The organism is Curvibacter gracilis ATCC BAA-807, assembly GCF_000518645.1.
Lineage (GTDB): Bacteria > Pseudomonadota > Gammaproteobacteria > Burkholderiales > Burkholderiaceae_C > Curvibacter > Curvibacter gracilis.
The window spans coordinates 23960-137464 of record NZ_KI912467.1 but is presented as its reverse complement, the minus strand read 5'-3'; the positions used below and the strand labels follow the sequence as shown (position 1 = coordinate 137464).

The window sequence follows — 113505 nt, the reverse complement described above, 5'->3', positions numbered from 1 at the left end:
AAACCCTTTTCTTCTGCACTGACCGTGCTGTCTGGCGGGAAATCCAGGCAGACACGGTTGCGACCCTCCGATTTCGCCCGGTACAACTGGTGGTCCGCTCGCTCTATCCAGAGGGATATCGGCGATCGCACCCAGGGCAGGGTGAACGACCCTCCAATGCTCACGGTCACGTTGATGGCCACACCCGGAGCGATGGTGATGGGGGTGGACTCCACGATGGATCGGATGCGCTCGGCCACGGCACGTCCGAAGGCGGCCTGGCAGCCCGGCAGGACCACGGCGAACTCCTCGCCTCCATAGCGGGCCAGGGTGTCCATGGGGCGCACGCAGTTGGCCAGCGTGTTGGCCACCGATTGAAGAACGATGTCGCCCGCAGGGTGGCCGTAGCTGTCGTTCACCAGCTTGAAACGATCGATGTCCAGCATCAGCAGCAGGGCCGACTCTCCGGTGCGGGTCACGCGGTCGACTTCGCGTTCCAGAACGGCCCGGAATTGACGCCGGTTGGCCAGCCCGGTCAGGGGGTCCTTGAGTGACAACTCACACAGGCCGTCAATCAGGTGCTGAAGATAGCCGGTGGTGCTTTCGGGTGTGGGGGAGTGCAATTCCTCATCTTGTGCCAGCAACGCCAGGGCGGTGTCGAGACGAAGACTGCTGAGGTCAATCGGTGCAGGAGCCTGGGAGGGGGACACGGGTTGAGGAGGGACAAGAGTTTTGCGAAGTTTAACAGTACGCCCCTTGGAGATAAGTGACAAATTGTGGTACTTCTTGCCTGCTTTACCCGTTTGACGGCAAGTTTTGCACGGTTGTCAGCGTTTCGAGATCGGTACGGCAGGTTTTCAGCAGTGGGCCCTCTTTAAGGCATCCGGCGCGCCGCAAAACCGTATCCACCGGTAACTTCAGGCCGCTGATCACCAGTGTGATGTCGCGCTCATGCAGCATCAGCGTGATTTGTTGAAAGGCCTCCACCCCGGTCACGTCGATGCGATTGATGGGTTGGGCGTACAGACAGACGCATCGTGTGTCCGGGTGCCGGGCCAGGTGATCGACGATGTTGCGCTCCAGCGTGCTGGCCGAGGCAAAGTCAAGTTCTGCATCCATGCGCAGGGCGTAAAGATGCGGGGCCAGCGGGGGCAGGTGCCAGAGGTGGCGGTCGCGCAGGCTGCCATCGGGGTGCAGGCCCACCTCGATGATGCGGGGGTGCAGGCGCTGGTACAGGAAGTGGGTCAGGCTGGCCACCAGGCCGGCCAGCACGCCCCAATAAAGCTGCGGCGCCGTCGCCAGCGTCAGCACGAAGGTGGCCCCGGCAGTCAGCGCCTCAACCCGGGAGATCTTCCACAGGCCGATCAGCTGCATCGGACGCACCAGGTTCAAGACGGCCGCCACCACGATGGCTGCCAGCACGGCTTGGGGCACGTGGTACATGTAAGGTGTCAGAAACAGCAGCACCACCATCACCAGCAACACCGAGAACAGGGTGGCCCAGCCGGTCTTGGCGCCCGCGTACAGATTGATGGCCGAGCGCGAGAAGGATGCGCTGATGGGAAACGAGCCGCTCAAACCCGAGGCGATCTTGGCCAGGCCCTGGCCGATCAGGTCCTGGTTCTCATTCCATTGCGTGCCGCCGCGCTGGTTTTCGACCTTGGCACTGGAGGCGGTTTCGAGAAAGCTGATCAGCGTGATCACCAGGGCCGGCATCACCAGTTGACCAAAGGCGTTCATCGACAGCCCGCCAGGCCAGTACAGATGGGGCAGGCCGGAGGGCAGGGCGCCCACCACCGCGCCGCCCGATTCGGCAAACCCCAGGCTGGCACTGAGGGTACCGGCCGCCACCACGATGATCATGGCGGCCGGCCAGCGTGGCACGAAGCGCTTGGCCAGCAGAAGCGCCGCCAGTGAGCCGACGCCGAACCCCAGTGAGAGCAGGTCATGCTGGCTCAGCGCCAACCAGTCGCTGCTGTCGGGGGCCAGCCCTGTCAGCGCCCGCATCTGCGAGGCCAGGATCAGCCAGGCCGCCGCCTGCGTGAAACCGGAGAGCACGGGCGAGCTCACCAGGTTCAGCAGCCAACCGAAGCGCCCCAGGCCCAGCAGCAATTGCAAGCTCCCTGACATCAGGGCCAGCCAGACTGCCAGCGCCACCCAGGTGTCGCTGGCCGGCTCGGCCAGACCCGACAGCGAGGCCCCGATCAACAGGCTGCTCAGCGCCGTCGGGCCCACACCCAGCCGGGTGGATGAACTCCACAGCACCGCCACCACGGCCGGCACGATGGAGGCGTAAATGCCTGTGACCAGCGGCATGCCGGCCAGGGCGGCATAGGCCACCCCCTGCGGCAGCAGCATCAGCCCCACCGTCATGCCGGCGGAAAACTCGCCCAGCAGGGTGTCACGGGAGGGCCGTGGCCAGTTGAGGAATGGGAACAGGCGATGCAATCGGTCGTTTTTCACAGCGGCTTCCGGGCTCGGTGCCTGCCTCATGACGGGCAGTGCGGGGGTGTTGTCCGTTGAAGCTACCACAAGCACCGCCCGGCAACATGCGGCGGTGGGCAGAGATAACATCGCACCATGACCGATTCAAGCCCCGACTCCCGCGATCCGATCACCCAGCTGATCCACCATCCCTACCAGCCGCCGCTTGGCTTTCAGGCCCCGCAGCCGGCCGTGCACAAGGCCTCGACCGTGATTTTTGCCAACACCGCGGCCATGCGAAACCGCGATTGGCGCAGCCGTTCGGGCTACACCTATGGCCTGCACGGCACGCCCACCACCTTCACGCTCGAGGAGCGCCTGTGCCAACTGGAAGGCGGGCTGCAATGCCTGCTGGTGCCCAGCGGCCTGGCGGCCCTGGCCAATGTGGCCCTGGCGCTGCTCAGCCAGGGCGACGAAATCCTGATTCCGGACAACGCCTATGGCCCCAACAAGGCGCTGGCCGAGGGCGAGCTGGCCCGCTGGGGCATTGCCCACCAGTGGTACGACCCCTTGAACCCGGCCGATCTGGCCGATCGCATCAGCCCGCGCACCCGCCTGGTCTGGCTGGAAGCCCCCGGCTCGGTCACGATGGAGTTCCCCGACCTGCCGGCGCTCACGGCGATCTGCCGCGAGCGCGGCGTGATCAGCGCGCTCGACAACACCTGGGGCGCCGGTCTGGCCTTCAAGCCCTTCGATTTCGGCCAGGGTTGGGGCGTGGACATCAGCGCGCAGGCCCTGACCAAGTACCCCAGTGGCGGTGGCGACGTGCTGATGGGCAGCATCATCACCCGCGATGACGCCTTGCATGTGCGCCTCAAGGGCACCCACATGCGCCTGGGTCTGGGCGTGGGTGCCAACGATGTCGAGTCGGTGCTGCGCTCGCTGCCCAGCATCGCCCTGCGTTACCAGGCCCATGATCAGGCGGCCCGTGCGCTGGCCGGCTGGCTGCAAGCCCAGCCCGCCGTGGCCCAGGTGCTGCACCCGGCCCTGGAGGGGGCGCCGGGCCATGGCCACTGGCAGGCGCTGTGTGGCACCCAGGGGCAGCCAGCCCTGGCCGCCGGGCTGTTCAGCATCGTGGTCGACCAGCGCTACAGCGCTGCCCAGGTGGACGCCTTTTGCGATGCCTTGCGCCTGTTCAAGCTGGGCTACAGCTGGGGCGGCCCCATCAGCCTGGTGGTGCCCTACCACCTGGCCAGCATGCGCAGCCGGCCGCAAGCCCATCTCCGGCCGGGCACCGTGGTTCGCTTTTCGATCGGGCTGGAGGCGGTGCAGGATCTGCAGGCCGACCTGGCGCAGGCGCTGGCCTCGCATCTGTCGGATCGTTGAGCGATTTGCGGCCAGCTTGGTAGTTTCCTGAGTACCGCGGTGGGCCCTGCCGGGCTAGCCTGCGGCATGCCCCGGGTTCTCCGGGCCATTGAAAGGAAGCTCCCGCCATGGCCGCACCCCTGCCGCACCCTGATTTCCATGGGCCCGCCGCCACCCCGGCGCCCCTGGACGCCCCGGTCCACCACCCCGACAGCGCCGAAGCCGACAGCCTGACCCTGGCGCCCTTGCATTGGGCCGACCCCCTGCGCTGGTTGCAGCGCGGTGCCCAGGATGTGGCCGCCGCCCCGGGCATTGCCCTGTTTTACGGTCTGTGCTTCTGGGGCATGGCCCTGGTGCTGGGCTGGGTGTTTCGCAGCAGCCCCGAGTACACCATGTCGATCGCCTCGGGCTGCCTGCTGGTGGGGCCGTTCATGGCCATGGGCCTGTACGACGTGAGTCGTCGCCGCGAAGCCGGCCTGCGGCCCGAGCTCGGCCTGTCCATCACCTGCTGGGACCGGCATCTGGGCAGCATGGCCATGCTGGTGCTGGTCATGATCGTGCTGGAACTGCTGTGGGGGCGCGCCTCCCTGGTGGTGTTTGCGGTGTTCTTCAACACCGGCATGCCTTCCACCACCGGCGTCATCGACGCCATCTTCAACCCGGACAACTGGGAGTTTGTCGCCGTCTACACGGTGGTCGGTGGCGTCTTTGCCAGCCTGGTCTATTCGATGGCGGTGGTGTCCATCCCCATGATCCTGGACCGCGACACCGACGCCATCACGGCGGCCATCACCAGCTTGCGGGTGGTCTTCACCCACACCGGCATCATGCTGTTCTGGGGCGCGCTGATCACCGCTTTGGTGGTGGCCGCGCTGTGGCCCTGGGGGGCTGGCATCGTCTTGGTGGGCCCCTGGCTGGGCCATGCCAGCTGGCATGCCTACCGTGGCGCCGTGCACTGGCCGCCTGCACCCGGTGGCAGCACGGCGCCCTCTGCGGGCTGAGCGCCATCCGGCGGGTGTTACAGTGGACTTCAACTCGATAAGGAGAACCCGACTTGGCAACACCGAATTACGGCTACGAAAAGCGTCAAAAAGAACTGGCGAAAAAGCGCAAAAAAGAAGAAAAACTCAAGGCCAAGGCGGATCGCAAGGCCCTGGGGCTGCCGCCAGAGGCCGACGAGCCTGAAGACGCTGACGAAGCCAGTGCCGAGGCACCTCCTGCCGGAGACGCTCCTCAGGCCTGATCGCCAAGGCTTATTTCAACAGCCGACGCAGTTCGGGCCACACATTGGCCAGCATCCGTGGATGCGCCTCCTCCCGGGGGTGGATGCGATCGGCCTGGAACAGGCGCTCTGCATCGGGCCCGTCGGCGATGCCCTTCAACAAAAACGGCACCAGCGCGGTCTTCTCGGCCGCGGCCACACGGGCAAAGGTGCGCGAAAAATCTTCGGTGTAGGTGGCCCCATAGTTCGGTGGCACCTGCATCCCCACCAGCAACACCCGGGCGCCAGCCTTCTGGCAGGCGCGCACCATCTGCGTCAGGTTGTCCTCGGTCATCTTGATCGGCAGGCCGCGCAAGGCGTCATTGCCCCCCAACTCGATCACCACCACCTGCGGCTTGTGTTGGGCCAGCAAGGCCCCCAGCCGGGCCCGGCCGCCCGAGGTGGTGTCGCCGCTGATGCTGGCGTTGACCACCTGGAAGCCGGGCTTTTCCGCCAGCGCCTTGTCGGCCAGCAGCGCCACCCAGCCGCTGCCGCGGCGCAAGCCGTACTCGGCACTCAGCGAATCGCCCACCACCAGCACCGTGGGTGTTGAGGGGGCTGGGGCGGCCTGGGCCTTCATCAGGGCGCCACATGACCCCGCCACCATCAGACTGACGCCGCTCAGGATAAAGTGACGCCGAGCGTTCACTCCAACTGGCTTGGCCAGTTGCCTCTTCATTGCATTCAACACGCCCAACCTTTCATGTCTGAAGCCCTCTCGCCTGCGATCGTCTCGGTCGAACACGTTTTCAAGTCGGTCACCGATTCCACGGGCACGCTGGACATTCTGCGTGACATCGATTTCCGACTGGCGCCCCGGGAGACTGCCGCCATTGTGGGGGCCTCCGGCTCGGGCAAGAGCACCTTGCTGTCGATCATGGCCGGGCTGGACACCCCCAGCCAGGGCACGGTGCGGCTGGACGGCCACGACCTGTTCGCGCTCGATGAGGACGCCAGGGCGGCCTTGCGGGCCCGGCGCGTGGGCTTTGTGTTCCAGAGCTTCCAGCTCATGGGCAACCTCACCGCGCTTGAAAACGTGATGCTGCCCCTGGAACTGGCCGGCCGCCGTGACGCCCGTTCGGCCGCCGCCGAGATGCTGCGCCACGTCGGCCTGGGCCAGCGCCTGGGCCACTACCCCCGCGTCATGTCGGGCGGTGAGCAGCAGCGCGTGGCGTTGGCGCGTGCCTTTGTGGTCGAACCTGCGGTGCTGCTGGCCGACGAGCCCACTGGCAGCCTGGACTTCGCCACCGGCGACACCGTCATGAAGCTGATGTTCGAGCTCAACCGCGAGTTCGGCACCACCCTGGTCCTGGTCACCCATGATCAGGCGATTGCCGCGCGCTGCGAGCGCCGCATCACCATCGAAGCCGGTCGGATTCAGCCCGCTGGCGTCTGAGCGGCGCAGTGCAGGGATAATCGGGCCCCATGTCATCCCCCAAAGTGCTGTTCGGCTTTCACGCCGTGGGCGTGCGGCTCAAGACCGCGCCCCAGACCATCATCGAAATCTACTTCGAGCCCACGCGCCGTGATGCGCGCATGCGCCAGTTCCTGGAGCGCGTGCGCGAAGCCGGCGTGCGCCTGATCGAGGCCGACGGCCTGCGCCTGGCCAAGCTGGCCGGCAGCCATGGCCACCAGGGCGTGGCCGCCCGGGTCGAGGCCGTGGCCCAGGTCAAGTCGCTGGACGATCTGCTCGACCAGATCAAGGAGCCGCCCTTGCTGCTGGTGCTCGATGGCATCACCGATCCGCACAACCTGGGGGCCTGCCTGCGGGTGGCCGACGGGGCTGGCGCGCACGCCGTGATCGCCCCCAAGGACCACGCGGCCGGCATCAACGCCACCGTGGCCAAGGTGGCCAGCGGGGCTGCCGAAACCGTGCCGTACTTCATGGTCACCAACCTGGCGCGCACCCTGGGCGAGCTCAAGGAACGCAACATCTGGTGCATCGGCACCTGTGGCGATGCGCCCAAGACCCTCTACCAGGTGGACCTCAAAGGCCCGACCGCCCTGGTCCTCGGTGCCGAGGGTGACGGCATGCGCCAACTCACGCGCAAGACCTGCGACGAACTGGTCAACATCCCCATGCATGGCGCGGTGGAAAGCCTCAACGTGTCGGTGGCCAGCGGCGTGTGCCTGTACGAGGCGCTGCGCCAACGCCTGTGATGGCCACAGACCCGGTCGATGCCCTGGCCGCTTCGCTGGCCCAGGTGCGCGGCTGGCTGGCCGAGGCCCAGCGGGTGGCCGTGCTCACCGGGGCCGGGGTCAGTGCCGAGTCGGGCGTGCCCACCTTTCGCGATGCCCAGCAGGGCCTGTGGGCACAATTCGACCCCCAGCAACTGGCGACCGAAGTCGGCTTTCGCGCCGATCCGGCCCTGGTCTGGGGCTGGTATGGCTCTCGCCGTGAGGCCATTGCCCGCGTCCAGCCCAATGCCGGGCACAGCGCCTTGGCCGCCTTTGCCCAGGCCCACCCGGGTCGTCTCACCCTGATCACGCAAAACGTCGATGGGCTGCACCAGCGCGCGGGCAGCCCCGATGTGCTGGCCTTGCATGGCCATATTTTTGAAGACCACTGGCTGGGCGGCCCTGGCGCGGCCTGTGAGCTGCCCCACCCCGTGGGGGTGCCTTGTGATGTGACGGCCCTGGTGCCTGGCCATCCGCCCCGTTGCCGGGCCTGTGGCCGTCTGGTTCGGCCGGGTGTGGTCTGGTTTGGCGAGTCGCTGCCTGAGGCGCCGCTGCGCGCGGCCGAGCAAGCGGCTTCGGCATGCGATGTGATGCTGGTGGTGGGCACCGCCGGTGCGGTGTACCCGGCGGCCGGTCTGGTGTTCACGGCCCGAGAGGCCGGCGCCCGGGTGGTGGTGCTCAACCCCCAACCCACCGAGCTTGATGCACTGGCCGATGTGCTGCTGCGCTGCCCCTCGGCCCAGGGCCTGCCCGCCTTGCTGGACGGGCTCTGAGCCTGAGGTCGGCGCGCCTGTGCTGCTTTCCGTGCGTCCCGTGTGTTCAGCGTGCGGGTATCGGCTCCAGACCGGTCTTCTGGATCACCGGCGCCGCCTCGGCTGAGGAGAGGTAGCGCAACAAGGCCTTGGCGGCTTCGGGCTCGCGCGCCTCGGTGGTGATGCCTGCGGCGAAGATGGTCACCTCCTGCACCTCTTCGGGCAGGGTGCCGACAAAGTCCAGGCCCTCGATGGGCAACAGTTCGCTGACCTGCTGAAAGCCCAACTCGGCGTCACCGCGGGCCACCACGCTGCCCACGCGCTCACTCACGATGCGGCGGGCCTTGTCCTTGATCTGATCGGCCACACCCAATTGTTTGAACAGCACGGTCGACAGGTAGGTGCCGCTGGCGCTGGCCGAATAGGCGATGGAGCGGGCCTGCAGCAAGGTGTTCTTCAAGGCCTCCACGCTGCTGATGTCGGGCTTGGGCGTGCCCTTGCGCACCGACAGCCCGATCAGTGAGCGGCCCAGGTCCACCCGGCTGCCCGGGCGCACCTGGCCCGCAGCCACCAGGGCCTCCAGCGCCGGCACCGACAGGATCACCACGTCGGCGGGTTCATGGCGGGCCAGCCGACTGGGGATGGAGTCGGGCGCGCCGCCCAGCGAGGCGCCGTAGCCCGACACCACCTGGTTGCCCGAGGCCTTCTCGTAGCCCGGCACCAACTGCTTGTAGGCGGCGGTGAAGCCGCCCGAGCTCAGCACATGCAGCTCGGCCGCCAGCGCCTGGCCGCACAGGGCGGCCCCCAGGGTCAGGGCGCCGATCCATTGGCCGGCTTGTCTCCAGAATTTCTTGGGGTTCATGGTGCTGGGTCCCGGATCAGTCTTCGCGCATGTTCGAGGCCTTGGCGATCGGTGCCAGGCGGGCCTTTTCAGCGTTGATGAACTTCACGAAGTCAGCCCGCGTGCCACCCACGGGGTCAATGCCTTGGGGGATCAGGCGGGCGCGCAGCTCGGGCGACTTGATGGCGGCATCAATGGCGCGGTTCATGCGGTCCAGGATGTCGTCTGGCGTGCCCTTGGGGGCAAAAACACCTGACCAGTGCCCAATGAAGATGTTCGGAAAGCCTTGCTCTTCGGCGGTGGCGATGTCGGGCATGGCCGCGATGCGGCGGTTCCAGGTCGAGGCCACGGCACGCAGCTTGCCCCCCTTGATCTGCGGCAGCACCACCACGCTGGCTTCGGAGGTGGCGTCCACCTGCTTGCCCACCACGGCCACCACGCCCTCCGAGCCGCTCTTGTAGGGCACCACCTGCAGCTTGGCGCCGTTCTTCTTGAGCATTTCGGCCACAAAGTGCGGCGTGCTGCCGGTGCCGGCGGTGGAGAAGTTCAGGCCCGGGCCCGTCTTGGAGGCTGCCAGAAGGCCCTTGAGGTCTTTGATCGGCGAGTCGGCCGGCACCACGATCACCGAGGGGCTGACGGCCATCATGGCCACGGGCACCAGATCGTCTTCCTTGTAGGGCATCTTGGACTTGATCATGGCGTTGGTCACCACACCGGCTGCCGGGGCCAGGAAGGTGTAACCATCCGGGGCCGACTTGGCCACGATGTCGGCGCCCAGCACCGAGCCCGCGCCGGGCTTGTTGTCGATGATGATGGCCTGGCCCAGTTGGCGCGCGGTGGCTTCTGCCACGGCACGTGCCACCAGGTCGTTGGCGCCCCCGGGGCCGAAGGGCACCACAAAGCGGATCGGCTTGCTGGGCCAGGTGTCGGCCTGGGCACCCAGGCTGCCCAAGGCCAGGGCGGTGGCGCCCAGCCAGCCGGCGATGCGGCGGCGCGAGATCGGGTGAGGCGTGGCAACGGAATCGGTCAACAACATAAGTCTCCTTGTAGGCCCCCTGGCCACCATGGCACGGGGCGGGCCGGTTTGGCATGGCCGGCGATTGTCGGGGCTGGTGCAAGATTCGTAAATTGCAATACTTGCAGGCATTGGTGCATGAAACGAATCAATGGCGAGACCCGGCCCGATCACTGTACATCCGGCCTTGTGCGTGCGCCTCATAGCAGCGGATGCTTGATGGCGGAAAATTAGGGGCTGTCTGCCACTCCACTGAAGCAGGCCCAGTCGATTGTCGAGGTCGATTTGCGTGAGGTCCACCCTGCGTGGAACCATCACCTCGCAATCCATTCGCAAACCCGAGAACTATCCGTTGGTGTCGCGGGCCTGATAGCGGTGTCCGGCTGAGGCGGGCCCCGTTCTGGGGCCCTGAGCCCTCAATCCGCCTTGAACCCTGTGGCCGCCACGGCCTTGCCCCAGGTCACGGTGTCGGCCGCGATGATGCGGCCGAACTCTTCGCGCGAGGTGCCGGTGACGGCAAAGCCCGCATCTTCCATCTTCTGCCGACCTTCGGGCGAGCGCACGGCTTTCACGATGTCGGCGTTCAGCTTGGCCAGGATCTCGGGCGGGGTGCGGGCCGGGGCCACCACGCCGAACCACGAGTTGAACTCCAGGCCCGCATAGCCCTGTTCTTTCAGGGTGGGCACATCGGGCAGGCTGGCGCTGCGGGTGGCGCCGCTGCTGCCCAGGGCCAGCAGCTTGCCGGCCTTCACGTTGGGCACGGCCAGGCCCACGCTGGCAAACACGGCCTGCACGTCGCCGCTGAACAGGCCCCCCAGGGCATCGCCCGTGCTCTTGTAGTGCACGGCCTCGGGCTTGATGCCGATGGCGTCGCCAAACATGTAGGCCCCGAAGTGACCGGGCGTGCCTGCGCCGAAGGTGGCCATGAACAGGCCTTTCTGGCTGCGCGTCCAGTCGACGAATTCCTTGGTGCTGCGGGCCGGCACCTTCAGCGGGTTGACCAGCAGCACGAAGTTCGAGGTGACGACCTGGCTGACGGCGGCAAAGTCCTTGGCGGGGTCGTAGGGCAGGCGGTTGTAGCTGCTGGGCGCGATGCTCAACTGGCCGGTTTCGCCCAGCATCAGGGTGTAGCCATCGGCCGGGGCGCGGGCGGCCTCGCTGGCGGCGATCAGGCCCCCGGCGCCGGGCTTGTTGTCCACCACCACGGCGGTGTTGCCCCAGGCCTCCGACATTTTCTGGGCCAGCAGCCGGGCCACGATGTCGGGCCCGGTGCCGGCCGGAAAGCCCACGATCAGGCGCACCGGGCGGTTGGGGTAGTTGGCCGCCGGGCTTTGTGCCCAGGCCATGGGGGCGGCCAGGGTGGCGCCGGCGAGGGCGGTGGCCAGCCAGCGGCAGGTGTCGCGGCGGTTGTGGCGGCGGGTGTTCTTGTTGTGCATGGTGTCTCCTTCAGGGCTGAACGGTGTCGTGGGTCGAAAAGCGGGTGATGGGGTCAAAGCAGCTCGTGAAAGCGCATCAGCACGGCGCTGGGCTCGCGCACCCCGCTGCCGATGAACAGGCGCTCGGTGATCCAGCGCAGCGAAGGGGCGCTGGTCTCGAAGCGGGGCGCACAGCGGAAATACACCTGGGCCGGGTCCACCGCCTCGCCGCGCACCAGTCGGGCCATGGTGTCGGGATCGGCGCGGCGCAGGGCGTGGTTGTGCACGTAGATCAGCTCGCCGGCCTCGGTTTCCAGCACATAGCGGGCGTCGAGCTCGGCCAGGGTGTCGCTGAGCAGCAGCTGGAAATCGGCGCCGCCCGGCAGCACCCGGGCCTTCCAGCCCACGCCTTGCACCTGGCCGCCCAGGATGGGCACCACGCGCCGGTGCCCGTGCGGGCCGGGGCCCACGTCCTGGGGCGTGCCGACCTGCACCTGCAGGTCGGCAAAGGGGCGAAAACTGGGGGCAACAAACAGGGACATGGGCACTCCGCAAGGCTGGTATCAAGACCTGACCTAGCGTAAATCCGGTAGCGCCGACCGCCTGTCATCCCAGAAGATGACAGGCATGAGGAAATGGACCCCTGGCCAAAGCAGCCCACCCGCCCTGGCCGGCGGCGTGATGGCGCAGGCCATCGGCCGCCTGGGCGAACAGGGCTTTGCGACCGAGCTGTTGCCCGCGTTGACCCCCTTGTTGCCGGCGGCCTCGTGGTCGGTCTACCGCACCGGGCTGGCGTGCCAGCCGGCCTTGTTCCTGTCGGCCAGCCATGGCGTGCCCGACACCACCCAGGCCTGCTGGCATGCCTACCTGGCAGGCCCCTATGTGCGCGACCGCAGCCTGCACACCGAGGCCGAAGGGGAAAGCGAGGGCGCATCAGCGCCCTTGCAGCTGTGCCACATCACGGCGCGCGAGGTGCCGCAAGACCACCGGGCCTGCGTGTACGAGGCCCATGGCGTGGCCGAGCGGGTGTCCATCGTCGAGGCTGAGGGGCCTGAGAGCCTTTTTGCCGTGAACTTCTACCGCCACCAGCACCAGCGGCCCTTCAGTGATGCCCAGTTGGGCGACTTCGAAGCCTGGTCACCGGCCTTGCTGGCCCTGGTACGCAAGCACCTGCAGGTGAGCCCGCCGGCACCGCCCCCAGTGCAGCCGGCCTGGCGCGAGCGCCTGCAGGCCTTGCACCCAGGGCTGACCGAGCGCGAGCTGGATGTGTGCGAGCGGCTGCTGCGCGGCTACACGCAAGACGGCGTGGCCGCCGACCTGGGCTTGAGCCTGCCCACCGTCAAGACCTACCGCAACCGGGCCTTTGCCCGCCTGGGCATCCACTTTCGCAACGAGCTGTTTGCCCGCGTGATGTGAACGCCGGGCTGGGGCTTCAAACCCAGCCCAGGGCCCCCAGCAGTGCGCCGGCCGCCAGCAGCCACAGCAGGTGGATGCGGGTGCGCCAGACCAGCAAGGCCGCCACCGCGCTCAGGGCCCACAGGGCGCCATCGTGGCGCGGGTCGCCGCTGGCGCTGCCCAGGGTCCAGGCGGTGGCCAGCAGCAGGCCGATCACCAGGGGGGCCATGCCCTGCTTGAAGGCTCGGATGGCGCGGTGCTGCTGGTACCGGGCCGCCCAACGGGTGGCCAGCCAGGTCAGCACGGTGCTGGGCACCAGCATGCCCAGCATGGTGGTGGCCATGCCCAGCAGGCCCAGCGTGGCAGCATGGGCACTGAGGCCGGTGTTGCCGGCGGCGTTCAGCCCCACGTTCCAGCCCATCAGGCCCACAAACAGCACGTTGGGACCGGGGGCTGCCTGGGCGATCGCGATCGAGGCGTTGAACTGGGCCTCGGTCAGCCAATGTTGCTCCAGCACCAGGTAGCGGTGCATGTCGGGCACCAGGCTGATGGCGCCGCCCACGGCCAGCAGGGACAGCGAGGCGTAATGCAGCAGCAGCTGCAGCCATTGAAGGGCTTCGAAGTGCAGGCTCATGGGGCGATCTTCCGCCAGGTCAGGGCACAGGCCAGCAGGCCCAGGCCGGGTACCACCCAGCCCAGGGGCAGGTGCAGCCAGCCCACCAGGGCAAAGCAGGCGGCGGCCAGCAGGGCGCACAGGGGCCGACCCAGCGGGTGCTTCTTGAGGGGGCCGGCCAGCTTGAAGGCGGCGGCCGCGATCAGCCCGGCCGCCACGGCGGCCATGCCGCGCAGGGCACCTGCTACCTGGGGGTGCTGAGCGTAGTGCCCGTACAGCGTGGCCAGGGCCAGCACGATCAGGGTGGGGAAGGCCAGCATGCCCGACAGCGCCGCCACGGCGCCACGCCAGCCGAAGTAGCGCTCACCCAGCATCACCGACAGGTTGACCACATTGGGGCCAGGCATGATCTGCGCAACGGCCCATTCCTCGACGAACTCTTCGTTCGTCATCCATTGCTTTTTCTCGACCAGCTCGCGCTGCACCACCGCCAGCACGCCCCCGAAGCCCTGCAGGGCCAGGATGCTGAACGAGAAAAACAGGTCGCTGGGGGAGCGGGGGCGGGGCCGGGCCCCGGCCGCTGCATCTTCGAGGGAGGTCGTTGGCGTGGGCATTCCCGGATTATCGCCAGCTTGAGCCAGGGCAAGACTGGTCAAACCCGATGTCTGCCCTGCCGATTCAATACACCGGGTGGTGCTTTTCGATGGCTGCACGGGTGGCTGTGTCGATGGCGAAGCCCGCGCCGTGGTGCCGGGCCAGCTCATCGGCGCGCTGCAGGAAGGCGGCCACACCCATGCCATAGATGAATTGCATGGCGCCCCCGGTCCAGCCCGGAAAGCCGATGCCGAAGATCGAGCCAATGTTGGCGTCATGCACGCTGGTGAGCACGCCTTCGGCCAGGCAGCGTGCCGTCTCGATGGCCTGGCGGTACAGCAGGCGGTCTTTCACGTCCTGCAAATCCCAGGCGTGGCCGGGCTTTTCGAACAGGGGGCGCAGCTCGGGCCACAGCTGCTTTTTCTGGCCGGCCGGGTAGTCATAGAAGCCGCCACCGCCGGCGCGGCCCGGGCGGTTCAGCTCTTTGACCATGCGCTCGACCAGCAGCTCACCGGCGCCCGCGTGGTAGCTTTGCCCGGCCGCGGCCAGGTCGGCACGGGTCTGGTCGAGCACGTGCACGCTGAGTGTGAGGGCGGTTTCATCGAGCACCGCCAGCGGGCCCACCGGCATGCCCGCCTGCATGGCCGCGTTCTCGATCACCGGGGCCGGAATGCCTTCGCCCAGCATGGCCGCACCCTCCATCACGTAGGTGCCGAAGGTGCGGCTGGTGTAGAAGCCGCGCGAATCGTTGACCACGATGGGCAGCTTGCCCAGCGCCTGCACGTAGTCGAAGGCGCGGGCCACGGTGTCGTCGCTGGTCTGGTGGCCGCGGATGATCTCGACCAGCTTCATCTTGTCGACCGGGCTGAAGAAGTGGATGCCCACAAAGCGCTCGGCGTGGGCGCTGGCCTGGGCCAGGCCGCTGATGGGCAGGGTGGAGGTGTTGCTGGCAAAAAAGCCGCCGGGTGCCAATTGGGGCTCGGCCTCGCGGGTGACGCGGGCCTTGAGCTCGCGGTTCTCGAACACCGCCTCGATGATCAGGTCGCAGCCGTGCAGGTCGCTCGCCTGGTCGGTGGTGTGGATGCGCGCCAGCAGGGCCTGCTGGTCGGCCGGGCTCATGCGGCCCTTGTCTACCCGCGGCTGGGTGATGCGCTGGCTGTAGGCCTTGCCGGCCTCGGCCTGTTCGACGCTGATGTCTTTCAGCACCGTGGCGATGCCGCGGCTGGCCTGCGCGTAGGCAATGCCTGCGCCCATCATGCCGGCACCCAGGATGCCCACCTTCTGCGGCTTGTAGCGCGCTGCCGTGCCCGGGCGCGACTGGCCGCTCTTGATCGCGTTCATGTTGTGGAAGAACGTGTTGATCATGTTCTTGGCCACGGGGCTGGTGATCAGGCGGGCCAGGTAACGGCTTTCGATGCGCAGCGCGGTGTCGAAGTCGACCTGGGCGCCTTCGACCATGGCCGCCAGCGCGGCCTCGGGCGCCGGGTACAGGCCGCGGGTGGTCTTCTTGAGCATGGCGGGTGCCACGGTCAGTGCGCTGGCGATCTTGGGGTTGGCCGGGGTGCCGCCGGGCATCTTGTAGTTCTTGTCGTCCCAGGGCTGGCGCGATTCGGGGTGGGCCGCGATCCAGGCCAGGGCGGCGGGGCGCAGGTGCTCGGCGCTGCCCACCAGCTCATGCACCAGGCCCAGCTCCAGGGCCTCACGCGGGTTGAACAAACGGGCTTCAAGGATGTAGGGCTGGGCGCCCATCAGGCCCAGCAGGCGCGTCATCTTGGTGATGCCGCTGGCGCCAGGGATCAGGCCCAGCGTGACCTCGGGCAGGCCGAACTGGATCTTGGGGTTGTCCACGGCCACGCGGTGGTGGCCGATCAGGGCCACTTCCCAGCCGCCACCCAGGGCGGTGCCATTGAGGCAGCTGACCACCGGGATGCCCAGGGTCTCGAGGGTGCGGAAGTTCTTCTTGGTCTGTTCGATGTCGGTGAACACGCGGCTGGCATCTTCGGGCTGCAGGCGCATGGTGGCCTTCAGGTCGGCGCCGGCAAAGAAGGTGGTCTTGGCCGAGGCCAGCACAATGCCCTTGAGCTGGGCCCGGTCGGCCAGCACGCGCTGGGTGACCGTGCTCAGGTCTTGCTGCCAGGCCTGGCACATGGTGTTGACGGCCGAGCCGGTCTCGTCAAAGGTGAGGGTGGCGATGCCGTCGGCAAGCTCGTAGCGGATGGTTTTCAAGGCCGTGTCTCCGTCGGGGTGTTCTGGGGGTGAATGCAGAGGAAGGGGCTGTGCTTCACAGCCGCTCGACGATGGTGGCAATGCCCATGCCGCCGCCCACGCACAGCGTGGCCAGGCCGTAGCGCAGCTGGCGCCGGTGCAGCTCGTCGATCAGGGTGCCCAGGATCATCGCGCCCGTGGCCCCCAGCGGGTGGCCCAGGGCGATGGCGCCGCCATTCACATTGACCTTCTCGTGCGGCACGCCCAGCTCTTTCATGAAGCGCATGGGCACGGCGGCAAAGGCCTCGTTGACCTCGAACAGGTCGATCTGGCCGATGTTCAGCCCGGCGCGGGCCAGGGCCTTGAGGGTGGCCGGCACGGGGCCGGTCAGCATGATGGTGGGGTCGGCGCCACTGAGGGCCGTGGCCACGATGCGGGCGCGCGGTGCCAGGCCATGCTGGCGGGCGGCCTGCTCGGAGCCGATCAGCACCGCCGCGGCCCCGTCGACAATGCCCGAGGCATTGCCGGCGTGGTGCACATGGTGGATGCGTTCGACCTGGGGGTAGCGCTGCAGGGCCACCGCGTCAAAACCCATGGCGCCCAGTTGTTCGAACGAGGGCTTGAGCCCGGCCAGGCCCTCGAGCGTGGTGTGGGGCTTGATGAATTCGTCTTCTTCGAGGATCACCTGGTCCAGAAAGTCGCGCACCGGCACCACCGAGCGCGAAAAGTAGCCGGCAGCCCGTGCCGCGGTGGCGCGCCGCTGCGATTCGAGGGCAAAGGCGTCGACATCGGCGCGGCTGAAGCCGTCCAGCGTGGCGATCAGGTCGGCCCCGATGCCCTGCGGCACGAACAGGGTGGCCGAGTTGGTTTCGGGGTCTTGCGCCCAGGCGCCGCCGTCCGAGCCGATGGGCACCCGGCTCATGCTCTCCACGCCGCCGGCCACCACCAGGTCTTCCCAGCCGGAGCGTACTTTTTGCGCCGCCAGGTTGACCGCCTCCAGGCCCGAGGCGCAGAAGCGGTTCACCTGCACACCGGCACAGCGGAAATCCCAGCCGGCTTTCAGCGCGGCCACCTTGGGCAGCACCGAGCCCTGTTCGCCGATCGGTGACACGATGCCCATCACCACGTCGTCGACCAGGGCGGTGTCAAAGCCGTTGCGCGACTGCAGATCGTTGAGCAGGCCGGCCAGCAGGTTCACCGGCTTGACTTCGTGCAGGCTGCCGTCTTTCTTGCCTTTGCCGCGCGGCGTGCGGATGGCGTCGAACACATAGGCTTCGGTCATGGCTTGTCTCCAGGGGCTGGGCTGCCGGCGGGCACAGGCCTGCGGCAGCCGAATGGGTGATTGGACCCATCAGTATATTTTTTACCAAGCAAGTGCTCTGTAAAAATGGAGACAAAGCAAAAGTCCGTGGCGGGACGGGCGCCGTGGCGGCGCAGTCGCTGTCGTTGGGATCAGGCGAACACGTCGAGCTGGCTGCCCAGCATGCCGGTGGCGCTGCCCACGGTCAGCAGTCCGGCTGCGGCGGCCGTGGGCATGCTGTAGAGCAGCGCCACCGTGGCCGCCCCCTTCACCAGGGCCGGCACGTCCACGCTGTTGGGCACCCCCAAGGCGTGCGCCACCTGGGAGATCGGCTTCTCCAGGACGTTGACGGCAACGTTCAGTGCGATGGCGTTGGTGACGTTCAAGCGGGGCTCCAGGCAGGGTTGTGAAGTGGCTTACCGGGTTTTCGGCAGCGGCGCAGGTAACTGAAGCGTGAACCTTGTAAAGACGGCGCATGGATTCAGCCCTTGCTTCACGGCATAATTTTGCAAAGCATCTGCTTTTCATAAATGGGCGCCACGCCCGACAGGAGACACCACCATGATTGCGCGCACCTTGTTCAGCCCCGACCACGAGACTTTCCGCGACAGCTTTCGGCGCTTTTGCAAACAGGAGATCGAGCCCTATCACGCTGACTGGGAAGAGCAGGGCTATGTGGACCGCGAGGTCTGGCGCAAGGCCGGTGAGAACGGCTTTTTGTGCATGACCCTGCCCGAGGAGTACGGCGGGGCCGGGGCCGACCGCCTGTACTCGGTGGCGCAGATGGAGGAGCTGTCGGGCGGCGGCTTCAGCGGCATCGGCTTTGGCCTGCACAACGAGATCGTTGCCCCTTACATCCTGCATTACGGCACCGAGGCCCAGAAGCTGCACTACCTGCCGCGCATGGCCAGCGGCGAGTTGGTGGGCGCCATCGCCATGAGCGAGCCGGGCGCCGGCAGCGACCTGCAGGGCGTGAAGACCACGGCCTTGCTGCAGCCCGATGGCAGCTACCTGCTCAATGGCAGCAAGACCTTCATCACCAACGGCTGGCATGCCGATCTGGTGATCGTGGTGGCCAAGACCGACCCTGCCGCGGGCGCCAAGGGCACCAGCCTGCTGCTGGTGGAGCGCGGCATGCCGGGCTTCGAGAAGGGCAAGCGCCTGAAAAAGCTAGGCATGAAGGCGCAGGACACCTCCGAACTCTTTTTTGACAACGTGCGCGTGCCGGCCGAGAACGTGCTGGGCGGTGCCGCGCAACTCAACCGCGGCTTCATCTGCCTGATGGAGCAACTGCCCTGGGAGCGCCTGCAGATCGCCATCGGCGCCGTGGCCGCGGGACAGGCGGCCATCGACTGGACCCTGGCCTATGTGAAAGAGCGCAAGGTCTTCGGCCAGCCCGTGGCCAGCTACCAGAACACCCGCTACACCCTGGCCGAGCTGCAGACCGAGATCCAGGTGGCCCGCGTCTTCGTCGACAAGTGCATCGAACTGCTGCAGGCCGGCCAGCTCGACACCGCCACCGCCAGCATGGCCAAGTACTGGTGCTCGGACCTGCAATGCAAGGTGATGGACGAGTGCGTGCAACTGCACGGCGGCTACGGCTACATGTGGGAATACCCCATCACCCGCGCCTACGCCGACGCGCGCGTGCAGCGCATCTATGGCGGCACCAACGAGATCATGAAAGAGGTGATCACCCGGGCAATGGGGATCGGCGGGCGTTGACGGCTTGGGAGCGGGCGTTCTTTCTCAACACCCGATTTTCCGTTTGAAACACTTCGGGGGCCTGGGGATCGCATGCTGCAGTGCTGCGTACCGGGCCCGGAAAGATGCCATGAATCTTCCAGCCTGAGCTTGATGGAATAGTCCTCTGGAGGAATAATTAGCCAACGCTGGGAGGTCGAATACACCGATGAATTCGGACAATGGTGGGATGCGTTGCCAGAGGCCGCTCAGGAGTCCATCGACGCGTCGGTGCGACTGCTGGAGCAATTGGGGCCTCAGTTGGGCTTTCCTCACAGCTCGGGCGTTGAAGGCTCGAGGTTCCCACACCTGAGAGAGCTGCGCGTGCAGCATCAAGGTCGTCCGTTGCGAATCCTGTATGCGTTTGACCCACGGCGCAGTGCCATCTTGTTGCTGGGTGGTGACAAAACGGGTGACGATCGTTGGTACCGTGTGCAGGTTCCTGTGGCTGAGCGCTTGTACCAGGCGCATCTCGAATCATTGTTGAAAGAGGGGCTGATCCATGGCCGGAAAATTCAGTGAGTTGCGCTCCAGGATGTCTCCTCAGGCTCAGGCCCGCGCTGCCGCAAGGGCCGAAGCCCTGTGGGTGGACATGCAACTGCAGGCCGTGAGGCAAGCCCGCCAGATGACCCAGGCGGATGTGGGTGCGGCTCTGGGCATTGAGCAGGCCGCTATTTCCAAGCTCGAACGTCGCAACGACATGCATGTCAGTACCCTGCGTGAGTACATCCGGGCTTTGGGGGGCGAATTGAAGCTGGTGGCCTCGTTTCCCGAGGGCGATATTGCCCTCAACCCGATGCTGTCCGAGCCTTGACCCGAGTGACCCCTTGATTTTCTTGATCTTTGTCAGTGGCCGCTCAAGCCCCTGGCCCACCTTGAGAATTCGCAAGGGCAGGGCGCCTGTGGACGCCGACAGTGGGTGCATCCACTACAAGAAAGGGTGTTCCCATGAAGGCTTTCACTGACCTGATTTCGACCGACTATGGCCTGATGAGCCTGGGCGGCATTGTGTTCATGCTGTGCATGGGCGTTTTTTTTCTGCGCCTGTTCATGAACAAGATCAAGGGGTCTTGAGCGCGTCCAGATCGATGTGGGCGGCCAGCGGCACGCCGCGCGGCGCCACATAGGCGGCCAGGATCCAGGCCCGGTCGGCAGGCGCCTGGGCTTGTTGCCGCAGGTGCTCCAGCAGAAAGTCGATCGAGCCCTTGTCCAGCGCGGCAAACGGGTCGTCCAGCAGCATCAGCTTGGCCCCGCTGGCCAGCACGCCGGCCAGCGCTACCTTGCGGCGGGTGCCGGTGGACAGCATGTACAAGGCCTTGTCGCGGTGCGGCGCCAGGTCCAGGCCCTCGATCATCCGGGCCAGCAAGGCGCTGTCAAAGCGCGGGTGCTGTTGTTGCAGCCGGGCAAAGCAGTCGGCCGGGTAGAGCGGGTCGTGTGCCGGACCGCGCAGATCGCACCAGGCCACCTCCGCTGCCCAGGCCGCGTGGGTAGGGTTCAGGCTTGTCGGCCCGGTGTTCAGGGCCAGCGTCCCAGATTGGGGGCGCAACTCTCCGGCCAGCAGGCGCAGCAAAGTGGTTTTGCCACGGCTTTCGTCGCCGCCCACCCAGGTCACCCCGGGGGGCAGGCTGGCGCTGAAGCCTTGCAGCACAGGCACGGCGGCTTGGCCCTTGTGGGCCGGGTAGTCAAAGCAGAGCTGCTGGATCTGCAGCACGGGCGAGGGTGTGAGGGCCATGGTGGGGCTAGGGCTGAAATGAAAGCACAAGGGCAGGGCCACGACCGGGGTGGGTTGGTGGGGTTGATCGGTTGCGGGATCGGCATACCCAGCGGCTGCGCCTATGATCATCGCATCAACTGGCGGGCGTTTTGCGCGTCCGCCGACCCGTTTCCGGGGTGCTTTCCTCGCCTGTCTGCCTTGCCTCCCTTGTCTTTTCCCATGTCGTCTCCCGCCGCTGTCCGCATCCTGTCCGTCATCCCGCCGATGACGCAGCTCAACACGCCTTACCCCTCCACCGCCTACCTCACCGGCTTTTTGCGCGCCCAGGGGCTGGATGCGCGGCAAGAGGACCTGGCGCTGGCCCTGGTGCTCAAGCTGTTCTCGGCGGCGGGCCTGCGCGAGGTGCGGGCCGTGATCGAGGCCGGCCCCGAGGCGCAGCGCAGCGCCCGGGTGAACCTGTTTCTGGACCAGTTTGACCGCTACCTGGCCACGCTCGAGCCCACCATCGGCTTTCTGCAGGGGCGCGACCTGAGCCTGGCGCACCGCATTGCCGGGCGCCAGTTTTTGCCCGAGGGCCCGCGCTTCGAGTCGCTGGAGGTGTACTTGGCTGAAGAGGGTGAAGACCCTCTGGCCTGGGCCTTTGGCGCCCTGGGCCAGCAAGACCGGGCGCGCCACCTGGCCACGCTGTACCTGAACGACCTGGCCGACGTGCTGCGCGATGCTGTGGACCCGCGCTTCGAGTTTGTGCGCTATGCCGAGTCGCTGGCCGCCGCGCAACCCACCTTCGACCCGCTGGCCGAGGCCCTGGCGGCGCCGCGCAATCTGGTGGACGAGACCTTGTGCGAACTGGCCTTGCAGGCCGTGGCCCGGCACGAACCCACGGTGGTGCTGGTGTCGGTGCCCTTCCCAGGCGCGGTGTACGGGGCCTTCCGGGTGGCGCAGGCCATCAAGGCGCGCCACCCGGGCCTGGTCACGGTGCTGGGCGGCGGCTTCGTGAACACCGAGCTGCGCGAGCTGGCCGAGCCCCGGGTGTTTGATTACTTCGACTACGTGACCCTGGACGCCGGCGAAAGCCCGCTGCTGGCCTTGCTGGAGCACCTGCAGGGCCGGCGTTCGCGGCAGCGCCTGGTGCGCACCTTTGTGCGCGATGCGGACACGGGCCAGGTGCAGTGGCTGCACCTGGAGCAGCCCGAGGTGCCATTCGAGAACGTGGGCACGCCCACCTGGGACGGCCTGCCCATCCACCGCTACCTGTCGCTGCTGGACATGCTCAACCCCATGCACCGGCTGTGGAGCGATGGCCGCTGGAACAAGCTGACCGTGGCCCATGGTTGCTACTGGAAGAAGTGCAGCTTCTGCGACGTCAGCCTGGACTACATCTCGCGCTACGAGACGGCCAGTGCCGCCACCCTGGTCGATCGCATCGAAGCCATCGTGGCCGAGACCGGGCAGACCGGCTTCCACTTCGTCGACGAAGCGGCGCCACCCAAGTCGCTCAAGGCGCTGGCGCAGGAGTTGCAGCGCCGTGGCACGGCGATCTCATGGTGGGGCAACATCCGTTTCGAGAAATCCTTCACCCCTGAGTTGTGCCAGCAACTGGCCGACAGCGGCTGCATCGCCATCTCCGGCGGCCTGGAGGTGGCGTCCGACCGCCTGCTCAAGCTGATGAAGAAGGGCGTGTCGGTGGAGCAGGTGGCCCGCGTGACGCGCAGCCTGACCGATGCGGGCATCCTGGTGCATGCCTACCTGATGTATGGCTTTCCGACCCAGACGGTGCAGGACACGGTGGATGCGCTGGAGTACGTGCGCCAGCTGTTCGAGAACGGCTGCATCCAGTCGGGCTTCTGGCACCGTTTTGTGTGCACCGTGCACTCGCCCGTGGGGCAGAACCCGCAGGACTACGGCATCAGCCTGGTGCCGCTGCCGCCGGGTCAGTTCGCCCGCAACGACATCGCGTTCCGCGACCCGACCGGGGTGGACCACGACGCCCTGGGCGAGGGCCTGCGCAAGGCCATCTACAACTACATGCATGGCATCGGGCTGGAGCAGGATGTGCGCAGCTGGTTTGACTTCCATGTGCCCAAGCCCACGGTCAAACGGCAGACGATTGCCAAGGCCCTGGCCCAGACCCACTGGGACTGAGAGCCTGAATTTGCACCCGCAAGCAGGTTAATTTATCAAATTGAATTTGATTTAATCTGCGACAATGATTTGAAAATCATTTCAGCGGGCTGCCAAGCCCGCCCGAACCTGGGGTGCTTGCTGCCATGTCGAACCTTCAGAATTGCCCGACCGTCTTGTTGATGGGAACACTCACCGAGCAGACCCGTGCCATCGTTCAGCTCTATTTCGAGCAGGTGAAAGCCGGTGAGGCGGGTGAGGCTCTGGCGGCCTTGCTGGCGCCCGAAATGGTTTGGGACATCCCGCACAACTCGCTGGTCATCCCCTGGAGCGGGCCCGCCCGTCGGCGTGAGCAGGTGGCCGACTTCATCACCCAGCACCGCCGCCGCGCCACGCCCCAACGCTTCGCGGTGAAGCAGGTGCTGGCCGAGGGCTGCCATGCGATCGCCACGGGCGAGTTGGAGACCCGGCTCAATGCCAACGACGAGTTGATGCGGGTCGACTTCGCCTTTCACTTCACGGTGCTGGCCGGCCAGATCACCCAGATCAAGGTGTACGAAAGCACCTACCCCGTGCCTGAGCAGGCCACCGTGCCGCGTCGCATGCTGGGGCGCTCGGTCCATTAGCCCTTCTGGGGGTACTGGCAAGACCGTTCACAAGGCTTGCGCCCGTAAAATGAAGGGTTATCCCCAAGAAGCCCCTCCATGAACGCCCCCGTTGACGTTTCCTTTTTCGCGCGCGCCGCCAAACCACTGAACAGCTACCGCAAGTTCTGGGCAGCCCGCTTCGGCACGGCGCCGTTCCTGCCGATGAGCCGCGCGGAAATGGACAAGCTGGGCTGGGACAGCTGCGACATCATCATCGTGACCGGCGATGCCTATGTGGACCACCCGAGCTTCGGCATGTCGGTGATCGGCCGCATGCTGGAGGCCCAGGGCTTTCGCGTGGGCATCATCGCCCAGCCTGACTGGCAGAGCGCCGACCCCTTCCGGGTGCTGGGCAAGCCCAATCTGTTCTTCGGGGTGACGGCGGGCAACATGGATTCGATGATCAACCGCTACACGGCCGATCGCAAAATCCGCTCCGATGACGCCTACACCCCTGGCGATGTGGGCGGTAAGCGCCCTGACCGCGCCGCCATCGTGTACAGCCAGCGCTGCCGCGAGGCCTACAAGGATGTGCCCATCGTGCTGGGCGGCATCGAAGGTTCGCTGCGCCGCATCGCACATTACGACTACTGGAGCGACAAGGTGCGCCGCTCCATCGTGGTCGATGCCAAGTGCGACTTGCTGCTGTACGGCAATGCCGAGCGCGCCATCGTCGAGGTGGCGCACCGCCTGGCCGCCCGCGAGCCGGTCGAGAAGATCACCGATGTGCGTGGCACGGCCTTCATCCGCCGCAGTGGCGACGAGTCGTCCGAGGGCTGGTTCGAGATCGATTCCACCCGCATCGACACCCCCGGCCGCGTGGAGGCCCACGTCAACCCCTACCTGATGATCTCGGACCAGGCGCGCGAGCAAGGCGCCACCTGCGCCCGCGAGGACGAAGCCCAGGCCGTGGCCAGCGAGGCTGAGGCCAAAGCTTTGCCTCAGGCTGGTGCCGCTGCTGCGGCCCAAGCCAATGTGCGTCCGCTGAACTTCGTGCCCAACCCGGCCCTGCAGGGCCGCGTCAAGGTGCCGCCGCGTGAGCGCAGCGTGATCCGCCTGCCCTCGTACGAGCAGGTCAAGAGCGACCCGGTGCTGTACGCCCATGCCAACCGGGTGCTGCACCTGGAGACCAACCCGGGCAATGCCCGGGCCCTGGTGCAGGCCCACGGTGAGGGGGTGACTGCGCGCGACGTGTGGATCAACCCGCCCCCCATCCCCCTGACCACCGCCGAGATGGACCTGGTGTTCGACCTGCCCTACGCGCGCAGCCCGCATCCGGCCTACGCCGACGAAAACGGCAGCCATGATGGCGCGACCAAGATCCCGGCCTGGGAGATGATCCGTTTCAGCGTGAACATCATGCGTGGCTGCTTTGGCGGCTGCACCTTCTGCTCGATCACCGAGCACGAGGGGCGCATCATCCAGAGCCGCTCTGAAGATTCGATCATCCGCGAGGTGGAAGAGATCCGCGACAAGGTCAAGGGCTTCACCGGCGTGATCTCCGACCTGGGTGGCCCCACCGCCAACATGTACCGCATCGGCTGCAAGACGCCCGAGATCGAGGCCGCCTGCCGCAAGCCCAGCTGTGTGTTCCCGGACATCTGCCAGAACCTCAACACCAGCCACGACCCGCTGATCAAGATCTACCGCCGCGCGCGCGCCCTCAAGGGCATCAAGAAGATCCTGATCGGCTCGGGCCTGCGCTATGACCTGGCCGTCAAGAGCCCCGAATACGTGCGCGAGCTGGTGCAGCACCATGTGGGTGGCTACCTCAAGATCGCGCCCGAGCACACCGAGCAAGGCCCGCTGACCAAGATGATGAAGCCGGGCATTGGCAGCTACGACCGTTTCAAGCAGATGTTCGACAAGTTCTCGGAAGAGGTGGGCAAGAAGCAGTTCCTGATCCCCTACTTCATCGCCGCCCACCCGGGCACCAGCGACGAGGACATGATGAACCTGGCGCTGTGGCTCAAGCGCAATGGCTTTCGCGCCGACCAGGTGCAGACCTTCTACCCCAGCCCCATGGCCAGCGCCACGGCCATGTACCACAGCGGCCGCAACCCGCTGCGCAAGATCACGCCCGACAGCGAGTCGGTGGACATCGTGCGCGGCGAGAAGCGCCGCCGGCTGCACAAGGCCTTTCTGCGCTACCACGACCCCAACAACTGGCCGCTGCTGCGCGAGGCGCTCAAGGCCATGGGCCGGGCCGACCTCATTGGTAACGGCAAGCAACACCTGATCCCCACCTTCCAGCCCATGACGGACGGCAGCTACCAGAGCGCCCGTCGCAAGAACTCCACCCAGGCCCCGGCGCGGCCGACCGGCAAGGCTGTGCCTGCCGCCGTGGCGCCCCGCGGTGCCCGCGGCCCTGCGCTGGGCCAGGGCGCCAAGCCGAACGCGCCGGCCGCGCCCGTCAAGGGCCGCATCCTGACCCAGCACACCGGACTGCCTCCGCGCGCAGGCACCGGGGCTGGCAAACCCAAACCTGGGCGCAAAAGTCCACGCTGAGGCCTGCGCTGAGGCCGCACAGGCCTTGTTTCAGAGCGCCGGAATTTGAAACCTGCGCATCGGCGCGCGCCACTACGCTGGCGCCTGCCCGTTGCCGGTAGTTCCGGGGTGGCTGCGAACACGCTTCATGTGCGTGGGGTTCGCCACCGAGCTGGCCGGCCCTCCTGGCCGGGCCCTGCGGGCGCCAGCGAGGTGCGGTTTGACGGCAGATGTGACTTTCGAAAATGGCCTGGGCAAGCGCTCCGGCGGCCTTGGGGCGGCTTGCCTGGTGGTGGCCGCGGGTGTGTCGGCAGCCCTGCATGTGGCCAAGCTGGCGCCGGCCGTCCCCCTGTTGCGTGCCGAATTGGGCTTGTCGCTGGTGCAGGCGGGCTTTCTGCTGTCGGCGGTGCAGGTGGCCTCCATGCTGCTGGGGGCGTTGCTGGGCCTGTTTGCTGAGCAATGGGGCTTGCGCCGTTGCCTGCTGATCGGCCTGGCGCTGCTGGTGGCGGCCAGCACCCTGGGTCCCGCGGTGCCGGAGGCCGGTTTCATGCTGTTTCTGCGGGCCCTGGAGGGCGTCGGCTTTCTGCTGGTCTTCATGCCCTGTGCGGGTTTGATCCGCCAACTGGTCAGCGCCCACGATCTGCCCTTCATGCTGGGCGTGTTCGGCATCTGCATGCCGCTGGCCACGGCGCTGGCCTTGCTGGGCGGGCCGCTGCTGCTGCCGCTGATGGGCTGGCCGCAATGGTGGTGGTTGATGGCGGCGCTGCCGGCTGCGATGGCCGTGGCCACCCTGGTCTGGGTGCCCTCGGATGCGGCCCGGGCGCGCTCCGGGTTGGGGGCCGTGCCAAAGGCCCGCCGACCCGGGCTGATGCAGGGCTTGGGGGTGCTGCGGCTCACCCTGTCCAGCGAGGGCCCCTGGCTGGTGGCGCTGAGCTTTGCCTTCTACGCCTCGCAATGGCAGGCAGTGATGGGGTTTTTGCCCTCGATTTATGCGTCATCCGACCTGGGCGTCGGCTGGACGGCCGTTCTGACGGCCCTGGCCGCGGCAGCGAACATCGTGGGCAACCTGGCCGCCGGGGTTCTGCTGCAGCGGGGGGTGCCGGCGGCCCGGGTGCTGACTTGGGGCTTTGCCAGCATGGCCCTGGGGGCGTGGTTCACCTTTGAGTCGTTCTGGCCTCTGGCGCCCTGGCTTCGTTATGGGGCCTTGCTGGTGTTTTCGATGATGGGCGGCCTGATTCCGGGCAGCCTGTTCTCCCTGGCCGTTCGGCTGGCCCCACGTGAGAACGCCATCTCGACCACCGTGGGCTGGATGACCCAATGCTCGGCCTTGGGGCAATTTGCCGGTCCGCCACTGGTGGGATGGGTGGCTGGGCTGGCCGGCGGCTGGCAATGGACCTGGGCTGTCACGGGCAGTTGCTGTCTGGTCGGGTTGCTGCTGGCGCAGCGCATCGCGCGTCGTCTGGCCTTGTCGTGAGCCTGCGGCAAAGTTGAGGCTCCCGTGCGAGCGGCCCCTCAAGTCGTGGCAACATCCCGGGCATGAACATTTTCATGCCTTCTCTTTCGCCCCTGTCATCGACGGCCGCTGGTTCGGCCTGCCGCCGCTGGGCCCTGGTAGGTCTGTGCCTGCTGAGCGGTACGGCCTGGGCGGCCACCAAGCCGGCCCACTCCCATGCGGCTGCCAAGCCGGCCGAGGCCAAGGCGGCCAAGGCGCCGGTCAGTTGCCCGCCGCTGCCGGCCCCGTTCTCGCCCGAGCTGTTCAGCCAGGCGGCGGAGCACGCGACCGACCGCGGCTTTCTCTGGAAGATCACCAAGGGCGATCACAGCTCCTACCTGTACGGCACCTTCCATGCCGGCAAGGCCGAGTGGATGGCCCCCGGCCCCAAGATCCAGCAGGCGCTGGACAGCACCGACGTGACGGGCATCGAGATCAACCCACTGGACCCGGCCATCCAGCGTGAGATGGCCACCATCACCCAGGGCGTGAAGCGCAACCTGCCTGCCGAACTGCAGGCCCGTCTCAAGACCCGCTGGCTGGCCGACTGCCTGCCCGAGGCCGCCCTGAGCTCGGCTCCGCCCGAGATCCAGGCCCTCAGCCTGACCTTCCTGGCCGGCCGCCGCGACGGCCTGCAGCCCAGCTTTGGCACCGAGATCATGCTGGCCGTGCTGGCGCGCAGCAACGACCGTCCGGTGGTCTCGCTCGAATCCGCCTCCGGCCAGTTGGCGGTGCTGCTGGGCAGCAACGACGCCGAAGCCGCCAATCTGGTCAACCGCACCCTGACCGAGATCGAACGGGGTCAGACCCGCCGCCTGCTGTCGCGCGTGGCCCAGATCTGGGAGCAGGGCGACCTGGACGCGCTGGAGCACTACGCCGACTGGTGCGACTGCCTCAAGACCCCGCTGGACCGCAGCCAGATGAAAAAGCTGATGGACGACCGCAACCCCGCCCTGGCCGACCGCGTGGACGGCCTGCACAGCGACGGCAAGAAGGTGTTTGCCGCCGTGGGTTCGCTGCACATGGTGGGCCCGACCGGCCTGCCCAAGCTGCTGGAGCAGCGTGGTTACCAGGTGGAACGCCTGCGCTGACCCTCTCGCCTCGCCTTGGCAGCGGGGCATTGACGGCCCTGCTCACCCTTGCTCAGGGATTCTCCTGTTGACGAACGGGTGAAAAATCAGGGCAGCCAGGCAGTATTTTGGGGGGCGGCCTAGAATCATCGCCAGGTACCACATGCGCCTGTTGCGAGGCCTGGGGTGGGGCCGCCGCCCGGGGCAGGGCAGCGGGCCGCACCCGGCCGTTGAAGCAGTCGCTTTTGACGGGAGGCCTGGTATGAACAAGTGGCTGCGCCTGATCCATGATCGCCTTGGCGCCTTGTCGACACCCCTGATGCTGCAGTTGCCCTCGGGCGAACGCCTGGGGCCCGCGGATGCCCCCGTGGCCCTGCGGGTGGAAGACCCACGCAGCCTGATGGACCTGGCGCTGGGCCGCATCGGCACGGTGGGTGAGGCGATTGTCGAGGGCCGCATCCGCGTGCAGGGCAGCATGCGCGAGGTGATGCGCGTGGCGGCCGATCTGCTGCGCGACAACCCGGCCGATGCGGCGCCGGGCGGCTTGCCACGGCGCCTGATGCAGCGCTGGCACTCGGCCGCAGCCCACACGCTGAGCCGGGATCGGGCTCAGATCCAGTTCCACTACGACCTGTCGGATGCGTTTTTTGCGCTTTGGCTCGACCCGCGGCGCGTCTACTCCTGCGCCTACTACCGCAGCCCTGATCTGAGTCTGGCCCAGGCGCAGGAGGCCAAGCTGGAGCTGATCTGCCGCAAACTGCAGCTGCGCCCTGGCGAGCGTTTTCTGGACATCGGCTGTGGCTGGGGGGCTTTGCTGCTGTGGGCGGCCCAGCAACATGGTGTGCAGGCCACAGGGATCACGCTGTCACGTCACCAGCATGCCCATGTGCAGGCCCGCATCGAGGCCCTGGGGCTGGGCTCGCGCGTGCGGGTGCTGCTGTGTGATTACCGCGAACTCCCGGCGGAAGAGGTTTTTGACAAGGTGGCCTCGGTGGGCATGTTCGAGCATGTGGGCCGGGCCCGGTTGCGCGACTATTTTGCCCAGGTGGCGCGGCGGGTGCGCCCGGGCGGCTTGGTGCTGAACCACGGCATCACGGCCGGGGGCACGGACAACCTGCAGCTGGGCGCCGGCATGGGCGAGTTCATCGAGAAGTACATCTTCCCGGGGGGGGAGTTGGAACACATCAGCACGGTGTTGCGCGATGCGGCCCGCGGCGGCCTGGAGATGGTGGACACCGAGAACCTGCGCCCCCATTACGCCAAAACCCTGTGGGCCTGGTCCGATGGCCTGGAGTCGCAGCTGAGCGAAGCGCGCGAGGTGCTGGGCCGCACGCTCGGCCCAGAGCAGGTGGAGCGCACGCTGCGTGCCTACCGGCTGTACCTGGCAGGTTCGGCGCTGGCTTTTGAGCAGGGCTGGATCGCCCTGCACCAGGTGCTGGCCATCCGGCCTCAGCCCGGTTTTGCAGCTGAGGCCCTGACTGGGGCCAGCTCGGTCTACCCCTTCAACCGCGCCTATATGTACGAGGCTTGAGAGCGCCGCTTCGCTCGGTTGGTTGAGAGCGCCTCTGCGCTCGGTCGGTTGAGCGTGCCGCTGCGCTCAGTCGGCCAGCGTGTACAGCGGCACGTCGTGTTCGATGGCCAGTTGATCGAGCTGGGACCGGGTCTGGCTGCCGATGAAGGCGGCCACGGCGCGGTGCACCTCGGGGGCGAACATGGCCTTCAGGTCGGCGGCCTCGATGCCGGCGGCGCGGCACAGCGACTGCGCAAAATGCGGCTCCAGCGCCGCCACCGCCACGCGGCCGTCGGCACAGCGGTAGACGCGGTAGCCGGCGTGGGCGCCACCCACGGCGCCCTCGGGGCGGGTCAGGCCCCAGTGGCGGGGCAGGGCCAGCCAGGCGGCGGCCTGGCTCAGGGCCACTTCACGGCGGCTGCCGGTGCCGCTTTGCACCCGCTGCAGCAGGCATTGCAGCACGGCCTCGCTGGCCTGCAGCGCGCCGGCCATGTCGGCAAACAGGGTGGGCGGCAGCTCCAGGCTGGGCACCAGGCCGGCCTCGGCCAGGTAGGTCAGGTCGTGGCCGGGCTCTTCGGCGCGTTCCCCGGGCGCCCCCACGATCTCGACCAGCGACAGGCGCGGGTAGCGGGCCTGCAGCTCGGGCCAGGCCAGGCCCAGCTTGCGCAGGGCCGAGGGCCGGAAGGAGGTGATCAGCACATCGGTGCTGGCCAGCTCGGCGTGCAGGGTGGCCTGGCCTTCGGGGGTCTTGAGGTCGGCATGCACGGTGCGCAGGCCCTGGTGCATGGTCTGGTAGGCCTCGGGGTTGTAGGCGCCCATGGGGTCTGCCGGCACGCCGTGGCGCGGAGGCGGCTCCAGCTTGGTGCAGGTGGCCCCCATGTCGCGGCAGCGCATCAGCGCGGCGGGGCCGGGCAGGTTCAAGGCCAGGCTGAGGATGCGCGTGCCCTGCAAGGTGGGGGTGTTCGGGTTGCTCATGGGTCCATGTCTCCTGAAACAGCCATCAATACCGCAGCTTGCCGGTGGCGTCGACCACGCTCATCTCGACCCACTGGCTGCCGGTGTTGCCTTTGCTGAAGTTGAGCCTGAAGCCACCAAAATCCAGCTCACCGGCGGCATGCAGGGCGTCGGCCAGCGCCTCGGGGCCGCTGCCCTTGGCGCGCCGCAGGGCCTCGACCAGCACCCGGGCGCTCAGATAGCCCTCCAGCTGAAACGCCGTGTAGGGCTTGGCCTCGGGCGCAAAGCGGGCCATGGTGGCCTGGAACTCGGCCTGCAAAGGCAGGCCGCGGCCGTTGGGGTTGGGAAAGGTCTGGGCAATGCCCACGCCGCGGGCCGCGGCCTCGCCCGCCGCCTTGACCAGCAAGGGGGCCGACAGGTACGACAAGGCCATGATGGATCGGCCGTACCCGGCCTCACGCAGGTGCTTGACGGCATCGGCCATGAAGCGGGGCGAGCCGATCACGATGACCGACTGCGGGGCCGCGGCCTGGGTGGCCTTGGCGGCCGCGGCCAGGCTGTCGTCATTGTGCTGGGCCTGGCTGCCTTCGATGGTCTTGTAGCCGAAGCCGGGAGCCAGCTCCTTGAGGGCGGCCAGGCCTTGCACGCCAATGGGCAGGTCCTGGTGCAGCACATGCACCGTGCTCACGCCCAGGGTGCGGCCGTGCTCCAGCATGCGGGCGTACTGGTCGCGGTCGCTGGCGCGCACATGGAACAGCCGGGCATGGCCGGGTTTGCGCAGCACATCGGCGCCGGGCACGGCATTGACCACGATGAGGTTGGCGCTGTCGAGCAGGTTCTCGCGCACCACGGCGCTCATGGCGGCCGAGCCCACCGGCGACAGCAAGGCCACGGGCTTGCGCTCCAGCGCCTGGGGCAGGGCGGCCTTGAAGCCATCCGCCGTGAAGCGGTCGTCCAGGGTGAACAGCGTGATCTTGCGGCCGTTGATGCCCCCGCTGCGGTTGACCTGCTCGAAGTAGGCCTTGGCCCCCGTGTTGATGTCGGGCGCATCGGGCGAGGGCAGGCCGGTGAAGGGGCCGATCTGGGCCACCACGATCTCGTCGGCAGCCTGGGCGGTGTTGAACAGGCTGCACGCCAGCCAGGCTGCCACAGGCAGCCAGCGGCGCGCAACCCGGCCTGCGGTGGGCAGGTCAAGGCGCATGTTGTTGTCTCCGAATTGCTATCGGAGTGAACTATACCGGCTGGTTGTCAAATTGAATCGCCGGTCACTTTGCGCGGTGCTCAGTTCGAATGCACCATGGGCAGGCCCACGTAGTTCTCAGCCAGCGAGGTCGAGGCGGCCTCGGAGTGGATCAGGTAGTCGAGCTCGGCTTCCTGGATCTTCTGGCCGAACTCGCCGGTTTCGGGGAAGCGGTGCATCAGCGAGGTGAACCACCACGAGAAGCGCTCGGCCTTCCAGATGCGGCTCAGGCAGCGGGCCGAGTAGTGGTCGATGCCGGCGGCGCTGTGCTCGCGGTAGTGCTCGATCAACGCACCCGACAGGTAGCCCACGTCGGAGGCGGCCAGGTTCAGGCCCTTGGCGCCGGTGGGCGGCACGATGTGGGCCGCGTCGCCCGCCAGGAACAGGCGGCCAAAGCGCATCGGCTCGGCCACAAAGCTGCGCAGCGGGGCAATGCTCATCTCCAGCGAGGGGCCGGTCACCAGGCGTTCGCGCGCGGCCGGGTCCAGGCGGCGGGCCAGTTCTTCCCAGAACAGGGCGTCGGTCCAGTTCTCCACCTTGTCTTCGGAGGGCACCTGCAGGTAGTAGCGGCTGCGGGTGTGGCTGCGCATGCTGCACAGGGCAAAGCCGCGCGAGGTGTTGGCGTAGATCAGCTCTTCAGACACCGGCGGCACATCGGCCAGCACGCCCAGCCAGCCAAAGGGGTAGACCTTCTCGTACTCGTGGATGGAGCCGGCCGGCACGCTGGCGCGCGACACGCCGTGGTAGCCGTCGCAGCCGGCAATGAAATCGCACTCGATCTCGTGCGTCACGCCGTCCTTCACATAGCGCACGCGCGGCTGGGTGCCATCAAAGTCGTGCAGGCTGACCTGGCTGGCCTCGTACACGGTGCTCAGGCCGGCGGCGGCGCGGGCGTCCATCAGGTCGCGGGTGACCTCGGTCTGGCCATACACCATCACCTGCTTGCCGCCGGTGAGCTTGTGCATGTCGATGCGGTGGCGCTCGCCCTTGAACAGCAACTCGATGCCATGGTGGGGCAGGCCCTCGGCATGGGCCCGCTGGGCCACGCCGGCCTGCTCCAGCAGGTCCATGGTGATCTGCTCCAGCACGCCGGCACGGATGCGGCTGAGCACGTAGTCGCCGCTCTGACGCTCGACGACGATGTTGTCAATGCCGGCCTTGTGCAGCAGTTGGCCGAGCAGAAGGCCGGAGGGGCCGGCGCCGATGATGGCGACTTGGGTGCGCATGGATGTCTCCTTGGGGGCTGTTTGATGGGTGATGGGTTGCCCGCAAGCGTAAAAGTCTGTGCGCCCCAGCGATAGCCAGTGCAGGGTGGCTTTGTGCGATCATTGGGCGGTTTGTGCGATCATCGCGCAACATTGATCTGTATCAACCTGGGCGCTCCCGCCCGCCCTTCATCCAACGACCCCTTTCATGATCGCCAAAGCCGACTTCATCGAGGGCATGGCCAAGGGCATGGCCGTGCTGGAAAGCTTCGACACCGAACGCCAGCGCCTCAACGCCACACTGGCCGCCCAGCGCGCCGGCATCACCCGGGCCGCAGCGCGCCGCCACCTGCTGACCCTTGAGCACCTGGGCTACCTCGAAAGCGACGGCAGCTACTTCTGGCTGGCGCCCAAGGTGCTGCGCTTTTCGGGCAGCTACCTGGCCTCGGCCCGGCTGCCGCGCGTGATGCAGCCCACGCTGAACCGCCTGGCCGCCCAGACCCAGCAGTCGTTCTCGGCCGTGGTGCTGGAGGGCGACGAGGTGGTCATCGTGGCGCGCAGCGGGGTGTATGGCTCACCGGCCCGCCTGCTGGCCTACGGCCTGCACCTGGGCGCCCGCCTGCCGGCCCACGCCACCTCCACCGGCCGGGTGCTGCTGGCCGCGCTGGCTCCGGCCGAGCTGAGTGCCTGGCTCAAAGACCGCACCCTGGCCCGCCTGACGCCCCAGACTACGGTGCAGCCCACCGCCCTGCGCCGCCTGCTGCGCCAGGTGCGCGAAGACGATTTCTGCATCGCCGCCGAAGAACACGAACTCGGCGTGCTGGCCCTGGCCGTGCCCCTGCGCAACATGCAGGGGCGCACGGTGGCAGCGCTGAACGTGGTGGCCTCGCCCCAGGCCCATCCGCCCGAGATGCTCAAGCAGACCTTGCTGCCGCTGCTGCAGGAGGCGGCTCGGGAGGTGAGGGCGCTGTTGTGATGAGAAGCGTCTGAAATCCTAGGGTGCTCCATGGTTCAGCGTCCCCCCTCTGGCCACCAGACCGTTCGAGGCGGCGGGCGTCACGGTCATCAACCCTTGGGTGCAGGTATGAACCTGCTGACGCTGCAGGTGCCGCGTCGAGGCCTGTGCTCAGGCCTGGCTCCACGCCCTGAGAGTCTGGCGCAGCGCGTTGATCCCTCGCTCTGGAACCCTGTTTCTCATGCGTGAGAAAATCGCCCACCTTGTCAGTGCTGCACGCCGTTTTGATAGCACCCCCTGTAGCACTGGCAGCTCAAATTGACCCCCAGACAGGTAATCCGACGTGAATCAGACAGGCACTCCAGGTGACGTTTTCAGAGGAGAAGTGGCTCCGTACAGCATGCACCGGCTGAGTGTCGCGCCGATGATGGATTGGACCGACCGCCATTGCCGCTACCTGCACCGCCTGATCACCCGCCACACCTTGCTCTACACCGAGATGGTGACCACGGGCGCCTTGATCCATGGCGATGTGGCGCGGCATCTGCGTTACCACGCTGAAGAACACCCGGTGGCCTTGCAGCTGGGGGGCAGTGAGCCGGCGGATCTGGCGCACTGTGCGCGTTTGGCCGAGCAGTGGGGGTATGACGAGGTCAACCTGAACTGTGGTTGCCCCAGTGAGCGGGTGCAGCGCGGGGCTTTTGGGGCCTGTCTGATGGCTGAGGCCTCGCTGGTGGCCGATGGGGTGAAGGCCATGTTGGATGCGGTGAGCCATGTGCCGGTCACGGTCAAGCACCGCATCGGCATTGACCGCATCGAGAGCTATGAGTTTGTGCGTGACTTTGTGGGCACGGTGAGCGAGGCGGGGTGCAAGGTGTTCATCGTGCATGCGCGCAACGCCTGGTTGAAGGGGCTGAGCCCCAAAGAGAACCGCGAGATTCCGCCGCTGCGCTATGAGATGGTCTACCGGCTGAAGCAGGAGTTTCCGGGCCTGACGATTGCGGTCAATGGCGGCATCACGCTCAATGAGCAGGTGCAGGCCCACCTGGAGCAGGTGGATGGCGTGATGGTGGGGCGTGAGGCTTACCACAACCCCTGGGTGATGGCCGATTGGGACTACCGCTTCTGGGGCGCCGAGCCCAGCGGGCTGACGCGTGAGGATGTGGAGCGCCTGATGTGCGACCACATGGCGCGCGAGCAGGCCGAGCACGGCACGCCCTGGCACACCATGGCCCGGCACATGCTGGGCCTGCGCAATGGCCTGCCGGGGGCGCGGCGCTGGCGCCAGGTCTGGAGCGACCACCGTCTGCGCGCCCACACGCCCCATGAGGTGATGGCGCTGGCCCACGCGGGCGCCGAGGCGGCCAGCCCGGTCTGATCCGGGTCTTGTCAAAACAAAGGATCGACCCCGTCTAGAGGGGGGGAATGGCCCGGCCCTGGCGCAAGGGGCGGGCGGCCGCATCAGGCCACGTCAGGCCGCGGCTTCGAGCCCGTTGCTGAAGTGGGCGCGCATGCGCTGGGCGGCGGCGTGGCCGTCGCGTGCCACGATGGCTTCGGTGATGTCGCGGTGCTCTTGCAGCGACTCGGCGATGCGGCCGCGCTTGAGCAGCGAGTTGTGGCGGTTCAGCTTCATGACCTTGCGCAGGTCGGTCACCATCTGCAGGCGCCAGCGGTTGTCTGCGATCTCCAGGATGCGCAGGTGGATGCGCTCATTGAGCTGGAAGAAGCGCTCCCGGTCGTCCACGGCTTTTTCAAGCTCGTCGTGCAGGGCCTGGATCTCTTGCAACTGGGCGGGTGTGGCGTGGTCGGCCACCTCGCCGGCGGCATCGCTTTCGAGCAGGCTCAGCAGGTGGTAGACGTCACGCAGGTCTTTTTCATTCACCTCGGTCACATAGGCGCCACGGCGCACCTTCATCGTGACCAGGCCTTCGGCGGCCAGCACCTTGATGGCTTCGCGCAGCGGGGTGCGGCTGATGCCGAATTCTTGCGCGATCTTCAGCTCGTCGATCCAGCTGCCGGGTTCGAGCTCGCGCTGGAAGATGCGCTGGCGAAGGAGCTCGGCCACTTCTTCGTACAGGGCTTTGGGCGTGAGGGTGAGGGCGGACATGGCGCAGATTGTAAGGCGCGTGGAATATTTTGAATCAATAATTATGAATGATGTAAACTGCTGGATTCAGCAGGGATACCCTGAGCCAACACCCCAAGCCCCTTCGGAGAAGCTTTCGTCATGAGTGATTCCCAGTCTGCCAAGCCGTCCCACCCTGAATTTGCCGCCAGCTCGCTGGAAGCCTGGGCCAAGGCCGCCGCCAAGTCGGCCCCCGGGGGTGACGTGAATGCCTTGAACTGGGTGACGCCCGACGGCATCAGTGTGAAGCCCTTGTACACCGCGGCTGACACGGCCAACCTGCCGTACGCCAACACCTTGCCAGGCTTTGAGCCTTTCCTGCGCGGCCCGCAGGCCACCATGTACGCGGTGCGCCCCTGGACGATCCGCCAGTACGCCGGTTTCTCGACCGCCGAAGAGTCGAACGCCTTCTACCGCAAGGCCTTGGCCGCCGGCGGCCAAGGCGTGTCGGTGGCCTTTGACCTGGCCACCCACCGCGGCTACGACAGCGATCACCCCCGTGTCACGGGCGACGTGGGCAAGGCCGGCGTGGCCATCGACTCGGTCGAGGACATGAAGATCCTGTTCGACCAGATCCCGCTCGACAAGGTGTCGGTCTCCATGACCATGAACGGCGCGGTGCTGCCGGTGCTGGCCGGCTATGTGGTGGCTGCCGAAGAGCAGGGCGTGAGCCAGGACAAGCTGTCCGGAACCATTCAGAACGACATTCTGAAAGAGTTCATGGTGCGCAACACCTACATCTACCCGCCGCAGCCGTCGATGAAGATCATCGGCGACATCATCGAGTACACGGCCAAGAACATGCCGAAGTTCAACTCGATCAGCATCTCGGGCTACCACATGCAAGAGGCCGGTGCCAACCAAGCGCTCGAGCTGGCCTTCACGCTGGCCGACGGCAAGGAGTACGTGAAGACCGCCATCGCCAAGGGCATGGATGTGGACGAGTTTGCCGGCCGCCTGAGCTTCTTCTGGGCCATCGGCATGAACTTCTACCTCGAAGTCGCCAAGATGCGCGCGGCCCGCCTGCTGTGGTGCCGCATCATGAAGGGCTTTGACGCCAAGAACCCCAAGAGCCTGATGTTGCGCACCCACTGCCAGACCTCGGGCTGGTCGCTGACCGAGCAAGACCCCTACAACAACGTGGTGCGCACCACCATCGAGGCCATGGCCGCGGTGTTTGGCGGCACGCAAAGCCTGCACACCAACAGCTTTGACGAGGCGATTGCACTGCCCACCGAGTTCAGTGCACGCATTGCGCGCAACACCCAGCTGATCATCCAGGAAGAAACCCACATCACCAACGTGATCGACCCCTGGGCCGGCAGCTACATGATGGAAAAGCTGACCCAGGACATGGCCGATGCCGCCTGGAAGATCATCGAAGAGGTCGAGGCCATGGGCGGTATGACCAAGGCCGTGGACAGCGGCTGGGCCAAGCTCAAGATCGAGGCGGCCGCCGCCGAAAAGCAGGCCCGCATCGATTCGGGCAAAGATGTGATCGTGGGCGTCAACAAGTACAAGCTCAAGACCGAAGACGCGATCGACATCCTGGAGGTGGACAACGTCAAGGTGCGTGACGGCCAGATCGAGCGCCTCAAGCAGATCCGCGCCACCCGCGACAGTGCGGCCGTGCAGGCTGCGCTGGACGCCCTGACGGCCGCGGCCGAAAGCGGCAACGGCAACCTGCTGGAGCTGGCCATCCAGGCCATCCGCCTGCGCGCCACGGTGGGTGAGGTGTCGGATGCGCTCGAGAAGATCTACGGCCGCCACCGTGCCGACACGCAGAAGGTGACCGGCGTCTACGCCGCCGCCTACGACTCGGCCGAAGGCTGGGACAAGCTCAAGAGCGAGATTGCCGCCTTTGCCGACGAGCAGGGTCGCCGCCCGCGCGTGATGATCGCCAAGCTGGGCCAGGACGGCCACGACCGTGGCGCCAAGGTGGTGGCCACGGCCTTTGCCGACCTGGGCTTTGACGTGGACATGGGCCCGCTGTTCCAGACCCCCGAAGAGTGCGCCCGCCAGGCCATCGAAAACGACGTGCACGCCGTGGGCGTGTCCACCCTGGCCGCCGGCCACAAGACGCTGGTGCCGGCCATCATCCAGTCGCTCAAGGACCAGGGCGCCGACGACATCATCGTGTTCGTGGGCGGCGTGATCCCCAAGCAGGATTACGACTTCTTGTACGAGGCCGGTGTCAAGGGCGTGTATGGCCCGGGCACCCCCATCCCGGCCAGCGCCAAGGACGTGCTGGAACAGATCCGCAAGGCACAGCAGGGCTGAAGCGCATGAGCCATGTCGCAGTTCGCATGGACCCGGCGCTGGAGCGCGAGGGCGATGAAGCGGCCCGCAGACTGGGCCTGTCGAAGTCGCAGTACATCGTGATGGCCGTCGAGCGCTCGCTGGGGCGCCGACCGGCCCACCCGGTGCGGCACCAGGCCGCGGATGCCTTGGCCCCCCTGCGCCTGAGCGCGCAGCGTGGCGTCAAGCTCGGCGCCGAGGGTTCTCCGCTGCAGAAGAAGCTGCAAGCCCTGCTGCGCGCCCGCCTGTTGACCGACAGCGCCCAGGGCACGCCCCGGCCTGCCGACCCCGGTGCGGCCCAGGACTGAGCCCTTTGTGGCTAGCCGCGTTTGAAGCGCCCCTTTTTCACCTTTGACCCCCACCATGCAGACCCCCTTGCTTGAAGGCATCCTGAGCGGCTCCCCTGCGGTGCAGCGGCGTGCCATGGCCAAGGCCATCACGCTGCTGGAATCCACCCGGGCCGATCACCGGGCCCAGGCCGATGAGTTGCTGACGGCCATGCTGCCGCACACCGGGCGCTCGTTTCGCCTGGGCATCAGCGGTGTGCCCGGCGTGGGCAAAAGCACGTTCATCGAGGCGCTGGGCCTGTACCTGATCGGCCAGGGCCACCGCGTGGCCGTGCTCGCGGTCGACCCCTCCAGCACCGTCTCGGGCGGCTCCATCCTGGGTGACAAGACCCGCATGGAGCACCTGTCGGTGCACGAGCGCGCCTACATCCGCCCCAGCCCCAGCAGCGGCACCCTGGGCGGCGTGGCCGAAAAAACCCGCGAGGCCATGCTGGTGTGCGAGGCGGCCGGCTATGACGTGGTCATCGTCGAGACCGTGGGCGTGGGCCAGAGCGAGATCGCCGTGGCCGGCATGACCGACATGTTCGTGCTCATGCAACTGCCCAATGCCGGCGACGACCTGCAGGCCATCAAGAAAGGCGTGATGGAGATCGCCGACCTGGTGGTCATCAACAAGGCCGATATCGACGTGCATGCGGCCACCCGGGCCCAGGCCCAGATCACCTCATCGCTGCGCCTGCTGGGCCTGCACGGCAACCCCGAGCACGCCCACCATGACGAGGCCCTGTGGCACCCGCAGGTGGTGCAGCTCAGTGCCTTGCTGGGGCAGGGCGTGGATGCCTTCTGGGCCGCGGTGAGCGAGTTCCGCCGCTTGCAGGGTGCCAATGGGCGCCTGCAGTCGCGCCGCCAGAGCCAGTCGCTGGCCTGGATGTGGGAGCGCATCGACGCCGGCCTCAAGCAGGCCTTCCGTGCCCACCCGCAGGTGCAGGCTCTGCTGCCCCGCTTCACCGACGAGGTGGCCCAGGGGCTGCTGCCCGCCTCCACCGCGGCGCGTCAACTGCTGGCGGCCAGCCGTCACAGTGGCTGAGCCCCTGCAGGCCCTCCAGTTCAACCGATCCAATCGATCCAACCCCCTCATTTCCAGAATCCATCCGGAGCAAAGAGAGAAGACACCATGCAAGACATCCTGGCGCAACTCGAAAGCAAGCGCGCAGCCGCCCGACTCGGCGGCGGGCAAAAGCGCATCGACTCGCAACATTCCAAAGGCAAGCTGACCGCGCGCGAGCGCATCGAGCTGCTGCTGGACGAGGGCACGTTTGAAGAGTGGGACATGTTTGTCGAACACCGCTGCGCCGATTTCGGCATGGCCGACAACAAGATCCCGGGTGACGGCGTGGTCACGGGCTACGGCATGATCAATGGCCGCCTGGTCTTCGTCTTCAGCCAGGACTTCACAGTCTTCGGCGGTGCCTTGTCCGAGGCCCATGCCGAGAAGATCTGCAAGATCATGGACCAGGCCATGAAGGTGGGTGCCCCGGTGATCGGCCTCAACGACTCGGGTGGTGCGCGCATTCAAGAGGGTGTGGCCTCGCTCGGCGGCTATGCCGACGTGTTCCAGAAGAACGTGCTGGCCAGCGGCGTGATCCCGCAGATCAGCATGATCATGGGCCCCTCGGCCGGTGGCGCGGTGTATTCGCCCGCCATGACCGACTTCATCTTCATGGTGAAAGACAGCTCGTACATGTTCGTGACCGGCCCCGAAGTGGTGAAGACCGTGACCCACGAAGAGGTGACGGCCGAAGAGCTGGGCGGTGCCGTGACCCACACCACCAAGAGCGGTGTGGCCGACATGGCCTTCGAGAACGATGTGGAGGCCCTGCTGATGCTGCGCCGCCTCTACAACTACCTGCCGCTGAACAACCGTGAGAAAGCCCCCGTGCGCAAGAGCGGCGACCCGGTGGATCGCCAGGACAAGAGCCTGGACACCCTGGTGCCCGACAACCCGAACAAGCCCTATGACATGAAGGAGCTGATCGTCAAGACCGTGGACGATGGCGACTTCTTCGAACTGCAGCCCGAGTACGCCAAGAACATCATCATCGGCTTTGCCCGCATGGATGGGCAGACCGTGGGCATCGTGGCCAACCAGCCCCTGGTGCTGGCCGGCTGCCTGGACATCAAGAGCTCGATCAAGGCCGCGCGCTTTGTGCGCTTCTGCGACGCCTTCAACATCCCGGTGGTGACCTTCGTCGACGTTCCCGGCTTCATGCCCGGCACCAGCCAGGAGTACGGCGGCATCATCAAGCACGGCGCCAAGCTGCTGTACGCGTACGCCGAGTGCACCGTGCCCAAGATCACCGTGATCACCCGCAAAGCCTACGGCGGTGCCTACGACGTGATGGCCTCCAAGCACCTGCGTGGCGACGTCAACTTTGCCTGGCCGAACGCCGAGATCGCCGTGATGGGCGCCAAGGGCGCGGTGGAGATCATCTTCCGTGAAGACAAGGGCGACCCGGCCAAGCTGGCCGCCAAAGAGGCCGAGTACAAGGCCCGTTTCGCCAACCCCTTTGTGGCAGGTGCCCGTGGCTTCATCGATGACGTGATCCTGCCCTCCGAGACCCGCAAGCGCATCTGCCGCTCGCTGGTCATGCTGAAGGACAAGAAGCTCGAGAACCCGTGGCGCAAGCACGGGAACATCCCGCTCTGATCACCGCCACGACGAAGAAGGAATCCGAACATGTTTAAAAAAATCCTGATTGCCAATCGTGGTGAAATCGCTTGCCGCGTCATCGCCACCGCCAAGAAGATGGGCATCGCCACCGTGGCGGTGTACTCCGAAGCCGACAAGGAAGCCCGCCACGTGGCGCTGGCCGACGAGGCCGTGCTGTTGGGCCCGGCGCCCAGCCGCGAGAGCTACCTGGTGGCCGACAAGATCATTGCCGCGGCCAAGGCCACAGGCGCCGAGGCCATCCACCCCGGCTACGGTTTTCTGAGCGAGAACGAGGCCTTTGCCAAGCGTGTGGAAGACGAGGGCATGGCTTTCATCGGCCCGCGCCATTTCTCGATCGCCGCCATGGGCGACAAGATCGCCTCCAAGAAGCTGGCCAACGAGGCCAAGGTCAACACCATCCCGGGCTACAACGACGCCATCAGCGGCCCCGAGCAGGCGGTTGAGATCGCCAAGGGCATCGGCTACCCCGTCATGATCAAGGCCTCGGCCGGTGGGGGCGGCAAGGGTCTGCGCGTGGCCTTCAACGACAAGGAAGCCTTTGAGGGCTTTGCCAGCTGCCAGAACGAAGCCCGCAACAGCTTTGGCGATGACCGCGTGTTCATCGAGAAGTTTGTCGAAGAGCCGCGCCACATCGAAATCCAGGTGCTGGGCGATTCGCATGGCAACGTGATCTACCTGAACGAACGCGAGTGCTCCATCCAGCGCCGTCACCAGAAGGTGATCGAAGAGGCGCCGAGCCCCTTCATCAGCGACGAAACCCGCAAGGCCATGGGCGAGCAGGCCGTGGCCCTGGCCAAGGCCGTGAAGTACCAGAGTGCGGGCACGGTCGAGTTCGTGGTGGGCAAGGACCAGAGCTTCTACTTCCTCGAGATGAACACCCGCTTGCAGGTGGAGCACCCGGTGACCGAATGCATCACCGGGCTGGACCTGGTGGAACTGATGATCCGCGTGGCCGCCGGCGAGAAGCTGCCCCTGACCCAGGCCGAGGTGAAGCGCGACGGGTGGGCCATCGAGTGCCGCATCAACGCCGAAGACCCGTTCCGCAACTTCCTGCCCTCCACGGGCCGCCTGGTGCGCTTCCAGACCCCGCCGGAGACCATGTTCCAGAGCAACACCGACAGGCTGTTCGGCGTGCGCGTGGACACCGGGGTGACCGATGGTGGCGAGATCCCGATGTTCTATGACTCGATGATCGCCAAGCTCATCGTGCATGGGCGCGACCGCAACGACGCCATCGCCAAGATGCGTGAAGCCCTGAACGGCTTTGTGATCCGCGGCATCAGCAGCAACATCCCGTTCCAGGCCGCCTTGCTGGCGCACCCGAAATTCGTGTCGGGCGACTTCAACACCGGCTTCATCGCCGAGAACTACGGCAAGGGCTTCTTCGCCGAAGACGTGCCGCACAGCGACCCGGCCTTCCTGGTGGCCCTGGCCGCCTTCCAGAACCGCCGCTATCGCCAGCGCGCCTCGGGCATCACCGGCCAGATGGAAGGCCATGGCGCCAAGCTGGGTGAAGACTTCGTGGTGGTGGTGCTGGACAAGGCCGGCCAGCACGTGCACTACCCCGTGCAGGTGACTGAACTGGATGCGCTGACCAGCACCGTGAGCGTGGACGGCAAGGGCTACCAGTTCAGCAGCAACGCCCGTCTGGGCGCGATCCGCATCGAGGGCCTGGTGAACGGCGCCGCCTTCACCGCTCAGGTGGAGCGCGGTTCGGGCAAGAACCCGCTGGCGCTGCGTGTGTCGCACAACGGCACCCAGATCGAAGCCCTGGTGCTGTCGCCGCGTTCGGCCGAGCTGCACAAGCTGATGCCTTACAAGGCGCCGCCCGATCTGAGCAAGTTCCTGCTCTCGCCCATGCCCGGCTTGCTGGTGGATGTGGCCGTGCAGCCCGGCCAGACCGTACAGGCCGGTGAGAAGCTGGCGGTGATCGAAGCCATGAAGATGGAGAACATCCTGTTTGCCACGCAAGACGGCGTGGTGGGCAAGATTGCCGCCACCAAGGGCGAATCGCTGGCGGTGGACCAGATCATTCTTGAGTTTGTCTGAGCGGAGCCTGTGCCATGAACCGACCCTTCAAAGTGCTGGGCATCCAGCAGATCGCCATTGGCGGGCCTGACAAGACCCGGCTGCAAAAGCTCTGGGTGGACATGCTGGGCCTGACCCTGACCGGCACCTTCAAGAGCGAGCGCGAGAACGTGGATGAAGACATCTGCGCCATCGGCGAGGGGCCGTTCAAGGTCGAGGTCGACCTGATGCAGCCCATGGACCCGGACAAGAAGCCGGCCGTTCATGCCACACCGCTGAACCATGTGGGCCTGTGGATCGATGACCTGCCGGCGGCCGTGGCGTGGTTGAGCGCACAAGGCGTGCGTTTTGCTCCCGGCGGTATCCGTCGCGGCGCGGCCGGCTTCGACATCACCTTTTTGCACCCCAAGGGCAACGAGGAGTTTCCGATCTCGGGCGAGGGCGTGTTGATCGAACTGGTGCAGGCCCCGCAGGAGGTGGTGAAGGCCTTTGCAGCGCTGGCGGCATCACCCTCGGTCTGATCGCACGCGGCGCCTGCGGGCGCAGAGTTCAAAAGCCATCCACCTGCGTGGGTGGCTTTTTTTTGCCTTGCGGCAGCGGGGTCCGATTTCATCGGAACAGATTTAATTGATAAAAAAACACTTGAATTTCATTTGAGATCGCACTTTAATCACAGAGCGCGGGTTTGTCCTGAGAGTTTGGCTCAGGTTCTGTCAGTTTGGACACAGGCTCGCATTACAAAATCCGACCATCTAAAAAGTGACAGCACACCAAGGGGACACATTGCAATGAGAACGCTTTCTTTCTGGGGACCCGGTGTGGCCTTGATGTCGCGCATGCGCCTGCCGGCCAAGTTGCTGTTGCTCTCCGCCATGCTGCTGGTGCCCTTGTTGCTGGTGTGCGTGCAGTTGTTGCAGCGCTTTCATGACGATATCCAGTTCATCCAGGGTGAGCAGGCCGGTGTCCAGGTGCTGGCGCCTGTGGTGCGACTGGTGACTTTGACGCAGACCCACCGGGGGCAGATGAACATCCTGCTGTCTGGCAATGCGTCGGTCACCCCGGCGCTGGAGCAGACGGCCGAACGTTTGAAGCAGGCCATGGCCGAGGTGCATGCCGCCGTGCAAAGCCAGAGTGGCTTGAACATGAACAGCACCTGGGGCCGCATCCAGCCGCGTCTTGAGCGACTGCCTCAGTTGCGCCAAGGCGCCGCAGCGGCGAGTTTTGCGGAGCATTCGGCCGTGATCGATGACTTGCGCCGCATGGCCTATGAGACGGCCGAACATTCCGGCCTGCTGTTCGACCCTGACCCGGTGACCTACCTGCTGATCGACATGAGCGTGTCGCGCGTCATTCCCTGGACCGAGCGCCTGGGCATGGTGCGCGGCAGTGGCGCCGGCTTGCTGACCCAGGCCCAGCCCACGGCGCTGAGCATTGGGCGCCTGCATGTGCTGCTGGACAACCTGGGCAGCGAGCTGCGCGATGTGGAGTTTGCGTTGCAGACCTTGCAGCAGCGCGAGGCCGATTTGGGCCCGGTGGGAGAAACGTTGGCCAGCAGCAATGATTTCGCGCGCCTGGCCCGTCAGGCCTTCCCGGCCTCGGGCGAGCTGAGCGAGCCGCGCCTGCAGGCCAGCGATTTCTTTGCCAGTGGCACCAAGGCGATCGGCGACGCCCAGGCCTTGGGCGGCAAGGTGCTGGGCAGGATTGACAGCCTGCTGCAGGCCCGTGTGGGCACCCTGGTGTTTCAGCGCAATGCGGCGCTCGGGGTCACGGTGCTGGGCATCGCATTGCTGCTGTACCTGCTGGTGTCGTTTTACCGCAGCTTTGTGCTGAGTTTCCGCGCCATGATCGATGTGATGCACCACTTGGCCGAGGGCAATCTGCAGGTCAAGCTGGCCGTGCAGGGGCGCGATGAGTTGGGTGAGCTCGCTCAGCTGATGCGGGCCATGTCGCAGACCTTGTCGGGCATGGTGGCCGATGTGCGCAGCAACTCGGCCCTGGTGTCCCATGCCGGTGGCAGCCTGGCGGTCAGCAGCAAGGACTTGTCGGACCGTACCGAGCAGCAGGCCGCCAACCTCGAGCAGACGGCAGCCAGCGTTGAAGAGCTGGCCAGCACGGTGGAGCACAACGCGGGCATCGCCCAGCAGGCCAACGCCCGCGCGGCGCAGGTGCGTGACGATGCCGAGTCAGGGGCCTCGGCCATGTCGCGTGCCGTGGCTTCTGTCGAGGGCATGCAGCAAAGCGCCCACAAGATGAGCGAGATCATCGGTGTGATCGACAGCCTGGCCTTTCAGACCAACATCCTGGCGCTGAATGCCGCCGTGGAGGCGGCTCGGGCGGGTGAGCAGGGCCGCGGCTTTGCCGTGGTGGCGGCCGAGGTGCGCTCACTGGCCCAGAGATCGGCGGCCTCGGCGCGCGAGATCCGACAATTGATCAGTGCGTCATCCGAGCAGGTGGAGGGCAGTGTCTCGCTGATCCGCGCAGCGGGCGCCAGCATCGGCAGCATCACCGAAGGCATTCGCTCGGTGGCCAACAGCATGGCTGAGATCTCGGCCCTGAGTACCGAGCAAAGTGCCAGCCTGAGCGAGATCACCCTGGCCATCCAACAACTCGACCAGATCACCCAGCGCAATGCCCAGATGGTGGAGTCCTCGGTGCAGGAGACGGCCCTGCTGGAACACCGGGCTGCCACCTTGTCGGCATCCGTGGCTTCTTTCGCCTTGCAGCAGGGCACAGCCGAAGAGGCGCAGGCCCTGGTGCAGCGCGCAGTCCAGTTGGGGCAGGGGATGTCGGCCGAGCAACTGATGCGCCAGATCACCGATCCGGCTCAGCCCTTCCATGACCGTGACATGTACGTGTTCGTGCTGGACGAGGCGGGGGCCTACCGGGCCTTTGGCGGCAATCCGGCCAAGGTGGGTAGCAATGTGAAAGACATCCCGGGCATCCAGGGCGAGGTGCTGCTCAACAACATCATCGACCGGGCCCGGCAATCACCTGGGTGGGTCGAGTACGACATCACCAACCCGGCCACGGGGCGCATGCAGACCAAGATGTCTTTCGTGCAGGCCTTGTCGTACCCGGGGTTGTACATCGGCTGCGGGGTCTACAAGTCGCTGGCCGCTTGAGACCCAGGGTGCAGGCAGCTCATTCCTCGCCGCTGCTGGTGCTGCGGCGGGCGCGGGCCTTTTGCAAGGCGGCCTCGATCAGCGCCCGTTTGCGCTCCAGTTGGGTGGGATCACTCAGGCGCGAGTGGGCACTGATGTCCTCCAGCTTGGCCAGGGCTTCTGCCTGCAGGCGGGCATCGTTTTCGGCTTTTTCGCGGGCCTGCCGGGTCTGATGCAGGCGGTAGCGTTGCAGGGCGACCTGAGCCTCGGCTTCTGACCAGGCGGCCCAGCCGGTGCGTTCGCCGCTGACCACCTCCAGTTCGATGCAATCCACCGGGCAGACCGGGATGCACAGCTCACAGCCGGTGCACCAGGGCTCGATCACGGTGTGCATCTGTTTGTTGCTGCCCAGGATGGCGTCGGTGGGGCAGGCCTTCAGGCACAGGGTGCAGCCGATGCACCAGGCTTCGTCGATGAAGGCGACGGTACGAGGCCCCTCCGTGCCGTGTTCGGGGCTCAGAGGCTGTATCGGGCGGGCGGTGATGGCGGCGAGACGGGCCACGCCCTCGGCGCCGCCGGGCGGGCATTGGTTGATGCCCGCCTCACCCTGAGCCACCGCTGTGGCGTAGGCCTCGCAATCCGGGTAGCCGCAGCGGGTGCACTGGGTCTGGGGCAGCGCCGCATGCAGGCGCGAGATCAGATCCTGCACCGCGCACTCAACCCTTGGCAGAAGGCCCGCGCGCAGCCTTGCTGGATGCGGGCTTGGCGCTGCGGTTGGCCGCTTTGGCGCGGGCCGTGGGCTTGGCACTGGCTTCCACCTCGGCCTTGGCGGGTGGGCTGGCCTTGGCCGGGGCGCTGACCACCACCGCCTTGCTGGCCGGCGTTGCCGCCGTGCGGCCAGCGGCGGCTGCAGCGCTTTGGTGGTCCAGGATGAAACGCTTCACGGTGGGGTACACCACCTCGCGCCAGCGCCGGCCACTGAAGATGCCGTAATGGCCTGCGCCCTTGGCTTCCAGGTGCTTGCGGTGGGTGGATTCGATGCCGCTGCACAGGTCGTGGGCGGCTGCGGTCTGGCCCGAGCCCGAAATATCGTCCAGCTCGCCCTCGACGGTCAGCAGGGCGGTGTTGCGGATGTCTTGCGGACGCACGCGTTCAACCACACCCTGTTCATTGCGCACATCCCAGGTGCCCTTGACCAGCTTGAAATCCTGGAAGACGGTCTGGATCGTTTCCAGGTAGTAATCGGCATCCATGTCGAGCACGGCGTTGTACTCGTCATAGAACTTGCGATGGGCCTCGACGCTGGCGTCGTCGCCCTTGATCAGGTCCTTGAAGTAGTCGTAATGGCTGGTGGCATGGCGGTCGGGGTTCATGGCCACAAACCCCGTGTGCTGCAAAAAGCCCGGGTAGACGCGTCGGCCAGCCCCTGGGAAGTTGTGCGGCACGCGGTAGATCACATTGTTCTCGAACCACTCGAAGCTCTTGTTGGTGGCGAGGTTGTTCACCGAGGTGGGCGACTTGCTGGCATCGATGGGACCACCCATCATGGTCATCGACAGCGGGATCTGTTCCTTGCGCGAGGCCATCAGCGACACGGCGGCCAGCACGGGCACCGTGGGCTGGCACACGCTGATCACATGGCAATTGCCATAGGTGGTCTGCAGGTGGCGGATGAACTCCTGCACGTAGTTGATGTAGTCGTCGAGGTGGAATTCACCTTCGCTCAGCGGCACCAGGCGGGCGTTCTTCCAGTCGGTGATGTAGACCTTGTGGTCTTTGAGCATGGTGCGCACGGTGTCGCGCAGCAAGGTGGCGTAGTGGCCCGACAGGGGGGCCACGATCAGCACCACGGGTTGGCCCTTGAGCTTGGTCAGGGTGGCCGGATCATCCGAGAAGCGCTTGAAGCGGCGCAGTTCGCAAAACGGCTTGTCGATCTCGACGCGCTCATGGATGGCCACACCCACGCCATCGACATCCACCGTGGTGATGCCGAACACCGGCTTCTCGTAGTCCTTGCCCAGGCGGTACAGCAGGTCGTAGCCTGCGGACACACGTTGTGCCATGGGGGCCTGGCTCAAGGGCGACAGCGGGTTGCTGTAGAGCTTGGAGGCAGCCTGGGCGAAATCGGCAAACGGCTCCATCAAGGAGCGTTGGGTTTCATAGAGCTGATAAAGCATGGGGCGACCTGAGATCGTTATGTTGCACTGCAGCAAATATACCAGCGATCGGGTAGTCTTGTCTGGAGTGAAAACACCAATATTGCGTCAAATTTCTCTGTAGGGAACTGTTCTGTTGGACCCGAGTCTGCTCCAGATGAACTGCCCATTGAGCGCGCCATGAAGCGCAGAACCTGTTTGTCGGCCCTTGCCGGCCTTGGCGCTTCGGTGCCATCCTTGTCCTGGTCGGCCACGCCTTCGGTGTGGTCGACCATGCCCGTGACCCCCCGCATGCCGGTGCTTTTTGTGGGCCACGGGAGCCCCATGAATGCCTTGGGCGACAACGCCTACAGCCGCGCCTGGGCTCAGTTGGGGGCGGAGTTCGGGCGCCGTTACCCGAAGCCGAACTTGATCCTTTGCGTGTCGGCCCATTGGCTGACGGATGGCTTTTGGCTCACGGCCATGAGCCGGCCACGCACGATCCACGACTTTGGTGGCTTTCCGCAGGCCTTGTTCGATCAGCAGTATCCGGCGCCCGGTGCCCCCGCTCTGGCCAAGGTGCTGCGCGATGGCATTTTGAAACCAGAGTTGCAACTTGATCCGGATCGCTGGGGCTTTGACCATGGCACATGGTCTGTTCTCAAACCCATGTTTCCGCGGGCGGACATCCCGGTCATCCAACTGAGCATGGACTACAGCCGCCCCGCAGCCGAGCACTTTGCCTTGGGCCGACAGTTGGGTGCCCTGCGTGAGCGCGGGGTGTTGATCGTGGGCAGCGGCAATGTGGTGCACAACCTGCGTGCCACCCGGCGGGATGCACCGGCCAACCAGGCTTACGACTGGGCGCGTGAGTTCGATGCCTGGGTGCAGGGCCATCTGCAGCGTGGCGAGTTGGATGCGCTGGTCGACTTCCAGGGGCAGGGTGAGCTGGCCCGTCTGGCGCACCCCACCCATGAGCATTACCTGCCACTGCTGTATGCCGCAGGGGCGGCCAAGCGCAGCGAGATGCCGCGTGTGTTCAATGCCGATTTCCAATCGGCTTCGATTTCCATGCGCTCGGTCGTCTGGGGCTGATTCAGCCAAGAAAAAACCGCCCGAAGGCGGTTTTTTAGAAGGGGCAGGGGCTTGGCGGAGAGCTCGGCCCCTGCAGATTCAGCGTCTTCAGATCACCTTGGCAATCGCCTGGCAGACGTAGTCGATGTTCTTGCTGTTGAGCGCTGCCACGCACATGCGGCCGGTGTCGGTGCCGTACACACCGAATTCGCTGCGCAGGCGCACCATCTGGTCCTTGTTCAGGCCGGAGTAGCTGAACATGCCGATCTGGGTGGTGATGAAGCTCATGTCTTGCTGCACACCGGCGGCCTTCAGGCCGTCCACCAGCTTTTGGCGCATGGCCTTGATGCGAACACGCATCTCGCCCAGTTCCTTTTCCCACAGGGCGCGCAGTTCAGGGTTGCCCAGCACGGCTGCCACCACAGCACCGCCGTGGATGGGGGGGTTGGAGTAGTTGGTGCGGATCACGATCTTCAGCTGCGACAGCACGCGCGAGGCCTCTTCCTTGTCGGCGCACAGCACCGACAGGGCACCGACGCGCTCGCCGTACAGGCTGAAGCTCTTGGAGAACGAGGTGGACACGAAGAAGCTCAGGCCGGCGGCCACGAACTTGCCGATCACAGCGCCGTCTTCGGCAATGCCGTGACCAAAGCCTTGGTAGGCCATGTCCAGGAAGGGGGTCAGGTTCTTGGCCTTGACGACGGCAATCACCTGGTCCCATTGGGCAGCGGTGATGTCGTAGCCCGTGGGGTTGTGGCAGCAGGCGTGCAGCACCACGATGGTGCCGGGGGCGGCGGCGTTCAGCGAAGCCAGCATGCCTTCAAAGTTCACGCCACGCTTTTCGGCGTCGTAGTAGGCATAGGTCTCGACCGTGAAGCCGGCGTTGGTGAACAGCGCGCGGTGGTTTTCCCAGCTCGGGTCCGAGATCAGCACCTTGGCATCGGGGCTGACCTTCTTCAGGAAGTCGGCGCCGATCTTCAGGCCGCCGGTGCCGCCAATGCCTTGCACGGTGGCCACGCGGCCCGAGGTGACGGGCTCGCTGTCGGCACCGAACACCAGGCTCTTCACGGCGGCGTCGTAGGCGGCGATGCCGTCGATGGGCAGGTAGCCGCGCGCTGCCGGCTTCTCCATCATGGCCTTTTCAGCCGCTTGCACGCATTGCAGCAGGGGCAGCTTGCCGTTGTCATCGAAATAGACGCCCACGCCGAGGTTGACCTTGTTGGGGTTGGTGTCGGCTGCGAATTGCTCGTTGAGGCCCAGGATCGGATCGCGAGGAGCCATCTCGACGGCAGTGAAGAGAGACATGAAAGAAGTCCTTGAAGGTTGTCAGTAGCGTCAATCGGCCGCCTCGGTTAGGCTGGCGGATTGGCTTGAATTTTAGCCGCAGGCCGCCACCTGGGTTGTCCAGGGCGGCTTGGCAGCTGTCACGACGGCCTTTTCCACTTTTCAAGCATGCCCATGTCTGAACCCACCGAAGTTGATCATCCCGATACCGCGCCGGCGCACCAGGGCGAGTTTGTGTCTTTCCCCGGCTCGCCCTTTGAGCTGTTCCAGCCTTACCCACCGGCGGGTGATCAGCCCACCGCCATCAATCAGTTGGTCGATGGCGTGCTTGACGGCGAGGTGTTCCAGACCTTGCTGGGGGTCACAGGGTCGGGCAAGACCTTCACGATGGCCAATGTGATCGCCCGCCTGGGGCGGCCGGCCATCGTTTTTGCGCCCAACAAGACCCTGGCGGCGCAGTTGTACAGCGAGTTCCGCGAGTTCTTTCCGAAGAACGCGGTGGAGTACTTCGTCAGCTACTACGACTACTACCAGCCTGAGGCCTATGTGCCGCAGCGCGACCTGTTCATCGAGAAAGACTCGGCCATCAACGAGCACATCGAGCAGATGCGGCTGTCGTGCACCAAAAGCATCATCGAGCGGCGTGATGTGGTGATCGTGGCCACGGTGTCGGCCATCTACGGCATCGGCGAGCCTGAGAGCTACCACCGCATGGTGATGACGCTGCGTGTGGGCGACAAACTCGGCCAGCGTGACATCATTGCGCAGCTGATCCGCATGCAGTACCAGCGCAACGAGATGGAGTTCTCGCGCGGCAAGTTCCGTGTGCGGGGCGACACCATCGACATCTTTCCGGCCGAGCACAGCGAGTTGGCGATCCGCATCGAGCTGTTCGATGACGAGATCGAAACTCTGCAGCTGTTCGACCCCTTGACTGGGCGCATCCGACAGAAAATACCGCGTTTCACGGTCTACCCGTCCAGCCACTATGTGACCCCGCGAGATCGGGTGCTGGCCGCGGTGGAGACCATCAAGGAAGAACTCTCCGGCCGCCTCAAGGAGTTGGTGGGCATGGGCAAGCTGGTGGAGGCGCAACGGCTGGAGCAGCGCACCCGTTTCGATCTGGAGATGCTCAGCGAGGTGGGCCATTGCAAGGGCATCGAGAACTACACCCGGCACCTGTCGGGTGCCGCGCCGGGCGAGCCGCCTTCCACGCTGACGGACTACCTGCCCAAGGATGCCATCATGTTCCTGGACGAAAGCCACGTGCTGATCGGCCAGTTGGGCGGCATGTACAACGGCGACCGGGCACGCAAGACCACGCTGGTCGAATACGGTTTTCGCCTGCCCTCGGCGCTGGACAACCGGCCCCTGAAGTTCGAGGAATTCGAAAAGCGCATGCGTCAGATCATCTTCGTGTCGGCCACCCCGGCCAACTACGAGATCGAGCATGCCGGCCAGGTGGTGGAGCAGGTGGTGCGCCCCACGGGCCTGGTCGACCCCGTGGTCGAGGTGCGCCCCGCCACCCATCAGGTCGACGATGTGCTGCAGGAGATCCGCATCCGGGTCGAGAAGAACGAGCGGGTGCTGATCACCACCCTCACCAAGCGCATGGCCGAGCAGTTGACCGATTACCTGTCGGATAACGGCGTCAAGGTGCGTTACCTGCACAGCGATGTGGACACCGTTGAGCGTGTCGAGATCTTGCGGGACCTGCGCTTGGGCGTGTTCGATGTGCTGGTAGGCATCAACCTGCTGCGCGAGGGGCTGGACATCCCGGAAGTGTCTCTGGTGGCCATTCTGGACGCCGACAAGGAAGGCTTCCTGCGTGCCGAGCGCTCGCTGATCCAGACCATCGGCCGTGCCGCTCGCAATCTGAATGGGCGCGCCATCCTGTATGCCGATCGCATCACCGAGTCCATGCGCAAAGCCATGGGCGAGACCGAACGCCGGCGCCTCAAGCAGATCGCCTACAACGAAGCGCACGGCATCACACCGCGAAGCATTGTCAAGCAGGTAAGAGACCTGATTGACGGCGTTTACAGCGAAAAAAGCGGGCGTGAAGCCGAGAAGCTGGAACAGTCTGCCTTGCAAAAAGCCCGCGTCGAAGAGATGGGCGAGAAGGACATTGCGCGCGAAATCAAGCGCCTCGAGAAGGAAATGCTGGAACACGCCCGCAACCTCGAGTTCGAGAAGGCGGCCCAGGCGCGAGACCAGTTGGCATTGCTGCGGGAGAGGGCTTTCGGGGCGGCAGGCTCAGACAATGTGGTCGTTCTGCCTTTGCGAAAGTAGTCAGGAACTCTGTGGGGGCAAGCCCGTTCAAACATCGAGTCTGCCCTTTGCCTGGGCGTAAGAAACCGGTGGTCAGGAGCCCGATTTGTTTGTACTATCGACCCAATTGATTGAATTGTGACTGATCGGTATTTTTACCTGACTGTTTAATTTGGCCTTAGTGATATACTTGACGCAAACAGTCAAGAACCCAGAACGATGAAGGGCCGGCCCCAAGAGCCGGATAACGGGGTGAGGACGGAGCCTGCGGCATACCCTGCCGTGAGGTATTTGAAACAAGACCAAGCCTGACGAAGGAGCTTGATATGCGTCTCACAACCAAAGGCCGCTTTGCGGTGACCGCGATGATCGACCTGGCATTGCGCCAGAACAATGGCCCGGTCACCCTGGCCGCCATCAGCCAGCGTCAGCAGATTTCGCTGTCCTACCTCGAACAGCTTTTTGGCAAGCTGCGCCGGCATGAGCTGGTGGAGTCCACCCGTGGGCCGGGCGGTGGTTACACCCTGGGTCGCAAGGCGGCCGACATCACGGTGGCCGATATCATCGTGTCGGTGGATGAACCCATTGACGCCACCCAGTGTGGCGGCAAGGAAAACTGCCTGGGCGAAGCCGGCCGTTGCATGACCCACGAGCTGTGGTCGGCCCTCAATCAGCGCATGGTCGAATTTCTGGATTCGGTCACGCTGCAAAAGCTGGTCGAAGAGCAGATCGCCAAGGGCGTGCAGGTCGAAGACAAGCCCGTGTTGCGCCGCGCGATTTCGAGCACCCCGGTGGTCAAACCGATCCGTGTCAATGCGCCGAATTCGGTGTTTGCCCTGGGCAATGCCTTCGCCAAGTCGTGATGTTTTGAACGCTGGCACGCCCCACGGGCGTTGCCGGTCTACCCGATTGCTGTTGCGTTTCTGCAAGCAAGTCAGTTTTGATTGAGCCAGCCATGGACATGACCCCTCATTTCCCCATTTACCTCGATTACGGTGCCACCACGCCCGTCGACCCGCGCGTTGTTGACGCCATGATCCCGTGGTTGCGCGAGCATTTTGGCAATGCCGCCTCCCGCAGCCACGCCTGGGGCTGGGAAGCCGAAGAGGCGATTGAAAAAGCCCGTGCTCAGGTCGCCGACCTGATCGGTGCCGATCCGCGTGAAATCGTCTGGACCAGCGGCGCTACCGAGTCCATCAACCTGGCCCTCAAGGGAGCGGCCCAGTTCTACAAGGGCAAGGGCAAGCACCTGATCACCCTGAAGACCGAGCACAAAGCCGTGCTCGACACCATGCGCGAGCTGGAGCGCCAGGGTTTTGACGTGACCTACATGGACGTCCAGGAAGACGGCTTGCTCGACCTGGAAGCCCTCAAGGCGGCGATCCGCCCCGACACCATCCTGATCAGCGTGCTGTTCGTCAACAACGAGATCGGTGTCATCCAGGACATCCCCGCGATTGGTGCCCTGTGCCGTGAAAAAGGCATCCTGCTGCACGTGGATGCGGCCCAGGCCACTGGCCGTGTCGAGATCGACATGAACCAGTTGCCCATCGACCTGATGAGCATGACGGCCCACAAGACCTACGGCCCCAAGGGCGTGGGTGCCTTGTACGTGCGCCGCAAGCCCCGGGTGCGCCTGGAAGCCCAGATCCATGGCGGTGGCCATGAGCGCGGCATGCGTTCGGGCACCTTGCCCACGCACCAGATCGTGGGCATGGGCGAGGCCTTCCGGATTGCCAAGGCCGAGATGGCTGAAGGCAACGCCAAGGCCTATGCCTTGCAACAGCGGTTGCTCAACGGCTTGAAGGACATCGAGCAGGTGTTCATCAACGGCAGTCTGGAGCGCCGCGTGCCGCAGAACCTGAACATGAGCTTCAACTTCGTGGAAGGCGAGTCGCTGATCATGGGCATCAAGGGCTTGGCCGTGTCGTCCGGCTCGGCCTGCACCTCGGCCAGTCTGGAGCCCAGCTACGTGCTGCGCGCCCTGGGCCGCAGCGATGAGCTGGCGCACAGCAGCCTGCGCATGACCATCGGCCGTTTCACGACCGAAGAAGAAATCGATTACGCCATCGGCACCATCCGCGAGAACGTCAACCGCCTGCGCGAGCTCAGCCCGCTGTGGGAGATGTACAAGGACGGCGTCGATCTGAGCACCATCCAATGGGCTGCGCACTGAGCGCACACCCACCCAAGAACTGAGGACCTGATCATGGCTTATTCTGAAAAAGTGGTAGACCACTACGAGAACCCGCGCAACGTGGGCTCCTTTGACAAGGGTGATGAATCGGTGGGCACCGGCATGGTGGGCGCACCGGCCTGCGGCGACGTGATGAAGCTGCAGATCAAGGTGAACCCGCAGACTGGCGTGATCGAGGATGCACGCTTCAAGACCTATGGCTGCGGCTCGGCCATTGCTTCGAGCTCGCTGGTGACCGAGTGGGTCAAGGGCAAGACGCTCGATGAAGCGGCTGCGCTCAAGAACAGCCAGATCGCCGAAGAACTGGCCCTGCCGCCCGTGAAGATCCACTGCTCCATCCTGGCTGAAGACGCCATCAAGGCCGCAGTGAACGACTACCGACAAAAGCACACGCAGTAAACCATGGCTGTGACCCTGACTGAAGCGGCTGCCCGGCATGTGAGTCGATACCTGTCCCGACGGGGCAAGGGCATTGGCGTGCGACTGGGCGTCAAGACCACCGGATGCTCTGGCCTGGCCTACAAGCTGGAGTATGTCGACGACCTGGCGCCTGAAGACATCGTCTTCGAAGGTCATGGTGTCAAGGTGCTGATCGACCCCAAGAGCCTGGCCTACATCGATGGCACCGAGCTCGACTTCGTGCGCGAAGGCCTGAACGAAGGTTTCCGCTTCAACAACCCCAACGAACGCGATCGTTGCGGCTGCGGCGAAAGCTTCCGGGTCTGACACCGGGCTGTGCCGGCCGGCATTGGCCGGCCTCTTGCTTGATGAAACCGCCTTCACCTGCGTGCTGGCGGTTTTTTTACTGAATGCCATGAACCTGCAATCCAATGATTTCGAGCTGTTCGGCGTGCCCGAGCGGTTTGCCCAGGACCGCGCTGCGCTCGACCAGCGCTGGAAAGACCTGCAGCGTGAGGCCCACCCTGACCGTTTTGCCGCACAAGGCGGCGCGGCTCAACGGGTGGCCATGCAATGGTCAGTGCGCATCAACGAGGCCTACCAGCGCCTGAAAGACCCTTTGCGCCGGGCCGCCTACCTGTGCGAATTGCGCGGTGCGCCCATCGAGGCAGAGAACAACACCGCCATGCCGGCGGCTTTCCTGATGCAGCAGATGGAGTGGCGTGAAGCGCTCGATGACGCGAACAGCGCCGCTGCCTTGAATGGGCTGGACGCCGAAGTGAGGGCCGCCCGGGCCCAGGCCATCGAGGCCTGCCGGCGTCTGCTGGACGACGAACAGCAGTTCGCCGCCGCAGCCCAACAGGTCAGAGCCCTCATGTTCATTGCGCGATTTGAGCGCGACATTGAGTCCCGGCTGGATCAACTGGGACAATAAGCGTTTGTCGCATTTGTGGCGTTTGCCACATCCCCCGAACCCGAAAAGAATTCCATGGCGCTTCTCCAGATTTCCGAGCCCGGCCAGTCACCCGATCCACACCAGCGTCGCATTGCCGTGGGCATCGACCTGGGCACCACCCATTCGCTGGTGGCCGCCATGCGCAATGGCGTGGCCGAATGCCTGCCCGATGCCCAGGGCCGGGTGATCCTGCCCTCGGCCGTGCGCTACCTGGAGGGCGGAGGCCGCCAGATCGGTTTTGACGCGCTGCCGGCCCAGTCCACCGATCCCCAGAACACCATCGTCTCGGTGAAGCGTTTCATGGGCCGGGGCCTGAACGACCTCAAGGACGTGTCGCGCCTGCCGTACCGCTTTGTGGGCGAGCCGGAGCAGGGCATGGTCAGCCTGCAGACGGTGGCCGGCGTCAAGTCGCCGGTCGAGATCAGTGCCGAGATTTTGGCCACGCTGCGCTACCGGGCCGAGGACAGCTTCAACGACGACCTGTACGGCGCGGTCATCACCGTGCCCGCCTATTTTGACGACGCCCAACGTCAGGCCACCAAGGATGCGGCCCAACTGGCCGGTATCAAACTGCTGCGCCTGATCAACGAGCCCACCGCTGCCGCCATCGCCTATGGGCTGGACAACGCCAGCGAAGGCATTTACGCGGTGTACGACCTGGGCGGCGGCACGTTCGATATCTCCATCCTGCGCCTGACCCGGGGTGTGTTCGAAGTGATTGCCACGGGGGGTGATTCGGCCCTGGGCGGTGATGACTACGACCAGGCCTTGGCCGCCTGGGTGCTGGCCCAGACGGGCGTCCAGGCTGCCGATGCGCACGACCTGGCCCGCTTGCGGGTGGCTGCCCGGGCCTGCAAGGAAGCCCTCACGGATGCCGAGACGGTTGATTTCGTGGCCGATCTGAGCACCGGCCCCTTGCGCCACCCTGTGCGCCGCGGCGATTTTCATACCGCGACCGAGGCCCTGACCGCTCGCACCCTCAGCGCGGTGCGCAAGGCCTTGCGCGATGCGCAACTCGAGCGTGACGAGGTGCAGGGTGTGGTCATGGTCGGGGGCTCCACACGCATGCCCCAGGTGCAGCAGGCCGTGCACGATTACTTTGGCAAGGCCCCGCTCAACAACCTTAACCCCGACGAGGTCGTGGCCCTGGGGGCCGCCATCCAGGCCAATCAACTGGCCGGCAATGATCAGACCGGCGACCTGTTGTTGCTGGATGTGATCCCGCTGTCGCTGGGCTTGGAGACCATGGGCGGTCTGGTGGAGCGCATCGTGCCGCGCAACCAGACCATCCCCACCGCCATGGCGCAAGACTTCACCACCTATCAGGACGGCCAGACCGCCCTGGCCCTGCACGTGGTGCAGGGCGAGCGCGACCTGGTGGCCGACTGCCGCAGCCTGGCGCGCTTCGAATTGCGTGGCATTCCGCCCATGGCCGCAGGTGCTGCGCGCATCCGCGTCACCTTCACCGTGGACGCGGATGGCCTGCTGCAAGTGGCCGCGCGCGAGATGATCAGCGGTGTGGAGGCGGCCATCGAAGTCAAACCCTCGTACGGCCTGTCGGACGAGCAGATTGCCCGCATGCTGCAAGACAGCTTCAGCACCGCCCAGCAAGACATGCAGGCCCGTGCGCTGGCCGAGGCCCGTCTGGAGGCCGACCGCATGGTTCTGGCCACCCGCAGCGCCCTGAAGGCCGATGGTGACCTGTTGTCAGATGCCGAACGCGCCACCCTCGACAGCCTGATCGACGCCGCCTTGGCAGCCAAGTCGCTGGAGGATGCCAAATCCATCGAAGCCGCCACCGAAGCGCTGGCCAAGGGCACCGAAGCCTTTGCCGCCAGCCGCATGAACCGGGGCATCCAGCAGGCACTGGCCGGTCGCCAGGTCGACTCGCTCTGATACCCGAATCTGACGCCACCATCCAAGGCCCACCCCCTCAACGACCCATTGCCATGCCCGTCATCAAAATCCTGCCTCACCCCGAGTACTGCCCCGAGGGCACCGAAATCAAGGTGGCCACCGGCACCAACATCTGTGAGGCGCTGCTCGACAACCACATCAACATCGAGCACGCCTGCGACATGAGCTGCGCCTGCACCACCTGCCACGTGATCGTTCGCGAAGGCTTCAACTCGCTCAATGAGCCCGAGGAAACCGAAGAAGACCTGCTCGATCGCGCCTGGGGGCTGGAGCCTCAGTCGCGTCTGAGCTGCCAGGCCATCGTGGCCCGTGACAACCTCACGATCGAGATCCCCAAGTACACGATCAACCACGCCAAAGAGAACCACTGATGTCGCGCCAGATCGTCTTTGACACCGAGACCACCGGCCTGTCCGCCGAGAACGGCGACCGGGTGATCGAAATCGGCTGTGTCGAGCTCGTCAACCGCAAGCTGACCGGCCGCAACCTGCATTACTACCTGAACCCTGAGCGCGACAGCCACGAAGATGCCTTGCGCATCCACGGGCTGACCACCGAGTTCCTGCGCGACAAACCCAAGTTCGCGGCCGTGGTCGACGAGTTCCTGGACTACATCCAGGGCTCCGAGCTGATCATCCACAACGCTGCCTTCGACGTCGGCTTTCTCAACAAAGAACTCGAGCTGCTGGGCCGCCCCCCGTTGAGGAGCTACGTCACCGGCGTGATCGACACCCTGGCCATGGCCAAGGAGATGTTCCCGGGCAAGCGCAACTCGCTGGACTCCCTGTGTGACCGCCTCGGCGTGGACAACTCGGGGCGCACCTTGCACGGCGCCTTGCTGGATGCCGAGCTGCTGGCCGATGTCTATGTGTACATGACGCGAGGCCAGGATGCCTTGCTGATCGATGCCGGCTCCGAGGAGGAGACCCAGACCCAGGTGGTCGCTTTCGACTTGAGCGGCATCGAGCTGCCGGTGCTGGAGGCCAGCGAACAAGAGCTGGCGGCACACGCCGATGTCATGACCCAGCTCGATAAATCGAGTGGCGGCAAAACAATTTGGCGAACTTTCGAAAACAGCTAAAAAACTGTGCAATAATAGAGTTCTTGACGCAGTGAAGCGCTAAACGAAAAGTAAAGCGCGACACGATAAGCGACAAGGGCGATTAGCTCAGCGGTAGAGCACTGCATTCACACTGCAGGGGTCACATGTTCGATCCATGTATCGCCCACCAACATTGCTGATGGCATGCCGATGCCCTCAGCGCAAAAACCCCGAAAGTCTAAACGACTTCTCGGGGTTTTTTGTTTTCTGTTCCATTTTCATGCACGGGCGCTGCATTGGGGTTGTGCCGGGCTGCTGCCCTTTGTCAGGCCACCTATCATCTGCTTGCCGCCACTTGGCAGCACACAGTCTTCCGGTGTGCTTGGTCGCCAGGAGATTGTTTTCACTTGTTTGGGCCTGGGCCCATGTCATGGAACGGTGCAATGGCTCACGAAGAAGCTTGGATGTTCGATGCCGATGCAGCCATGGATTTGTTGCGCGCGGACCTGGCAAAGCGCCATTTGCAGCGCCTGGCCTGGCTGGTGGCCTGCAGCGCGCTGCTGATGGGCCTGAGCCAGTGGATCGCACAGGTACCGCCATCATCGGGCATGCCGGGCCCGATCGCCGCGCTGATCGGTTCAGCCGCGACCCTGCTGTGTCTGCGCCGTGCTGCGTGGCGCGCGGCCGCCTGGTGTCTGTGGCTGGGTGTCATGGCCTGGGTGAGTTGTTCCGCGGCATTCACGGCACTGGACCGTTCTCTGCTGGCGGGTGCCTACATCTTGATCGGTGCCCTCAGTGGATGGATGCTGGGTCGGCGCACCATGTTGCTGTCGATGTTGCTTTCGCTGGGGGCCATGCTGGCGCTCGAGTTGCAAGGCTTGGGCTCTTTTGCGGAATTGCCGGTGCTCGCCTTGCAACGCACCGTGGCGGGCTGGGTGCTTGCCTTTGGCTTGGGTGCCTACCTGTTCTATCAGGTGTTTCGCGATGGTGAGCAGCAATTGATCGGGCTGGCCCTGGCTCGTCAGCGTTACGAGGCCCGCAGCCGCCATTTCGAGAACATTGCTGAACACGTGCCATCCATGCTTTCGCACTGGGGGCCAGACAGGCGTTGCCTGTGGGTCAACCAACGCTACGCCCGGGCCTTGGGGCTGCGCCCTGAGCAATTGGTGGGGCGCAGCATCGAAGAGCTTTGGGATGAGGGCATCTGCAACACCATGCGCCCCTTGATCGACCGTGTGCTGCGTGGCGAGGAGGTGCGTGAGGAGATCTCGGTGCCCAGGGGCGAAGAGCAGCCTCGGATGATTCTGCTGCACCTGATTCCCGAGCGTGCTGGAGCCACCCGGCAGACTGAAGGCGATGCTGGCCGCGGCCTGGATCAGGGCGAGGTGATCGGCTGGTTCGGCCAGATGCGCGACATCACCCGGCAGCATCGGCAAGCCCAGCTGGTGCTGGAAAGCCGTCAACGCTGGCGCCTGGCGGTTGAAGTGGCCGGCCTGATCTACTGGGAGCTGGACCGCGCCTCCGGCCTGGTGCGTTGGGGCACCGACGACGAAGCGCCCGCGAACACCCCCATCAGCCCCCTGGCCAGCCTGGTATCCCCCTGGGACTGGGCGGATTTCTGCCGCCAATTCATCCACCCGCAAGACCAGTCCGGCGTGGCCAAGGCGGTGGAAGAGGCCTGGGGCAGCGGGCTGCTGAACACCCAATACCGCCTTGTGGCGCCAACGGGTGAGCTCCAGTGGGCCCTCGTCAGGGCCCAGGTCGTGCATGACCCAGCTGGGGCGCGCATGGTCGGGGTGTGGCAGAACATCACCGCGGCAGAGTTGGCCCGTGAGGCGCTGGTCCTCAGCGAGACCCGCCTGCAGGCCTTGCTGGACAACACGCCCGCCGTGGCGGTGCAGCAGTACGACCTGCAGGGGCGTGTGCTGTATTGGAACAACGCCTCCGAGCAGCTGTTTGGCATCTCCAGTGCGCGGGCGATGGGGCAGACACTTTCGGCACTCGTCCCGGGTTGGGCCGACGACAGTTCGGCCGGCCACGCCCAATGGCGGCTGGCCTTCGAGCAACTGTGTCATGAAGGGCCGCCGAAGTGCTTTGAATTGGGCATCAACACCGCTGAGGGGGAGCCTCGCTGGCAGCTGTGCTCTTTGTTCCGCCTGCCCGAGTTCGATGGGCAGGTACGACTCGTGTGCATGGGCATTGACATCACCGAGCGTCACCGGGCCGAAGAAGCCTTGCGTGCGCTGCAGCAGGGCTTTGAGTCGGCCTTTTACGGCAGCCCCACGCCGGCACGCATCTTCTCCACCCACGATTTCGGGCACACGCTGGCCTGCAACGATGCGCTGTGCCGGCTGGTGGGGCACACCCGAGAACAATTGCTCAGCCACAACATCCGTGATCTGAACCTGCATGCCGACACCCAGGCGCGGGACCGCCTGCTGCAGCGACTGCAAAGCGATGGGCGCATCGAAGGCATGGAGATGGATCTGCGCCACCCGTCCGGCGCGATCCGCACGGTGCTCACCTACATGCTGCCCGTGTCCTGGCAAGGTCAGGCTGCATGGCAGAGCCAGCTGGTGGACATCACCGAGCGCAAGCGGACCGAGGAGGAGTTGCGCAACAGCCGGCGCCTGCTGGAGCGCGTGGTCGATGCCATACCCATGGGCATCTTCGTCAAGGACACCGCGTCCAACTACCTGCTGGTCAACCAGTGGATGGCCAGCTTCATGGGCACCACCAAGCAGCAGTTGCTGCAGCACACCAACGCCTTGCCGGTGGGCGAACGGGTCCGCAGCAAATCACTCGACGACGATGAATGGGTCTACCAGCACCGCCAGACCCTGGTGCAGCCCGAGGCCGAACTGGCCGGTCCTGATGGCGTCATGGTGCCATTCCACAGTGTCAAGATCCCCTTGTTTGACGAGGCTGGCGAGCTCACCGGCCTGCTGGGCGTCAACCGCAGCATCGTGGAAGAAAAAAGGGCGCAGGCCACCCTGCAGGCCAGTGAGCGGCGCCTGGCCCTGCTGTTCCAGGATTCTCCGGCCGCCCTGGCCGTGATCGGCGACGACGGGCTGTACTACGACGTCAACCGCAGCTGGTTGCGCCTGTTCGGCTACGCGCCTGAGCAGGTGGTGGGGCATGGCTCTCATGAGTTCGGCCTGTTTGTCTCGACGCATGACCGTGATCGCCTGTACGAAACCCTGCGCCGCGACGGCGCGGTGGACGAATTGGAGATCGCATTGAGGCACCGCGATGGCCGGGTGCTCGACTGCGTGGCATCAGGCCGCACCCTCGATCTGGAAGGCATGCGCAGCTACCTGTTCGGCATCGTGGACATCAGCGACCAACGACGCGCCCGCCAGCAGATGGAGCAGATGAACCACATGCTGGAGGCTGCGGTGGCGCAACGCACCCAGGCCCTCACGCAGACCAACCAGGAACTCACCGAGGCCATGGCCTCGCTGCACAGCACGCAGGACGAGCTGCTGCGCTCTGAGAAGCACGCGGCCCTGGGGCGCATGGTGGCCGGCGTGGCCCACGAGCTCAACACCCCCATCGGCAACAGTGTGCTGGTGGCCACCACGCTGCGCTCCGAGGTGGAGCAGTTCGGGCGCGTGGCCAGCCAGGGGCTGACCCGCAGCGGCCTGGCCCTGCACGTCAGTCAGACCGCCGAGGCGGTGGCCATGCTGCTCAAGAACCTCAGCCGCGCCGCCGATCTGATCTCCACCTTCAAGCAGGTGGCGGCCGACCAGACCAGCCTGCAGCGGCGCCAATTCATGCTTGACGAGGTGGTGCGCGAGATCCTTCAGATGCACCAGCCCACCTTGCGCCGCGGCAGCCTGCAGGTGGTGGCCCAGGTGCCTGCGGGCCTGCGGTTCGACAGCTACCCCGGGCCCTTGGGCCAGGTGCTGCTCAACCTGCTCAGCAACGCCATCGAACATGCCTACGAAGACCTGCCTGCGGGCGAGGTGCTGATCAGCGCACAGGACCTGCCCCAGGGCCGGGTGCGGCTGGAGGTGCGTGACCAGGGGCGGGGCATGTCAGCCGACACCCTGCGGCGCATCTTCGATCCGTTCTACACCACCCGCCTGGGCCGCGGTGGCACCGGCCTGGGCCTGGCCATCTGCCAGACCCTGGTGACCCGCGTGCTGGGGGGCAGCATCACCGTGCAGAGCGAGCCGGGCCAGGGCACCTGCTTCAGCATCGAACTGCCGCTGGAGGCACCGGTGGTCGGCACCCCTGGGCTGGTGGATCTGCCAGAGCCGGCCTTGCCGGTCGGCGACCTCAGGGCAGGTCTTTGACCTCGCGACTCACCAGGCCAAAAAAGCGGTCGTAGAAGGTGGGCGCCAGGATCGTTTCCGAACCCACTTTCACCATCGAATCCTGGGTGGACGACAGCGGCAGAGAGATCGAGCCGATGGCGCTCACCCCCACGCTGGTGGCCGAGCTGCTTTTCTTCACGGCGTAGCGGTCCTGCTGTGCCGTCACATAGGCCGTGGCAATGTTTTTGTCGCGCCCATCGGGCACACACACGATGGTGAACGTGATTTCCAGGTGGGTGTCGCCATCGGGCTGGAAGCTTTTCTGCCCATTGATGCTGGCCGGCTTGGCCTGGGTGATCACATAGCCCTGGCTCAGCAAGGCCCGGCGAGCGGCCTCGCAGGTGGTCTCTGCGCTGGCGTCGAACAGACGCGAGAAATTCTCGTTGGGCTGGAACTGCTCGGCCTGGTAGGCCGAGTGGCCCGGCGCGGGCTTGCTGCTCCACAGACTGCAGCCCGACAGGGACAGCAGCAGGGCCAGGGGCAGGGCGGCCCGACGGGCCAGATGCACAGGCGGCAACGAAAACAGGGTCATGGGAACGGTGAAGCCGACGGGTTGTGGAGGGCTGAGCCCCATCCAGCATTATTGCGCCATCTTGCCGTCCGTCGGCCCTGCGGGCGCCAATCCCGGCACCCGCCCACTGGCGTTCACGCAGGCTTGACGCCGATGTGGTACAGGCCCCAAGGGCACTTGGCAAAGCCTTCGTTCAGGGGCTTGCCCTTGAGCGAGGGAATGTGCTCCGGGTCGTACACCGCCCACTGGGGGCCCAGGCCGCCCAGGCCCATGGGTTTGCCGTCCAGGTGGGTGGCCACGATCATCTGGCGCTCGCGGATCTCGGCCACCGTCAACGTCACGTTGTAGCCATCCACGGCCCGCAGCTCGATCGGGCGTGTGGGCTGCAGCGTCACACCTGCGGCCTCCAGCACCGTGGTCAGCAGCGGGCCGCTCAGTTCGTGAGGCTTGCTGTCGTATTCCAGCTTGGGGCGGATGCTGATCGCCGGCAGCCGGGCCAGGCTGCTGGCCGTGAAGGTGGTGGCCTGTTTGAACTCGATGCCTTGCTTGGCCATCATCTGGTCGAGCGCATGGTCCAGCGCGCCGCGGTTGGGCTTGCCCACCGCACCGGTCACCGTCAGCAGCACAGGCTCTGCACTGGCCGCCGGCTGGGTCTGCGCCCGGGCCGGGGCGTTCAGGGTGCTCAGGGCCAGGCCGGCCAGGGTCATGAAGTCTCTTTTTTCCATGGTGTTCTCCGCTCCCGATGGGGGCGCGCCATTTTGCCCGCCGTTGAGGCCAACTTCAACCTGATGGGGCGGCGCAGGGCTTCAATCGCCTTCCCGCGCAAACACGGTGTGCCGCTTCTGGGCGCGCTCATACAGCCGCGCAATGTTGCCGCACACCAGATCGCACAACTGGTAGACCGATTCATCCGCGATGCGGTAGTACACGCTGGTGCCGCGCGCCTCTCGGCTGACCAGGCCGTGCTTGGTCAGGTGGCTCAGGTGGCGCGAGATGTTGGCCGGCGTGAAGCCGCAGGCCAGGGCCAGATCGCCCACATTGCGCTCGCCAGCGCGTAGCAGGTTCAGCAGTTGCAGCCGGGTCGGTTCCGACAGCACCTGAAAGTAGGCGGCCACCTCTTCCAGGGCCTCTTGCGGCATGTTTTCCATCGTCAGCACTTCCATGGCTAGCGGCCGGCCATGGTGGTCGGCTCCACTGCGTTGAATGGTATCACTTGCCTATTTAACTGAATAGCTAAATAATGAATTAAGCAAACAGTCATGCAACCCTCTGCCGAAAACCGATGTCCATCAAACTCCGACCCCTTGTCACCCTGGCCCTTTCCCTGGGCATGGCGGCCACCCTGCCGATTGGGGCCGCTTCACCAGCTGCGCTGAAATCGGTGCCTGTGGCAGCGGTGGCCGGTGGTGCCCAAGGCACCGCCCTGGACGCGGTGGTCGAGGCCGGGCGGCAGACCGTGATCGCGGCCCAGGTCCAGGGGGCCATCGTCGCCTTGCCGGTGAAGGCGGGTCAGGCGGTGAGGGCTGGGCAGTTGCTGGTGCGGCTCGATGCGCGCGCTGCCCAATCGGGCGTCGACGTCAGCCAGGCCCAGCTGGAGGCCGCCCGGGCCCTGGCGGCCCAGGCCCAGCGTGAACACCAGCGGCAGCAGGCCTTGTTCGAGCAGCAGTACGTCAGCCAGGCCGCGCTGGAGCGCAGCCTGGCCGCCTTGCGGGCGGCCCAGGCCCAGGTGCGCGCCACGGCCGCGCAAACCACGGCCGCGCACACCCAGTCGGGCTACTACAGCGTGAGTGCGCCGTATGCGGGGGTGATCAGCGAGCTGCCCGTGTCCCTGGGCGACCTGGCCTCGCCCGGGCGGCCCTTGCTCACCCTGTTCGACCCGGCTTCGCTGCGCCTCAGCGTCCAGGTGCCCGAATCGCTGGCTGCCGGGCAGGGGTCGGTCCGCGTGCAGGTGGACGGCCTGCCGGCCTTCGAGCTGCCGCAGGGGCAGTGGCTGCCTGCCGTCGACCCCGTCAGCCACACCCGCACGCTGCGCCTGACCTTGCCTGCCGAGATGTCTGCGGCGCTGGCCCCGGGCCGCTTTGCCCGGGTGTGGCTGCCAGGGCGCGTGCTCAGTGCGGCACCCGCCAGGCTGTTGGTGCCCCAAGCCGCCGTGTTGCGGCGGGCCGAGTTGCAGGCGGTGTATGTGATCACGGCCGAGGGCCGCCCGGTGCTGCGCCAGGTGCGCCTGGGCGAAGCCCGCGGCGATCAGGTGGAGGTGCTGACCGGCCTGCGCGAGGGCGAATCCGTCGCCCTTGACCCCCAGGCTGCTGCGGCCCAGGTGCGCTGACATGAACCGCTCCACCCCAAGCACCCCCCGCCTGGGTCTGGCAGGCCGCACCGCCGCGCTGTTCCAGAGCGCCCAGATCACGCCCCTGCTGGCCCTGGTGGCGCTGCTGCTGGGCTTGTTCGCCGTGCTGGTCACCCCGCGTGAGGAAGAGCCCCAGATCAACGTCACCATGGCCAATGTGCTGATTCCCTTCCCGGGTGCCAGCGTGGCCGATGTCGAGCAGATGGTGGCCACGCCGGCCGAGCAGGTGCTGGCCCAGATGGCAGGCACCGAGCATGTCAGCTCGGTCTCGCGCCCCGGCCTGGCCGTGGTCACCGTGCAGTTCAAGGTGGGCGTGTCGCGCACCGAGGCCCTGGTGCGCCTGCACGACACCGTGCGCAGCCACAGCGATTGGCTGCCCCCGGGCCTGGGCGTGCTCGAACCCCTGATCAAACCCAAGGGCATCGATGATGTGCCCATCGTCAGCCTGACCTTGTACAGCCCCGACCCCGCCATCGGCGCCTATGACCTCGAGCGCGTGGCCCACAGCCTGGAGCTGGAGCTCAAGCGCGTGCCCGGCACGCGCGAGGTGCGCACCGTGGGCGGCCCGGGGCATGCTGTGCAGGTGCAGCTGGATGGGGCCCGCCTGGCCGCCCTGGGCGTCACTGTGGACGACCTGCGCCGCGCCCTGCAAGGCGCCAACCAGGGCGCGCCCCTGGGCGATCTGCTGCAGGGCAATCGGGCCCTGGCGCTCGAAGCCGGCCCGTATCTGGGCAGTGCCCGCGAGGTGGCCGAGGTGGTGGTGGCGGTGCGTGAAGGGCGCCCGGTCTTTTTGCGCGATGTGGCCGAGCTGCGCGATGGCGCGCCTGCGGCCACCAGCCTGGTGTGGCACGGCGTGGTCGGGCAGGGCGCAGGCCCCCAGGCGGCCCCTGCAGGCGAGTACCCCGCCGTCACCCTGGCCATCACCAAGAAGCCTGGCGAGAACGCCATCGACGTGGCCAACGGCGTCATGGCCCGTGTGGCCCAGCTGCACAACACCCTCATCCCCGAGGCCGTGCACGTGGCCGAAACCCGCAACTACGGGGCCACTGCCAACGACAAGGCGCAAAAGCTCATCCAGAAGCTGCTGTTCGCCACCGCCTCGGTGGTCGCCCTGGTCTTCATCGCGCTGGGCCGGCGCGAGGCCGCCATCGTCGGCAGTGCCGTGATGCTGACCCTCACCGTCACCCTGTTTGCCTCCTGGGCCTGGGGCTTCACCCTCAACCGGGTGTCGCTGTTCGCGCTCATCTTCTCCATCGGCATCCTGGTCGACGATGCCATCGTGGTGGTCGAGAACATCCACCGCCACCAGTTGCTGTACCCCGGCAAGACCCTGGCCGAACTCATTCCCGGCGCGGTGGACGAAGTGGGCGGCCCCACCATCCTGGCCACCTTCACCGTGATCGCGGCCCTGCTGCCCATGGCCTTTGTCAGCGGCCTGATGGGGCCCTACATGAGCCCCATCCCCATCAATGCGAGCATGGGCATGCTGCTGTCGCTGCTGATCGCCTTCATCGTCACGCCGTGGTTGTCGCGCCTGTGGATGAAGCCCCAGGCTCCAGGCGCCGGGGCCACCGCACATGGCTCGGCCACCGGTCTTGCCTCGCGGCTGGAGCAGGGCTTCCAGCGCATCTTCACCCCTTTGCTTGATGAGCAGCGGGGCACCCGCAATCGCCGGCTGCTGGGCCTGGCCGTGGCGGGGCTGATCGCCCTGTCGGTGGCTTTGCCGGTGGCGGGTCTGGTGGTGCTCAAGATGCTGCCCTTCGACAACAAATCGGAGTTCCAGGTGGTGGTCGATCTGCCCGCCGGCAGCCCGGTCGAACAGACCGCCGCCGTGTTGCACGAACTCGGCGCCTACCTGGCCCGGCAGCCCGAGGTCACCGACTACCAGGCCTATGCCGGCACGGCGGCCCCGATCAATTTCAACGGCCTGGTGCGGCAGTACGACCTGCGCGCCAGCAGCGAACTGGGTGACCTGCAGGTCAACCTGGTCGACAAGCATCACCGCAGCGAGCAAAGCCACGCCATTGCCACCCGCCTGCGCCCGGCGCTGCAGCAGATCGGCCAGCGCTTCGGTGCCAACGTCAAAGTGGTCGAAGTGCCCCCCGGCCCACCCGTGCTGGCCCCGCTGGTGGCCGAGATCTACGGCCCCACGGCCGAAGGCCGGCTCAGCCTGGCCCGGCAGGTGCGCGCCATCTTCGAGAAGACCGATTCGGTGGTCGATGTGGACGACTCCTCCATCGCCGCAGCCCCGCGCAAGCTGGTGCTGATCGATCGTCAAAAGGCCGCTGCCGCAGGCGTCCCGCAGGCCGCCATCGTGGCCACCCTGCGCGCCGGCCTCAGCGGTGAGGCCGCCACCTACCTGCACGATGCCAGCAAGTACCCCACACCGGTGTTGCTGCGCCTGCCCCCTGAGCGCCAGGGCGATCTGGACGCCTTGCTGCAGTTGCAGGTGCGCGGCCCCTCGGGCCGCCCGGTGGCCATCCGCGAGCTGGTCCGCCTCAGTGACAGCCTGCGCGAGCAGCCGGTCTACCACAAGGATTTGCAGCCCGTGAACTTCGTCACCGGCGACATGGCCGGCCGCATCGACAGCCCGCTGTATGGCCTGTTCAAGATGCGTGGCGACATCCAGGCCCTGGTGCCGCCGGGCGGCGGGGCTTTGCAGGCGTATTTCTTCCAGGCGCCCGCCGAGTCTCAGCGCGCCTACGCCCTCAAGTGGGACGGTGAGTGGCAGATCACCTACGAAACCTTCCGCGACATGGGCGCCGCCTATGGCGTGGGCCTGATCCTGATCTACCTGCTGGTGGTGGCCCAGTTCGGCTCCTACCTCACGCCCCTGATCATCATGGCCCCGATCCCGCTCACCATCATCGGCGTGATGCCAGGCCATGCCCTGCTGGGGGCGCAGTACACCGCCACCAGCATGATCGGCATGATCGCGCTGGCCGGCATCATCGTGCGCAACTCCATCCTGCTGGTCGATTTCATCCACCTGCAACTGCGTGAAGGCGTGCCCTTCAAGCAGGCCATCGTCCACTCGGCCGTCACCCGGGCCCAGCCCATTTTGTTGACCGGCCTGGCGGCCATGCTGGGCGCCTTCTTCATCCTGGACGACCCCATCTTCAATGGCCTGGCCATCTCGCTGATCTTCGGCATCGGCGTCTCCACGCTGCTCACCCTGGTGCTCATTCCCACGCTGTATTACGCGGCCTACCGGCGCCGTCATGCGCCGCCTTCCTCCACCTGAATCCCAAGGAGTCTTTTCATGAAATCGTGGCAAATCGTGCGCCTGGTCGCCGGCACCTTCATCTTGCTGTCACTGGCCCTGGGCGTGCCCGGCAGCCCTTTGTTCCTCAGCACCTGGTGGCTGGCGTTCACGGCCTTTGTCGGCCTCAACCTGCTGCAAAGCGCCATCACCCACTGGTGCCTGATGGAAAGCATCCTGCGCAAGCTGGGTGTGCCGGGCGGCTGCTGAGCCATGCGAGTCGCCAAGACCCTGCTGGCGGCCGCGGCCCTGCTGGCCTCGCTGTCCGCCCCGGCAGCCGACCTGATGGAGGTCTGGCGCGCCGCCGGCCAGAACGACCCCGAAGCCGCCCGGGCCCAGGCCCAGGCGGGGCAGGCGGCCCCGCGGCGTGAGCAGGCGCGTGCCTTGTGGCGCCCCGGCATCGAAGTCACAGGCAGTGCCGGCCTGACGACGGCCAGTTCATCCATGACGGGCGCGGGCTTTTCGGCCCCTGGGTTTGGCCAGTCCACCGGGGTCTGGTTCGGTACCTCGATCGACAGTGGGCGGGCCAGCCAATGGACCCTGGGCCTGCGGCAGCCCCTGATCAATGGCGAGCGCCGTGCCCGCAGCGCCCAGCTGGAGCAGGCCGCGGAGGCCGCCGAACTGGAGGCCCGCCTCACGCGCCAGAACCTGATGCTGCACACCAGCCAGCGCTACTTCGCAGCGGTGCTGGCGGCCCGGCGGCTGAGCCTGCTGCAAAGCCAGTCGCGGGCCGTCCAGCGCATGCTGGTCGAGGCCCGCGACCGCTTTCGGCTGGGCGATGCCCCGGTCACCGACATCCATGAGGCCGAAGCCCGGGCCCAGGCGCTGCAGGCCCAGGTGCTGGAGGCCGACAACGCCTTGCAGCTGGCCCTCACCACCTTGCGTGAATCCAGCGGCCTCCCCGGGCTTCAGTTGCCCTTGGCCCCACCCTCGGCCGCCGATGCGCCGCTCCCGCCAGCCCCGCTGGAGCAGGTTCGCGAGCAGGCCCTGGCCGATCACCCCGGCCTGGCCTTGTTGCAGACCCGGGTGGCCGTGGCCGAGGCTGAGGTGCGCAGCCTCGGTGCCGCCGCCTCGGCCTCGCTGGACCTGGTGGCCCAGGCCTCACGCCAGCATCTGACAGGGTCGGGCGACTATGGCCAGGCCAGCAACGATGCCCGCCAGCAGATGATCGGCCTGCAATTGCGCGTGCCCCTGTACACCGGGGGCTGGCGTGATGCGCGTCAGCAAGAGGCCGTGCAGGCCGTGGAACAGGCGCGCGCTGAACTGGACCAGGCCCGGCTGCAGATCAGCCAGCAAAGCCGCTCCGCCTGGTTGAGCTTGAACACCGCGCCCGCGCGTCTTGCCGCCCTGCAAGCCGGCTTGCAGGCCGCCCGGGCCCGCCTGGCGGCCACCCGGCTGGGGCGCAGCGTGGGAGACCGCACCACCCTGGATCTGCTGAATGCCGAAAATGACAGCACTGCGGCCGAACTGGCCTTGATGCAAGGGCGCATCGAGGTGCTGCAGCAGAGCCTGGGCCTGGAGGCCCTGTTGGGCCGCCTTGACGAAAGCAGCCTGGCCCGGGTCAATGCCCGCCTGGCCCTCAACCCCGATCTTTGATGTGATGGAGAGCTCCGCCATGAACTGGTTTTCGAAATTCCTCGGCGCGGGTGGCAGCGCCGCCGCCGAGCCCTGGCCCGAGGGGGCGCTGGTCGTCGACGTGCGCAGCCCTGCCGAATACCAATCGGGCCATGTCGAAGGCGCCTTGAACCTGCCCCTGAACGACTTGCCCCGCCTGGCGGCCCAGCACCTGCCCGACAAAGCCCAGCCCTTGGTGCTGTACTGCCAATCGGGCATGCGCTCCGAAAGCGCCCGGCAGTACTTGCAAAGCTGCGGCTACACCCAACTGGTCAACGGCCGCAGCCCGGGTGCCGTGGCCCTTCGGCTGCAGCGCAACGTGGTGCGCGGCTGATGGCGCCCCCCCATGTTCACCTCTCACCTGGAGTTCCCCATGAAAACCCCTCTGGATCTGGTGCAGGCCGCCAAGGCCCGCATCACCGAAGTCGGTCTGGACGCGGCCGAGCAGGCCCTGCGTGATGCCGATGTGCTGATCGATGTGCGCGAGGCTGACGAGTTTGCCGCCGGCCACATCCCGGGCGCCGTGCATTTTTCGCGCGGCATGCTCGAGTTCAAGCTGGCGGCCGACCCTTCGCTGCAGCGGCGGGATCTGCGGGTTGTGCTGTAAGAGCCTGTTCACGATCTCCCACGGGTCGCGCAGCGGTCTTTTCGGGATGGGATGCAAGGCGCGGTGCGCCGTCGATAGCCCGGCTATCGACAAGCGCCGCAACGCCGCAGACCGCCCGAAAAGGCCACTGCCCGAAGGGTTGGAGCGAAATCGGGCCCGAACTCGGATTGATGGCGCCCCGACTGCTTGCATGGGCACAGGCCCATGCGGCGCATCCGGGCCACCCACTCATCCCGATTGCGCTTCAACGCGGCCCGTGCGAGATCGTGAACAGGCTCTGAGACCAGTGGCCGCGCCGCGCTGGCCGCCGCCTCGCTGCTGGACATGGGCTATGTCCACGTCCAATCGATTGCCGGCGGTTTTGACGCCTGGGCTGCGGCCGGCAAGCCGGTCAACAAGCCGGCCACCCCTGCGTTCGGTTGAACTCAGGCCCGGGCGTTGTTCAAGCCCGTGGCCAGGTGCCCCAGCGTGCGCAGCGCGCCGTCAAAGCGCGCATCGCCCGGGTGGCCGATGTTCAGCCGCAGGTGGTGGTTGAAGCGGCGGTCGGCCGAGAACAGCACGCCTGGCGCGCAACTGATGCCCTGCAGGCGGGCCAGTTCGTGCAGGCGCAAGGCGTCGACCTGGGCCGGCAGTTCCAGCCACAGAAAATAGCCCCCGGCCGGTCGGGTGACCCGCGTGCCGGCTGGAAAGCTCTGGTCGATCAAGGTCAGGGCGTGTTCGTGCTGGGCGGCCAGGGCCGTGCGCAGGTGGCGCAGGTGCCGGTCGTAGCCCCCTTGAGCCAGGTACTCGGCCAGGGCGCGCTGCGGCGGCAGCGAGGTGGCCAGCGAGCTCATCATCTTCAGCCGCTGCACTGCGGCGCCATGGCGGCCAGCGGCGGCCCAGCCCACCCGGTAGCCAGGGGCCAGGCACTTCGAGAACGACGAGCAATGCAGCACCAGCCCGTGGCGGTCAAAGGCCTTGGCCGGAAGCGGGCGCTGCACCCCGGTGTACAGCTCGCCATACACATCGTCTTCGATCAGGGCCACGTGGTGGCGCGCCAGCAGCTCCACCAGGGCCTGTTTGCGCTCGGTGGGCATCAGGGCCCCCAGCGGGTTCTGGAAGTTGGGCATGAACCAGCAGGCCGCCACCTTCTGGCGCTGCAGCAGTTCGTCCAGCGCAGCCAGGTCCACACCGTGCTGCGGGTCGGTCGCCACCTCCACGGCGCGCAGGTTCAGGCGCTCCAGCGCCTGCAGGGCGGCGTAGAAGGTGGGCGACTCCACCACCACCACGTCGCCCGGGCGGGTCACGGCCTGCAGGCACAGGTTCAGCGCTTCCATGGCGCCGTTGGTGATCACCAGCTCTTCGTCGGCCAAGGCAATGCCCTGCAGGGTGTAGCGCCGCAACAGGGCCTGGCGCAGGCCCTCGTCGCCGGCCGTCAGGGCGCTGGTGATCTGCACCGGCTTGACCCGGCGCATCGCCCGAGCACCGCAGCGCGCCAGGCTGTCAAACGGAAACAGGTGCGGCGCCGGAAAGGCCGAGCCCAGGGGAACCACCTCGGCATCCCGCGTGCTGCCCAGCAGGGCAAAGGCCAGCTCGCTCACCGCCACCGGCCGGGCCTCGGCCTGGGGCGACGCCATCAGGGGCATGGCGCGGGCGGCCTGGGCTTGGGCGCGCACGTAAAAGCCTGAACGGGGGCGGGTCTCCACCAGGCCCCGCGACTCCAGCAGCGCATAGGCCTGGAACACGGTGGAGGGGCTCACGCCCCGGCGCTGGCAGGTCTCGCGCACCGAGGGCAAGCGCTCGCCGGCGCGCAGCACGCCGCTGCGCATGCCTTCGGCCAGTTCTTCGGCCAGTTGTTCGTAACGGTGCAGCTCGCGCATAGGGGGTCGCATTCAAATTTGACTCAAATTACATTGTTGATCTTCAGTGCAAGGACTCTTCGATTCCAGAATCTGAGTGTTCACGGAATCCCTGGGGTCGAGCTTGAACATCAAGCTGGGCGTATAAATACCAACCTACGATTTGTCGAGTTCATCATGCAGCCTACTGTCCGCTGGAATATTGCAGTCTCTCCTGACACGGACCAATCGGTTCGGATGTTCATCGCCAGCCAGGGCGGCGGCCGCAAGGGCGATCTCTCGCGCTTCATCGAAGAGGCCGTGCGGTCGCACATTCTTGAATTGACGGCCAAGCAGGCCAAAGCCAACAACGCCGAGGTCAGTGAGATGGATTTGACGTCCATCGTGGAGGAGGCAGTGCAGTGGGCACGTAGTCACTGATGCGTGTCGTGCTGGACACCAATGTCCTGCTGAGTGCCTTGCTTTCGCCGCGTGGGTTGCCGGATGTGATCTACCGAGCTTGGCGTGCGGCTCGCTTCGAAGTGGTCACTTCGCAGATTCAACTGGAAGAAGTCCGGCGAGCGAGTCGCTATCCCAAATTCAAGGCCGTCCTGCAGCCGCACCGCGTTGGAGCCATGGTGAACAACCTGCAGCGGGCGCTGGTTCTGAACACCTTGCCAACCGGTCCCGAAACAGACGATCCGTTTGATGCATTTCTGTTGGGCATGGCTGTTGCCGGTGAGGCGGACTATCTGGTCACGGGTGACCACCGCGCAGGACTGCTTCAGCGTCGGCACATCGGCCGCACCCGAATCGTGACGCCAGCGGTATTTTGTGCGGAAGCCCTTTGACGGGGCGGGAAGAGTGGACCGCAGAGTGGCCTCGCAATCTGATCTTGTTGATTTTCAATAAAACTGCATCTTAAGGATCAGATGAAGGCGTCGCACCATCGGGTGCATGTCTGATCTGTCTCATCTGCCTGCCCAAACCCTGCACCTGGCCCGCTCTGCCGGCCCAGGCCTGCCCCCTGAAATCCCCGGTCTGGCCGAGGGCCTGCGCATCCAGGCGCGTTCGGTCCAGGGGGTGTTCACGCGCTGGCGCTGGGCCTTTGTCTGGGCCACCCAGGTTCTTTTCTATGGTCTGCCCTGGGTCACCTGGGAGGGGCTGCCCGCGATTTGGTTCGATCTCGACGGACGCCGCTTCCACCTGCTGGGCGCGGTGCTGTTTCCGCAAGACCTGATCTACCTCACCGGCCTGCTGGTCTTCAGCGCCTTGCTGCTGTTCCTGGCCACCACCCTGGCCGGGCGGGTGTGGTGCGGCTTCAGTTGTCCGCAGACGGTCTATACCGAGATATTCCAATGGGTCGAACACCGCACCGAGGGTGACCGCCAGGCCCGTCTGCGGCTGGATGCCGCGGCCTGGGGCCCGCGCAAGCTGCTGCGCCGCGGTGGCAAGCACCTGGTCTGGGCGCTGATCGGCCTGTGGACGGGCCTCACCCTGGTGGGCTATTTCACGCCCATCCGCAGCCTGTTGCCGGCGGCGGCCCAGGGCACGCTGGGCCCCTGGGAGGCCTTCTGGGTGCTGTTCTATGGCGCCGCCACCTACCTGCATGCCGGCGTGTTGCGCGAGAAGGTGTGCCAGCACATGTGCCCTTATGGCCGCTTCCAGGCCGCCCTGATGGACCGTGACACCCTGATCGTGGCCTACGACAGCCGCCGTGGCGAACCCCGTGGCTCGCGCCCGCGCGGCAGCGATGCCCGTGTGCTGAACCAGGGCGCCTGCGTGGACTGCACCCTGTGCGTGCAGGTCTGCCCGGTGGGCATCGACATCCGCCAGGGCCTGCAGGCCGCCTGCATTGCCTGTGGCGCCTGCATCGATGCCTGCAACCGGGTGATGGACCAGCTGAAGGCGCCGCGCGGGCTGATCCGACTCAGCACGCCACGCGGGCTTGAAGGCGGGGCTGACCAGCAGGCCCAAGGGTGGCAGACTCTGGCCCGCCCCCGTGTCTGGCTGTATGGCGGTCTGCTGAGCCTGGTGGGCCTGGCCCTGGTGGTGGGCTGGTTGCAGCGCCCGACCTTGCGCCTGAACGCCATGCGCGACCGCAGCGTGATGGCGCGCCAGGTGGGGCAGGGCGAGGCGGAGAACCTGTACCGGCTGCAACTCATGAACGCCAGTGGCCGGCCGCACCGCGTGATGTTGCACGTCAGCGGCGCCGAGGGCTTGAGCCTGCTCGATGCCGAGCCGGTGCTGCTGGCGCCTGCAGGGGCCCAGACGGTGTCGGTGCGGGTGCGCATGGCGTCGGCGCCCGCCCGGTCACTGGCCGGGCAGATCGTGCCGATCCGCTTCGAGTTGCAAGGCCTGCCCGATCAAGGCGAGGCCGTGCTGCATGCCGATACGGCGTCCACCTTGGTGCTGCCGCGCTGAGGTGCCCAGCGCTGAGGTGCTCTGCGCTGGCCCGGCATCGCCTCACTGCGCAGACGCCGACACCACCCGGTTGCGCCCCTGGTGCTTGGCCTGGTAAAGCGCCTGGTCGGCCAGCGCCAGCACGTGGGCCGAGTCCTGGTGCAACACGGTCAGGCCGATGCTCACCGTGAGCCGCACCGGCACCGCCGAGCCCACGTCGATCAGGCAGTCGGCCACCGCGGCGCGCAGCCGCTCGCCAATGGCCAAGCCTTGCTCGGCGGTGGTGTGGGGCAGCAGAACGCCGAACTCCTCGCCCCCGAGGCGACCGGCCAGATCGCCCTCGCGCAGCAGGTGGTGCTGCAGCACCTGGGCGAAATGGATCAGCACCGCATCGCCCGCGGCATGGCCACGGCTGTCATTGATGTGCTTGAAGTGGTCCAGGTCCAGCATCAGGAAGCAGCCCTCGTCACCGCCCTGCATCACCGCCAGCACGGCCCGCTCCATCTGTTCGATGAAATGGCCCCGGTTGCTCAGGCCGGTGAGCGAGTCGGTGGCCGCCAGCCGCCGCAGGTCCTGTTCCCGGCGGCGGTGGCGGGTGATGTCTTGAACAATCCACAGCCGGCCTTGTTCGGTGCCCTCATCGCCCAGGCGGATCTGCTCGATGCTCAGCGTGCGCCCGTCGGGCAACTCGAGTTCCTGGCCACCCAACTGCCCCTCCAGGAACTGGCGCAGCGGCCGGCTGCGCAGCATGCAGCGCCCGATGCGTCGGCGCACCTCCACCCGCGACAGCCCGATCAATTCTTCCGGTGTGCAGCCGTCACCGACCAGCTCACACAGAGTCGGGTTCACGGTGAGCACCGTGCCGTCGGCGGCCTGTACCAGCACGCCGCCCGGGAAATGCCTGATCACCTCCAGCAACTGGACACGTGCCGCGCCCAGGGCCTGCTCGGACTGACGCTGTTCGGTGGTGTCCACCAAGGTCCATATCAGCGCGCCATCCGCCTGGGCGGGGTCCAGCAAGGTGCCGCAGATCGAGAACCAGCGCAGGGCGCCACTGGCCACGCGCAGCAGACTGTCCAGCTGCACCTCCTGGCCCGCTCGCACTGCCGGGTACTGCTGCCCGAACGCTTCGTACGAGGCCTGGTCGGGGTGGATGAAGCGGATATCGCGGCCCACCAGAGGCTGGCCCCCCTCCGAGAAGGTCTCGATCGCCCGCTGGTTGCACAACTGGATGTGGCCGTCCGCGTTGACGATGAACAAGATGGCGCCAGCATTGTCGAGCAGTGCTTGGCGCAATTGCGCCTCGGCCATGCGCTGGCTGATGTCGCTCAAGGTGCCGATCACCTGGGTGCCCGGCTGCTGGCCGTTTTGTGACACCCGGCCGCGCAACTCCACCCAGCGCCAGTCGCCGCCCTGGGTGCGCATGCGCAGCTCCAGCCCGAAGACCTCACCCAGCGCCAGGTGGCGTTGCAACTGCTCGATCACGCGTTCGCGCTCCTCGGGGTGCAGATGGGCCGCCCAGACATCGAAGCGGATCCGGCTTTCCTGGGCCGGGTGCTCCAGTATCTCCATGCAACGGGCATCAAGCTGGATGTGGTTCTTGGCGCTGTCCCAGCTCCAAAGCCCGTCGCGCACGGCAGCCACCGTCAGGCGCAGGCGCTCTTCGCTCTGGCGCAGGGCCTCCAGCACCTCATGGCGATCCGTCACATCCTGGCTGTAGCCATGCCATAGTGTGCCGCCATCGGCTTCGCGCTCGGGGTTGGCGCTGCCCGCCAGCCAGCGGATGCCGCCCCCCTCGAGCAGCAATCGGTACTCGCCGTGCCAGGGGGTCAGGTCGCGTGCGGACTGGGCGATGGCCTGTTCCATCGTCTTCTGGTCGGCCGGGTGGATGCGCCGTGCCAGGGGGGCGGCGTCGTGCAAAACCGATGACGCGTCGACACCGAACAGGCGTTCGATGCCCGGGCTCGCATACGGGATGCTGGCGCGTTGCAGGGGATCCAGCCGGTACTGGTACACCACCCCGGGTACCTGGGCCATCAGCTTGCTCAGGCGCTTTTGCAGCTCGTCGCGGGCGGCCTCGGTTTCCCGCTGGGTGCTGATGTCTTGCAGCGTGCCGTGCAGGCCCAGAGCAGCCCCGTCGGCATCGCGCCGGGTGCAGCGGCCGCGCCACTGGATCCAGCAGGCCCTGCCATCGCTGCTTTGCATGCGAATCACCTGTTCGAAGCGTTCGCTGGCGCCGCTCAGGTGGGCCTCCAGCGCGGTGCGGAAACGGCCCCAGTCGAGCGCATCGGCCCGGCGGGCCAGTCCGTCCAGGGTCGGCTCCAGCTCACCGGGCTTCAGGCCCAGGGTGGCGCTCAGCCGCGCGTCCAGGCTCAAGGTGCCGGTCGTCACATCCAGCGCCCAGGCCCCCAGGGCCCCGCCTTCCAGGGCCAACTCATAGCGCTGGTGTTGCAACTGCAGTGCGCCTTGCTCACGTTGAACCCGGGCAAACAAGCACGCGATCCAGGCGGCACTGGCCAGCAGCAAGGCGGTGGACAGGCCGTTGCGCAGCAGGCTGTCCCGGATGTTGCGCTGCACGCCGGCCAAGGCGGCGGCGCGGTCCAGCCCCACGCTCACCAGCATGGGGTAGTCGGACAAGCGCTGCCAGGCATAGAAACGTTCGATGCCGTCAATCGCCGAGGTGATCTGGTACTCGCCATGTTGGCGTTCCGGTCGCGCCATGAACTCGCGGCTGGCCGGCACGCTGCGGTTCATGCTTTGCTCTTCCTGGCGCGAGCGGGCCAGGTAGGCGCCGTCCTGATGCACCAGCAGGGCCACATCGTTGCCACCGGTCAGGGCTTCACGCAGCTTGGCAGACAGGTAGCTGGGGGGCACGGACAGCACCACCACACCGCTGAACCGCCCCTGACGCAGCACCGGGAAGGTGAACTGCAAGGTCCAGCGCCCCGAGATGCGCCCCAGCACCGGGTGGCTGATGAACAGGGCAGGGGGCTCGCCCCGCGTGTGGACGCGGAAATGCTCACGGTCGGCGATCGATACCGCCGGGCGAGGCGCGCCTTGAGTCTGGGTGGAGTAAACCACCTGGCCTGCGGCGTCGGCGACCGCGATCTGCACCAGGCTGCCTTCTGGAAAGCTCTGCATGGCGCTGCGCACGGCCTGCATGCGCCGGGCGTGCCCTGGGTCGGGCTCACCTTCCAGTTGGGCCAGGGTGCGGGCCAGGTAGTCCAGCCCCGCCACCTGGGTGCCGACCAGGGTGGCCATGGCGCTCGAGAGTTGCGCGGCGCGCAGGCGGGTCTGGGCTTGGGCGTTGAGCCGTTGTTCGGACTGTTCATGCAGCAACTGCACCCAGTACAGAACGCAAGCCAGCAACAGCACCAGCAAGGCGCCCCAGGTCATGCCCAGCCGGGGCCAGCGGCGTGCCGCGACGGCAGGGCCTGTCGAACCCTGGGCGGAGGGGTTGTCGGATGCGGTCAAGGTCGCAGGGGCTTTCAGGGCTCGGCCTCTTCGCAATTTGTAATTAGACGTTACGAGCATCCTACACCGTGCTGCGAGGCTTCTGCGTGAAGCCGGGGCGCCGGGTGTGACGGACTTCCGCAGGCCCTTTGTTAAGATTCCCCGGCGCCTGCTCCGGCGTCTGGATCGTCCTCTCCGCGCCCACACAAATCCCCAAATGAACGAGCAATTCGCACTTTTCCCGCTCACCCTGCGCTGGCTTTTGCTGGCGTGTGTGGTGGGCTTGTTGGCGGGTTCGGCCTCTGCCCTGTTTCTGGTCATGCTGGAGGCCGCCACCCAGTGGCGCGAGGCCCACCGCTGGATCGTCTGGGGCCTGCCCCTGGCCGGCTTTGCCGTGGGCTGGGTCTATCTGCGCGTGGGCCAATCGGTCGAGGCGGGCAACAACCTGCTGATCGATGAGATCCACGACCCGCGCCAGGTGGTGCCCTTGCGCATGGCGCCCCTGATCCTCTTGAGCACTGTCGTTTCGCACCTGTTTGGTGCCTCGGTCGGGCGTGAGGGCACGGCGGTGCAGATGGGCGGCTCGCTGGCCGACCAGATCACCCGCCTGCTGAAGCTGGAGGCCGCCGAGCGCCGCATCCTGCTGATGGCGGGCATCAGTGCGGGCTTTGCCTCGGTCTTCGGCACCCCGTTGGCCGGGGCCGTGTTCGCGCTCGAGGTGCTGGCCATCGGCCGTCTGCGTCACGATGCCCTGCTGGCCTGCGCGCTGGCCGCTGTGGTGGGTGATCAGGTCACCATGCTCTGGGGCGTGCACCACACCCATTACGCGGCCGGCCTGATCCCGGCCCTGGGGGCCTGGAGCGTGCTGGCCGTGCTGCTGGCGGGGGCCTTGTTCGGCCTGGTGGGCATGCTGTTTGCCAATGGCACGCATGCGTTGTCGGCCCTGTTTCGGCGCCACATCGCCTATGCGCCGCTGCGGCCGCTGCTGGGGGGCTTGCTGGTGGCGGCAGCGCTTTGGGGTTTGGACGCCTGGCGCTATGCCGGCCTGGGCATCCCGGTGATCGTGGAGTCGTTCCAGCATCCGCTGGCCCCGTGGGATTTTGCCGCCAAGATGGCGTTCACCATCGCCTCGCTGGGCAGCGGCTTCAAGGGCGGTGAGGTGACGCCGTTGTTCTACATCGGGGCCACCCTGGGCAATGCGCTGGCGCCGCTGCTGCAACTGCCCCTGGGCTTTCTGGCCGCGCTGGGCTTTGTGGCGGTCTTTGCCGGGGCGGCCAACACCCCGCTGGCCTGCACCTTCATGGCCATGGAGCTCTTTGGCGCCGACATCGGCGTCCATGCCCTGCTGGCCTGCGTGGTGGCCTATCTGTTCTCGGGGCACACGGGCATCTACCGCTCGCAGCGGGTGGGGCAGGGCAAATGGCGCCTGCCGGCTCTGCAAGGCCTGCCCGAGGGGCTCAAGTTGGGTGACATCAAGGCCTTGCGCGGCCAGCACAAAGCGCCCGTCACGCCCGCCGCTCCCCCCTCATCGACACCGGACTGAGCCCGGCGCCGGGTTTCAGCGCAGCAAGGCCTGGCGCGATCCTGCCTGGGCCAGGGCCGGTGCACCCTGGCGCAGTTTGAAGCGGCCCACCGTGTCGGCCAGGCGGGCGGCCTGCTCGCGCAGGCTCTGGGCCGCCGCGGCCGACTCTTCCACCAACGCCGCGTTCTGCTGGGTCATCTGATCGAGCTGCGTGACCGAGGTGCTGACCTGGCGGATGCCGTTGGACTGCTCCACCGAGGCGGCCGTGATCTCGCCAATGATGTCGCTCACCCGCTGCACGCTGTTGACGATGTCCTGCATGGTGCTGCCGGCTTCCTGCACCAGCCGGGTTCCGTCGCTCACCTTCTCGACCGAGGTGCCGATCAGGCCCTTGATCTCACGCGCGGCCTGGGCGCTGCGCTGGGCCAGGTTGCGCACCTCGCCGGCCACCACGGCAAAGCCGCGACCCTGCTCGCCGGCACGGGCGGCCTCGACGGCGGCATTCAAGGCCAGGATGTTGGTCTGGAACGCAATGCCGTCGATCACACCGATGATGTCGTTGATCTTGCGCGAGCTCTGGTTGATCTCGTCCATGGTGGTCACCACCCTGGACACCACCTCACCACCGCGCGCGGCCACCGAGGCCGCCGTGCTGGCCAGCTGATTGGCGGTGCTGGCCGCATCGGCCGACTGGTGCACCGTGGCACTCAGCTGCTCCATCGCGCTGGCCGTGGATTGGAGGTGCGTGGCCGTGTCTTCGGTGCGGTGGCTCAGGTCGGCGTTGCCCGAGGCAATCTCACCCGTGGCGGTGGCCATGTGGTCGGCCACCTGGCGCACATCGAGCAGCGTGGTTTCCAGGGCGGTGCGCATGCTCGACAAGGCCTGCAGCAGCTCGCCGGTCTCGTCGCCGCTGTGCACCTGGATCACGTTGCCGGACAAATCCATGTTGGCGATCTTGTGGGCCACCTCGCGGGCATCCTGCAGCGGGCGGGTGATGCTCAGCGAGATGCGCCAGGCCAGCAGTGCTGCCAGCAGGATCGAGCCGGCGCACAGCACCGTGAGCAAGGTGGTGGCCTGGGTGCTGGCCGAGCGGATGCGTTCGCCCGCTTCGTCCAGGCGCTGGCGTTGCCGCGACAACAGCTCCTTGATCTTGCCGTCGGTGGCCGTGGACACCGGCATGTACTTGTCGTTGAACATCTGCTCGGCACCGGCGGCGTCGCCTGCGGCCTTGAGCTTGTTGATCTCGTCGCGCACGGCCAGGAAGACCTTGCGGTGCTCGCCGATCTCGGCAAACAGCTGCTTGTCGCCTTCGTCCACCAGGCGCTCCTTGATCTGTTGCTGCTGCACGCTCGACTGCTTGCTGCCTTCGATGGCGATGGCACTGAACAGGGTGGCCAGGGCCGGGTCGCTGCTTTTCACCGTGGCGGTGGTGCGCTGCACGGCGTTGGTGAAGTTGCGGTACCAATCGCTGGCAATGCGCTCGATGGCCAGCGATTGGTCGAACATGGTGTTCATCTCCTGCGTGATGGCGCGCAGCTTGAAGATGCCGTACAGGCCGCTGCAAAGAAACAGCGCCAGGATGAGGCAGAGCAGGGAGGCCAGCTTTTTGGCGATCGACAGGCGGGAGGTGAACATCGTGCAGGGTCTGGGAGTGGAATGAAAAACGACCAGATCGTCCGGAGACGGTCTGGCCGATGCGAATCGTGGCAGCTGGCGCGCACCAGCCGCCTACAGCATGCTGCAGTCAAGCAATCACCGTGCCGGGATCTCGGCCACGGCAGGGGCTTGGCGGCAGGCTCAGTCGAGCGAGATGCCCTGATCCTTGATGATGCGGTGCCAGCGCACGGTTTCCTTGCGCAGCAACTCAGTGTATTCGCGCGGCGTGTTGCCCACCGGCTCGACACCGAAATCGATCAGGCGCTGTTTGACTGCGGGTTGGGCGATGGCTGCCGCGATCTGCTTTTGCAGCGAGTTCACCACCTCGGGCGGGGTGCCGGCCGGCGCCACCAGGCCCACCAGGGCGGCCGCTTCGACGTTCTTCAGGCCGATCTCGGCAAAGGTGGGCACATCGGGCAACTGTGCCAGGCGGGTCGGGTTGGCCACGGCCAGCGGGCGCACCTTGCCGGCCTTGATGAAGCCGGCGCCAGCGGCCATGTCGACCATCATGGCCGGGATCTGCCCGCCCACCAGGTCGGCCAGGGCCGGGGCGGCACCGCGGTAGGGGATGTGCACCAGGTGCAGCTTGGCCTCGACCTTGAGCATTTCCATGGCCAGGTGGTGCGGGCTGCCGGCACCGGCCGAGCCGTAGTTGATGCTGCCGGGGCGGGCCTTGGCCTTGGCGATGAAGTCTTTGGCGTCCTTGGCGTCAGAGCCCGGGCCCACCACCAGGATCATCGGAAAGCGCCCCATCAGCGTCACCGGGGCCAGGTCCTTGACCGGGTCGTACGACAGCTTGGAGTACAGCGCCGGGTTGAACACCATGGTGCCGTTGTCGGCCGACAGGATGGTGTAGCCATCGGGCGCCGAGCGCACGGTTTCGACCGCGCCGATGGCGGTGTTGCCGCCGGGCTTGTTGTCGATCACCACGGTCTGGCCACTGCTGGTCGCCCAGGCCTGGCTGATGGTGCGGGCCAGAAAGTCAGAGCCGCCCCCTGCGGGGTAGGGCACGATCCAGCGCACGGGCTTGTTCGGGTAGTTGGCCTGGGCCAGGGTGGGCGCGGCCTGGAGGCCCAGCAGTACAGGCAGGGCCAGCAGGCAGGCGCGGACAAATTTTTTCAAGTGGAGACTCCGGGAGGTGGGTACGGGGTGATGAATGGTTGTTGCGTAAGATTACTTCGCAATGCGTAATTTGCTGCTAGGGCTTTCACCAGGGGGCTGGAGGTTTCAGGCCCGGGGCCGTGCCTGCCCATAATGGCGTGTTGCCCGCCACACACAGGAACCCATTGATGAGTGAAGACCCGAGCCCACCCCGCACCCCCGAGCGACGCCAACGCGTGCAGTCGGCTGAAATGGGCATGGGCATCCTGAAGGCCCTGGCCCGCCTGGGGGGCACGGCCAGCCTGACGGCGGTGGCCACGGCCGTGGATGAAAGCACCGCCAAGGTGCACCGCTACCTGGCCAGCCTGATCCAGGAAGACCTGGTGGTGCAAGACAGCAGCACCCAGCACTACCGACTGGGGCCCGAAGCGATCCAGATCGGCCTGGCCGCCATGCGCCAGAACGACCCGGTGCGGCGCAGCGAGCCTGCCCTGATCCGCCTGCGCGATGAATTGGGTGTGACCTGCTTCCTGGCCATCATGGGCAATCTGGGCCCGACCATCATGCGCTTCGAAGAGCCGCTGCTGCCCGTCACCATCAATGTGCGCGCGGGTTCGGTGCTGCCGGCCCTGTGGTCGGCCACCGGGCAGGTGTTTCTGAGCACGCTGGACGACGCGGCACAGTGGCGCCGCCTGCAGGGCGAGTTGGCCCAGGCCAGCCCTGAGCAGCGGGCCCGCCTGGGCGTGCAGACGTTGGAGCAGTTGCGCGATCAGGTGCGGGCCCAGGGCTGTGCCATTGCCCGCGATTCATTGCTGCCCGGCATCAGCGCGGTGGCCGCACCCATCACCGACTACAGCGGCCGGGTGGTGGCGGTTTTGACGGCGCTCGGTGCCACCGGGGGTTTCGACCCCGGCCTGAACGGCCCGATTGCGCCGCTGGTGCTGCGCGAGGCCCGTGCCATCAGCCTGAGCCTGGGGGCGGTGACGGCGGGGTGAGTCCTTGCGAGGGGTCGTTCAGAAAAGTCCCTGCCGACGCAGGCAGGGGCCGGGGGCTTTTCGCTCAGAAAGTGCGACGTTGACGGCGTTGATTCAGAGCCACGCCCGCCAGCATCAGGCCTGCCAGGGTGATCAAGGCCCACTCGGAGAGTGTGGGCACCGAGGTGTTGGTCACCACTGGGTCCGCCGTGATCGTGAGGGTGAAACTGCCGGGGTTTCCCGTCCGTGTGGCGGATTGGCCTCCGTTGGACACTTGTACCCCGCCACCGTCGCCCGTGTAGAGGCGGATGCTGCGTGCGGGAGGGCCCGTCAGGCTGACGGTGATATCGAAGGCCGTGATGGTGCCTCCTGGATCGGTGCTCACCTGGAAGCTCCTGGCGGTGGCATTGGCCTGGGTGATCACATTGCCCTTTCCGTCGTCAAACGAGAACGCCGTGACCGAGGCATTCACATTCGAGTTGATGAGGCCGCCAGTCAGTTGCGTGGCCATCGTGAAGGAGCCACTCGCGTTGTCGGTGGTGGCGTACAACCTGGGGGCGGCCCCCCCGACCGAGGTGTAAGGGTTGGCGGTGATGCTGTAAGTCGCCGCGGCCCAACTGGTACTTGTGAACAGCAGGGCCAGCAAGGCCATCCAGAGCGTCTTTGTCACTCGTTGTTCTCCCGATGAGTGTGTGATTCGAAGTGTCTGTCTCGGGAGACGACGCCAACCGGCGGCCCCCGATCGGGGCCGCCGGCAGCACTTTTCTCCCTGAGCACCCTGCAATTGTTCAGATCGGGCGTTGATAAAGCGTTGAAAGCAAAAAGGCCCTTCAACGAAGGGCCTTGGAGAGGGGGTGGATGGGCCTCAGAGTTCCAGCACCAGGCGATCTCCACAGGCGCGTGAGCAGCACACCATCATGCGGTTCTGGGCCTCGCGCTCGCTGCGGGTGAGCACCACGTCGCGGTGGTCGATCTGGCCGCCCAGCACCCGCACCTCGCACGATCCACACAGGCCTTCGCCACAGTCGCTTTGCACATCGATGTTGGCGGCGCGCAGCACCGACAGCACCGTCTGGTCGGCGGGCACGGGCAGGGTCAGGCCCGAATCCTTCAGCACCACTTCGAAGGCGTGTTCGCGGCTCGGGTCCAGCTGGGTGGCCTGGGCGTGGAAGTGCTCGGTGTGCAGGCTGTCTTCGGGCCAGTGCGCGCCGGCCTCGGCCAGGGCCTGCAGCAGGCGTTCGGGGCCGCAGGCATACAGCTGGGTGCCGGGTGGGTGGGTGCGCAGCAGGGCGTTCAGGTCCAGGCGCAGGCCTTCGTCGCTGGCGTGCACCTGCAGGCGAGCGCCATGCTCGGCCTGCATGTCGGCCAGGTAGGCCATGTGCTGGCGTGAACGCCCACAGTAGTGCACCTGGTAGTCCATGCCCAACGCAGCGGCACGTCGGGCCATGGCGCGGATCGGCGTGATGCCGATGCCCCCCGCCAACAGGATCACGCGCTGGGCGCCTTCGTCAAAACGGAAGTGGTTGCGCGGGCCGCGGATCTTCAGGCGCTCGCCCACGCGCAGCTGCTCGTGCAGCCAGGCCGAGCCGCCGCGGCTGGCCGGGTCGCGCAGCACCGCGATCTCGTACACCGCGGCCTCGGCCGGGTCGCCGCACAGCGAATACTGGCGCGACAGGCCGGTGCTGCCGCATTCCACATCGATGTGGGCGCCGGGCGTCCAGCGCGGCAGGGGCTGGCCATCGACCGAACGCAGCCGCAGGCGCAAGGTGTCGGCGCTCAGGGGGGTGATGCTCTCCACCTGCACCGGGCGCGCTGCTGTGTGGCGCGAGGGCTCGCCGATGCGCACCGGCTGCAGGGCCTGGTGCACCTCAGGGCGGTGGTGTTCGGGGTTGGCGGCCGGGTCCCATTCCACCCACAGGTGCTCGGGGCCGCGGAAGGAGGTGTTGGCCACATAGCTGAAGCGCTGCTCGGCCAGGCGCATGTGGGGCAGGCGGCGGGCAAATTCGTCGATGAAGATCTGCAGCTCCATGCGGGCCAGGTTCTTGCCCATGCACTGGTGGGCACCGTAGCCGAAGGTCAGGTGTTCGCTGGCGTCGTCGCGCCGGATGTCGAACAGGTCGGCGTCGGCAAAGCGGTGTTCGTCGTGGTTGGCCGAGGCCATCACGATCAGCAGCTTGCTGCCCGCCGGAATGTCGATGCCGCCCACCTGCACGTCCCGCGTGGCCAGTCGCCGCCAGGCGGCCACCGAGCCGTTGTGGCGCAGGCATTCTTCCACCGCGCTGGGGATCAGGCTGCGGTCTTCGCACAGTTCGCGCCAGGCGCTGGGGTGCTGCAGCAGCAGCTTCAGTGCGTTGGCCGTGGCGTTGGCCGTGGTCTCGTGGGCGGCCACGATGCCCGCCATCATCATCGAGTGCAGGTACGAGTCGGTCACCACCTCGGGGTACTCGGCCTGCTTGCGGATGCCGTATTTCATCCAGCCCGGGCCGCTGGGGTCTTGCCGCATCTTGTCCAGGATCTTGCCGGCCAACTGCCAGAAGTTGCCCACCGCATGCGCCACCTTCACCTGCTCTTCAGGCCGGGGGCGGCCCCAGGTGTTCACGGTGTGGGCGATGGAGAACTGGCGCAGCTGGTCCATGTCCTCTTCGGGCACGCCCAGAAAGTGCAGGGCGATGGTCAGCGGCACCTCCCACAGCATCTGATCGACCAGGTCGGCACGGCCGTCGTTGATGAAGCGGTCGATGTACTCGCGCGTCACCCGCCGCACCAGGGGCTCGTGGTGCTTCAGGGCCTCGGGTGTGAAGGGCTCCATCAGCACACGGCGGCGCGCCATGTGGGCCGGCTCGTCTTCGTTCACCAGGGTGCGGTTCATGGCGTAGCCGTACTGGGCCAGCACGGCGTTGGCCTCGTCACCGGTGGGGGTGATCTTCTCCAGCGCGATCGAGGGGCTGAAGGTGATGTTGTCGCGGAACACCGCCTTGATGTCGTCATAGCGCGTCACCACCCAGTAGCCCAGCTGCGGGCTGAAGAACACCGGCTCCTGCTCGCGCGCCCAGCGCACGTACTCGGGCGGATCCTGCTGGTAGCCGTCCGAAAAGGGGTCGAAGGCGGCTGCCGCCGGGCTCACCGGGCAGCCGGTGGGCGAGCGCTGGCCCATCAGTGCGGCATGGTCGATCGGGCAGCGGGCGGCGGGGGCCGCAGTGTCTTGTGGGGTGGTCATGGCGCCGTGGGTGTTTTGAATTGCGTAAATATAGTCCGCAATGCGTAATTCGTGAAAAGTAAAAACCCTGAGAGCGCAGTGCCCGCAGGCGCACAGGGGTTTTGGTTGGAATGGCGTTTTTAAAATGTAAGATAAATGCATCTTTAAAAGGAAGCCCCATGCTCGACACCCAGACCCGCAGCCTCGTCAAAGCCACCGCCCCCGTGCTCAAGGAGCATGGCGTGGCGCTGACCCGCCACTTTTACGCCCGCATGTTCGAGCACAACCCTGAGCTCAAGGCCATCTTCAACCAGGGCCACCAACGTTCGGGCGCCCAGCAGCAGGCGCTGGCCATGGCGGTGGCGGCCTACGCCGAACACATCGACAACCCGGGGGTGCTGGCACCGGTTCTGCAACTGATCGCCCACAAGCACGTGAGCCTGGGCATCCGCCGCGAGCACTACGCCATCGTGGGCCGGCATCTGCTGGCCTCGATCCGCGAGGTGCTGGGCGCCGAGGCCGCCACCGACGAACTGATTGCCGCCTGGGCTGCCGCCTACGGCCAACTGGCCGAGCTGCTGATCGGCATGGAAGAGGGCCTGTACCAGGCCGCCGCCACCCAGCCCGGCGGCTGGACGGGCTGGCGCGGCTTTCGCGTTCAGCGCAAGGTGGCCGAGAGCGACGAGATCACCTCGTTCTACCTGGTGCCCGCCGATGGCGGCCCGGTGCCCGGCTTCGTGCCGGGCCAGTATGTGAGCGTGCGCGTGCCGGTGCCTGAACTGGGCCTGCACCAGCCGCGCCAGTACAGCCTGTCGGCCGCGCCGGGTGAACAGGCCTTGCGGATCTCGGTCAAGCGCGAGGCCGGGCAGGGGGGCGAGGCGGCCACGCCGGCCGGCATGGTGTCGAACGTGCTGCACACCCAGGTGCAAGAGGGCGACCTGATCGACGTGGCCCCGCCCATGGGCGACTTCGTGCTTGATGATCAGGCCGAAGCGCCTGCCGTGCTGATCAGCGCGGGCGTGGGCATCACCCCCATGATGGCCATGCTGGAGCACCTGGTGCAGCGCGCCCCGCAGCGGCCCGTGCACTTTCTGCACGCGGCGCGCCACGGTGGGGCCCATGCCTTTGGCGCCCGGGTGCGCGAGCTGGCCGGGCGGCACCGCGCCCTGCAGGCACGCATCCATTACGAACACCCGCGCGCGCAGGATCAGCTCGGCCAGCATTACGACCAGGCTGGCCGCATCGAGCTGTCGGCCGAGCAGGTGAGCGTGCTGGGCGCCAACTCGCAGTACTACCTGTGCGGCCCGCGCGGCTTCATGCAGGCGCAGCGCCAGGCCCTGCAGGCGGCGGGCGTGCCCGCGGCCCACATCCATGCCGAGGCCTTCGGCACCGGCGGTGTCTGAAGGCGTTATGCTGCCTGGGCCCTTCCACACCGTGTCACCATGCAGCTCACGCACTTCACCGACCTGGGACTGCGCGTCCTGATGTACCTCACGCATCAGAAGCGCGACACCCCCGCCACCATCTCCGAGATCGCCCAGCAGTTCGAGGTGTCACGTCACCACCTGGTCAAGGTGGTGCACTTCATGGGCCAGCACCAATGGCTGGCCACCACCCGGGGCAAGGGCGGCGGGCTGGCCCTGGCCCTGCCGCTGCACGAGTACCGCCTGGGCGACGTGATCCAGAGCCTTGAGGGCGTCACCCAGATGATCGATTGCGCCGACCCACCCTGCGCCCTGGCCGGGCGTTGTCAGCTCAAGGGCATGCTCGACCAGGCCCAGCGAGCCTTTTTTGCCAGCCTCAACCAGTACACCCTGGCCGACATGGTGGCCTCGCCCACGGGTGAGGCCATCGTGCGCCTGGTGGGGCGCTCGGTGCCGGCTGCGGCCTGATCACAGATCGCGCGCCCACACCTGGCCCACCAGGTCCTTGCCAAAGCTGTGGTGCTTGTCCTCTTCGATCAACTCAAAACCGGCGGCCTGGTAGATGCGGCGCGCTGACACCAGGATGTCGTTGGTCCACAGCACCATGCGCCGGTAGCCCTGAGCCCGCGCAAAGCGCAGGCACTCGTCCACCAGGCGCCGGCCCAGGCCCAGGCCGCGCGCGCTGGCATCCACGTACAGCATGCGCAGCTTGGCCGTCTCGTCGTCCTGCTTGACTACAAACACCGAGCCCACCACCTCGCCCTCGCTCTCGGCAATCCAGCAGCGCTCGCGGGCGGGGTCGTGGGTTTTCACGTACTGCCCCACGATCTCGGCCAGCAGGCCTTCGAAGGTCCAGTCCCAGCCGTACTCTTGCGCGTACAGCTCGGCCTGCTTCTGGATCACGATGCCCAGGTCACCCGGGCGGGGGTCGCGCAGGATGAAGGCCTTGGCGGGCGCGTCGCTATCGCCCAGCAGGCGGCGCACCTGGGTCATGGCCCCCACCAGTCGGGCCTGCTGTGCCTCGCTCAGGGGTTGCAGCAGGGCGGCCACTTCGGCGGCTGAGGCGGCCTCCAGGCCTGCGAACACCGTGCGGCCTTCGTCGGTCAGGCGCAGGGCCAGGCGTTTGCCGTGGTCGGGCGAGGCCTCGCGCTGCACCAGCCCGCGCTCTTCCAGGCTGCTGATGAGCCGGCTCAGGTAACCCGGGTCCATGCCCAGATCACGCCCCAGTTGCGCGGCCGAGGCCGGGGCCTGCGCCGGGGCATGGGCCATCTCGTACAGCAGGCGCAACTGCGGCAGGCTGTAGTCCGAGTGCAGCACCCGGTCCCCCAGCGCCCCCACCAAACGGGTGTGAAAACGGTTGAACTGGCGCACCGCCACGATGTGCTCAGGAAGGATGTTGGCCGTGTTTGTCATGTTTATATATTGCTAATGGCTTGATAATGTTGCCAAAAGCAATACTGTGAGTCAAGCGACCCACTCGGACCAGCCCAACGGGCGAGTTCAACGAGTCACTTCAATGCTGGCTGGGTGGGGCGTCGGGGCCGCCGTCGGCCCGCGCAGGGGCCGTCAGGGGCAGCCTGAAGCTGAAGCAGGTGCCCTGACCCAGCTGCGAACTCACTTCCACCTGGCCGCCCAGCAGGCCCGACACCAGGCCGAAGACGATGCTCAGGCCCAGGCCCGAGCCGCCCTGGCCCAGGCGGGTGGTGAAGAAGGGGTCAAAGATGCGGGCCAGGTTCTCCGGCGCCACACCGGCGCCATCGTCGCTCACCTTGATCAACACCTCGTCCCCTTCCTGCCGGGCCCAGAGGGTCAGCAGGCCGCCGCGCTCGCCAAAGGCATGGATCAGGGCGTTCTCGTACAGATTGCTCACGATCTGGCTGATCGCGCCGGGGTGGCTCTCCATGCGGATGCCGTCCGGTATGTCGATGGCGTAGCGGGACGGGCCATGTTTGTGCACCACCGAAATCGTGGTCAGCGTCTCGCTGACCAGCTCCTTCAGATCAAAGCTGCGCCGGCGCAGGCTGGTCTGGTCCACCGCCATCTGCTTGAAATCCTGCACCAGTTCGGCCGCCCGGTTCAGGCTGCCCAGGGCAATGCCGATGCCTTCGTCCAGATGGCCCACGAACTGATCCAGCTGGGCGCGGGTCAGGCCCTTGGCCAGCGTGGCCTTGAACGCGCGGCTCTGGTCGGCCATGGTGCTCAGCACCAGCACACCGTTGCCGATGGGCGTGTTGAGCTCGTGGGCCACCCCAGCCACCAAAGCGCCCAGCGAGGCCAGCTTTTCGGTCTGGATCAAGCGCTCCTGCGTTTGGCGCAGGTGGTCCATGGCGCCCTGCAGTTCGGCATGGGCCTGGCGCACTTCGGCGGTGCGGCTGTTGACCCGCTCCTCCAGCTTCTCGACAGAATGAGCCAGCGAGGCCCGCATGAAGTCGAGCTGCTTGGCCAGCACCCCGAACTCGTCTGGCCGCAGCAACGGCAAGGCGGTCTGCAGATCACCGGCCGATATCCCGGCCGCGCTGTGGCCCAGGCGCGAGAGGGGGCGCAGCACCCGCCGATGCAGCCACAGCCCGATCAGCAAGGACGAGGCCACCAACTGGCAGCCCACCACCCCGGCCAATACCCAGGCCGAGTTCCAGGCCTCCTCCTGGGCTGAGGTGGTGGCATACGACAGGCGCACGTCGCCCAGCCGTTCGCCATCCTTGTCAATGTTGCGGGTGATCTCGATGCGGCTGCCCTTGCCCGGGTTGGGGTGCTGAAACGACAACAAAGTCTCGCCATCGGCATCGCGCACTTCGACCGACACGATCGATGGGTCGGCCACCACCGCCCTCACCAGGGGCCAGCCCGTGTCGATGGCCACGTTCCACAGAGGCAGCACCAGGCCGGCCTTCAACAGGTCGGCAAATTGCTCGGCCCGGGCCCGGGCATTCACCTCCACCGCTTTTTGCAGGTTCAGACTCAACAAGATCAGGGTGGCCACAGCCGCCGGGATCAGCAGGGCCAACAGCAGTACCACGAACAGGGGCCGGCGCAGGCTTTTGCGCGGGGCGGCAGCAGGGGCCAGGGCCGGGTCCAGGGTTTGACGCAAGGTCATGACGACGATGGCCGGATCGGCGCGCGCAGACGCGCCCGCACCAGCAGGTGCGAATCCGGGTCCAGGGCCTGTGGAGGACACATCGGCAAATTGTTGCCTTGCGTTCTGGTGCGGTCAATTGGTGTTGCCAGGGGCTGGCTGCAAAGTGATGACGTTGATCAAACAGGCCGATCTTGGCGTTTGCCCCTGCTTGTCAAATGGGCCGCAGCGGCGTTGAATGGCAGGGCCATCGGATGCCGTGATCCACGGTGGGGGCCCTTGCAGATCCTGTCAGTCAGCAACACCCGATCCAGCCATGAACCTTGTCGCTTCTTCCCTGGCACTGCTGCTCATGCTCGGGGGCATGGGCAAAGCCCTGGCCGCCGGCTGGCTGCTGCGCACGGCTGTGCAGGAGGGCTCTGCCCCCAAATACCTGGTGGGCCCGCCCGGCAAAGGTGGCGCCTCGGTCGGCGGGCTGTGCCCCGATATCCTGCGGGCCATCGAAGGCGTCGACCCTGATATCCGCTTCGAGATCGATCCCACCCCCACCCCGCTGCGCCGCATCGAGAAATCCCTTGAGGACGGCCGGCTCGACGTGGTCTGTGCCTTGCTCGACACCGCCAGGCGCCACCACATCGCCCACCGCCTTTCCACCCCGGTGTACTCGGTGCGTGAACGCCTGGTGGCTTTGCGTGAAGACACACGCAGCCCCAAGGACTTCGAAGAGCTGGCGCGCTCCGGCGGTCTGGTGGCCACCCAGGCCGGGGCCAGCTATGCCGACAAGCTGCGCCAGCATGGCGTGGCCGTGGACGAGACCGACACCGTGGCCGCGCTGCGCAACATCGCGCGGCGCCGGGTGCGTTATTACTACGGCAACGAGCTCACTTGCGTCTACTACATCAAGGCCGTGCAGATGAGCGCCGAACTGGGACTCGTGCCGGGGGTGATGGGCGAGACCCCCAGCCACTTCTGGGCCGGCAGGCACCTGGAGCCTGCCCTGGTCAGGCGGCTTGAAGCCGCCTTGCTCAAACTCAAGCGAAACGGATCCCTGGAGCGCATCTACAACCGCTATGCCGAGATGCGTTGAGGGGCCTGCTTCGACAAGGGAGACAACATGCAGCACCGTCAGACACAGCCGGCATTCAGTGCCCGGCGCAGCGTTCGCCGCTTCACCACGGGCATGCCGGTGTCTGCGCTGGCCCTGGCCGGGCTGGTTGCCACCGGCCTGCTCACACCCGCCCAGGCCGCCTGCACCCACATGCGCGTCGGCGCCGACCCGGCCTACCCGCCGCTGCACTGGTACGACGGCCACCAGATGCAAGGGGCCAGCGTCGACATCGCCCGGCGCGTGCTCGACGAGCTGCACATCCCCTACGAAGTCCGCTATCTGGGCCCCTTCACTCGCATCATGAAGCTGGCCGAGCGTGGCGAGCTCGACATGGTGGCCACGCTCAAGAAAACCCCCGAACGCGAGCAGTTCCTGCTGTTTCCCAAAACGGCCGCGCTGTCCAACCCGGTGGCGGTGTTCCAGGCGCGCGACCGCGCCTTCAGCTTCCAGTCCAGGCAAGACCTGGTCGGCCACCGCGGGGGCATCACCCGTGGCAACCGCTTTGGTGGCGACGTGGACGACTTCATCAGGGCCTCGCTCGAGATCGAAGAGGCCGACACCCCGGAGAGCAATTTCAACAAGCTCAAGGTCGGGCGCATCGACTACTTTCTCACCGGCTATTTTGTCGGCATGGCTTTCCTGCTCAAACGCAGCGATGAGGCCAGTTTCGTCGTGCCCCCAACCTACCTGGCCGACACCCCCAACTACCTGGCCCTCACGCTCAAGGGCGCATGCGCCGACAGGCTCGACGCCATCGAGGCCAAGCTGGCCCAGCTCAAGAAAAGCGGCGCCCTCGACGAGATCATCAAGGCCAACCTGGCGCGTTGGCGCTCCAGTTCGTTGGCGCGGGAGAGCACCGCGCCTTGAACACGCCCCAGGCCGCCTGAGTCTGCTGCCCGGGCCTTCGCGCCCCTCCAGATTCTTTACCTGGCCGCTACAAACAAGCCGTCAACAAGGGCTTGGCATGCGCCGTTGTCATCCTCGGGAGCAGTCTGATTCCCACCCCTATCGAGGAGCAAAGCATGTCAAACAAATCCCTGGTCACCGTTCTTTCCCTGCTTGTCATCTGCGGCGCCGCGGGGGCCCAGACACCGGCCCAGACCTGGAAAGAGACCCATCCTCGGCGTGCCGAGGTCAATGCGCGTCTCGACCGGCAAAACGCACGCATCCACCGCGAGGTCAAGAGCGGCGAGATCACGCCCCAGCAAGGCGCAGCCCTGCACCGTGAAGACCACCAGATCCGACAGGAAGAGCGCTTGATGGCCTCGCAAAACGGCGGCCACATCACCAAGGCCGAGCAGCACGCCCTCAACCAGCAGGAAAACGCCGTCAGCAAGCAGATCGGCCGATGAGCCGGCGCGGGCTCAACCAACGGCCTCCAGGGGCCCGGCCAGCGCCAGGCGCTCGAAGATCGCCAGTGGCACCGGCCGGCTGAACAGATAGCCCTGGTAGGCGTGGCAGCCGATCTGCTGCAGAAAACGCTGCTGCGCCGCTGTTTCCACCCCCTCCGCAATCACCGGCAGGCCCAGGCTCTGGGCCAGGGTGACGATGGTCTTGGCGATGGCCGCATCGTGCGCGTCGTGCAGCAGGTCGCGCACAAAGGACTGGTCGATCTTGAGCTGGTTCAACGGCAAGCGCTTCAAGTAGGTCAGTGAGGAGTAGCCCGTACCGAAGTCGTCCAGCGAAAAGCCGATGCCATGGCCTTGCAGGGTCTGCATGGTGGCGATGATCTCGTCCACATCGTGCACCAGCAGGCTTTCGGTCAGCTCCAGCTTGAGTCGGCGCGGGTCAGCCCCGGTGTGTTGCACCACCTCCAGCACCATGGCCACGAAGCCCGGGTCGCGAAACTGCTTGGCGCTCATGTTCACGGCCAGGCTCAGCTGGCCCAGCACGGGCCGGCCCGCCCAGCGGGCCAACTGCTCGCAGGCCGCCTGTAACACCCAGTGCCCCAGCGGCACGATCAAGCCGGTGTCCTCGGCCAGGCCGATGAACTCACCCGGCGGCACCAGGCCGCGCACGGGGTGCTGCCAACGCACCAGCACCTCAGCGCTCAGCAGCTCCCGCTCAACGTTCACCTGGGGCTGAAAATGCAGCACAAACTGCTGCAACTGCAGTGCCTGATGCAGGTCGTCTTCGATCTCGGCCCGTTGTTTGGCCATCGCCTCCATGGCCGGGTCAAAAAAGCGCACCGCCTGCCGCCCTGCGTCCTTGGCCCGGTACATGGCCAGGTCGGCCTGCTTCATCAGTTCGTCCATCGAGGTGCTCTGCCCTTGGAACAGGGTGGCACCGAGGCTGGCACTGCTGTGGTGCACAAAGCCCCTCAAGGTGTACGCCTGGGTGAGGGAGCGCAGCAGTCGCTCGGCAATCGCCTCGGTCGCGCTGGCCGCGTCACGGGCCGTCTCGCCCAGGCCCCCCAGCACCATCACGAACTCATCGCCGCCGATGCGCGCCACCGTGTCGTCGGGGTGCACCGCGTTGCGCAAGCGCTCGGCCACCTGCTGCAGCAACAGGTCGCCCATGTCGTGGCCCTTGGTGTCGTTCAGGGTCTTGAAATGGTCCAGGTCGATGAACATCAGGGCCGCGTACTGGCCGGTGCGCTGGCTGACGGCCTGCGTCTGGCGCAGCCGGTCCAGCAGCAGCACCCGATTGGGCAGGCCGGTGAGCTGGTCGAAGAACGCCAGGTTGTTGATCTGCGCGGCCGAGCGTCGCTGCTCGGTGTCGGCCGCCAGCAACTGGCGCTGGGTTTCGGCCAGCCAGCCCAGCACGCTTTGCTTGAGGTGGGCCTCCACAGGGATGGGCTCGCCAAAGTCGCCGCGGCCCAGGCGCTCGATCTGGCGGTGGATGTCTTCGATCTTGCCGCCCAGCGTATGGTGCAATGCCCGGTAGGTCTGCCACAGCGTGAAGCCCAGCAGCAGGCCCACCCCCGCAAACACCCACCGCACCAGCACCGCAAAGTGCGCGGCCTCCTGGACGGCTTGCGTGGTGCGCAACTCCACCATCTCCTGAAACTCGGCGATCGGCCGCATGATGCGGGCCTTGGCCTCGTGGTAGGCCGCGTCGTGCAACATCGCGATGGCGCGCAGGCGGCGCGCCGCCACATCGCCACCGGATGCTTCGATGAGCACCATCGCGGCCAACTCGGTGCCGGTCAGCGCGTCCGAGTTGGCCTTGGCCTCGGCCAGCTTGGCGAACTCGGCCTGTGTGAAGTGGGCCTGTTCCATCAAGCTCAGCAGCGGCACGGCGGCACCTGCGGCCCGTGGCCGGGGCCCGTTGCCCTGCACCAGATCCCAGTAGACATTGCGGTAATCGAGCGGGCGGGGGCTGAGGCCATCGCGGATGGCCAGGATCTCCATGTAGTACTTCTCGTAGACCAGGTCGCCCGTGGCCACATAGGTGCGCACCATGCGCGTGAGGTCGTCCGACGACTGCCGCAGCTCCGCGGCCAGCCCCAGCGACTCCAGGCGTTCTTCATTGGCCTGGTCGATCGCTTTTTCTGCCGCCACGTAGTAGACGAACAAGCCCATGAACAGCAGCGACATCACCAGCGTGATCCACAGCGACTGGTGGAGGCGGGTCAGGGCGGGGTGGCCTGTGGCGACAGAACGGGCGTTCATGGTGTGGTTGCGAAATGTAGCAAGAATGCGGCCTGCTGCTGTAAAGGCGGGCACCCGACGCCACGCGCGCGCCCGGTTCCGGGCGCGTGGTGCGATCTGGCGGCATACTGATCTGGCTCGCATTTTGCGTAAGCTCCGTACCTGCGCTGCAGGCTCATTCAAGGATTGCGCCCTCCCATGCAACGACGTCATCTGCTCACTCTGGCCGCGGCTGCCGCCGCCAGCCAGACCCCGGCCTTGGCCGACACCCGCCCCCTGCGCCTGGTGGTGCCTTTCCCGCCCGGCGGGGCCACCGACATCACGGGCCGCGCCATCAGCGAGCCCCTGGCGCGGCTGCTGGGGCAGCCCGTGGTGGTCGACAACAAGGGCGGGGCAGGGGGCTCGATCGGCATGGCCGAAGTGGCCCGCGCCGCACCCGATGGGCTCACCCTGGCCGTGGCCACCGTCTCCACCCATGGCGTCAACCCGGCGGTCTACAAGAAGCTGCCCTACGACCCCATCAAAGACTTCGCGCCCGTCACCGAACTGGTCAAGGCCCCGGGCGTGCTGGTGGTCAACGCCGGCCTGCCGGTGAAGGACTACGCCGAGTTCCTGCGCTACCTCAAGGCCAACCCCGGCAAGCTCTCGTACGCCACGCCGGGCACCGGCACCATCGGCCACATGTGGGGCGAGTTGTTCAAGAGCGCCACCGGCACCTTCATGCTGCACATCCCCTACCGGGGAGCCGGCCCCGCGCTCAACGATGTGGTGGGCGGGCAGGTGATGGTCTACTTCGATCAGGTGGCCGCGTCGCTGCCGCACATCCAGTCGGGCAAGCTGCGCGCGCTGGCCGTTTCATGGAACAAGCGCCTCGAAGTGTTGCCCAACGTGCCCACCTACGGTGAGCTGGGCCTCAATGTGTGCAACGAACCTTCGTGGTTCGGTCTGGTGGCCCCGGCGGGCACGCCCAAGGCCGCCATCGTGCGCGTGCAGGAGGCCGTGGTGCGCGCCCTCAAAGAGCCCGCCGTGCGCGAGCGCCTGGCCGGCCAGGGCCTGTTTGCCACAGGCACCAGCCCCGAAGAGTTCGGCGCCGAGATCAAGTCCGAGATCGAGAAGATGCAGCGCGTCAGCGCCTACGCCAAGATCACGCTAGACTGAACCCGGTAACCACCTGGCTGGCGCCGAAGCAGGATTGAATTCCTGCAACTCGCGCGTCTGCGGTGACGCGGGCCCACCTGCAAAGCAGGGCCCGCTCAGTGGCACGTTGTGCCCTCCCATATACTGCGGAATCCGTATCCGCTCCACCATGAACATGTCCCCAGCCCGGCGCAGTTTGCTTGTTCCAGTCTGCCGTTGGCTGGGGCGGCGTGCTGGCCTGGTGGGCTGGTTGGGGGGCGGGCTGCTGGCCAGCATTGTGGCGGCGCTGATCGCCTGGGGTGCCTTGCAGGTGCGGGTGCAGACCATCGACCAGGGCCACGCCAAGGTGCTGCAGCGCATGCGCACCCTGCAGGACAACGTGCGGCTGACGCTGGATCTGCTCAACGCCTCGTACCGGGCCGAATGCACGCCCGACAACCTGGCCCAGTTGCGCGTGCTGCTGCTCAAGAACCGCGACGTGCGCCAGATCGGCCTGCTCGATGAGCAGGGGCGTCTTTTTTGCAGCACGGTCTCGGGGCAGTTGCCTCAGCCCTGGGCGCGCAGCGGCCAGGGCATCGATGGTTCGGTGGGGCGTTACCTGTTGAACACACCGCTTCAGTCCTTCTCGCTCCTGGCACCGGCCGATCTGCGGGCCACGGTGATCGAACGCGGGCGCTTCCAGGTGGTGATCGACGACAACCCCACGCAAGAGGTGTTCGCCCAGTACGCCGACGGCATCTGGGCCGGCAATGTGCACCAGCGTCGCCGGGCCTATGTGGGCGTGCTGGGCGCACAGACCGACGCCATGGCGAACCTGGACACCCCGCACATCGGCTTTGATTGGCAGCAACGCGTGTGGCGCGTGACCAATTCGGTGCCCGGGGTCAGCCCGATTTCGGTGCAGTCGGTGCTGGGCCTGGGCGATCTGGCCCAGCGCCACCCCTGGATCGGGGCTGGCTATGTGCTGCTGTGCATGGTGCTGGGCTGGCTGGCCGGGTCGGCGCTGGTGCGGCTGGGGCGCTACCTGAGTTCGATGGAGTTCCTGATCCGCCACCTGTGCCAGCCGGCCAATGTGGTGTGCCACTACCAGCCCATTCTGGAGCTGGCCACCGGGCGTGTGATCGGCTGCGAGGTGTTGGCGCGCCTGCAGGATGGGCAAAGCCTGCTGTACCCCGACCAGTTCATCCCGGCGCTCACCCAGCAGCACCTGGGCTGGCGCTTTGATGCGGCCGTCAGCCGCCACGCCCTGCTCGAACTGGGCGCGGCCCTGCCACCACAGACCCACTTCTCGGTGGCCCTCAATTTCTTTCCGCAAAACCTGCGCCGCGACCTGATCCTGCCGCACCTGACGGCCGCCCTGTACGACAGCGGGCGCAGCGACCTGCGCATCGAGCTCGAGGTGACCGAGTACGACTTCTCCAGCGCCCTGGTGCCTGAGCTGGCCCGCCTCAAGGCCGATGGCTTTGCCATCTCGATCGACGACTTTGGCACCGGTTACTCCAACCTGGGCATCGTCAAGCGCGTGGCGCCGGATTACCTGAAGATCGACAAATCCTTTGTCTTCGAGATGGCCGACGCCACCATCCGCTCCACCCTGATCCCCGAGATCATCGCGATCGCCAAGGCCATCGGCAGCGAGGTGATCGCCGAAGGCATCGAAACCGAAGAGCAGGCCCGGCAACTGCGCGAGATGGGCGCCCGCTACGGTCAGGGCTACCACTTTGCCAAGCCCATGAAGCTCGACGACTTTCTGCGCTACCTGGCGCAGCAGCCCGCACAGGCCTGAGCCGGCCTGGGCCGGCTGCCAACCCGATCTATCCCCGCCTTTTCTGGACAAGCCTGTGGACAAGCCGTGTGCCGAGGCAGGAGCAGTGCTTCAAGTGCTTGATTTGCAAAGGCAATTGTTACGCTGCTCAAAAAAGCATCAGCTCGGCTTTGCTGACTGGGCACCTTGTGCACGCGCCCCCAGGCTCAGCACTGCAGCATCCAGCAGCAGCACGGCCAGCAAGGCCCCGCCGGCCAGCGGGAACAGCAGGCAGGCCGGCAGCAGCCAGGCCAGCAGGCGCCAGTAAAGCGGCGATGTGCCCGCCAGCCGGGGCACGCCCAGGCGCCCGCTCGGCCGGCGCCACCACCACATCAGCGGGGCCGCCAGGCACAACAGCGCCACCACGGCGCACACCAGCAGCAGGCCCCAGCGGTTGGCCCAGCCCCACTCCTGTCCCAGGTGCACATTGATGCCCCATTCCATCCAGCGGCCGGCGGCACCGTAGTCGCGCCAGGCCATGTCCAGCAACACGGCGCCACTGTAGGCGTCCAGGTGCACCACGCGCTGGCGGCTCAGATCGGCCGGGTACACCGAGGCGATCCACACCCCGTGCGGCCCGTTGGGTGCACTCAGGCTCAGCCCGGGTGCCAGGTTCAGGGCTTGCACCCGGGGCCAGATCTGGGCCAGGTCGAGCATCGGCGGCAGGCCGCCGGCCGCTTGGCCCTCCGGCAAGGGCGGTGCGGCGGCCGCACCGTGCCCGGCGTGCTCGCCCCCGGGGTTGGATTCGGGCAGCCGCGCCTGTGTCAGCGACCAGTTCGTGTCCGCCTGCTCGGCCAGGCGCTGGCCCGACATGGGCAGCTGCACCCGCAGCCCGGCCGGGTAACCCCAGTTGGCGCCATTGGCCCACTGGTTCACCCAAGCCCCCCACACGCCCGACCAGGGCATGCCGGTGAGCGCCAGAAACAGCAACACCCCGCCCACCGCCGCCCCGCCCACGGCATGCAGGTCGCGCCAGAACACCCGTTGCCCCGGGTGCCAGCGGCGCAGGCGCCACACACCTTGCTTGCGGCCCCGTGGCCACCACAGGTACAGGCCGCTCAGCACCAGCAGGCCCGTCCAGCCTGCGGCAATCTCGATCAGGGCGCGGGCCTTCGGCCCCACGATCTTCAGACTGTGCAGATGGCGCAGCGTCCAGCCCAGCGTGCCGCGTTCGGGCAATTGGCCCAGCACCCGGCCATCGGCCGGGCTCAAGTACACCCACACGCGTTGTCCTGCAGGCGTGAGCAGGTCGATGCGGGCCGAGCGCCCGGGGGCTTCGGGCGGGTTCCAGCGCAGCAACTGCCCGGGCACCGCCTGTTGCGCCGCCGCCAGCAAGCGCTCTGGCGGCCAGGCCTCGCTGGCCTGGGGCGTGGGCACGGTCAGCAGATCGTGGTGCCACCACGTGTCCACCTGGTCGTGAAACAGGTACAGCCCGCCTGTGAGCGACAGCAGCAGCACAAAGGGCCACACCAGCAAGCCGGCATAAAAATGCCAGCGCCACAGCAGCCGATACAGCAAGCCGGCATGCGGCTCCGGGGCGCCTGTCTCAGCTGGGGGCAAGGCGGTGGCCGTGCTCATTTGAACTTCCAGGCCAGCGTCGCGTAGTAGGCGCGGCCGTCACCCGGCGAGTGGCCCCACGAGCCGCTGTCGTACCACACGTACTCATAGGCGCGGTTGGCCAGGTTGCGCACCTGCAACTGCAGCGTCAGGTCGGGCTGGATGCGCCACTGCGCCGACAGGTTCAGCAACACGTTGCCGCCGAACTTGCCCAGGGTGTTGCTGCGCTCCACGTAGTAGCTGCCCTGGGCCGTGCCCCAGGCCGAGATCTTCCAGCCGCTGTTGAGCTGGTAGTCAGCGCCCAGCGAGGCCACGTAGTGCGGCACGTTCTCGATCTCTTTGCCCAGGGTGGTCGGGGCGCTGGGGTCGGGGGCGGTGATGGTGGCCTGCTGGTGCGAATAGCTCACCCAGCCCGACACCTTGCCCGTGGGCCGCAGGTTCAGCTGCAGGTCGTAGCCCTTGCGCAGCGTGCGGCCGATGTTGCCCTGGCCGCCGGTGTCCACCAGACCATCCACGCCCAGGGTGCGCGCCACCTCGCCGCTGGCTTTCTGTTCCCAGTAGGCCACGCGTCCGTCCAGGCCCTCATGGGGCGAGAACTTCAGGCCCAGCTCCCAGCCGTCGTTCAGCGAGGCCGACAGGTCACGCTTCTGTGTGCTGGCGCGGTAGGCATCGATGCCCGTGCCGATCTGGAAGGTGCGCCCCACGTTGGCGTACACACTGGCCTTCTGCCAGGGCGAGTACACCACGCTGAGCTTGGGCTGGGGCACCGTGCCGTAGGCGTTCAGGGGCAGGGTGCTGCCAGCCAGGCGGTCCACCAGCGTGCCGCTGAAATGGTCCACCCGCAGCGCCGGCACGATCTTCAGCTCGGGCACCGGCCGGATCATGGCCTGCACATAGGCACCCTGGTTGCTGAGGGTGTAGTCCCAGTTGCGGATCTGCGAGGTGCGCACCCGCTCGACGGTGCGGTAGCGCTGGCTCAGGTTGGTCTGGCGCTGGTAATCCACACCGCCTTCCAGCACCAACTCATGCGCCCAGCTCACCTGCGGGCGCCAGGTCAGGGTGCTGATGGCACCGTCCTGGTTCTCGTCCGAGTCACGCTCTTGTTGCACCCCCGCCTGGGTGAAGCGCACCCAGCGTTGGTTGGTGTAGGTGTTGCGGTACAGCCGGGTGCTCCACGACAAATCACCCAGCTGCGCGTCGTGGAACAGTCCCACCTGGTTGGTGTGTCGGGTGCTGCGGTCGGCTGAGGCATAGCTGGGCGATGAGCGCGGGGCACTGGCCGCGGCGGCGGCACTCAGATAGCCCGATTCGAGCGCGTCGTTCTCGAAGTGGCGCACGCTCAGCCCGGCGCGGTGGCGGCCGTCATCGGTGGTGTAGAACCACTTGCCCGCCACGGCCAGCTTGCGGGCGTTGGCATGGTCACGCCAGCCGTCCGAGTCGCGTGAGGCCACAAAGTAGTTCTGCGTCCAGTTGGCGGTCTCGATGCCTTTGGCCAACTGCACCTCGCGGGTGTTGAAGCTGCCCAGCGTGGTGTTGATCTGGGTCTCGTTGCCACCGATGCGCGTGTTCACGTTGGCATTGCCGGCGATGTTGTTCAGCCCGTAGCGCGGGTCGTTGGTGCCACGCACCACCTCGATGTTCTCGATGTCGAGCGGAAACACCGCGTCCAGAAACGGCATGCCCCCCGCGTTGTCGTTCGAGGGAATGCCGTCGATCAACAGCTTGACCGCATTCACCCGGCCCTCACCGTTGAAACCCCGAAAAGAAAAGCGCCCGGCATCCGTGCCCTGGCGAAACGGGGTCACCAGCACCCCCGGGGCGCGTTGCAGCAGCTCCCAGCTGTAGTCCACCGAGGTGTCTTGCACCGCGGCGCCGCCCAGCACGTCCACCGAGCTCAGCACGTTGCGCGCCGTCAGCGGGCCCTGGGCCTTGTCGGTGATCTGCACCGTGCCCAGCGTCAGGGTGGATTCACCGGCGGGGCTGGTGAGGGTGGATTGGGCCCAGGCGTTCAGGCCAGGGCTGGTGCCCAGGGCCAGCAAGGCGGCCAGCGCCACGGGGCGGCGCAGGTTTCGATTTTCAAGATGAGTCATTTCAAAGCATTCGCAACAATGCAGCCGCCCCCGCTCCAGGCAGGGGCGGCGCAAGACCTGCCGCCGCAAAGCCCAAGGCCTTCGGCGAGCCGGTCACAAGACAAGACAGCCCCCAGCGCGGCACTGGCCGCGGCCTTGGGGCAGACAAGAAAAATGGGAGAGAAGAGCGCTAAAGAGGGCGCGAAAAAGGGCTTAGAGGAGGGCGCAAAGCCCTGGGCACCCGGCTCAGGCGCGGGCCGGTGGGCCGCGTGGGGGCAGCGGTGCGCCGGCCACCACCGCCAGGTGGGCCACCACGGTGGGCTGCAACTGCGGGGCCAGCGGCGATTCAAAAGGGGCAAACAGGCTGGCAAACACCAGCGGCACGTCCAGCGCCAGGCACAAGGGGCAGTCCAGCGCATGCCCGCTCTGGCTGGCCTGGCCGGTGGTCTGGTCCTCGCCATCGGGGCTGCTGGCCAGCAGCTTCATGCCACCATTGGCCGAGCACACCAGCGTCAACGCCTCGGGCTTGATCAAGGGCGAGGCCACCGCGGCCCCGAAGGCCAACACAAACCACACCAGTGCCAGGTGGGTCAGTGATCGGGTAGAGCGCAGCCATTGCATGGTCAGGAGTTTAAAGGCTGCTATGGCTGGTTCAACGGTATGGCCAAGATCCCTGTCCTCGCCCCTGGGCAGGGCTTCCAGGCTGGTGGACAATCCAGTCATGACTGCAGACCTGATCCGTACCCTGGAGGGCACCAGTGCACTGGTGCTCGATTCGCCCCACAGCGGCACCTTCTACCCAGACGACTTTCAGTACGCCGTGCCCCTGCCCCTGTTGCGGCAGGCCGAAGACACCCATGTCGAAAAGCTGTACGACTTCGCGCCCGCCCTGGGCGTGGCCTGGGTCGAGGCGCTGTTTCCGCGCAGCTACCTCGATGCCAACCGCGACACCACCGAGATCGACACCACCCTGTTCGACAGCCCCTGGCCCGGCCCGGTGGCCACCGACCCCAAGGTGCTCAGCAAGGTGCGACTGGGCAAAGGCCTGATCTGGCGCAGCACCGACGGCGGCCTGCCCATCTACCAGCGGCACCTGAGCGTGGGCGAGGTGCAAGACCGCATCGAACGTTGCTGGGTGCCCTACCACGCGGCCGTGGCCCAGGCCATCGACGCCGCCCATGCACGGCACGGCTACAGCGTGCACATCAACTGCCACTCCATGCCCGCCGTGGCCTCCAGCCACGCCACCGAGTTCCCGGGCGAGGCGCATGCCGACTTCGTGGTGGGCAACCGCGACCACAGCACCAGCAGCCCCGCGCTGGCCGAGCTGATCTGCGAGCACCTGCGTGCCCTGGGCTACAGCGTGGCCCTGAACCACCCCTACAAGGGTGTGGAACTGGTTCGCCGCTACAGCCACCCGGCCAGCCACCGACACAGCATCCAGCTGGAGATCAACCGCAAGCTCTACATGGACGAAACCACCCTGGCCCCGAACGCGGGCTTTGCCCCGCTGCGCGAACACCTGCAAGGCCTGGTGCAGCGCCTGTTGACGGTCGACCCCAGGGCGCTGTGATGGAGCAGCTTGATTGCGTCGTCATCGGCGCCGGTGTGGTGGGCCTGGCCGTGGCCCGTGCCCTGGCCCTGCAGGGGCGTGAGGTGCTGGTGCTGGAAAGTGCCGAAACATTTGGTACCGGCACCAGTGCGCGCAACAGCGAGGTCATCCACGCCGGCATCTACTACCCCCAGGGCTCGCTCAAGGCCCGCCTGTGCGTGCGCGGGCGTGAGTTGCTGTATGCCTACTGCCAGGCGCGCGGCATTGCCCACCAGCGCTGCGGCAAGCTGCTGGTGGCCACCCAGCCCGAGCAACTGGGCCAGTTGCAAGGCATCGTCGACAAGGCCGCCGCCAATGGCGTCACCGACCTGGCCTTGCTCAGCCGCGACCAGGCCCTGGCGCTGGAGCCGCGCCTGCAGTGCCTGGCCGCGCTGCACTCGCCCAGCACCGGCATCATCGACAGCCACGGCCTGATGCTGGCCCTGCTGGGCGATCTGGAAAACGCCGGCGGCACCCTGGCCGTGCAGTCGGCCCTGCACAGCGCGCAAGTCACGCCCGAGGGGCTGGTGCTGCACGCGGCCGACAGCAGCAGCCCCACCACCCTGTGTGCCCGCAGTGTGGTCAACGCAGCTGGCCTGGCCGCCCCTGATCTGGCGCGCCGCTTCGCCGGCCTGGATGCGGCCCATGTGCCCCAGGCCCATTACGCCAAGGGCAATTACTTCACCCTGGCCGGGCGCGCGCCCTTCAGCCGCCTGATCTACCCCGTGCCCCAGGCCGCCGGCCTGGGCGTGCACCTCACGCTCGACCTGGGCGGTCAGGCCAAGTTCGGCCCCGATGTGCAGTGGGTCGATTCGCCCGACGACCTGGTGGTCGACCCCGCCCGGGGCGACGCCTTCTACGCCGAGGTGCGCCAGTACTGGCCCGAGCTGCCCGACGGCGCCCTGCAAGCCGGCTATGCCGGCATCCGGCCCAAGATCGCGCCGCCCGGCCAGCCCGCGCCTGATTTCGTGATCCAAGGCCCCCCGGTTCACGGTGTGCCCGGCCTGGTCAACCTGTTCGGCATCGAGTCGCCCGGCCTGACCAGCTCGCTGGCCATCGGCGAGCACGTGGCCGCCTTGCTGGCCTGAACCGGCTGGCGGGTCTGGCCGGGGCAAGCCGGCCCCCCCAGAGCGCAGCGCGTAAGATGCTGCGCTTTCTTCCCTTGCCTTGGCTTTTGTTTTGTCCTTTCCCGATCCGCACGACCCCACCACTGAGTCCTCCGACCCCACTGACGCCTCCGACGACACCTTGGTGGTGAAAGAGCCCCGCCTGTGGGCCGACAACGGCTGGACCGCCCGCGTCATCAAGAACGAAGACGACGACGGCTGGGCCGTCGCCATGTACAAGGGCCGCGAGCCCGAGCCCGCCCTGGTGGGGCCCTGGACCATGGGCCGCGACAAGAAAAACCCCAAGCCGCTCGACACCAACGCCTTCAACACCCTGGTCAAGACCGCCAGCGAGGTGCTGCGCCGCCACGAACAGCAGTTGCGCGCTCAACTGCACAAGAACGTGGACCTGACCCTGGGCGACGCCCGCTGGCACATCACCCTCGACATCGTGCCCGACGAGTTCGAGCCCTACGCCACCCTGGCTGCCTACGCCCACCCCGATCTGCCCCCCTACAGCGAGCCCGTGGCCCAACGCCGCGTGCGGCCCGACTTCAAGCTCACCCAGCGCAGCGCCAGCGCCTGGGTCGAGAACGATTTCGGGTCGGTGCCTGGGGGCTGAATGGCGCGGGGCAGGGGGCCGACTTCGTTACCCCTTGAGATCGTGATCCGACAACTGGCGGCAGGCTGGCGGGTTGCTTGCATAAACTGAGTGGCAGATGGGCCTTGTGATCTGTAGGGCCCGCTTGTATTGCCCCTCTTTTTGCACCCCTCTTGCCCCCATTGAAGGCTGCCCATGAATGCCATTGTGATTGAGCATGTCCCCTTGTCCGACTTGCCTGCGGCCTGGCGCAGCAGGCTTGCCACACAGCCCGGGCCGCTCTCTCACGTCACCGTGCACCTTGAGCTTGAAGCCAATCTTTCCGTGCAGTCTGATGGGTTTGATTCCACCCCTGAAGACCCGATCTTCGGCATGTGGCGCGACCGTCACGACACTGCTGATGTCGAACAGTGCGTGCGCCGTTGGCGCTCCGGCCGGTTCATGGGTCTGTGAGTTTTTCGGCCAGCATGGAAGCCAATGCCTCGCATGACAGGCCAAACACTCATCGACTCGGACGTGCTCATTTGGCTTGCGCGAGGTCATCCAGGGGCAGCCCGGCACTTGTCGACCATCAGGCCCTGGCGAATTTCCATAATCACCTACATGGAGCTGGCCCAGGGTTGCCGCAACAAGACTGAATTGGGGCGCCTCAAGAAGGGCTTGACCGCGCGCGCAACCGAAGTTCATCCCCTGACGCCTGCCATCTCTATGTACGCTGCCGAACTCATCGACAGCTTGGCCTTATCCCATGGCTTGCGTCTTGCCGACGCTTTGATTGCGGCAACAGCCTTGGAACAAGGCCTCACTTTGCTATCTGCCAACGTTCGGCATTTTGAGCCCGTGACGGGGCTTGACCTCGAAGCTTTTCATCCGGCGTCGGTGGATTGACGGATTCACTGATAGACGAAGAGAGGGCGTGCGCCCGATGAGAGCTTCTGGCCGATGGGTGCAGGCCTGGGCCATGTTATAAATTTGTGACAAGGCGTGTCATGGTTTGAGCGGGCTGGTGTCAGGCCCGGCCACGGCAGCCGGCGGCACACCTCTGCACACCTCGGCGCACCTTGGTGATCCGCGCCCGAACAACAACAAAGATCGAACATGGACCTGATGTCAAAAGAGTGGCTGGATGCTTTTTGGTCCTTCAGCGAGCTGCGTGCCAACCTCGTCATCTTCTGCAACATCTTCGGGGCCCTGCTGCTGGGCCTGCTGGTGGGCTACGAGCGGTCTTACCACGGCCGCGCCGCGGGCATGCGCACCTACGGCATGGTGTGCATGGCCTCGGCCGCCCTGACCGTGTTCGTGGGCTACCCCGAGTACTGGTTTGCCGGCCATGGCCAGCATGCGGCCAGCATCGATCCCACGCGGGTGGTGCAGGGCATCGTCACCGGCATCGGCTTTCTGGGCGCCGGCGTCATCATGAAAGAAGGGCTCAACATCAGCGGGCTCACCACGGCAGCCTCCATCTGGGCCTCGTCGGCCATCGGGGTGCTGGTGGGCATCGGTTTCTATGGGGCGGCCATTTCGCTCACGCTGCTGTCGTCCAGCCTGATGCTCTGGGGCGCCACCCTGGAGGCGCGGCTGCCCTCGCGCCATGCCATCGGCGTCAACCTGCATTTTGCGGCGGGCCGCCAGCCCAGCCAGGCCCAGGTGGCCGAGTTGCTGCTGCAAAGCGGCTACGTGCTGGCCGAAAAATCCATCGCCATCGGCGTTCGCGATCAGCAGTTCGAATGGAACTTCGTGGCCGTGGCCGTCAACCGCGACTCCGGCGCCTCCTTGCCCGCCCTGGCCAACGCGCTCCAGACCCACACCGACATCGAGCGCTTTCAGCTCTCGCACGCCCGCAACTGAGCACGCTCGGCACCCCCCGCTGCGCGGCAGTCGTGGCACCCACAAAGCGTCGCTGATCTTGCACTTGCCAACACTGGCGGCAGAGTCTTGCCGCCCAGTGCCAACCACGGCCCGCTGGTCATACAACTGACCAGATCGCACCCTCTGCAGCCTGGTGCACCGGTTGTGCGGGCGCCCGTACAGGGTCAACGGCTTCAGCTGCCGTGGCGGCCACCAAAGCCTCTGCGGTGTGGCGCGCCGAGCCAGGCCAGGGCTTGCCAATAATGCCTGCGGTTTTGTCTCACCCCCAGTGCAAAGGGCCCCCTCATGTCCCTGCTCCTGCTTCAGCAAGGCTGCACCCACCCCAGTGTGGTGGCACTCCGAACCACCCTGGTCCAGGCCCTGGGCCCGGCCGCCGCCCCCTATGCCGGCCTGGCCACTGGAGGCGATCTGTTCGACGCCACCTTGGGTGGCGCGCTGCGCTGCTGGCAGGCCGGGCGCGGGCTGATTGCCGACGGCTTGGTGGGCCCGCGCAACCTGCACGCGTTGGGCCTCGAGCCACCCGGCCAGCCTGGCCTGGAGCTGGCGCTCCAGGCCTCTGCCGCGCAGCTTCTGTTTCCGGGCGCCAAGGCCGCGGCCGTGTCGTGTTTTCTGCCCTATGTGCTGGCGGCGCTGCGGGCCACCGGGCTTTGTTCGCGCGCCCTGGTGCTGGCCGCCTTGGGCACCATCCGGGCCGAGACCTCGGGCTTTGTGCCCATCTCTGAATTCCCGTCCAAGTACAACACCGCCCCGGGGGGTGCCCCCTTTGGCCTGTACGACGGGCGCCTGGGCAACCGGCGCGGCGAGGGCGCCTTGTTCAAGGGCCGGGGCTTTGTGCAGCTCACGGGGCGCAGCAACTACGACAGCTATGGCCGCGAGCTGGGGCTTGACCTGCTGGCCCGCCCCGATCTGGCCAACGCCCCCGAGGTGGCCGCCTTGCTGCTGGCGCTGTTTCTGCGGCGTCACCGTGCCGCCCTGGAGCAGGCCCTGGCCCGGGGCGACTACGCCGCGGCCCGGCGCCTGGTCAACGGCGGCACCCATGGGCTGGACCGCTTCAGCAGCGTCTTCGCCCTGGCCCAGGCCAATGACCTGGGGGGCGGGCAGGGCGGGGCCGCTGCGGCGCCCTTGTCAGCCGCAGCGGGCGCGTCAGACCGGCCTGCAGCTGCGCCGGTGGCGACGGCTGCCCCGCACCACCATCACCCTACCCGGCGGCGCTTCAACGCCCGCCCCGACACCCCCGACCTCAACGACCGCCCCTACACGCCGCCCCCCGTCAACCTGCTGGCCCAGTGGCCCGCCCAGGCCGAGGTGCAGCGCATGCTGCCCGTGTACGCCCAGGCCGGCCTGATCCTGAACCAGGGCCATGAAGGCGCCTGCACCGGCTTTGGCCTGGCCGGTGTGGTCAATTACCTGCGCTGGGTGCAGGCCGGCTGCCCTGGCCAGTTTGAATCGGTCAGCCCACGCATGCTCTACAACATGGCCCGCCGTTACGACGAAAACAGCGGCGACACCAACCAGGGCGCCAGTTGCCGCAGCGCCATCACCGGCTGGTTCAACCATGGCGTGTGCCTCGACTCGCAGTGGCCCTACCAATCGTTTGACCCTGGCCCGCCGCGCTTCGGCTATGCGCAGCAGGCCCAGCAGCACACGCTGGGCGTGTACTACCGGGTGCAGATCAGCGCCATCACCGATCTGCAGGCCGCCCTGCAAACTGTGGGGGCGGTGTATGCCTCATGCTTTGTGCACGAGGGCTGGGCCCGGCTGCCCGCCGTCACCCAGCTGCCCCAGGGCCACCACGATCTGCCCGTGATCGCCTTTGACGGCGTGGTGCGCCGCGACGCCGGGCACGCCTTTGCCCTGGTGGGCTTCAACGAGCGCGGCTTTGTGCTGCAAAACTCATGGGGCCCCGCCTGGGGCGCCCACGGCTTTGCGGTGATCAGCTACGAAGACTGGCTGGCCCATGGCATGGATGCCTGGGTGGTCGCGCTGGGCGTGCCCGGCCTGGTGGCCGGGGGCGCGGCGGGCGCTGCACACCGGCCCCATCACGGTGGGCCAGAGCGACCGGGGCAGGGCGCTGGTGGCCCCTCGGTCAAGCCCCCCTGGACCAACGCGCAGCTGGCCGAACACGCCCTGATGGTGGGCAACGACGGCCGCATGAGCCGCTACCTCACCCCCGACGAGCGCAGCCGCAGCCTGGCCTACCAGGTCACGGTGCTGCCCGATCGCTGGTTTCGTGCCCAGCCCGCCGACAGCCCCAAACGCCTGCTGATCTATGTGCACGGCGGCCTCAACAGCGAGGCCGACGGCCTCAAGCGCTGCAAGGCCCTGGGCCAGGTGTTCGAGCGCAATGGCTGCTACCCGCTGTTCGTGGTCTGGAAGACCGGCCTGCTCGAAAGCCTGGCCGATCTGTTCAGCCAATGGCGCCATCGCCAGCCTGCCGCCACCGGCTGGGGCCAGGCCCTGTGGGCGCAGACCGATGCGCTGATCGAATCCACCGTGGGCCGCCCTCTGGCCCGCCCCATCTGGTCAGAGATCAAGGAAAACGCCCAACTGGCCTGGCAAGGCCACCGTGCCGGCGATCAGCTGGTGCACGCCCTGGCCGACCTGATCCAGCTCTGGGGCGATCAGCTGCAGATCCACCTGGTGGGCCACTCGGCGGGCAGCCTGTGGCTGGGCCACCTGATCACGGCCTTGCAAGCCACCCGGGCCACCACCGGCCGGCCCGCCCTCGACGCCGTGCCCAGCGTGCACCTGTACGCCCCGGCCTGCACGGTGGCCTTTGCCAACCAGCACTATGCCGGCACCGACATCCTGCCGCGCACCCACATCGCCCTGTTGAGCGACCCGCTGGAGCGGGCCGACAACACCGCGCTGGTGTACCGAAAATCGCTGCTGTACCTGGTCTCCAACGCCCTCGAGGCCGACCGCCGCACCCCCATCCTGGGCCTGCAGCGCGTGTTCGACACCGCGCAAGACGAACACGCCTGGGACGGCGCCGCCGCCACCGGCGAAACCCTGCGCGCCTGGCACCGCGCCGTGGCCGACAGCCAACTGGCCAGCCGCCTGCAAGTGCTGCACGACGACAAGGTGCTCACCGCCTTGCCCGACGTGCGCGAGCCGGCCAGCCATGGCTGTTTTGACAACGACATTCCTCTGCTCACCAGCACGTTGCAGACGATTTGTGGGGGGGGCTTGGTGCATCGGATTCGGGATTTGAGGGGGTATTGAGGCAGGCTTGCCTTGATGCCTTGATGCCTTGACATGCAGTGCCTGTCGCTGCGCTCTGCTCCTTCTGTCATTTGTTGAAGGTCGGAGGCCGGGATTGCGCCCCGGCGGGCGCCTCACTTTCTTTGTCTCGCCAAAGAAAGTAAGCAAAGAAAGGCGACCCGACGTGCACGCCCTGCTGCGCAGGGTCCGCTGCGCTGCTCAACTTGGGCGGGGTCTCGCTAAACTCGCTGCGCTCAAACAGACG

At 66.5% G+C, this 113505-nt stretch carries 96 protein-coding genes, 1 tRNA gene and 2 pseudogenes (1 of these 99 running past the window's edge); 64 read left to right on the top strand and 35 right to left on the bottom strand.

Annotation, left to right across the window (positions count from 1 at the left end; translation table 11 throughout):
- Positions 1-662, bottom strand: the 5' portion of a protein-coding gene (locus L880_RS33925; protein WP_157463120.1) for a GGDEF domain-containing protein. 85 nt of this gene lie to the left of the window's left edge; 662 of the gene's 747 nt are visible here — the first part of the coding sequence; it begins with the start codon at positions 660-662; its stop codon lies beyond the left edge, outside the window.
- Positions 663-774: 112 nt separating this feature from the next.
- Positions 775-2472 carry a SulP family inorganic anion transporter gene (locus tag L880_RS0129295; RefSeq protein WP_043331005.1) on the bottom strand — a complete coding sequence of 566 codons (1698 nt, stop codon included), beginning with the start codon at positions 2470-2472 and terminating at the stop codon, positions 775-777.
- 87 nt (positions 2473-2559) lie between these two features.
- Between L880_RS0129295 and L880_RS0129290 the strand changes: the two genes are divergently transcribed.
- The 3 genes from L880_RS0129290 to L880_RS0129280 all read left to right on the top strand — a co-directional run bounded on the left by L880_RS0129290 (position 2560) and on the right by L880_RS0129280 (position 5011).
- A complete protein-coding gene (locus L880_RS0129290; RefSeq protein ID WP_027478622.1) occupies positions 2560-3789 on the top strand; it encodes a PLP-dependent transferase in 1230 nt (409 codons plus the stop codon).
- Between the two features lie 107 nt (positions 3790-3896).
- Positions 3897-4769 carry a DUF2189 domain-containing protein gene (locus L880_RS0129285; RefSeq protein WP_084461738.1) on the top strand — a complete coding sequence of 291 codons (873 nt, stop codon included), beginning with the start codon at positions 3897-3899 and terminating at the stop codon, positions 4767-4769.
- A gap of 53 nt (positions 4770-4822) precedes the next feature.
- Entirely contained in the window at positions 4823-5011 is a 189-nt protein-coding gene (locus L880_RS0129280) for a hypothetical protein (RefSeq protein WP_027478620.1), read from the top strand.
- 10 nt (positions 5012-5021) lie between these two features.
- On the opposite strand, the gene L880_RS0129275 is transcribed toward L880_RS0129280, so the two are convergent.
- The gene (locus tag L880_RS0129275; RefSeq protein ID WP_157463108.1) at positions 5022-5636 is read right to left on the bottom strand and encodes an arylesterase; all 615 of its coding nucleotides are present in this window, start codon (positions 5634-5636) and stop codon (positions 5022-5024) included.
- Positions 5637-5732: 96 nt separating this feature from the next.
- Here L880_RS0129275 and L880_RS0129270 point away from each other — a divergent pair, with 96 nt between their 5' ends.
- The 3 genes from L880_RS0129270 to L880_RS0129260 are packed head-to-tail and all read left to right on the top strand — an operon-like array spanning position 5733 to position 7980.
- Positions 5733-6425: an ABC transporter ATP-binding protein gene (locus tag L880_RS0129270; protein ID WP_027478618.1), complete on the top strand. Its 693-nt coding sequence runs from the start codon at positions 5733-5735 to the stop codon at positions 6423-6425.
- Between the two features lie 29 nt (positions 6426-6454).
- Entirely contained in the window at positions 6455-7189 is a 735-nt protein-coding gene (rlmB, locus tag L880_RS0129265; RefSeq protein WP_027478617.1) for a 23S rRNA (guanosine(2251)-2'-O)-methyltransferase RlmB, read from the top strand.
- On the top strand, positions 7189-7980 hold the full coding sequence (locus L880_RS0129260; RefSeq protein WP_043331003.1) for an SIR2 family NAD-dependent protein deacylase: 792 nt from the start codon (positions 7189-7191) through the stop codon (positions 7978-7980). Before rlmB ends, L880_RS0129260 begins: the two co-directional genes overlap by 1 nt.
- A gap of 46 nt (positions 7981-8026) precedes the next feature.
- Here the strand turns inward: L880_RS0129260 and L880_RS0129255 are convergent, their stop codons facing one another.
- From L880_RS0129255 to L880_RS0129240, 4 genes are all read right to left on the bottom strand, one after another.
- Positions 8027-8821, bottom strand: coding sequence for a substrate-binding domain-containing protein (locus L880_RS0129255; RefSeq protein WP_027478615.1), 795 nt, complete (start codon positions 8819-8821; stop codon positions 8027-8029).
- Positions 8822-8837: 16 nt separating this feature from the next.
- Positions 8838-9836 (bottom strand): Bug family tripartite tricarboxylate transporter substrate binding protein, encoded by a 999-nt coding sequence (locus tag L880_RS0129250; protein ID WP_051443670.1) that lies wholly within the window; start codon positions 9834-9836, stop codon positions 8838-8840.
- 395 nt (positions 9837-10231) lie between these two features.
- Positions 10232-11251 (bottom strand): Bug family tripartite tricarboxylate transporter substrate binding protein, encoded by a 1020-nt coding sequence (locus tag L880_RS0129245; RefSeq protein ID WP_027478613.1) that lies wholly within the window; start codon positions 11249-11251, stop codon positions 10232-10234.
- A 53-nt stretch (positions 11252-11304) separates the two neighbouring features.
- Positions 11305-11772, bottom strand: coding sequence for a DUF3237 domain-containing protein (locus tag L880_RS0129240; protein WP_027478612.1), 468 nt, complete (start codon positions 11770-11772; stop codon positions 11305-11307).
- Between the two features lie 85 nt (positions 11773-11857).
- On the opposite strand from L880_RS0129240, the gene L880_RS0129235 reads away from it, so the two are divergent.
- Positions 11858-12646 carry a helix-turn-helix transcriptional regulator gene (locus tag L880_RS0129235; protein WP_027478611.1) on the top strand — a complete coding sequence of 263 codons (789 nt, stop codon included), beginning with the start codon at positions 11858-11860 and terminating at the stop codon, positions 12644-12646.
- A 16-nt stretch (positions 12647-12662) separates the two neighbouring features.
- Here L880_RS0129235 and L880_RS0129230 read toward each other — a convergent pair whose 3' ends face one another.
- From L880_RS0129230 to L880_RS0129210, 5 genes are all read right to left on the bottom strand, one after another.
- On the bottom strand, positions 12663-13259 hold the full coding sequence (locus L880_RS0129230) for a chromate transporter (RefSeq protein WP_027478610.1): 597 nt from the start codon (positions 13257-13259) through the stop codon (positions 12663-12665).
- Complete coding sequence (locus L880_RS0129225) at positions 13256-13852, bottom strand: chromate transporter (RefSeq protein WP_027478609.1); 597 nt, start codon at positions 13850-13852, stop codon at positions 13256-13258. The genes L880_RS0129230 and L880_RS0129225 overlap by 4 nt, the downstream gene beginning before the upstream one ends.
- Before the next feature lie 64 nt (positions 13853-13916).
- Entirely contained in the window at positions 13917-16058 is a 2142-nt protein-coding gene (locus tag L880_RS0129220) for a 3-hydroxyacyl-CoA dehydrogenase NAD-binding domain-containing protein (RefSeq protein WP_027478608.1), read from the bottom strand.
- A gap of 55 nt (positions 16059-16113) precedes the next feature.
- On the bottom strand, positions 16114-17319 hold the full coding sequence (locus tag L880_RS0129215) for an acetyl-CoA C-acetyltransferase (RefSeq protein ID WP_027478607.1): 1206 nt from the start codon (positions 17317-17319) through the stop codon (positions 16114-16116).
- 170 nt (positions 17320-17489) lie between these two features.
- A complete protein-coding gene (locus tag L880_RS0129210; RefSeq protein ID WP_019573512.1) occupies positions 17490-17723 on the bottom strand; it encodes a hypothetical protein in 234 nt (77 codons plus the stop codon).
- A 175-nt stretch (positions 17724-17898) separates the two neighbouring features.
- Here L880_RS0129210 and L880_RS0129205 point away from each other — a divergent pair, with 175 nt between their 5' ends.
- The 4 genes from L880_RS0129205 to L880_RS35320 all read left to right on the top strand — a co-directional run bounded on the left by L880_RS0129205 (position 17899) and on the right by L880_RS35320 (position 20154).
- The gene (locus L880_RS0129205; protein ID WP_027478606.1) at positions 17899-19062 is read left to right on the top strand and encodes an acyl-CoA dehydrogenase family protein; all 1164 of its coding nucleotides are present in this window, start codon (positions 17899-17901) and stop codon (positions 19060-19062) included.
- A gap of 153 nt (positions 19063-19215) precedes the next feature.
- A complete protein-coding gene (locus tag L880_RS0129200) occupies positions 19216-19602 on the top strand; it encodes a type II toxin-antitoxin system RelE/ParE family toxin (protein WP_425389219.1) in 387 nt (128 codons plus the stop codon).
- Complete coding sequence (locus L880_RS0129195) at positions 19583-19894, top strand: XRE family transcriptional regulator (RefSeq protein WP_027478604.1); 312 nt, start codon at positions 19583-19585, stop codon at positions 19892-19894. The genes L880_RS0129200 and L880_RS0129195 overlap by 20 nt, the downstream gene beginning before the upstream one ends.
- A 134-nt stretch (positions 19895-20028) precedes the next feature.
- A complete protein-coding gene (locus L880_RS35320; protein WP_084461736.1) occupies positions 20029-20154 on the top strand; it encodes a DUF3149 domain-containing protein in 126 nt (41 codons plus the stop codon).
- Here L880_RS35320 and L880_RS0129185 read toward each other — a convergent pair.
- Positions 20141-20812: an ABC transporter ATP-binding protein gene (locus L880_RS0129185; protein ID WP_027478603.1), complete on the bottom strand. Its 672-nt coding sequence runs from the start codon at positions 20810-20812 to the stop codon at positions 20141-20143. The genes L880_RS35320 and L880_RS0129185 overlap by 14 nt on opposite strands.
- Before the next feature lie 201 nt (positions 20813-21013).
- On the opposite strand from L880_RS0129185, the gene L880_RS0129180 reads away from it, so the two are divergent.
- From L880_RS0129180 to L880_RS0129155, 6 genes are all read left to right on the top strand, one after another.
- Positions 21014-22936, top strand: coding sequence for a B12-binding domain-containing radical SAM protein (locus L880_RS0129180; RefSeq protein WP_043331001.1), 1923 nt, complete (start codon positions 21014-21016; stop codon positions 22934-22936).
- A 161-nt stretch (positions 22937-23097) separates the two neighbouring features.
- Positions 23098-23541: a nuclear transport factor 2 family protein gene (locus L880_RS0129175; RefSeq protein WP_027478601.1), complete on the top strand. Its 444-nt coding sequence runs from the start codon at positions 23098-23100 to the stop codon at positions 23539-23541.
- 78 nt (positions 23542-23619) lie between these two features.
- Positions 23620-26070: a YgiQ family radical SAM protein gene (locus tag L880_RS0129170; RefSeq protein WP_027478600.1), complete on the top strand. Its 2451-nt coding sequence runs from the start codon at positions 23620-23622 to the stop codon at positions 26068-26070.
- A 211-nt stretch (positions 26071-26281) separates the two neighbouring features.
- Positions 26282-27523, top strand: coding sequence for an MFS transporter (locus L880_RS0129165; protein ID WP_084461733.1), 1242 nt, complete (start codon positions 26282-26284; stop codon positions 27521-27523).
- Between the two features lie 74 nt (positions 27524-27597).
- Complete coding sequence (locus tag L880_RS33920; protein WP_169737815.1) at positions 27598-28632, top strand: TraB/GumN family protein; 1035 nt, start codon at positions 27598-27600, stop codon at positions 28630-28632.
- 241 nt (positions 28633-28873) lie between these two features.
- Complete coding sequence (locus tag L880_RS0129155) at positions 28874-30142, top strand: class I SAM-dependent methyltransferase (protein ID WP_051443668.1); 1269 nt, start codon at positions 28874-28876, stop codon at positions 30140-30142.
- Between the two features lie 66 nt (positions 30143-30208).
- Here the strand turns inward: L880_RS0129155 and L880_RS0129150 are convergent, their stop codons facing one another.
- From L880_RS0129150 to pobA, 3 genes are all read right to left on the bottom strand, one after another.
- Positions 30209-31096 (bottom strand): CoA transferase, encoded by an 888-nt coding sequence (locus L880_RS0129150; protein WP_027478597.1) that lies wholly within the window; start codon positions 31094-31096, stop codon positions 30209-30211.
- 25 nt (positions 31097-31121) lie between these two features.
- Positions 31122-32276: an ABC transporter substrate-binding protein gene (locus tag L880_RS0129145; protein ID WP_245615427.1), complete on the bottom strand. Its 1155-nt coding sequence runs from the start codon at positions 32274-32276 to the stop codon at positions 31122-31124.
- A gap of 80 nt (positions 32277-32356) precedes the next feature.
- A complete protein-coding gene (gene pobA / locus L880_RS0129140) occupies positions 32357-33541 on the bottom strand; it encodes a 4-hydroxybenzoate 3-monooxygenase (protein ID WP_027478595.1) in 1185 nt (394 codons plus the stop codon).
- Positions 33542-33728: 187 nt separating this feature from the next.
- Between pobA and L880_RS0129135 the strand changes: the two genes are divergently transcribed.
- Both L880_RS0129135 and dusA read left to right on the top strand, forming a co-directional pair.
- Positions 33729-34496 (top strand): IclR family transcriptional regulator domain-containing protein, encoded by a 768-nt coding sequence (locus L880_RS0129135; RefSeq protein ID WP_027478594.1) that lies wholly within the window; start codon positions 33729-33731, stop codon positions 34494-34496.
- Positions 34497-34875: 379 nt separating this feature from the next.
- Positions 34876-35853 (top strand): tRNA dihydrouridine(20/20a) synthase DusA, encoded by a 978-nt coding sequence (dusA, locus tag L880_RS0129130; protein ID WP_027478593.1) that lies wholly within the window; start codon positions 34876-34878, stop codon positions 35851-35853.
- A 93-nt stretch (positions 35854-35946) separates the two neighbouring features.
- Here dusA and L880_RS0129125 read toward each other — a convergent pair whose 3' ends face one another.
- Positions 35947-36582: a GntR family transcriptional regulator gene (locus tag L880_RS0129125; protein WP_027478592.1), complete on the bottom strand. Its 636-nt coding sequence runs from the start codon at positions 36580-36582 to the stop codon at positions 35947-35949.
- A 120-nt stretch (positions 36583-36702) separates the two neighbouring features.
- On the opposite strand from L880_RS0129125, the gene scpA reads away from it, so the two are divergent.
- The 7 genes from scpA to L880_RS36765 all read left to right on the top strand — a co-directional run bounded on the left by scpA (position 36703) and on the right by L880_RS36765 (position 47066).
- Positions 36703-38880, top strand: coding sequence for a methylmalonyl-CoA mutase (scpA, locus tag L880_RS0129120; RefSeq protein WP_027478591.1), 2178 nt, complete (start codon positions 36703-36705; stop codon positions 38878-38880).
- 5 nt (positions 38881-38885) lie between these two features.
- Positions 38886-39206, top strand: coding sequence for a hypothetical protein (locus L880_RS0129115; RefSeq protein WP_157463107.1), 321 nt, complete (start codon positions 38886-38888; stop codon positions 39204-39206).
- Positions 39207-39261: 55 nt separating this feature from the next.
- Complete coding sequence (gene meaB / locus L880_RS0129110; RefSeq protein ID WP_019577065.1) at positions 39262-40272, top strand: methylmalonyl Co-A mutase-associated GTPase MeaB; 1011 nt, start codon at positions 39262-39264, stop codon at positions 40270-40272.
- Between the two features lie 87 nt (positions 40273-40359).
- Positions 40360-41892, top strand: a complete 1533-nt coding sequence (locus L880_RS0129105; protein WP_027478588.1) for an acyl-CoA carboxylase subunit beta — start codon at positions 40360-40362, stop codon at positions 41890-41892.
- Between the two features lie 30 nt (positions 41893-41922).
- Positions 41923-43965 (top strand): acetyl-CoA carboxylase biotin carboxylase subunit, encoded by a 2043-nt coding sequence (locus L880_RS0129100; RefSeq protein WP_027478587.1) that lies wholly within the window; start codon positions 41923-41925, stop codon positions 43963-43965.
- A gap of 14 nt (positions 43966-43979) precedes the next feature.
- Positions 43980-44465 (top strand): VOC family protein, encoded by a 486-nt coding sequence (locus L880_RS0129095; RefSeq protein ID WP_027478586.1) that lies wholly within the window; start codon positions 43980-43982, stop codon positions 44463-44465.
- Between the two features lie 267 nt (positions 44466-44732).
- Entirely contained in the window at positions 44733-47066 is a 2334-nt protein-coding gene (locus tag L880_RS36765) for a methyl-accepting chemotaxis protein (RefSeq protein ID WP_342669197.1), read from the top strand.
- Between the two features lie 19 nt (positions 47067-47085).
- On the opposite strand, the gene rsxB is transcribed toward L880_RS36765, so the two are convergent.
- Together rsxB and L880_RS0129080 are read right to left on the bottom strand one after the other, a co-directional pair.
- On the bottom strand, positions 47086-47754 hold the full coding sequence (gene rsxB, locus L880_RS0129085; protein ID WP_027478585.1) for an electron transport complex subunit RsxB: 669 nt from the start codon (positions 47752-47754) through the stop codon (positions 47086-47088).
- A gap of 7 nt (positions 47755-47761) precedes the next feature.
- The gene (locus L880_RS0129080) at positions 47762-49222 is read right to left on the bottom strand and encodes a polyhydroxyalkanoate depolymerase (RefSeq protein WP_027478584.1); all 1461 of its coding nucleotides are present in this window, start codon (positions 49220-49222) and stop codon (positions 47762-47764) included.
- 159 nt (positions 49223-49381) lie between these two features.
- On the opposite strand from L880_RS0129080, the gene ygiD reads away from it, so the two are divergent.
- On the top strand, positions 49382-50275 hold the full coding sequence (gene ygiD, locus L880_RS0129075; RefSeq protein WP_425389216.1) for a 4,5-DOPA-extradiol-dioxygenase: 894 nt from the start codon (positions 49382-49384) through the stop codon (positions 50273-50275).
- An 87-nt stretch (positions 50276-50362) separates the two neighbouring features.
- On the opposite strand, the gene L880_RS0129070 is transcribed toward ygiD, so the two are convergent.
- Complete coding sequence (locus L880_RS0129070; RefSeq protein WP_027478582.1) at positions 50363-51559, bottom strand: amino acid aminotransferase; 1197 nt, start codon at positions 51557-51559, stop codon at positions 50363-50365.
- Between the two features lie 153 nt (positions 51560-51712).
- Here L880_RS0129070 and uvrB point away from each other — a divergent pair, with 153 nt between their 5' ends.
- The 11 genes from uvrB (at position 51713) to L880_RS34640 (ending at position 64620) form a co-directional block, all read left to right on the top strand.
- Complete coding sequence (uvrB, locus tag L880_RS0129065; RefSeq protein WP_043330998.1) at positions 51713-53830, top strand: excinuclease ABC subunit UvrB; 2118 nt, start codon at positions 51713-51715, stop codon at positions 53828-53830.
- Positions 53831-54135: 305 nt separating this feature from the next.
- The gene (gene iscR / locus L880_RS0129060; RefSeq protein WP_027478580.1) at positions 54136-54672 is read left to right on the top strand and encodes a Fe-S cluster assembly transcriptional regulator IscR; all 537 of its coding nucleotides are present in this window, start codon (positions 54136-54138) and stop codon (positions 54670-54672) included.
- A gap of 92 nt (positions 54673-54764) precedes the next feature.
- A complete protein-coding gene (locus L880_RS0129055; RefSeq protein WP_027478579.1) occupies positions 54765-55985 on the top strand; it encodes an IscS subfamily cysteine desulfurase in 1221 nt (406 codons plus the stop codon).
- A gap of 33 nt (positions 55986-56018) precedes the next feature.
- Complete coding sequence (gene iscU, locus L880_RS0129050) at positions 56019-56405, top strand: Fe-S cluster assembly scaffold IscU (RefSeq protein ID WP_019577053.1); 387 nt, start codon at positions 56019-56021, stop codon at positions 56403-56405.
- Between the two features lie 3 nt (positions 56406-56408).
- Complete coding sequence (gene iscA, locus L880_RS0129045; protein WP_019577052.1) at positions 56409-56732, top strand: iron-sulfur cluster assembly protein IscA; 324 nt, start codon at positions 56409-56411, stop codon at positions 56730-56732.
- An 88-nt stretch (positions 56733-56820) separates the two neighbouring features.
- Entirely contained in the window at positions 56821-57339 is a 519-nt protein-coding gene (gene hscB, locus L880_RS0129040; RefSeq protein WP_027478578.1) for a Fe-S protein assembly co-chaperone HscB, read from the top strand.
- Between the two features lie 54 nt (positions 57340-57393).
- A complete protein-coding gene (gene hscA / locus L880_RS0129035; RefSeq protein WP_027478577.1) occupies positions 57394-59256 on the top strand; it encodes a Fe-S protein assembly chaperone HscA in 1863 nt (620 codons plus the stop codon).
- 53 nt (positions 59257-59309) lie between these two features.
- On the top strand, positions 59310-59648 hold the full coding sequence (gene fdx / locus L880_RS0129030) for an ISC system 2Fe-2S type ferredoxin (RefSeq protein ID WP_019577049.1): 339 nt from the start codon (positions 59310-59312) through the stop codon (positions 59646-59648).
- Positions 59648-60358, top strand: coding sequence for a DNA polymerase III subunit epsilon (gene dnaQ, locus L880_RS0129025; RefSeq protein WP_027478576.1), 711 nt, complete (start codon positions 59648-59650; stop codon positions 60356-60358). Before fdx ends, dnaQ begins: the two co-directional genes overlap by 1 nt.
- Before the next feature lie 76 nt (positions 60359-60434).
- Positions 60435-60509 (top strand) — tRNA-Val (locus tag L880_RS0129020).
- A gap of 253 nt (positions 60510-60762) precedes the next feature.
- Positions 60763-64620 (top strand): PAS domain-containing sensor histidine kinase, encoded by a 3858-nt coding sequence (locus tag L880_RS34640; RefSeq protein ID WP_051443666.1) that lies wholly within the window; start codon positions 60763-60765, stop codon positions 64618-64620.
- On the opposite strand, the gene L880_RS0129010 is transcribed toward L880_RS34640, so the two are convergent.
- The 3 genes from L880_RS0129010 to L880_RS0129000 form a co-directional block, all read right to left on the bottom strand.
- Positions 64604-65173 (bottom strand): DUF2242 domain-containing protein, encoded by a 570-nt coding sequence (locus tag L880_RS0129010; RefSeq protein ID WP_027478575.1) that lies wholly within the window; start codon positions 65171-65173, stop codon positions 64604-64606. The two genes, L880_RS34640 and L880_RS0129010, sit on opposite strands and share 17 nt — an antisense overlap.
- Before the next feature lie 113 nt (positions 65174-65286).
- Positions 65287-65877 (bottom strand): putative pterin-binding protein, encoded by a 591-nt coding sequence (locus L880_RS0129005; protein WP_027478574.1) that lies wholly within the window; start codon positions 65875-65877, stop codon positions 65287-65289.
- A gap of 81 nt (positions 65878-65958) precedes the next feature.
- A complete protein-coding gene (locus L880_RS0129000; RefSeq protein WP_027478573.1) occupies positions 65959-66300 on the bottom strand; it encodes an ArsR/SmtB family transcription factor in 342 nt (113 codons plus the stop codon).
- A 134-nt stretch (positions 66301-66434) separates the two neighbouring features.
- Here L880_RS0129000 and L880_RS0128995 point away from each other — a divergent pair, with 134 nt between their 5' ends.
- The 7 genes and pseudogenes from L880_RS0128995 to L880_RS36860 form a co-directional block, all read left to right on the top strand.
- Positions 66435-67478, top strand: coding sequence for an efflux RND transporter periplasmic adaptor subunit (locus tag L880_RS0128995; protein ID WP_027478572.1), 1044 nt, complete (start codon positions 66435-66437; stop codon positions 67476-67478).
- A 1-nt stretch (position 67479) separates the two neighbouring features.
- A complete protein-coding gene (locus L880_RS0128990) occupies positions 67480-70743 on the top strand; it encodes an efflux RND transporter permease subunit (protein ID WP_027478571.1) in 3264 nt (1087 codons plus the stop codon).
- 18 nt (positions 70744-70761) lie between these two features.
- Positions 70762-70971, top strand: a complete 210-nt coding sequence (locus tag L880_RS0128985) for a YgaP family membrane protein (protein WP_019577041.1) — start codon at positions 70762-70764, stop codon at positions 70969-70971.
- 3 nt (positions 70972-70974) lie between these two features.
- The gene (locus L880_RS0128980; RefSeq protein ID WP_027478570.1) at positions 70975-72357 is read left to right on the top strand and encodes a TolC family outer membrane protein; all 1383 of its coding nucleotides are present in this window, start codon (positions 70975-70977) and stop codon (positions 72355-72357) included.
- A gap of 19 nt (positions 72358-72376) precedes the next feature.
- A complete protein-coding gene (locus L880_RS33905; RefSeq protein ID WP_027478569.1) occupies positions 72377-72709 on the top strand; it encodes a rhodanese-like domain-containing protein in 333 nt (110 codons plus the stop codon).
- A gap of 39 nt (positions 72710-72748) precedes the next feature.
- A pseudogene (locus tag L880_RS0128970) lies at positions 72749-72979 on the top strand (rhodanese-like domain-containing protein); the annotation flags it as partial.
- A gap of 294 nt (positions 72980-73273) precedes the next feature.
- A pseudogene (locus L880_RS36860) lies at positions 73274-73405 on the top strand (rhodanese-like domain-containing protein); the annotation flags it as partial.
- A 2-nt stretch (positions 73406-73407) separates the two neighbouring features.
- Here L880_RS36860 and L880_RS0128965 read toward each other — a convergent pair.
- Positions 73408-74853: an aminotransferase-like domain-containing protein gene (locus L880_RS0128965; protein ID WP_281174794.1), complete on the bottom strand. Its 1446-nt coding sequence runs from the start codon at positions 74851-74853 to the stop codon at positions 73408-73410.
- A 144-nt stretch (positions 74854-74997) separates the two neighbouring features.
- On the opposite strand from L880_RS0128965, the gene L880_RS0128960 reads away from it, so the two are divergent.
- The 3 genes from L880_RS0128960 to ccoG all read left to right on the top strand — a co-directional run bounded on the left by L880_RS0128960 (position 74998) and on the right by ccoG (position 77223).
- A complete protein-coding gene (locus tag L880_RS0128960) occupies positions 74998-75240 on the top strand; it encodes a ribbon-helix-helix domain-containing protein (protein WP_043331064.1) in 243 nt (80 codons plus the stop codon).
- On the top strand, positions 75240-75650 hold the full coding sequence (locus L880_RS0128955; protein WP_027478565.1) for a putative toxin-antitoxin system toxin component, PIN family: 411 nt from the start codon (positions 75240-75242) through the stop codon (positions 75648-75650). The genes L880_RS0128960 and L880_RS0128955 overlap by 1 nt, the downstream gene beginning before the upstream one ends.
- 106 nt (positions 75651-75756) lie before the next feature.
- Positions 75757-77223 (top strand): cytochrome c oxidase accessory protein CcoG, encoded by a 1467-nt coding sequence (gene ccoG, locus L880_RS0128950; RefSeq protein WP_027478564.1) that lies wholly within the window; start codon positions 75757-75759, stop codon positions 77221-77223.
- Between the two features lie 42 nt (positions 77224-77265).
- Here ccoG and L880_RS33895 read toward each other — a convergent pair whose 3' ends face one another.
- On the bottom strand, positions 77266-80676 hold the full coding sequence (locus L880_RS33895) for a PAS domain-containing protein (protein ID WP_043330995.1): 3411 nt from the start codon (positions 80674-80676) through the stop codon (positions 77266-77268).
- 196 nt (positions 80677-80872) lie between these two features.
- Between L880_RS33895 and L880_RS0128940 the strand changes: the two genes are divergently transcribed.
- On the top strand, positions 80873-82198 hold the full coding sequence (locus L880_RS0128940) for a voltage-gated chloride channel family protein (RefSeq protein WP_027478563.1): 1326 nt from the start codon (positions 80873-80875) through the stop codon (positions 82196-82198).
- 15 nt (positions 82199-82213) lie between these two features.
- On the opposite strand, the gene L880_RS0128935 is transcribed toward L880_RS0128940, so the two are convergent.
- On the bottom strand, positions 82214-83812 hold the full coding sequence (locus tag L880_RS0128935) for a methyl-accepting chemotaxis protein (RefSeq protein WP_027478562.1): 1599 nt from the start codon (positions 83810-83812) through the stop codon (positions 82214-82216).
- 162 nt (positions 83813-83974) lie between these two features.
- Positions 83975-84955, bottom strand: coding sequence for a Bug family tripartite tricarboxylate transporter substrate binding protein (locus tag L880_RS0128930; protein WP_027478561.1), 981 nt, complete (start codon positions 84953-84955; stop codon positions 83975-83977).
- 167 nt (positions 84956-85122) lie between these two features.
- Here L880_RS0128930 and L880_RS0128925 point away from each other — a divergent pair, with 167 nt between their 5' ends.
- Complete coding sequence (locus tag L880_RS0128925) at positions 85123-85929, top strand: IclR family transcriptional regulator (RefSeq protein WP_027478560.1); 807 nt, start codon at positions 85123-85125, stop codon at positions 85927-85929.
- Positions 85930-85993: 64 nt separating this feature from the next.
- On the opposite strand, the gene L880_RS0128920 is transcribed toward L880_RS0128925, so the two are convergent.
- Both L880_RS0128920 and L880_RS0128915 read right to left on the bottom strand, forming a co-directional pair.
- Complete coding sequence (locus tag L880_RS0128920; protein ID WP_157463104.1) at positions 85994-86578, bottom strand: IPTL-CTERM sorting domain-containing protein; 585 nt, start codon at positions 86576-86578, stop codon at positions 85994-85996.
- A 195-nt stretch (positions 86579-86773) separates the two neighbouring features.
- Positions 86774-89125 carry a cytochrome P450/oxidoreductase gene (locus L880_RS0128915; RefSeq protein WP_027478558.1) on the bottom strand — a complete coding sequence of 784 codons (2352 nt, stop codon included), beginning with the start codon at positions 89123-89125 and terminating at the stop codon, positions 86774-86776.
- Positions 89126-89283: 158 nt separating this feature from the next.
- Between L880_RS0128915 and hmpA the strand changes: the two genes are divergently transcribed.
- Positions 89284-90507 (top strand): NO-inducible flavohemoprotein, encoded by a 1224-nt coding sequence (hmpA, locus tag L880_RS0128910; RefSeq protein ID WP_027478557.1) that lies wholly within the window; start codon positions 89284-89286, stop codon positions 90505-90507.
- A gap of 39 nt (positions 90508-90546) precedes the next feature.
- On the top strand, positions 90547-90996 hold the full coding sequence (locus L880_RS0128905; protein WP_027478556.1) for an RrF2 family transcriptional regulator: 450 nt from the start codon (positions 90547-90549) through the stop codon (positions 90994-90996).
- On the opposite strand, the gene L880_RS0128900 is transcribed toward L880_RS0128905, so the two are convergent.
- On the bottom strand, positions 90997-91941 hold the full coding sequence (locus tag L880_RS0128900) for a bifunctional helix-turn-helix transcriptional regulator/GNAT family N-acetyltransferase (RefSeq protein WP_027478555.1): 945 nt from the start codon (positions 91939-91941) through the stop codon (positions 90997-90999).
- 100 nt (positions 91942-92041) lie between these two features.
- A complete protein-coding gene (locus tag L880_RS33890; protein ID WP_051443665.1) occupies positions 92042-93622 on the bottom strand; it encodes a sensor histidine kinase in 1581 nt (526 codons plus the stop codon).
- Positions 93623-93917: 295 nt separating this feature from the next.
- Here L880_RS33890 and L880_RS0128890 point away from each other — a divergent pair, with 295 nt between their 5' ends.
- The 3 genes from L880_RS0128890 (at position 93918) to L880_RS0128880 (ending at position 96061) form a co-directional block, all read left to right on the top strand.
- Entirely contained in the window at positions 93918-94688 is a 771-nt protein-coding gene (locus L880_RS0128890) for a substrate-binding periplasmic protein (protein WP_027478554.1), read from the top strand.
- A gap of 27 nt (positions 94689-94715) precedes the next feature.
- Positions 94716-95576 (top strand): substrate-binding periplasmic protein, encoded by an 861-nt coding sequence (locus L880_RS33885; protein WP_051443664.1) that lies wholly within the window; start codon positions 94716-94718, stop codon positions 95574-95576.
- A gap of 155 nt (positions 95577-95731) precedes the next feature.
- The gene (locus tag L880_RS0128880) at positions 95732-96061 is read left to right on the top strand and encodes a hypothetical protein (protein ID WP_027478553.1); all 330 of its coding nucleotides are present in this window, start codon (positions 95732-95734) and stop codon (positions 96059-96061) included.
- A gap of 12 nt (positions 96062-96073) precedes the next feature.
- Here L880_RS0128880 and L880_RS36760 read toward each other — a convergent pair whose 3' ends face one another.
- Entirely contained in the window at positions 96074-98323 is a 2250-nt protein-coding gene (locus tag L880_RS36760; protein WP_051443663.1) for an EAL domain-containing protein, read from the bottom strand.
- A 177-nt stretch (positions 98324-98500) separates the two neighbouring features.
- On the opposite strand from L880_RS36760, the gene L880_RS0128870 reads away from it, so the two are divergent.
- Positions 98501-99460: a tripartite tricarboxylate transporter substrate binding protein BugE gene (locus tag L880_RS0128870; RefSeq protein ID WP_027478552.1), complete on the top strand. Its 960-nt coding sequence runs from the start codon at positions 98501-98503 to the stop codon at positions 99458-99460.
- Between the two features lie 148 nt (positions 99461-99608).
- Positions 99609-101225, top strand: a complete 1617-nt coding sequence (locus L880_RS34630) for an EAL domain-containing protein (RefSeq protein ID WP_084461726.1) — start codon at positions 99609-99611, stop codon at positions 101223-101225.
- 138 nt (positions 101226-101363) lie between these two features.
- Here the strand turns inward: L880_RS34630 and L880_RS0128860 are convergent, their stop codons facing one another.
- The 3 genes from L880_RS0128860 to L880_RS0128850 all read right to left on the bottom strand — a co-directional run bounded on the left by L880_RS0128860 (position 101364) and on the right by L880_RS0128850 (position 105490).
- Positions 101364-102821 carry a PepSY-associated TM helix domain-containing protein gene (locus L880_RS0128860; RefSeq protein WP_027478551.1) on the bottom strand — a complete coding sequence of 486 codons (1458 nt, stop codon included), beginning with the start codon at positions 102819-102821 and terminating at the stop codon, positions 101364-101366.
- Positions 102818-104890, bottom strand: a complete 2073-nt coding sequence (locus tag L880_RS0128855; protein ID WP_043330988.1) for a TonB-dependent receptor — start codon at positions 104888-104890, stop codon at positions 102818-102820. Before L880_RS0128855 ends, L880_RS0128860 begins: the two co-directional genes overlap by 4 nt.
- Positions 104891-105115: 225 nt before the next feature.
- Complete coding sequence (locus L880_RS0128850) at positions 105116-105490, bottom strand: DUF2946 family protein (RefSeq protein WP_027478549.1); 375 nt, start codon at positions 105488-105490, stop codon at positions 105116-105118.
- A 100-nt stretch (positions 105491-105590) separates the two neighbouring features.
- Between L880_RS0128850 and L880_RS0128845 the strand changes: the two genes are divergently transcribed.
- The 7 genes from L880_RS0128845 (at position 105591) to L880_RS0128815 (ending at position 113261) form a co-directional block, all read left to right on the top strand.
- A complete protein-coding gene (locus L880_RS0128845; RefSeq protein WP_027478548.1) occupies positions 105591-106442 on the top strand; it encodes an N-formylglutamate amidohydrolase in 852 nt (283 codons plus the stop codon).
- Positions 106442-107548, top strand: a complete 1107-nt coding sequence (locus tag L880_RS0128840) for an NAD(P)/FAD-dependent oxidoreductase (protein WP_027478547.1) — start codon at positions 106442-106444, stop codon at positions 107546-107548. Before L880_RS0128845 ends, L880_RS0128840 begins: the two co-directional genes overlap by 1 nt.
- Positions 107549-107639: 91 nt before the next feature.
- Positions 107640-108188, top strand: a complete 549-nt coding sequence (locus L880_RS0128835; RefSeq protein ID WP_027478546.1) for a hypothetical protein — start codon at positions 107640-107642, stop codon at positions 108186-108188.
- Between the two features lie 174 nt (positions 108189-108362).
- Entirely contained in the window at positions 108363-108620 is a 258-nt protein-coding gene (locus L880_RS0128830) for a hypothetical protein (protein ID WP_027478545.1), read from the top strand.
- A 24-nt stretch (positions 108621-108644) separates the two neighbouring features.
- Positions 108645-109055: a type II toxin-antitoxin system VapC family toxin gene (locus L880_RS0128825; RefSeq protein WP_342669196.1), complete on the top strand. Its 411-nt coding sequence runs from the start codon at positions 108645-108647 to the stop codon at positions 109053-109055.
- A 210-nt stretch (positions 109056-109265) separates the two neighbouring features.
- Complete coding sequence (locus tag L880_RS0128820) at positions 109266-110015, top strand: MgtC/SapB family protein (protein ID WP_027478543.1); 750 nt, start codon at positions 109266-109268, stop codon at positions 110013-110015.
- Between the two features lie 306 nt (positions 110016-110321).
- Positions 110322-113261, top strand: a complete 2940-nt coding sequence (locus L880_RS0128815) for a C1 family peptidase (RefSeq protein ID WP_027478542.1) — start codon at positions 110322-110324, stop codon at positions 113259-113261.
- The last annotated feature ends 244 nt before the right edge of the window (positions 113262-113505 follow it).

Excerpts from the sequence above, each read along its gene's own strand:
- fdx (WP_019577049.1), top strand. The coding sequence starts at position 59,310 with ATGCCCGTCATCAAAATCCTGCCTCACCCCGAGTACTGCCCCGAGGGC.
- L880_RS33885 (WP_051443664.1), top strand. The coding sequence starts at position 94,716 with ATGCAGCACCGTCAGACACAGCCGGCATTCAGTGCCCGGCGCAGCGTT.
- L880_RS33920 (WP_169737815.1), top strand. The coding sequence starts at position 27,598 with ATGCCTTCTCTTTCGCCCCTGTCATCGACGGCCGCTGGTTCGGCCTGC.
- L880_RS35320 (WP_084461736.1), top strand. The coding sequence starts at position 20,029 with ATGAAGGCTTTCACTGACCTGATTTCGACCGACTATGGCCTGATGAGC.
- uvrB (WP_043330998.1), top strand. The coding sequence starts at position 51,713 with ATGTCTGAACCCACCGAAGTTGATCATCCCGATACCGCGCCGGCGCAC.
- L880_RS0129225 (WP_027478609.1), bottom strand. The coding sequence starts at position 13,852 with ATGCCCACGCCAACGACCTCCCTCGAAGATGCAGCGGCCGGGGCCCGG.
- L880_RS0128965 (WP_281174794.1), bottom strand. The coding sequence starts at position 74,853 with ATGCGACCCCCTATGCGCGAGCTGCACCGTTACGAACAACTGGCCGAA.
- L880_RS0129070 (WP_027478582.1), bottom strand. The coding sequence starts at position 51,559 with ATGTCTCTCTTCACTGCCGTCGAGATGGCTCCTCGCGATCCGATCCTG.
- L880_RS33905 (WP_027478569.1), top strand. The coding sequence starts at position 72,377 with ATGAACTGGTTTTCGAAATTCCTCGGCGCGGGTGGCAGCGCCGCCGCC.
- L880_RS0129180 (WP_043331001.1), top strand. The coding sequence starts at position 21,014 with ATGTCGTCTCCCGCCGCTGTCCGCATCCTGTCCGTCATCCCGCCGATG.
- L880_RS0129205 (WP_027478606.1), top strand. The coding sequence starts at position 17,899 with ATGATTGCGCGCACCTTGTTCAGCCCCGACCACGAGACTTTCCGCGAC.
- L880_RS0129145 (WP_245615427.1), bottom strand. The coding sequence starts at position 32,276 with ATGCGCCTTGACCTGCCCACCGCAGGCCGGGTTGCGCGCCGCTGGCTG.
- L880_RS0128840 (WP_027478547.1), top strand. The coding sequence starts at position 106,442 with ATGGAGCAGCTTGATTGCGTCGTCATCGGCGCCGGTGTGGTGGGCCTG.
- L880_RS0129235 (WP_027478611.1), top strand. The coding sequence starts at position 11,858 with ATGAGGAAATGGACCCCTGGCCAAAGCAGCCCACCCGCCCTGGCCGGC.
- L880_RS34640 (WP_051443666.1), top strand. The coding sequence starts at position 60,763 with ATGGCTCACGAAGAAGCTTGGATGTTCGATGCCGATGCAGCCATGGAT.
- L880_RS0128825 (WP_342669196.1), top strand. The coding sequence starts at position 108,645 with ATGCCTCGCATGACAGGCCAAACACTCATCGACTCGGACGTGCTCATT.
- L880_RS0129150 (WP_027478597.1), bottom strand. The coding sequence starts at position 31,096 with ATGAGCAACCCGAACACCCCCACCTTGCAGGGCACGCGCATCCTCAGC.
- L880_RS0129055 (WP_027478579.1), top strand. The coding sequence starts at position 54,765 with ATGGACATGACCCCTCATTTCCCCATTTACCTCGATTACGGTGCCACC.
- hmpA (WP_027478557.1), top strand. The coding sequence starts at position 89,284 with ATGCTCGACACCCAGACCCGCAGCCTCGTCAAAGCCACCGCCCCCGTG.
- iscU (WP_019577053.1), top strand. The coding sequence starts at position 56,019 with ATGGCTTATTCTGAAAAAGTGGTAGACCACTACGAGAACCCGCGCAAC.
- L880_RS0129270 (WP_027478618.1), top strand. The coding sequence starts at position 5,733 with ATGTCTGAAGCCCTCTCGCCTGCGATCGTCTCGGTCGAACACGTTTTC.
- L880_RS0129295 (WP_043331005.1), bottom strand. The coding sequence starts at position 2,472 with ATGAGGCAGGCACCGAGCCCGGAAGCCGCTGTGAAAAACGACCGATTG.
- scpA (WP_027478591.1), top strand. The coding sequence starts at position 36,703 with ATGAGTGATTCCCAGTCTGCCAAGCCGTCCCACCCTGAATTTGCCGCC.
- dusA (WP_027478593.1), top strand. The coding sequence starts at position 34,876 with ATGCACCGGCTGAGTGTCGCGCCGATGATGGATTGGACCGACCGCCAT.
- L880_RS0128995 (WP_027478572.1), top strand. The coding sequence starts at position 66,435 with ATGTCCATCAAACTCCGACCCCTTGTCACCCTGGCCCTTTCCCTGGGC.
- L880_RS0129170 (WP_027478600.1), top strand. The coding sequence starts at position 23,620 with ATGAACGCCCCCGTTGACGTTTCCTTTTTCGCGCGCGCCGCCAAACCA.
- L880_RS0129080 (WP_027478584.1), bottom strand. The coding sequence starts at position 49,222 with ATGCTTTATCAGCTCTATGAAACCCAACGCTCCTTGATGGAGCCGTTT.
- L880_RS0128815 (WP_027478542.1), top strand. The coding sequence starts at position 110,322 with ATGTCCCTGCTCCTGCTTCAGCAAGGCTGCACCCACCCCAGTGTGGTG.
- L880_RS0128860 (WP_027478551.1), bottom strand. The coding sequence starts at position 102,821 with ATGAGCACGGCCACCGCCTTGCCCCCAGCTGAGACAGGCGCCCCGGAG.
- L880_RS0128880 (WP_027478553.1), top strand. The coding sequence starts at position 95,732 with ATGTCAAACAAATCCCTGGTCACCGTTCTTTCCCTGCTTGTCATCTGC.
- L880_RS0129240 (WP_027478612.1), bottom strand. The coding sequence starts at position 11,772 with ATGTCCCTGTTTGTTGCCCCCAGTTTTCGCCCCTTTGCCGACCTGCAG.
- iscR (WP_027478580.1), top strand. The coding sequence starts at position 54,136 with ATGCGTCTCACAACCAAAGGCCGCTTTGCGGTGACCGCGATGATCGAC.
- L880_RS0129255 (WP_027478615.1), bottom strand. The coding sequence starts at position 8,821 with ATGAACCCCAAGAAATTCTGGAGACAAGCCGGCCAATGGATCGGCGCC.
- L880_RS0128985 (WP_019577041.1), top strand. The coding sequence starts at position 70,762 with ATGAAATCGTGGCAAATCGTGCGCCTGGTCGCCGGCACCTTCATCTTG.
- L880_RS33890 (WP_051443665.1), bottom strand. The coding sequence starts at position 93,622 with ATGACCTTGCGTCAAACCCTGGACCCGGCCCTGGCCCCTGCTGCCGCC.
- meaB (WP_019577065.1), top strand. The coding sequence starts at position 39,262 with ATGCAGACCCCCTTGCTTGAAGGCATCCTGAGCGGCTCCCCTGCGGTG.
- L880_RS34630 (WP_084461726.1), top strand. The coding sequence starts at position 99,609 with ATGAACATGTCCCCAGCCCGGCGCAGTTTGCTTGTTCCAGTCTGCCGT.
- L880_RS36760 (WP_051443663.1), bottom strand. The coding sequence starts at position 98,323 with ATGAACGCCCGTTCTGTCGCCACAGGCCACCCCGCCCTGACCCGCCTC.
- L880_RS0128820 (WP_027478543.1), top strand. The coding sequence starts at position 109,266 with ATGGACCTGATGTCAAAAGAGTGGCTGGATGCTTTTTGGTCCTTCAGC.
- L880_RS0129230 (WP_027478610.1), bottom strand. The coding sequence starts at position 13,259 with ATGAGCCTGCACTTCGAAGCCCTTCAATGGCTGCAGCTGCTGCTGCAT.
- L880_RS0128905 (WP_027478556.1), top strand. The coding sequence starts at position 90,547 with ATGCAGCTCACGCACTTCACCGACCTGGGACTGCGCGTCCTGATGTAC.
- hscA (WP_027478577.1), top strand. The coding sequence starts at position 57,394 with ATGGCGCTTCTCCAGATTTCCGAGCCCGGCCAGTCACCCGATCCACAC.
- L880_RS0129000 (WP_027478573.1), bottom strand. The coding sequence starts at position 66,300 with ATGGAAAACATGCCGCAAGAGGCCCTGGAAGAGGTGGCCGCCTACTTT.
- L880_RS0129005 (WP_027478574.1), bottom strand. The coding sequence starts at position 65,877 with ATGGAAAAAAGAGACTTCATGACCCTGGCCGGCCTGGCCCTGAGCACC.
- L880_RS0128925 (WP_027478560.1), top strand. The coding sequence starts at position 85,123 with ATGAGTGAAGACCCGAGCCCACCCCGCACCCCCGAGCGACGCCAACGC.
- L880_RS0129100 (WP_027478587.1), top strand. The coding sequence starts at position 41,923 with ATGTTTAAAAAAATCCTGATTGCCAATCGTGGTGAAATCGCTTGCCGC.
- L880_RS0128915 (WP_027478558.1), bottom strand. The coding sequence starts at position 89,125 with ATGACCACCCCACAAGACACTGCGGCCCCCGCCGCCCGCTGCCCGATC.
- L880_RS0128955 (WP_027478565.1), top strand. The coding sequence starts at position 75,240 with ATGCGTGTCGTGCTGGACACCAATGTCCTGCTGAGTGCCTTGCTTTCG.
- ccoG (WP_027478564.1), top strand. The coding sequence starts at position 75,757 with ATGTCTGATCTGTCTCATCTGCCTGCCCAAACCCTGCACCTGGCCCGC.
- L880_RS0129095 (WP_027478586.1), top strand. The coding sequence starts at position 43,980 with ATGAACCGACCCTTCAAAGTGCTGGGCATCCAGCAGATCGCCATTGGC.
- L880_RS36765 (WP_342669197.1), top strand. The coding sequence starts at position 44,733 with ATGAGAACGCTTTCTTTCTGGGGACCCGGTGTGGCCTTGATGTCGCGC.
- L880_RS0129215 (WP_027478607.1), bottom strand. The coding sequence starts at position 17,319 with ATGACCGAAGCCTATGTGTTCGACGCCATCCGCACGCCGCGCGGCAAA.
- L880_RS0128940 (WP_027478563.1), top strand. The coding sequence starts at position 80,873 with ATGAACGAGCAATTCGCACTTTTCCCGCTCACCCTGCGCTGGCTTTTG.
- L880_RS0129010 (WP_027478575.1), bottom strand. The coding sequence starts at position 65,173 with ATGACCCTGTTTTCGTTGCCGCCTGTGCATCTGGCCCGTCGGGCCGCC.
- L880_RS0129275 (WP_157463108.1), bottom strand. The coding sequence starts at position 5,636 with ATGGTGGCGGGGTCATGTGGCGCCCTGATGAAGGCCCAGGCCGCCCCA.
- L880_RS0128845 (WP_027478548.1), top strand. The coding sequence starts at position 105,591 with ATGACTGCAGACCTGATCCGTACCCTGGAGGGCACCAGTGCACTGGTG.
- L880_RS0129175 (WP_027478601.1), top strand. The coding sequence starts at position 23,098 with ATGGGAACACTCACCGAGCAGACCCGTGCCATCGTTCAGCTCTATTTC.
- L880_RS0129245 (WP_027478613.1), bottom strand. The coding sequence starts at position 11,251 with ATGCACAACAAGAACACCCGCCGCCACAACCGCCGCGACACCTGCCGC.
- L880_RS0129290 (WP_027478622.1), top strand. The coding sequence starts at position 2,560 with ATGACCGATTCAAGCCCCGACTCCCGCGATCCGATCACCCAGCTGATC.
- L880_RS0128980 (WP_027478570.1), top strand. The coding sequence starts at position 70,975 with ATGCGAGTCGCCAAGACCCTGCTGGCGGCCGCGGCCCTGCTGGCCTCG.
- L880_RS0128935 (WP_027478562.1), bottom strand. The coding sequence starts at position 83,812 with ATGTTCACCTCCCGCCTGTCGATCGCCAAAAAGCTGGCCTCCCTGCTC.
- ygiD (WP_425389216.1), top strand. The coding sequence starts at position 49,382 with ATGAAGCGCAGAACCTGTTTGTCGGCCCTTGCCGGCCTTGGCGCTTCG.
- L880_RS0129250 (WP_051443670.1), bottom strand. The coding sequence starts at position 9,836 with ATGTTGTTGACCGATTCCGTTGCCACGCCTCACCCGATCTCGCGCCGC.
- L880_RS0129260 (WP_043331003.1), top strand. The coding sequence starts at position 7,189 with ATGGCCACAGACCCGGTCGATGCCCTGGCCGCTTCGCTGGCCCAGGTG.
- L880_RS0128850 (WP_027478549.1), bottom strand. The coding sequence starts at position 105,490 with ATGCAATGGCTGCGCTCTACCCGATCACTGACCCACCTGGCACTGGTG.
- hscB (WP_027478578.1), top strand. The coding sequence starts at position 56,821 with ATGAACCTGCAATCCAATGATTTCGAGCTGTTCGGCGTGCCCGAGCGG.
- L880_RS0128890 (WP_027478554.1), top strand. The coding sequence starts at position 93,918 with ATGAACCTTGTCGCTTCTTCCCTGGCACTGCTGCTCATGCTCGGGGGC.
- L880_RS0129195 (WP_027478604.1), top strand. The coding sequence starts at position 19,583 with ATGGCCGGAAAATTCAGTGAGTTGCGCTCCAGGATGTCTCCTCAGGCT.
- pobA (WP_027478595.1), bottom strand. The coding sequence starts at position 33,541 with ATGCGCACCCAAGTCGCCATCATCGGCGCCGGCCCCTCCGGCCTTCTG.
- L880_RS0129125 (WP_027478592.1), bottom strand. The coding sequence starts at position 36,582 with ATGTCCGCCCTCACCCTCACGCCCAAAGCCCTGTACGAAGAAGTGGCC.
- L880_RS0129135 (WP_027478594.1), top strand. The coding sequence starts at position 33,729 with ATGATCGCCAAAGCCGACTTCATCGAGGGCATGGCCAAGGGCATGGCC.
- L880_RS0128960 (WP_043331064.1), top strand. The coding sequence starts at position 74,998 with ATGCAGCCTACTGTCCGCTGGAATATTGCAGTCTCTCCTGACACGGAC.
- dnaQ (WP_027478576.1), top strand. The coding sequence starts at position 59,648 with ATGTCGCGCCAGATCGTCTTTGACACCGAGACCACCGGCCTGTCCGCC.
- L880_RS0128830 (WP_027478545.1), top strand. The coding sequence starts at position 108,363 with ATGAATGCCATTGTGATTGAGCATGTCCCCTTGTCCGACTTGCCTGCG.
- L880_RS0128900 (WP_027478555.1), bottom strand. The coding sequence starts at position 91,941 with ATGACAAACACGGCCAACATCCTTCCTGAGCACATCGTGGCGGTGCGC.
- L880_RS0129185 (WP_027478603.1), bottom strand. The coding sequence starts at position 20,812 with ATGGCCCTCACACCCTCGCCCGTGCTGCAGATCCAGCAGCTCTGCTTT.
- L880_RS0128870 (WP_027478552.1), top strand. The coding sequence starts at position 98,501 with ATGCAACGACGTCATCTGCTCACTCTGGCCGCGGCTGCCGCCGCCAGC.
- L880_RS0128855 (WP_043330988.1), bottom strand. The coding sequence starts at position 104,890 with ATGACTCATCTTGAAAATCGAAACCTGCGCCGCCCCGTGGCGCTGGCC.
- L880_RS0129115 (WP_157463107.1), top strand. The coding sequence starts at position 38,886 with ATGAGCCATGTCGCAGTTCGCATGGACCCGGCGCTGGAGCGCGAGGGC.
- iscA (WP_019577052.1), top strand. The coding sequence starts at position 56,409 with ATGGCTGTGACCCTGACTGAAGCGGCTGCCCGGCATGTGAGTCGATAC.
- L880_RS0129285 (WP_084461738.1), top strand. The coding sequence starts at position 3,897 with ATGGCCGCACCCCTGCCGCACCCTGATTTCCATGGGCCCGCCGCCACC.
- L880_RS0129155 (WP_051443668.1), top strand. The coding sequence starts at position 28,874 with ATGAACAAGTGGCTGCGCCTGATCCATGATCGCCTTGGCGCCTTGTCG.
- L880_RS0129105 (WP_027478588.1), top strand. The coding sequence starts at position 40,360 with ATGCAAGACATCCTGGCGCAACTCGAAAGCAAGCGCGCAGCCGCCCGA.
- L880_RS0128990 (WP_027478571.1), top strand. The coding sequence starts at position 67,480 with ATGAACCGCTCCACCCCAAGCACCCCCCGCCTGGGTCTGGCAGGCCGC.
- rlmB (WP_027478617.1), top strand. The coding sequence starts at position 6,455 with ATGTCATCCCCCAAAGTGCTGTTCGGCTTTCACGCCGTGGGCGTGCGG.